Here is a 112879-nt window from a genome sequence, read left to right on the forward strand (position 1 = left end):
GCCTTGCGCAGTCAGACGTGCGATCGCCTCGACCTGCTGGCAGCCGCTCAAGCACAGGCCGGCCGGCGCGGCGTCGTGACCGTCCGAGAGCTCATACCGCTGGCCCGGCCTGAAGCCGAGTCACCGATGGAAAGCGAGGCCCGTCTCGTCATGATCGATGGCGGGTTACCACATCCGGCCCTGCAGCACGAGATCGTCGACCGAGACGGTCGATTGTGGCGGGTCGACTTCGCCTGGCCGGATCGCAAGGTTGCCGTCGAGTTCGACGGATTCGACTACCACAGTTCGCGAGAATCGCTACGCAAGGACCGCCAAAAGCGGGCTGCCCTCGAGGAGATCGACTGGGGGGTGATGTCGATCGTCAGCGACGATGTGCGGAGGCAGCCCGATGTGATGGTCCGCCGCATTCGTGTCCAGCTCACGCGAACGATGGCCGCATGAGCGCTCAACCAAGTACGGTTTCGGCGCGAAAATCCGTACCAGGGTGAGCGCTCGCCGTGGGCCACCCACACTAGGCTGAGCCGAGTGGCGATCTCCAAAGTCGAGCGGCTGATGAACCTCGTGATCGCGCTGCTGTCGACGCGGAACTTCATCACCGCCGAGCGCATCCGCGAAACGGTCTCCGGCTACTCCGACAGCCCCAGCGACGAGGCCTTCTCGCGCATGTTCGAGCGGGACAAGAACGAGTTGCGCGACCTCGGCATCCCGCTGGAAACCGGCCGCGTTTCGCAGTTCGATCCCACCGAGGGCTACCGGATCAACCGCGACGCCTACGCGCTGCCCGCGGTCGAATTGACGCCCGACGAGGCGGCAGCCGTCGCCGTCGCCACCCAGCTGTGGGAGTCGCCCGAACTGATCACCGCCACCCAGGGCGCGCTGCTGAAACTGCGCGCGGCCGGCATCGACATCGACGCCGTCGACGCCGCGCCCGCGATCACGTCGACCGCGACGCTGCCGGGATTGCGCGGCTCGGAGGAGGTACTGGGAATCCTGTTGTCGGCCATCGATTCCGGACAAGCAGTGCAGTTCTCGCACCGACCCTCGCGAAGCGAGCCCTACACCACCCGCACGGTGGAGCCCTGGGGCGTCGTCACCGACAAGGGCCGCTGGTATCTGGTCGGACACGACCGCGACCGCGACGCCACCCGGACGTTTCGGCTCTCCCGGATCGGCGAGGTGGCGGCCATCGGGCCGCCCGGCGCGGTACGGCGCCCGCCCGACGTCGATCTGCGCGAGATCGTCGGGCGCGCGGTCGGCGACTGGCCGTCGGGCGGGCAGGCCCGGGTCTGGATCGCCGAGGGCAGGGGCACTGCGCTGCGGCGACGGGCCGTCTCGGTCGCTCCGCACACGCACAACGGACGGGCCGGCGAGGTCATCACCATCGACATCGGCATGTTCGACCGGTTGGCTCGCGAGGTCGCCAGCTACGGGCCCGACGCGGTGGCGCTCGAGCCCGAGCCGCTACGCGAGGACGTGCTGGCCAGGTTGCGAGCCCAGGCGGATAGCGCATGACAACCGTGTCGACACGGCTGGTGCGGCTGCTCAACATGGTGCCGTACTTCCAGGCCAACCCCAGGATCACCTACGCCGAGGCTGCATCGGACCTCGGCGTCACCGTCAAGCAGTTGCGCGACGATCTCAACCAGCTGTGGATGTGCGGCCTGCCGGGCTACGGACCCGGCGACCTGATCGACTTCGAATTCTCCGGCGACACAATCGAAGTGACGTTCACCGCGGGTATCGACCACCCGCTGCGGCTGACTTCGCCGGAGGCGACCGGCGTGTTGGTCGCCTTGCGGGCGTTGGCCGACATACCGGGCATGGTCGACCCGGAGGCCGCGCGCAGCGCGATCGCGAAGATCGAGTCGGCCGCCGGGACCGTGGGCCACGGCGGCGCGGCGGTCGACGAGCCGGCGCCCGTGGAGAGCGAGGCCGCCGCGGCGGTGCGGCAGGCGGTGCGCGACGGACGTGCGCTGTCGATCGAGTATTACTCGGCGTCGCACGACATGCTGACCAGCCGGGCCGTCGACCCGATCCGCGTCGTGCTGGTCGGCGACCACAGCTACCTGGAGGCCTGGTGCCGGTCGGCGGAGGGAGTGCGGCTGTTCCGATTCGACCGCATCGTCGACGCGCACGTCCTCGACGAGCCGTCGGCGCCGCCGCCTCCGGCCGTGCAGGCGGAACCGGACACCTCGCTGTTCGACGCCGACCCCTCGCTGCCGTCGGCGACGTTGCTGATCGACCGCTCGGCGGCCTGGATGTTCGACTACTACCCGTTGCGGGTCCTCCGGGAACTGCCCGACGGCGCCTGCGAGGCCGCGATGACGTATGCCTCCGACGACTGGATGGCCCGGTTCGTGCTCGGCTTCGGCTCGGCCGTGCGCGTGCTCGAGCCCGCCGGGCTGGCTGCCCGGGTGCGCGACTCGGCCGCCGCGGCGCTGAGCGAGTATGGGGTGAACGAGTAGACTGGCCGCGACGTCTGGAGGTGACCAAATTGGGTGGTCTACAACCCTGGCACTGGGTGATCGTTATCGCTGTGTTCGTGCTGCTCTTCGGTGCCAAGAAGCTCCCGGACGCGGCGCGCTCGCTCGGTAAGTCGATGCGGATCTTCAAATCGGAGATCAAGGAGATGCAGGCCGATTCGAAATCGGACACGCGTGAGTCCGATGCCGCCGGCCGAACGGCTCCGCCGACGCCGATCGCCTCGGAGCGGGTCGAGACGGCGCCGGAGACCGAGCAGCCGTCGGACAAACGTCCGGCCTGATCGTCACCGATCACCTAGCCGCGGCCGCGCTGCCGCGTCAGTAGGCATGCCGTGCAGACTCCAGGACTCCTCAAGAAACTCGATCCTCGCCGGCGGCGCTCCCGCGTCAACCCCGACGGCACGATGTCGCTGGTCGAACACCTGCACGAGCTGCGCACCCGGCTGCTGATCTCGGCGGCCGCGATCGTGGTCACCACGATCCTGGGCTTCCTCTGGTACACCCACGGCGTCTTGGGGCTGCCCAGCCTCGGCGACTGGCTGCGCGGTCCGTACTGCGAGTTGCCCGCCTCGGCCCGCGCGGACATCACCGCCGACGGGGCGTGCCGGTTGTTGGCAACCTCGCCGTTCGATCAGTTCCTTCTGCGCCTGAAGGTCGGTCTCACCGCCGGCATCGTGCTGGCCTGCCCGGTGTGGCTCTACCAGTTGTGGGCGTTCATCACCCCCGGCCTGTACAAGAAGGAGCGCCGGTTCGCGGTCGCGTTCGTCACCGTCGGCGCCGCGCTGTTCATCGCCGGCGCGGTGCTCGCCTACATCGTGCTGTCCACGGCACTGGGCTTCCTGCTGACCGTCGGCAGCGACGTGCAGGTCACCGCGCTGTCCGGCGACCAGTACTTCGGCTTCCTGATCAACCTGCTGCTGGTGTTCGGCTTCAGCTTCGAGTTCCCGCTGCTGATCGTGATGCTCAACGCGGTCGGCGTGTTGACCTACGAGCGGCTCAAGGCGTGGCGGCGCGGGCTCATCTTCGCGATGTTCGTGTTCGCCGCGCTCTTCACCCCCGGGTCGGATCCGTTCTCGATGCTGGCGCTGGCGTTCGCATTGACGGTGCTGCTCGAGTTCGCGATCCAGATCGCGCGGCTTCACGACCGGCGCAAGGCCCGCCGCGCCGCGCTCGAGGATGTGCCCGACGACGTCGCGGCGCCGATCGGACCCGCCGAGCCCGTCGAGGCGCCCAGCACCGTGCCGACGTCGGCGCGGCACGTGGTCGATGACGATGCCACCTAGTGAATTGGGCTGCGAGCTAGCCCGTTTCACCGAGCAGCTGACGTTCGCGCTCGATGACTTCCAACGCCGCTCGTGTGAGGCGCTGGAGAACGGGCACGGCGTGCTGGTGTGCGCACCGACAGGCGCGGGCAAGACCGTGGTGGGCGAGTTCGCGGTGCACCTCGCGCTGGCCGCGGGCGGCAAGTGCTTCTACACCACACCGATCAAGGCGCTGAGCAACCAGAAGCACAACGACCTGGTGACCCGCTACGGGCCGGACAAGATCGGGTTGCTCACCGGCGACCAGTCGATCAACGGCGACGCCGACGTGGTGGTCATGACCACCGAGGTGCTCCGCAACATGCTCTACGCCAATTCCTCAACGCTGCACGGGCTTTCGTACGTCGTCATGGACGAGGTGCACTTTCTGGCCGACCGGATGCGCGGTGCGGTGTGGGAGGAGGTCATCCTGCATCTGCCCGACGAGGTGCGGCTGGTGAGCTTGTCGGCGACGGTCAGCAACGCCGAGGAGTTCGGTGGCTGGATCCAGACGGTGCGCGGCGACACCACGGTGGTCGTCGACGAGCACCGGCCCGTCCCGCTGTGGCAGCACGTGTTGGTTGGCAGGCGCCTGTTCGACCTGTTCGACTACCGCGCCACGCGAGCATCCCGCGCATCGAGAGCAGAGGGCCGGGAGTTGCTCGTCGACCCGGAGTTGTTGCGACACATCGCACATCGGCGCGAAGCCGACCGCCTGGTCGACTGGCAGCCACGCGGCCGCGGCCGCTACCGGGATCGGCCGAGCATGTACCGCCCGCCGTCGCGCCCCGATGTGATCGGCACGCTGGACCGCGAAGGGCTGTTGCCGGCGATCACGTTCATCTTCTCGCGCGCCGGGTGCGACTCCGCGGTCAAGCAATGCCTGCGGTCCTCGCTTCGGCTGACCACCGACGAGGAACGGGTTCGCATCGCCGAGGTGGTCGACCGGCGCTGTGGTGACCTGCCCGAAGCCGACCTGATCATTCTCGACTACCACGAGTGGCGCGAGGGTCTGCTGCGCGGATTGGCGGCCCACCACGCCGGGATGCTGCCGGTGTTCCGCCACACCGTCGAAGAGCTGTTCTCCGCGGGACTGGTGAAGGCGGTATTCGCCACGGAGACACTGGCTTTGGGTATCAACATGCCCGCGCGCACGGTGGTGCTGGAGCGGCTGGTCAAGTTCAACGGCGAGCAGCATGTGCCGTTGACGCCGGGGGAGTACACCCAGTTGACCGGGCGCGCGGGCCGCCGCGGCATCGACGTCGAGGGCCACGCGGTGGTGCTGTGGACGCCGGACGTCGAACCGGCCGAGGTGGCCGGGTTGGCGTCGACGCGGACATTCCCGCTGCGCAGTTCGTTCGCGCCGTCGTACAACATGACCATCAACCTCGTGCAGCAGATGGGGCCGGCGCAGGCGCACAAACTGTTGGAGAGCTCGTTCGCGCAGTACCAGGCCGACCGGTCGGTGGTCGGGCTACGGCGAGGCGTCGAGCGCGGTGAGCGGATGCTCGACGAGATCGCCGCCGAACTGGCCGGCGGCCAGGAAGCCGATGTTCTCGGCTACGTCCGGCTGCGGCTGCAGATCTCCGAACGGGAACGCGCCCAGTCACGGGCGTCGCGGCTGCAGCGGCGCCGGGCGGCCAACGAAGCGCTGGCGGCGCTGCGCCGCGGCGACATCATCACGATCACCCACGGTCGGCGCGGTGGACTGGCCGTCGTGCTCGAACCGGCCCGCGACGAGGACGATCCGCGGCCGCTGGTGTTGACCGAACATCGGTGGGCCGGGCGGATTTCGTCGGCCGACTACTCGGGAACCTCGGCGCCACTGGGTTCGATGCCCCTGCCCAAGCGCGTCGAGCACCGAAACCCGCGCGCGCGCCGCGACCTTGCGTCGGCGCTGAACTCGGCCGCGGCCCGCCTCGATCTCCCGGCGCGCAAACCCAAGCGCAGCGGCAATGCCGGCCAGGAGCGCGACATCGACCCCGAATTGGCCGCGCTGCGAGAGCAATTGCGCTCCCACCCCGCTCACCAGTTGCCCGAGCGGGAGGAGAAAGCGCGGCTGGCCGAGCGGTACCTGCGCATCGAGCGCGACAACGAACAGATCCGGCAGAAGGTCGCGGCGGCGACGAACTCGTTGGCGCGCACGTTCGACCGGATCGTGGTGCTACTGACCGAACGCGGTTTCATCACCGGCCCTGCAGAGGACCCGAAAGTGACCGACGACGGTCGCCTGCTGGTCCGGATCTACAGCGAGAGCGACCTGTTGGTGGCGGAGGCGTTGCGCACCGGCATCTGGGAGGGCCTGGACGCGGCAGAACTGGCGGCTGTGCTCTCGGCGGTGCTCTACGAATCCCGCGGCGACACGCCGGGAGGACGCGACGGGGCCGACATCCCGACCGGCAAGCTGCGCCGGGCGGTGAACCAGACCCGGCGGCTGTGGGCGGAACTGCGTGCCGACGAGCAACGTCACCGCATCAACCAGAGTCGCGAGCCCGACGACGGCTTCGTCGCGGCGGTCTTCCGGTGGGCCACCACCGGCGACCTGACCAGCGCACTGGCCGCCTCTGACGCGGCGGGCAGCGGATCGCCGTTGTCGGCGGGCGATTTCGTCCGGTGGTGCCGTCAAGTGCTCGACCTGCTCGACCAGGTACGCAACGCCGCACCGACCCCGGCACTGCGGGCCACGGCGAAACGCGCGATCAACGACGTTCGACGAGGCGTCGTCGCTGTTGACACCGGCTAGATCAGCCGGGGCACGAAGAAGTCTGCGGTACGGAATGCGAGAGCCAGCGGTCGGGCCAGGACTGCCACCAGCGTCCCCCGTGCGCGGCCGCGACGCCTGGCGGTGACCCGCGGCGGAAGTGTCGCGAACAGTGTCGCCACTGCCGGCAGCGGACGGGCGAAAACCGTGAACTCCGCGATCAGCCCGTCTTCGTTCACCCGAACGACGTTCATGGCCTCGAGTTTCTGTCCGCGCACGCGCCCGGTGAAGGGAAACGATCCCGTATCGCCGAGGGTCAGTGCTTCGCCTGTGCCGAGATCATCGAGCACGGCGAAGATATCGCGGTGCAGCGCCACTACTTCGTCCTTGCCCTCGAAGCGGATGCGCGAGGTGAGCGGGGAGTGGAAGACGACGTCGGGCGCCAGAAGATCGGCCACCGCTTCGGGGTCGCCGTTTTCCGCGGCCGCGCGCAGGGCGGTGATCGCTGTGCACAGCGGCGCGTTGGGTCCGGTGGCAGCCATTGAAACTCCTTGTCGGCAGAGAGCATTCGGGGAACGGGATCCGTCAGCCAGACTGCTTGATATAATCAAGCGAGCTTTAATAAGTCAAGCATAGGTGGTGGGATGAGTCGAAACTACGGCCAGTACTGCGGGCTCGCGCGGGCGCTCGATGTCGTCGGCGATCGGTGGAGTCTCCTCATCGTTCGCCAACTCCTCGTCGCACCGGCTCGTTACCGCGAGTTGCTCGACGGGCTGCCGGGCGTGGCCACCAATCTGCTCGCCGGTCGGCTCCGCGATCTGGAGGCGGCCGGAGTGGTCGAACGGCGGCTCGCTGACGACGGTGGCGCCGTTACCTATGCCCTCACCTCATGGGGCGCGCAGCTGCGGGAGCCGATCGAGGGCCTCATTCGCTGGTCGAGTCCGCTGATGGTGCACGGACCCGGCGACGACGTCTTCCGCACCGACTGGCTCGTCGTGGCGCTACCCGCCCTGCTCGGTGGCACGGCGGCTGGACGCCGGGCCTTGACGGTCGGGATCGCGGTCGACGGCCGGATGGTGCAGCTCCGGGCGACGCGCACGGGCATCACGGTCGGCCCGCACGACGGTCGCGAACTCGACGCCGTCGTGCAGGCCGACGCCGCAATCGTCTTGGGCCTGGCAGCGGGAATGCTCGCGCTCGACGATGTACTCCCGCTCGTCGACATAGACGGCGATGAGGCCGCTGTGCGAGCCGTCTTCGGCGCCGATGGCAGGGCCAAGGCAAGCGGCAAGGGCACCGTCGCGCAATGACGCGCGGCTGCGCCCGCCTGAATATGTCATCGCAAGTGCATGCAACGGTAGGGTGTTGAAGCACGACACCGGATGTACTCGCGGCTCGGCCGCGGTCGATCAAGGAGTGAGATGAGCGGACCGCAGGGATCTGATCCGACGCAGTCATGGCCCGGCCAGCAGCCGGAACAGCCGACGGACCAGCCGTCCAGCGAGTCGTCGGCCAACCAGCCGTGGCAGCAGCAGCCGCAGAGCAGCGAACCGACGCAGGCCGCGCCGCAGTGGCAGCCACCCGCCTACGACCCGTCACAGGCGCAGCAGTACCCGGGATACCAGCAGCCCGCGTACCAGCCGCCGCAGCAGTATCCGGCGACGGAGCCGCAGTACGGTCAGCAGCCCGGCGAGTACAACCCGCAGGCCTACCAGCAGCCCGGTCAGTACGGGCAGCCGCAGTACGGCCAATACGGGCAGCCGCCCGGCCAGCCGCAGTACGGCCAGCCGCCCACCGGGCAGTTCGGGCAGCCGGGCCAGTTCGGCCAGTACCCGCAGTACCAGCAGCCGGGCGCCGAGGAGGGCTCGAAGCGCTCGCTGGCGGTGATCGGCGGCGTGATCGGCCTGCTGGCCGCGGTGATCGTCGTGGTGGTGCTGGTGCTGGGCTTCTGGAAGCCCGGCTTCTTCGTCACAACCAAACTCGACATCGACGCCGCGCAGTCCGGGGTGCAGCAGATCCTCACCGATGAGGCGAACGGTTACGGCGCCAAGAACGTCAAGGACGTCAAGTGCAATGACGGCCAGAACCCGACCGTCGAGAAGGGCGCGACGTTCGACTGCGAGGTCAGCATCGACGGCACCAAGCGTCAGGTGACCGTCACGTTCCAGGACGACGACGGCACCTACGAGGTGGGCAGGCCCAAGTAGCGGGCCGGTGGCGGCTCAGCCGCCGGGCAGCCCGTCGAGGGCCTTCTGCAGCCGGCCTATCGACGACGTGACGCCGTAGGTCTCGGCGAGCTTGACGACCTTGCGCGGGTGCTCGGCGGCCAGCGGCAGTGCATCCGACGGTGTGGACCAGTTCAGATCGGCGTCGGTGGCGACTTTGACCACCGGGTCGGCGGCCTCGATGTAATCGGCGGCGTTGCGCAGCTTCGTCCGATACGCCTTGCTCATCTTCGACTTCGGGTCGTTGGCCGCGGCCAGGATGTTCTCCAGTGAGCCATGCTGCGCCAGCAGCGTCGCGGCCGTCTTCTCACCGATACCGGGCACGCCGGGCAGGCCGTCGCTGGGGTCGCCTCGCAGCAGGGCCAGTTCGGCGTACGCGGGCCCGGCACGATCGACCGGCACGCCGTACTTCTCGGCGACCTCCGTCGGACCCCACTTGGTGGCCTTGGCCAACCCGCTGCCGAGGTAGAGCACCCGAACCGGTACCGGCTCGTCGCGCACCAACTGCAGCAGATCCCGGTCACCGCTGACCACCACCACTGGGTCACGTTCTTCGCGGGTGACAAGGGTGCCGAGCACGTCGTCGGCCTCGCACTCGGGCGCGCCGGCGGTGGCGATGCCGAACGCGTCGAGAATCTCGAAGATCATGTCGACCTGCGGCGTGAGGTCGTCGGGCACCACCTCGACGTCGGGTTCGCCGTCCGGGTGCTCCTCGAGTACCCGGTGCGACTTGTAGGACGGGATGAGGTCGACGCGCCACTGCGGTCGCCAGTCGTCGTCGCGGCACACCACCAACCGCGACGGACGCTCGCGGGTGATCACGGTCGCCACGGCGTCGAGGAAGCCGCGCAGCGCGTTGACCGGGCGGCCGTCGGGCGCCTTGATCTTGTCGGGGACTCCGAAATACGAGCGGAACCACATGCTGGCACCGTCGAGCAGCACGAGGGATGACATGCGAGCCATCCTGCCAGTGCGCCGCGGATTAGCCTCGTGGCATGACCGCCAGTCGATTCAGCTCCGATGTCTACGCGCACCGACTCGCCGCGGCGGCGTCCGCGGCGGCCGACGCCGGCCTCGCGGGCCTGGTCATCACGCCGGGCTATGACCTGCGCTATCTGGTCGGCTCGCGGGCGCAGACGTTCGAGCGGCTCACCGCGCTGGTGCTGCCCGCCGACGGTGACCCGACGATCGTGGTGCCGCGCCTGGAGTTGGCGGCGCTCAAGGAATCCGCGGTGCCCGAGCTCGGCCTGGCGGTACAGGACTGGGTCGACGGCGACGACCCGTACGCGCTGGTCGCCCAGGCGCTCGGCGGTGGTATGTGCAAGACCGGGCCGTCTGGGCGGCTCGCCGTCGCGGTGACCGACTCGATGCCCGCGTTGCATCTGCTGCCGCTCGCCGACGTGCTGGGTGCGGTGCCGGTGCTGGCCACCGACGTGCTGCGGCGCCTGCGGATGATCAAGGACGCCGCCGAGATCGACGCGTTGCGCAAGGCCGGCGCGGCCATCGACCGCGTACACGCGCGGGTGCCGGAATTCCTGGCGCCGGGCCGCACCGAAGCCGACATCGCGGCTGACATCGCCGAAGCCATTGTCGCCGAAGGTCATTCGGAGGTGGCGTTCATCATCGTCGGGTCCGGGCCGCATGGCGCCGACCCGCATCACGAGTGTTCGGACCGGGAGCTGCGGGCCGGCGACATCGTCGTCGTGGACATCGGCGGACCCTACGAGCCCGGCTACAACTCCGACTCCACCCGCACGTACAGCATCGGCGAGCCGGACCCCGACGTGGCGCGGCGCTACGCGGTGCTGCAGCGCGCCCAGCGGGCCGCGGTCGCGGCGGTCCGGCCCGGCGTCACCGCCGAGCAGGTGGACGCCGCGGCGCGCGACGTGCTGGCCGCCGAGGGCCTGGCCGACGCGTTCGTGCACCGCACCGGCCACGGCATCGGGCTGTCGGTGCACGAGGAGCCCTACATCGTGGCGGGCAACACGCTCCCCCTCGAAGAGGGCATGGCTTTCTCCGTCGAGCCCGGTATCTATTTCCCCGGCGAGTGGGGCGCGCGCATCGAGGACATCGTGGTCGTCACCGCCGACGGCGCCATGGCGGTCAACAACCGGCCACACGAGCTGGTGGTGGTCCCCACCGGCGCGAGTTAGACCTCGACCCGGTCCAGCAGGTCCGACGACCCGAGCACCCGCTCGACCCGGACCTCGATGACGACGCGCTTCGGATTGACCCGGGGGGTGCGGTAGCGCTGCGCGTACCGCAGCTCGGCGTCACGGACGGCGTCGGGATCCGCGTTGACCTTGGCCTTGCCCTCCAGCGACAACCAGCGGGCGCCGTCGACCTGGCTCAGCACCGCGACACCCTGCCGGTCGGCGTTCACCGCCTTCTGCGACCCGCCGCTGGTGATGACGCGGGCGATGTGGGTCTTCGGGTCGAACGTGAAGCCGACGGCGACGACGTGGGGTGAATTGTCCGATCGCAGCGTCGTCAGCATGGCCAGATGACGTTCGGACAGAAATGCCAGCGCGTCGTCTGTCAGCCGGGTGGTTGCCTTGCGGCTTGACTGGGCCATCGGGCTTCACGGTAGCGCAGGAGATAATCGCTGCCATGACAGACACGGCTGACACCGGTCCGGCATTGGTCGTGGTTTTCGGCGGTCGCAGCGAGATCGGCGTCGAGGTGGCCACCCGGCTGGCGCCCGGATCGACGGTGGTGCTGGCGGCCCGGCGCGCTCATGACCTCGAGGCGCAGGCGGCGGCCGTTCGCGCCGCGGGGGCGGCGGCCGTGCACGTGCGTGAGTTCGACGCCGACGACCTTCCGTCGCACGGTCCGGTGGTCGACGCGATCGTCGCCGAGCACGGGCCGATCGACACCGCGGTGCTCGCGTTCGGAATCCTCGGCGACCAGGCGCTCGCGGAGAAGGACGCCGCGCACGCCGCGGCGATTCTGCACACCGACTTCGTCGCCCAGGCCAGCCTGCTGACGGTGCTCGCCGCGACGATGCGCGGCGCAGGGTCCGGGTCGATCGTGACGTTCTCGTCGATCGCGGGCGTCCGCGTGCGCCGCGCCAACTACGTGTACGGATCCGCGAAGGCCGGGCTGGACGGCTTCTGCCGCGGACTGGCCGACGCCCTGCACGGTTCGGGGGTGCACCTGCTGTTGGTGCGGCCCGGGTTTGTGATCGGACGCATGACGGCAGGGATGTCGCCCGCGCCCCTGTCGAGCACGCCGGCGCAGGTCGCCGACGCGACCGTGCGCGCACTCCGTCGAAGGCGAGGCGCGGTCTGGGTGCCCGCACCACTCGCGCTGCTGGCATTCGCGTTCCGTGTCACGCCCCGGTTCGTGTGGCGAAGGATGCCGCGATGATCGTCGTCGTCGGCATCGGAGCTGACGGGATGGCCGGGCTGCCGTCCGGCTCGCGGGCTGAATTATGCAGGGCAACAGTGGTTTACGGTTCGAAGCGCCAACTCGCGCTGCTGGACGACACCGTCACCGCGGCGCGGCGAGAGTGGCCGTCGCCGATGCTGCCCGCACTGCACACTCTGCTGGAGGACGTCGACGGTGACGTGCATGTGGTGGCCAGCGGCGACCCGCTGCTGCACGGTGTGGGTAGCTCGCTGATCCGGCTCTACGGCGCCGAGCGGGTGACCGTCCTGCCGCACGTGTCGTCGGTGACGCTGGCTTGCTCGCGGCTGGGTTGGGCAGTGCAGGACACCGAGGTCATCAGCCTGGTGCGGAGTGATCCACACACCGCGGTACGCCGCGGCGGACACGCCGTCGTGATGTCCCGCGACGGCACAACCCCTGCGGCGCTGACGCGACTGCTCACCCACACCGGTCGCGGCGACTCCGAGATCACCGTGTTAGAACAACTCGGCGGGCCCACAGAGCGCCGCCGGGCCGCCACCGCCCGCGAATGGGCGCAGCGACCCCCGGACGACGTCGACGACCTCAACGTGGTCGCGGTTCGCTACCTGCCCGACGAGCGGCAATTCGGGGTGCTGCCCGACGAGATGTTCGCCAACGACGGCCAACTCACCAAGCAACCGGTGCGGGCGGTGACATTGGCGGCGCTGGCCCCGCGGCCCGGACAACTGCTGTGGGACGTCGGTGCCGGATCGGGCAGCGTCGCGATCGAATGGTGCCGCAGCGGTACCGGTTGTCGTGCAATCGCCTTCGAGCGCGATGAACAACGCCGCAACCGCATCACCGACAACGTGGTGGCGTTCGGCGCGCGCGTGCAGGTGCAGCGCGAGGCGCCCGAGTCGTTCGAGTCCGTACCCGCGCCGGACGCGGTCTTCGTGGGCGGCGGCCTGACCCAGCCGGGACTCCTGGAGGCCTGCTTCGACCGGCTGCCGGTTGGTGGCCGGCTCGTCGCCAACACCGTCACTGTGGAGACTGAAGCGCTTGTCGCCCAGTGGTATTCGCGACACGGCGGTACGCTCAGGCGCTTCGAGCATCACCGCGGCGAGCCGCTCGGCGGGTTCACCGGCTGGCGTCCGGCGATGCCGATCACGCAGTGGGCGGTGACCAAACGATGACCGTCTACTTCATCGGCGCCGGGCCCGGCGCCGCCGACCTGATCACTGTGCGCGGACACCGACTTCTGAGCAGCTGCCCGGTCTGCCTCTACGCGGGTTCGATCATGCCCGAGGACTTGCTGGCGCTGTGCCCGCCGGGCGCCCGCGTCGTCGACACCGGCCCGTTGACTCTCGAACAGATCGTCACCGAACTCGCCGATGCCCACGCCGCCGGCCTCGACGTGGCGCGGTTGCATTCCGGCGACCCGTCGATCTACAGCGCGCTCGCCGAGCAGTGCCGCCGTCTCGACGATCTCGGTGTCGACTACGAAATCGTGCCCGGGGTCCCGGCTTTCGCGGCGGCCGCTGCAGTGCTGGGCCGCGAGCTCACCGTTCCGGGTGTCGCGCAGACGGTCACCCTGACCCGGGTGGCGACGCTGTCGACCGCGATGCCGCCGGGTGAGGATCTGCGGACGTTGTCCAAGCCGGGTGCGACGCTGGTGCTGCACCTCGCGGCCGCGCAGATCGACGCGATCGTCCCGCAGCTGCTGGCCGGCGGGTACCGACCCGAAACGCCCTGTGCCGTGGTGGCGTTCGCGAGCTGGCCGCAGCAGCAGGTGGTGCGCTGCGCGCTCGCGGAGTTGGCGGGGCAGACGAAAGCCGCGGGCATCACCCGCACCGCGGTGATCGTCGTGGGCGACGTGCTGGCGGCCGAGGGGTTCGCCGACAGCTACCTGTACTCGTCGAGCCGGGTGCGGCGGGGACGACATTGATGCGAATACTACTGCTGGGCGGTACTTCTGAGGCTCGCGCGCTGGCTGCCCGTCTGCATCCGGACGTCGAGGTGATCAGTTCGCTCGCGGGCCGGGTGCCCGATCCCGCGCTGCCGGTGGGCGAGGTACGCATCGGCGGCTTCGGCGGCGTCAAGGGGCTGCGGCGCTGGCTGTCCGACAACCGGGTCGACGCGGTGGTCGACGCCACACACCCGTACGCCGCGACGATGACCGCGCACGCGGCGGCTGTGTGCGCCGAGGTGCGGCTGCCGCACCTGGTGGTGGCCCGACCCGCTTGGCCGACCGGCGATGCGATCGTCGTGAGCTCTGATATCGAGGCCGCGAAAACCGTTGCTGCCGAGCGGTTCACCCGCGTATTCCTGACCACCGGGCGCTCTGGCGCCGCAGCGTTCAAGGACGTCGATGCATGGTTTCTGATTCGTGCTGTCACGCCGCCCGACGTGTCGGATCTGCCGCGTCGTCACCAGGTGGTGCTGTCGCGCGGGCCGTACCGCTACGACGACGAACTGACCCTGCTGCGCGAGCACCGCATCGACGCGTTGGTCACCAAGAACAGTGGAGGACAGATGACCCGGCCGAAACTGCATGCGGCTGCGGCCCTTGGTGTTGCGGTGGTGATGGTGGACCGGCCGCCGCTGCCGTCGGGGGTGGCGACGGTCGCCACCGTCGACGACGCGGTCGACTGGGTCAGGCTGATGAATACGACTCGATGAGCTCGAGCGTGCCGAGTTCCCGAATGGCTCGACAGCCGCGGCTCAACATCGCGAGCATCATCTCGTCGCCCCGTTCGGTCGACGTCGCGAACGCGGTGCCCAACGCGACGAGCAACGGTGCCTGCACCACCCCGAGGCGGTAGTCGGTCCAGCAGGTGTCCAGGTCGTAATCCCGCACACCGTATCCGAGCAACGCACGGTGATAGTGCTCGACGAGATCTCGCTCGATCTCCGCCCGGACTGTGGGTTCGAGGCTGGTCGCGGTGAAGTACGCAAGGTCGCGGGCCGGCAACCCGACGCCGACGGTCTGCCAATCAACCACAGTGATCCGCGTGCGGCCGGGATCGAACAGCATGTTGTCGAGCCGATAGTCGCCGTGCATCAGCGCATAGCGGCCGGGCTCGGCCATCAGCCACGGCGTCACCGAAGCCATTGCCGCGGTGAGCGTTTCCTGGTCCTCGGCGCTGATCGACGAGCCGAGGCGGTCGATGACAATGTCGGCAGCCATTCGCGAGACATCGCCGAGTCCCTTGGCCGCGTCGGCGTCACCGGGTTTGGGCATCACGACCGCGGACAGCTCCATCCATTCGGGCGCACACCAACTCGGGCCGTGCAGCCCGGCGAGCGCCTCGACCGCGAGCCGCGCCTCGACCGCGTTGCACCCGGTGATCTGGTCGCCCTGGACCGCGGGTGCCATATCGGCCAGCAGTAGCACCACGTCGGCGCCATCCTCGGAGATGTCCTGATGGAAGCTGCGCGGAACGGGGATGCGCATCCGGTTGGCGACCAGCGAGTAGAACTCCACCTCCGAGCGGTAACCCAGCGCGACGCGCTCGCGCACCGTGTCGTCCTGCGCCGAGAGCTTTATCGCGAACGAGGCGGGCAGGTCGGTTTCCCCGCCGTAGGTCGCCGACACCCGGTAGGTGGCGCCCGTCTGACCGGTTCCGATGGGTGTCACGGCGACCGCCTCGACATCGGTTCCCAGCACTGACCCGAGCCACGCCGGCGTTACATCTTCGGGCCCGCGTGGAATGTTGAGGACGGAGGTCACGCGCCGGAGATTAACACTGCCGGCCGTCGCGAGCGCTCACCCTGGTACGAAAATAAGGCCCAAAACCGTACCGGGATGAGCGCTCGCGGCTGGTGAGGTCGCGGGTAGCGCTACGTGGGGTAGCGGCGCGGTGTGAAGACCCGATCGCCGTCCCCGGAATACCACTGCGTCTGCGAGGAGCCGACGATCAGCAGGCAGCGCATGTCGACGTCGGCGGGATCCAGGTCGGCCAGGCGCACCACCGTGACCTGCTCGCGGGGCCCGGACACGTCGCGACCGATCACCACCGGAGTGCCGGGATCGCGGTGTTCGAGCAGAAGATCCCGCATCGCCCCCACCTGCCAGGTCCGGGTCTTCGAGGCCGGGTTGTAGATCGCCAGCACCAGGTCGGCCGTCGCGGCCGCGGTCAACCGCGCGGCGATCACGTCCCACGGCTTGAGCCGGTCCGACAGCGAGATCACCGCGTAGTCATGCCCGAGCGGGGCGCCGACCCGGCTCGCGACGGCCTGCGCGGCGGTCATCGCCGGGATCACCCGCACCGAAACCCCGGGCCACTGCTTGGCCTCTTCCAGCACCGCGGTCGCCATCGCGAAGACCCCCGGGTCGCCGGAGGACACCACCGCCACCGCGCGGCCCTGTTCGGCCAGCGTGCAGGCCAACCGGGCGCGCGCCGGTTCGTCGGTGTTGTCGCTCGGATGTCTGCGCTGATCGTCGCGGGCGGCAACGCGGTCGAGGTAGGGGCCGTAGCCGATGAGGTCGCTGGCCGCGGCCAGTTCGCGCCGCGACTGCGGGGTCATCCAGTTCGGGTCGCCGGGACCCAGTCCCACGACGGCGACGCTGCCGGTGGTCGTCACGTCCTGGCGGCGGCGCCCCGGCAACATCGCCAGCGAGAAATACGGGACCGTTTCGTCGTCGACGTCGCCCGCGTCCAGGACCCGCTGCCGCGGAGTGCTCGCACGCTCGACGTAGAACGCGTCGTCCAACCGACCGGATGCCGAAAGCGCCTGGCGTACAGCGGGGTACGAGCGACCCAACTTCAGCATCACCGCTGCGTCGGTGTCGGCGAGCCTGCGCTCGAGCTCGTCGGGGGGCAGCGTTCCCGGCAGGATCGTCAACACCTCGTCGCCCTGGACGAGGGGAGTGGCGACCGCCGCCGAAGCCGCGCTCACCGACGTCACGCCCGGCACGATGACCGCGTCGAACCGCTCGGTCAACCGGGTGTGCATGTGCATGTAGGAGCTGTAGAACAGCGGGTCGCCCTCGGCGAGCAAGGCCACATTGCGGCCGGCCTCCAGGTGGGCGGCGATGCGGTCGGCGGACTCGCGGTAGAAGTCCTCCATCGCTCCGGCGTAGCCGCCGGGGTGATCGGTGGTTTCGGTGGTGACCGGGTAGACCAGGTGCTCCTCGATCTGGCCCGGCCGCAGATATGGCTCGGCGATGCCGCGCGCGATGCTGTTGCCGTGCCGCGCGCTGTGGTACGCCACGACGTCGGCCTCGCCGATCACCCGTGCCGCCTTGACGGTGACGAGTTCAGGGTCGCCGGGCCCCAGCCCCACCCCCCACAACACTCCGCGGTCGCTCATTCGCGTTCGGTCGCAATCGCATTCACGGCCGCGGCGGCCATCGCACTCCCGCCGCGACGGCCCGTCACCACGAGATACGACATTCCGCGCGGCCGGTCGGTGAGTTCCTGCTTGGACTGCGCCGAACCGACGAAACCGACCGGTCCGCCCAGTACCGCAGCGGGCGTCGGGGCGCCGTCGTCGAGCAGTTCGAGCAGCCGGAACAGCGCGGTCGGCGCATTGCCGATCGCCAGCACGGCACCGCCGAGCCGGTCGGCCCACAGGTCCACGGCCGCCGCCGACCGGGTGGTGCCGAGCCGGGCGGCCAGGTCGGCGGCTCGCTGGTCGGCCACCAGGGACACCACCTCGTTGGCGGCGGGCAGGCGCGACCGGGTGATGCCCGCGGCGACCATCGAGGAATCACACAGCACCGGCGCGCCCGCGGCCAGTGCGGCGTGGGTCCTGGCGACCACGTCTGCGCTGAACGCCACGTGATCGGTGACGTCGATCTGTCCGCAGGTGTGGATCAGCCGGACGACCACGCGGGCCACGTCGTCGGGAAACCGAGCCAGGTCCGCCTCGTCGCGAATCGTCGCGAACGATTGCCGGTAGATCTCCCCGGCGTCGCGGATGTAGTCGAGCACGCGATCACCCTACGGGTGCGTGTCGCGCGCCCGGTATCCGTCTCCGGTCGCCACCAGCACCTCACCGGTGGGCGGGCTGCCGCAGGCCCTGTCGCAGCCGACGAAATGGCGGTGGCCTGGGATTGGGTTGCCCGTCGCGTGCGCTGAAGCCGGTTCGACGACCGCAGCGGCGGCGTCTGCCCGGACATCGGCCATCGAGTGCTCGCAGCCGGGGCTTCCCGTGCACGCGCTGACCGAGAGCCAGGGGGAGTTCTCGTCGAACACCAGTCCGAGGGGGGCGAGTACACGAAGGGCGACGTCGGCGACTCCCTCGTCGAGGTCGAAAACGAGGATCGAGCGCCACGGCGTGATCGCCATCGGCGCCCCGATCGCGGCGAGGTACTCGGCGGTCCGGGCGGGCAGCACGCCGAGCGGGGCCGCGGCGCCCAGCGTGACGCGGCCGTCGTGCTGGTCGAGCCAGCCGACGGGCGGGCGGGTGACCGCGGGCCACGTCGCTCCCGGCGCTTCCGGCCGGGGCAGCTCGCCGAGCAGAATGTCGGGGTCGACGAGTTCCTTGACGCGCCAGGCGGTCCCGCGACTGGCAGCGAATCGCTGCGCCAGCTCGACCATCGCCGGCACCGCGGCGTTCAGCGCCAGTCGGACACCGGTGTCGCGACCGGCCAACAGCAGCGCGGCGGTGTCGCCGGCCGCATCGCTCTGGAAGTGGATGCCGACGTCCGCGCCGAGGCCCGAGATGTCGGCGCGGCCGTCGTCGATGCCGAACAGGAACCGGCCCGGCAGCGCGGCCAGTGCCGGGTCGGCGCAAATCGCCTCGTCGAGCTCGGTGATCAGCGCACGGATGTCGGTGGTCGCGCCGACCCGCCCGGACAGCGGCGAGGCGACGATGTTGCGCACGCGTTCGTGGGTCGGCGACGGCAGCAGGCCGGCGGACGCCGCGGCGTCGGCGACCGCGGCCGCGTCGGTGACGCCACGAATCTGAAGGTTGCCCCGCGAGGTCAGCTCGAGCGTGCCCGCGGCCCAGTCGATGGCCGCCCGCGCGAGGGTCTCCAACTGCGCGGCGGTGATGACGCCGCCCGGTAACCGTATCCGCGCCAACGCACCGTCCGCGGCGCGATGCACCTGCAACGCACCGGGGCAGGCGTCCTGCTCGCGGGTTCTGGCCACCGGTTCACGGTACGCCCGCAGCGCTACGGACCGAAGTCGTCGTCAGCTGGCCAGCGCGACAGGGCTGACGACTTCGGAGTACGTCGAGGCGTCGCCCACGACGGAACGGCTGCGCCGGCCGTGGACGTCGACCGGGACGTCGCCGGCCAAAGTGATGCGGTTGAGCCGTCGATACTGGTCGTCGTAGTCAGCGACGGCGTAGTGCTGCGTCGCGCGGTTGTCCCAGAGCGCGATGTCACCGGGCCGCCAGTTCCAGCGAATGGTGTGCTCGAGCTTGGTGATTCGCTTCTGCAGCAGATCGAACAACGCCGCCGACTCCGTCGAGCCGAGCCCCACGAACTTCTCGACGAAGTGGCCGAGCAGCAGCACTCGCTTGCCGGTTTCGGGGTGCACGCGGACCACGGGATGCTCGGTTTCGTAGCGGTCTGAGACGAATTCCTCACGGTAGGAACGCTGTTCGGCGGTAGTCGCCGAGTCCGGCTCGTCGTGCAGTGACGCGTAATCGTATCGATTGGTGTGCACCGCCCAGAGGCTTTCGGCCAACGCGCGCAACGATGCCGGAAGGCGGTCGTACGCGGCCTCGGTGGACGCCCACGTCGTCGTGCCGCCGTATTGCGGCAGGGTGACGGCCCGCAAGACCGATGCTTTCGGTATCCGATCGACGAACGTGACGTCGGTGTGCCAGCTGTTCGCCTTGTCGTAGCGGGAATCGATGGGCAGCAACCGGTCCCCGCGCGAAGTCACCGTCGGGTGGGCGGTCGTGGGGGTGCCCAGCGCCCGCGCGAAGGCGAGCTGCGCGTCGTCGTCGACGTTGTACTGATTACGGAAGAAGACCACTTTGTGTTCGAGCATCGCGGTATTGATCGCGTTCGCGGTCTCCGGATCGATCCCCTTACCGAGATCGACACCGTCGATGTGGGCGCCGATGTGGGCGCCGAGCTTTATCACCCGCAGAGATGACGGCACGTGGGTAACCTCCAGACGATGCGCGAATCAATTCGCTACGTTCGCCGTCCGAACGTGCGAGGACAACCTTTCGACTCAGCGCGAATCGAACCGGGCGCGGTTTCGGTCCCATCAAGATCGGGTAGGGCAGCCCCGTGAGGGCACTGTGGGACTACGTCACCGCCCATTACGCGCAGTTGATGTTCGACTCGTACCAACACCTCAGCGCGGTCGTCCAGAGCGTTCTCATCGCGACGGTCCTCGGGGTGGCGGTCGGGGTGCTGACCTACCGCAACCCGCTGGCAGCCAACCTCGCGACCGCGACGTCCAGCGTGATTCTGACCGTGCCGGCATTCGCGCTGCTCGGCCTGCTGATCCCGCTGTTCGGGCTCGGGGTGGTGCCCAGCATCGCCGCCCTCGTGCTGTACTCACTGCTGCCGATCGTGCGCAACACGATCGTCGGACTCAACGCGGTCGATCCCGCGCTCACCGACGCGGCGCGGGGGATCGGGATGAGCCGGCTCGACACCCTGGCCCGGGTGGAACTGCGGCTGGTGTGGCCGTCGATCCTGTCCGCGATGCGGATCAGCACGCAGATGTCGATGGGCGTGCTGGCCATCGCCGCCTACGTCAAGGGGCCCGGCCTGGGCAACCTGATCTTCACGGGCTTGGCCCGCGTCGGAAGCCCGACCGCGGTCTCGATGGCGTTGACCGGGACGCTGCTCATCGTCGTCCTAGCACTGGCGCTGGACGCGATTCTCGTGCTCGTCGGGCGTCTCACCACCTCGAAAGGCATTCGATGACAACGCAATCCGCCCCCGAGAACACCGAATCGCACGGTAGCACCGGTGTGCGCATCGTGCTCGACCACGTGTCCAAGGTCTATCCCGGTGCAGACCGCCCCGCGGTGGACGACGTGTCGCTCGACATCCCCGCCGGCGAGATCGTGGTTTTCGTCGGTCCGTCGGGCTGTGGCAAGACCACGATGATGCGGATGATCAATCGGCTGTCCGAACCGACATCGGGCAAGATCATGATCGGCGAAAACGATGCGTTGTCGATCCGGCCGACGGACCTTCGCCGCTCGATCGGCTACTCCATCCAGCAGGCGGGCCTGTTCCCGCACATGACGATCCGACAGAACGTGGGACTGGTGCCCGGACTTCTGCGCTGGGACCGCAAGCGCATCGCGGACCGTGTCGACGAACTGCTCGACATGGTCGGTCTGGAACCTGCGCAGTACGCCGGTAGATATCCGCGTCAACTGTCCGGCGGGCAGCAGCAGCGCGTGGGTGTCGCGCGTGCGCTGGCCGCCGATCCTCCGGTTCTGCTGATGGACGAACCGTTCGGCGCGGTCGACCCGATCACGCGCAGCACGTTGCAGGACGAACTTCTGCGGCTGCAAGGCGAACTGCGCAAGACAATCGTCTTCGTCACCCACGACTTCGGCGAGGCGGTCAAGCTCGGTGACCGGATCACTGTGCTGGGCAATCAATCCAAGGTGCTGCAGTACGATACGCCGCAGAACATCCTCGCAAGTCCGGCGGACGACACGGTCGCCGGATTCGTCGGTTCTGGCGCATCGCTGCGCCAACTCGGCCTGATGCGGATCAAGGACGTCGAGTTGCGACCGCATCCTTCGGTGCGCCAGTCGGATTCGATCGACGAGGTGCGAAACAGTCTGGCCGACAGTGAGTTCGACTGGGTCGTGGTGCTCGACGAGCGGGACCGCCCGGTCAGCTGGGTACGGGAGAGCAGCCTCGCCCACGCCACCTCGCTGGCCGATGCCGCCGAATCGCTCGACGTCGTGAGCACACAGTCGACGTTGGAGGACGCGCTGGAGGCGATCCTGGCCGAACAGCACGCCTCGGCCGTGGTGACTGGCGCGGGCAGCCGGTACGAGGGTGTGGTCACGCTCGACACGCTGATCGACACGATCACCTGGCTGCGGGCCTCGGCGGAGGCGAGCATGGACGGGCAGCCGTGACCGCCGTCGCGGACACTGCGCAGTCGGCCCGCGCCGACCCGGGCGAGCGCAGAAGGCTGCTCATCCAACCGGTTTTGGTGCTCATTGTCGCTGCGGCCGTGGTGTTCTGGGCGTTCAACCGCGACCTGACCGCCACGCAGCAGGAGAACATCAACCCCGGCAACATCGCGACGCTGATCTGGCAGCACCTCCTGATCACGGTTGCGGTCACCGCGATCGTGCTCGTCGTCGGTGTCCCGCTCGGTGTGCTCGTCACCCGTCCGGGAGCCAGGCTGTTGCGGCCGGTGTTCATGGGCGTGGCCAATGTCGGGCAGGCCGCGCCGGCGATCGGTCTGCTGGTGTTGCTGTTCCTGTGGACCGGTAGAACCGGATTTTGGATCGGGGTGCTGCCGATCGCCCTGTACTCGCTGCTGCCGGTGCTGGCAAGCACCATCCTCGGCATCAGCCAGGTGGACCGATCGCTGGTCGACGCCGGACTGGGACAGGGCATGTCCCGCCGCTCGGTGCTGACGCGGGTCGAGATGCCGCTGGCGATTCCCTACATCCTGGCCGGCCTTCGAACCTCGCTGGTACTTGCGGTGGGCACCGCGACGTTGTCGTTCCTCGTCAACGCCGGCGGGCTGGGCATACTCATCGACACGGGATACAAGCTGCAGGACAACGTGACCCTGATCCTGGGCAGTGTGCTGGCGGTGTGCCTGGCCCTGCTGGTCGACTGGTTCGGAGGACTGGCCGAGTTCTACCTCAACCCCAAGGGCCTTCGATGATCCGCCGCAGCATCGGCGCCGCGCTGGCCTGTGCGCTGCTGCTGGCCGGTTGCGGTCTCGGTGCGGGTGGCGCGGTGCCGCTGAAGGTCGGACCTGGTTCGATTCAACCTCACCCTGCGCTGGAAGGCGTGCCAATCACGGTGGGTTCCAAGGAATACACCGAGCAGGTGATCCTCGGGTACATCCTCGAGTACACCTTGGTGGCGGCCGGTGCCGACGTGCGCGACCTGACCGGCATCGTCGGCTCACGCAGCACCCGGGAAGCGCAGTTGTCGGGTCAGGTCGACGTCGCCTACGAATTCACCGGCAACGCGTGGATCAACTATCTCGGCCATGAGAAGCCGATTCCCGACAGCCGCGAGCAGTTCGAAGCGGTCCGCGAGGAGGACCTGGCCCGCAACGACATGGTCTGGTTGAAACCCGGGCCGATGGACGACACATATGCGCTGGCGGCCAGCCGGGCGGTGGTCGAGCGGGCCGGGGTGCGAACGCTGTCGCAGTACGCGGACCTGGTCAGGCGAAACCCGTCCGCGGCCCGCACCTGCGTCGAAACCGAATTCCGCGCCCGCCAGGACGGTTACCCGGGGATGGCGGCGGCTTACGGGTTCGACCCCGCGCGTGCGCAGACGCCGGTGCTGCAGGTCGGCATCATCTATCAGGCCACAGCGGACGCGACGCAGTGCGACTTCGGTGAGGTGTTCACCACCGACGGCCGCATCGCGGCGCTCGATCTCGTCGTGCTGACCGACGACAAGCAGTTCTTCGCCCACTACAACCCCTCGGTGACGATGAAACGTGCCTTCTACGAGGCACATCCACAGATCGCCGAGGTGACGGCGCCAGTCACGGCGGCGTTGACCAACGACGCGATCATCGAGATGAACAAGCAGGTCGACGTCGAGGGTCGCGACCCGAGCGTGGTGGCGCGCGACTGGATGGTGGCGCAGGGCTTCGTGACCGCGCAATAGCGGCGATCGCGTCAATATTGCGCGGTTCGGGCGTACTCTTTTCTCTCGCCGAAGGAGGCCTCATGGCAGAGAAGCGCGCGGTCAAGGTCGCGATCGTCGGTGCCGGCATGTCAGGCATTTGCATGGCGGTCAAATTGCAAGAGGCGGGCATCGACGACTACCTCATCTACGAGGCGGCTGATGACGTCGGCGGAACTTGGCGCGACAACACCTATCCGGGGCTCACGTGCGATGTGCCGTCGCGCTTCTACTCGTATTCCTTCAGGCCCAACCCGAACTGGTCGCATCTGTATTCTCCAGGCGGCGAGATACATTCGTACTTCAGCCAGGTCGCCGTCGAACGGGGCATCCGCCCGCACATCAGATTCGGCACGGCCGTCGAGTCGGCACGCTACGAGCGCGGGCGGTGGGTGGTCAGCACTGCCGACGGCGACGAGGAGTTCGACGTTCTCGTCACCGCGACCGGTGTGCTGCGGGTGCCCAAGACCCCCGACATACCTGGACTCGAGACGTTCGGCGGCGCATGCTTTCACTCTTCGCGGTGGGACCACTCGGTGCGCTTGGAGGACAAGCGAATAGGCCTGATCGGCACCGGCTCGACCGGTGTTCAGATCACCGCCGAACTCGGTGGGAAGGTGCGAGAACTCAGCGTTTTCCAGCGCACGCCGCAGTGGGTGTTCCCCGTGCCCAACCTCCGCTACTCGGAGCTGACCAGGAAGGTACTGCGTCGGTGGCCGAAACTGTGCATGATCGGATACCGGTTCTGGCAGAACGCTTTCGAACGCTTCCCCGCACGCGCGGTCGTCGAACCGGGTTGGCAGAGGCGGGTGATGGTGGCGTTGTGCCGGCTGAATCTGCGCCTTTCCGTGCGGGATCCGGAACTGCGGGCCAGGCTCACTCCGGCGTATCACCCGATGTGTAAGCGTCAGGTGTTCGCGGGCCACTACTACCAGGCGTTGCAGAAGCCCGGCGTCCGGCTCGTCACGGAGGCAATTCAGAGTGTTGAGCCACGAGGCGTGGTCACCGCCGACGGCAAGCTGCATGAGCTCGACGCACTCGTAATGGCGACCGGCTTCGACGCGCGCGCCTATGTCCGGCCGATGACCATCGTCGGGGCTGCGGCGCTCACGCTCGACGAAGCCTGGGCCGACGGCCCGCACGCTTACCGATCGGTGGCCGTCCCCGGATTTCCCAACATGTTCATGCTGATGGGCCCGCATTCGCCGATCGGCAACCAGTCGCTGGTGATCATTGCCGAGCACCAGGCCGACTACGTCGTGCGGTGGATCGACCAGATCCGCGCCGGTGAAGTCTCGGCCGTCGCACCCACCGAGGTGGCCACCAAGGAGTACAACGAGCACATGAAAGCCGCCATGCCACAGACGGTCTGGGTAACCGGATGCAACAGCTGGTATCTCGGCAAGGACGGCCTGCCTGAGCTGTTTCCTTGGCGGCCCGAACGCCACCGCGAGCTGCTTCAGGCGCCCGACGTCGCTGACTTCGAGGTTCGCACCGGCTGAGAAGTGACGGCCGTCACATCGACGGATCGGGTGATCCGTGCCACACACAACGGTCACAAACGCGCGCTGACGTCGTAAGTTCCGAGTTACTGCACGCGTGTGCAGTAACGATGTCTGGAAGGAACGACGATGTTCGAACTCATCGTTTTCGGCGCTCTTCTGGTTGTGCTCGTCGCCGCGCTCGGGCTGCCGTATCCGCAGAGCACCTATGGCCGCTGGAATCGGCGCTGACCCGTCGGTGACGGGCGTGGGGTAGTAATGGTGGGTGGCTCAGCCGTTTCGCAACCCCACCGTTCTCCTCCTGTCCACCTCTGACACCGACCTGATCACCGCGCGTTCCAGCGGTGCGCGGTATCGGTGGGCCAACCCGTCCCGGCTCGTCGACGGCGACCTCGAGGACCTGCTTCGCGACGCCGACGTCGTGGTGGTTCGAATCCTCGGCGGATACCGCGCATGGCAGGACGGCATCGACACGGTGGTGGCCAGCGGGGTGCCGACCGTCGTGGTCAGCGGTGAACAGGCGCCCGACGCCGAACTGATGGGCCACTCGACGACACCCGCGGGCGTTGCGCTGCAGTCGCACGTCTACCTGGCCCAGGGCGGTGTGTCCAACCTGCGAAATCTGCATGCGTTCCTGTGCGACACGCTGCTGATGACCGGTTTCGGCTTCCACCCTCCGGAGGCCACCCCGAACTGGGGCGTGACGCGCCGCGACGGCGGCTCCGACGACGGTCCCACGGTGGCGGTGCTGTACTACCGCGCCCAGCACCTCGCGGGCAACACCGCGTACGTCGATGCGCTGTGCGGGGCGATCGAAGAGGCCGGGGGTCGCGCCCTGCCGGTCTTCTGCGCATCGCTGCGCACCGCCGACGCGGAACTGCTCGAACTGCTGGGCACCGCCGACGCGCTCATCACGACCGTGCTCGCCGCGGGTGGTGCGACCCCGGCATCCGTATCGGCCGGCGGCAGCGACGACAGCTGGGACGTCGCCCATCTGGCGGCCCTCGACGTCCCGATCCTGCAGGGCCTGTGCCTGACGAGCTCGAGGTCGGACTGGGCCATCAATGACGACGGGCTCTCACCGCTGGACGTCGCGTCCCAGGTGGCGGTGCCGGAATTCGACGGCCGAATCATCACCGTGCCGTTCTCGTTCAAGGAGATCGACGACGAGGGCCTGATCTCCTACGCGCCCGATCCAGAGCGCTGCGCCCGCGTCGCCGGGCTCGCCGTGCGGCATGCGCGGCTGCGGGCGATCCCGGCCGCCGACAAGCGGATCGCGGTGGTGTTCTCGGCCTACCCGACCAAGCACGCCCGAATCGGCAACGCCGTCGGCCTCGACACACCGGCCAGCGCGGTGCGCCTGCTGCGCGCGATGCGCGAGCACGGTTACCGCATCGACGACGCCGACGGTGCCGGCGACGTCGGCACGATCATCGCCTCCGGCGATGGTGATGCGCTCATCCACGCACTGATCGAACGTGGCGGCCAGGACCCCGACTGGCTCTCCCAAGGTCAGCTCGAGGGCAACCCGATTCGGGTGTCCGCCAAGGACTATCGCGATTGGTTCGCCACGCTGCCCGCCCAGCTGGCCGACGCGATCGTCGAGCACTGGGGGCCGCCGCCGGGGGAGTTGTTCGTCGACCGCAGCGCCGACCCGGACGGCGAGATCGTGATCGCCGCACTGCGGGCGGGCAACGTAGTGCTGATGGTCCAGCCACCGCGCGGGTTCGGCGAGAACCCGGTCGCCATCTACCACGACCCGGACTTGCCGCCCAGCCACCACTACCTGGCGGCGTACCACTGGATCGACACCACGTTCGGCGCTGATGCGATCGTCCACCTGGGCAAGCACGGCAACCTGGAGTGGTTGCCCGGCAAGACGCTTGGCATGTCGGCGGCGTGCGGTTCCGACGCCGCGCTGGGCAACCTGCCGTTGATCTACCCGTTCCTGGTCAACGATCCGGGGGAGGGTACGCAGGCCAAGCGCCGCGCGCACGCCACCCTCGTCGACCATCTGATCCCGCCGATGGCCCGCGCCGAAACCTACGGCGACATCGCGCGTCTGGAACAACTGCTCGACGAGCATGCCAATGTCTCGGCGCTCGACCCCGGCAAGCTGCCCGCGATCCGCCAGCAGATCTGGACACTGATGCGCGCGGCGAAGATGGACCACGACCTCGGGTTGCAGGAGCGGCCGGAAGAGGACTCGTTCGACGACATGCTGCTGCATGTCGACGGCTGGCTGTGCGAGATCAAGGACGTGCAGATCCGCGACGGGCTGCACATCCTCGGCCAGGCGCCCGGCGGCGAGGACGAACTCGACCTCGTGCTGGCCATCCTGCGGGCCCGGCAGTTGTTCGGTGGCGAACAGACGGTGCCCGGACTGCGACAGGCGCTCGGCCTGGCAGAGGACGGCAACGACGAGCGCACCGCCGTCGACGCCGCAGAGGCCCATGCCCGTGAACTCGTTGCAGCACTGCAGGATTCGGGATGGAATGCCGATGTGGTCGACACGTTGACCGACAACGCCGACGTCGCTGCCGTGCTGCGGTTTGCCGCCACCGAGGTGGTGCCCAGGCTGGCGGGCACGGCCGAGGAGATCGTGCACATCCTGCGGGCGCTCGACGGGCGCTTCATCGCCTCGGGCCCGTCGGGTTCACCGCTGCGCGGTCTGGTCAACGTGCTGCCCACCGGGCGCAACTTCTACTCGGTGGATCCCAAAGCGGTGCCGTCCCGACTGGCGTGGGAAACCGGTGTGGCGATGGCTGATTCGCTGCTGGAGCGCTACCGCAACGACTACGGTGACTGGCCGCGGTCGGTCGGCCTGTCGGTGTGGGGCACGTCCGCGATGCGAACCGCCGGTGACGACATCGCCGAAGTCCTTGCATTGCTGGGTGTACGACCGGTGTGGGACGAGGCCTCGCGGCGGGTGGTCGATCTCGAACCGATTGCGCTCGCCGATCTCGGCAGGCCGCGCATCGACGTCACGGTGCGCATCTCCGGGTTCTTCCGCGACGCGTTCCCGCACGTCGTCACGATGCTCGACGACGCCGTATCGCTCGTCGCGAACCTCGACGAACCCGACGCGGACAACTTCGTCCGCGCCCACGCTCAAGCCGACCTCGCCGAGCACGGCGACCAACGCCGCTCCACCACAAGGATTTTCGGCTCAAAACCGGGCACTTACGGCGCAGGCCTGCTGCAGCTGATCGACAGCCGCAACTGGCGCGACGACGCCGACCTCGCCGAGGTCTACACCGCCTGGGGCGGCTTCGCCTACGGCCGCGGGTTGAACGGAGCCGCCGCCAGTGATGACATGAGCCGGCAGTACCGCCGGATCGCGGTCGCCGCGAAGAACACCGACACCCGAGAGCACGACATCGCCGACTCCGACGACTACTTCCAGTACCACGGCGGCATGGTCGCCACCGTGCGGGCGTTGACCGGGAAATCGCCGGCGGCCTACATCGGCGACAACACTCGTCCCGACGCCGTGCGGACCCGCACCCTTTCGGAGGAAACCACTCGGGTGTTCCGCGCCCGCGTGGTCAACCCGCGCTGGATCAACGCCATGCGAAGGCACGGCTACAAGGGCGCCTTCGAGATGGCCGCCACCGTCGACTACCTGTTCGGCTACGACGCCACCGCCGGCGTGATGGCCGACTGGATGTACGAGCGGCTGTCGGCGGAATACGTACTCGACGACGAAAATCGCAAGTTCATGGCGGAATCCAACCCGTGGGCGCTGCACGGCATGGCCGAACGGTTGTTGGAGGCCGCCGACCGCGGCATGTGGGCAGCTCCGGAGAAGGCCACCCTCGACGGATTGCGCGAGGTGCTACTGGAGGCCGAAGGCGATCTCGAGGGCTGATCCGAGCGGTGACTTCGCGCTCTGTGCGCGGAGCCGGCGGCGGCACAGTATCTTCGGTGGCGTGGCTGCCACCTTTGCTGATGTCTCGAAGTCCGAATACATCCTGCTCACGACGTTCACCAAGGATGGCCGGCCCAAGCCGACGGCGATCTGGGCGGCGTCCGACGGCGACGGGCTGGTGGCCATCACGCAGGAAAAGTCGTGGAAGGTCAAGCGGATTCGCAACACGCCACGGGTGACCATCGCGCCGTGCGACGTGCGCGGCAATCCGACAGGTGAGCCGGTCGAGGCCGTCGCGACGGTGCTGGACAAGTCGGCCAACGGCGCGACCTACGACGCGATCGGCAAGCGCTACGGGCTGCTGGGTAGGACCTTCAACTTTTTCTCGAAGCTGCGCGGGGGAATGAAGAACAACGTGACCATCGAGATCAAGCCCCGGTGACCATGGCCGACACCTTCGATGACATCGCGAACTCGAAGTACATCCTGCTGACGACGTTCACCAAGGACGGCAGGCCCAAGCCGACAGCGATCTGGGGCGCCCCCGAGGGCGACAAGCTGCTGGTCATCACCGACGACGGCTCGTGGAAGACCAAGCGCATCGCCAACACACCCCGGGTGACCATCCAGAAGTCCGGCGTGTTGGGCAAGCCGAAAGGCCAACCTGTCGAGGCCGTCGCCCGGGTACTGCCGAAATCGGAAACCCGCCGGGTGTTCGACCGGGTGACCAAGCGTTACTGGTACCACGCGTGGTGGTGGATCCCGCAGGCGCTGTTTCGCGGCGGCATCGACAAGGTCCACATCGGCATCGAAATCGAGCCGGCCATCACGCCCGCGGGGTAGCCGCCAGGTGCTCGCCGAAGAACGAGAACACGCGATCCCAGGCGTCGTTCGTGGCGGCCTCGTTGTAGCCGAAGCCGGTGATCCGCAGCAGCGGTTGCGCTGGCAGCTTGTTAGCAAAGCTGTGCCCGGCATCCTGATAGACCTTGATGTCAGCGGGGATGCCCTTGTCCTGCACCACTTTTCGGAGCTTGTCTGCGGCCCCGATCCCCGCCGGGTCTCGCCGGCCGAAACTGGCGACGATCGGGCACGCCCCGGTCAGCGTCTCGTCCAACGGGCGGGGCAGCGGTGTGCCGTAGAACGGTGCCGACGCGCCGAACCCCTTCGGTGACATCACCAACGCGAACTGTCCGCCCATGCAGAACCCCGCGATTCCCACGGCACCCGTGCACTGCGGCATCGCGAGCACGTGATCGCGCGCGGCCAGCACGTCGTCGAGCGCGCGTCCGCGTTTGGTGAGCAACTCGCGGAAGACTCGCGTGATGCAGCGCGCCCGACCGCCGCGCGAGTACAGATTCGGGGAGATGGCGAGAAAACCCGCCGCGGCCACCCGCGCCGAGATCGCCTCGTTGTCCGGGCCGTAGCCGATTGCGTCGTGCACCACCACCACGGCAGGCCACGGCCCCGGGCCGTCCGGAACACCGAGCAACGCGTCGATCTGGCCGTCCGGGGTATCGATCTTGATCGTTGTCACGTCGCCAATCTACGGAACCGATCGGGTCGTCCGGACGTTTACCGCGTATGGCAATGCGGCTGTTCCTGATCTATGTGGTCATCGAGATCGCGGTCGTGGCGGCGCTGGTGTCGACGATCGGCGTCGGCTGGACGCTGCTGCTGTTGCTCGCGACGTTCGTGCTCGGCTTCGTCCTGGCCGGATCGCAGGTGAGGCGTCATCTCGGCCGGCTGCGCAGGGGCCTGACACCGTCGAACCTGCACGGAGCCGCCGCCGACAGCGTGCTGGTCGCGCTCGGCACGGTGCTCGTCGTGATCCCGGGCCTGGCCAGCTCGGTGGCCGGGGCGGTGCTGCTGATCCCCGCCACCCGGGCGGCGGCCCGCCCGCTGGTGACCGCGCTCGCCGCGCGCCGGATGCCGCTGATCACCGCGGGTGTCGCGGGCTACGGCACGGCCAGTACGCGGCGGGACTACATCGACGGTGAGGTTGTCGACGTCGTCGACGTCGAACCGCCCGCGGTGGAGCCCGCACCCCGCACCGCCCCGCCCCGCACCGCCGAGGGGCGTGAGAACCTCCCGTAGGTGACAACCCTTCTGCTCAACGGGCGGGTCTACAGCCCCGCCATGCCCGACGCCACGGCACTCGCCGTCCGCGACGGTGTGATCGCCTGGCTGGGCAGTGACGACGTGGGGCGCGGCCAATTCCCCGACGCGCAGGTCGTCGACCTCGGCGGCGCATTCGTCGCGCCCGCTTTCGTCGACAGCCACATCCACCTCACCGCCACCGGGCTTTCGCTGTCCGGGCTCGACCTGCGGCCCGCCACCTCGCTGCGGCACTGCATGCAACTGCTCGGCGACTACGCCCGCACAAATCCCGATGATCCGATCTGGGCGCACGGTTGGGACGAGTCGAACTGGCCCGAACGCATCCCGCCCAGCACCGAAGACGTCGATTCGGTCATCGGTGACCGGCCCGTCTATCTGGCGCGGGTCGACGTCCACTCGGCCGCGGCGTCCACCGCGCTGCGCCGGCTGGTGCCCCACCTGCCCGAGGCGCCCGGCTTCGCCCCGCAAGGCCCCCTGGCCGGGGACGCGCACCATCTGGTCCGCGCCGCCGCTCGGGCACGGCTGACCCCTGAGCAGCGCGCTCGCGCGCGATCGGCGGCGCTGAACGCGGCGGCAGCCTCGGGCATCGTCGCGGTGCACGAATGCGCAGGACCGGACATCGGCGGCCTCGACGACTGGGACGAGATCCGCGCCCTCGAGCACGGCGTCGAGATCGTCGGGTACTGGGGCGAAGCGGTCACCACCGCCGGTCAGGCACGCGAGCTGATCGAGCGCACCGGGGCCCGCGGGCTGGCGGGCGACCTCTTCGTCGACGGGGCGCTCGGGTCGCGCACGGCCTGGCTGCAGCGGCCGTACGCCGACGCGCCCGACTGCTCTCCCGGACTGACTGGCAACACCTACCTGGACCGCGGGGCCATCGCGGCTCACCTGCAGGCCTGTACGGAGGCGGGCATCACGGCCGGTTTCCACGTGATCGGTGACGCGGCCGTCGCCGCGGTGGTCGAGGCGTTCGAGTCCGTCGTCGCGACGCTCGGCGCGCCCGCTGTCGCCCGGTGCGGGCATCGGCTCGAACACCTGGAGATGGTCACCGAAGAGCAGGCGCGCCGGCTCGGCGCATGGGGCGTGCTCGCCAGCGTGCAGCCGAATTTCGATGCGCTCTGGGGCGGTGAAACCGGGATGTACGCCCAGCGGCTCGGCGCCGACCGCGCCAGGTCGTTGAACCCGTTCGCGCTGTTAGCATCCCAAGGCGTGCCACTTGCGTTCGGCTCGGACAGCCCGGTCACCGGCATGGACCCGTGGGCGACGGTGCGCGCAGCGACGCGTCACCGGACACCGGGAAGTGCGTTGTCGCCTCGGGCGGCGTTCGCGGCGCTCACTCGCGGTGCCTGGCGGGCCGCCGGGGTGCGGGACGGGATGACGGGCACCCTCGTTCCCGGCGCACCGGCGTCGTATGCGATCTGGGAAGCCGACGAACTCGAGGTGAGCGCCCCGGCCGACGCGGTGCAGCGCTGGTCGACCGACCAGCGGTCGCGGGTGCCACCGCTGCCCCGGCTCGACGGCCCGTCGCCGCGGTGCCGGCAGACGGTCCATCGGGGTGTCGTCCTCCATGGTTGAAAACGATTCCAGGGCACGGCGGTTCGGTCGTGCTGTGGTGGATCGGCTACCGCAGCTCGGTGTGGCCATTGTCGCGGGGCTGCTGTTGTGCCTGAGCTTCCCGCCGTTCGGCTGGTGGTATCTGGGGTTCGCCGCGTTCGCGCTGCTGGCCTGGGTGCTGTCCCGCGAAACCACAACGGTGCGTGGTGGATTCGGGTACGGCTTCGTGTTCGGTGCGGCGTTCTACCTGCCGCTGCTGCCGTGGGTCGGCGCGTTCGTCGGCCCGGTACCGTGGATCGGATTGTCGCTGGTGCAGGCGCTGTTCCCCGCGCTGTTCGGCGCCGCCGCGGTGGCGGTGCGCAGGCTGGCAGGCTGGCCGCTGTGGTTCGCCGGGCTGTGGGCGGCGCAGGAGTGGCTCAAGTCGACGGTGCCGTTCGGCGGGTTCCCCTGGGGCGTCGTCGCCTACGGCCAGACCGAGGGTCCGCTTCGGTCGATCGCACAACTGGGCGGGGCGCCGCTGCTGTCCTTCGCGGTCGTGCTCGTCGGGTTCGCGTTGGCGGCAATGGTTTTGGAGGTGGTGCAGTGGTGGAGTCGTGATAGCGGACGCAACTCCGCGCCGCCTGCTGTGGTGGCGCCGGGTGTGTGCATCAGCGTGGTGCTGCTCGTCACCGCGTTGACGTGGCCGCACGTTCGCCAGTCCGGTGTCGGCGCCGGCGACGACAGGTCGATCACCGTTGCGGTCGTGCAGGGCAACGTGCCCCGGCTCGGGCTGGACTTCAACGCCCAGCGGCGCGCCGTGCTGGACAACCACGTCCGCGAGACGATGCGACTGGCCGAGGACGTGCGCGCCGGGCGGGCGCCGCAGCCGCGGTTCGTCGTCTGGCCGGAGAACTCCTCGGACATCGACCCGCTGGCCAACCCCGATGCGCGCGAGCTGATCTCCGGCGCCGCGGCGGCCATCAACGCGCCGATTCTGGTCGGTGGAGTGGTCGAGGCTCCCGGCGCCACTCCCGAAAATCCCACCTCGACGAACTCGGTGATCGTGTGGAATCCGGGTACCGGACCCGGCGAGCGTCACGACAAACAGATCGTGCAGCCCTTCGGCGAATATCTGCCGTGGCGCGGCTTCTTCCGCCATTTCTCGAAGCATGCGGATCGCGCCGGGTACTTCATTCCGGGCGACGGCACCGGGGTGGTGCACGCCGCCGGGGTGCCGGTGGGGGTGACCACCTGCTGGGAGGTGATCTTCGACCGGGCACCCCGCGAGGCGGTGCGCAACGGCGCGCAACTGCTCGTGGTGCCCTCGAACAACGCGACCTTCACCGAGTCGATGAGCGAGCAGCAGCTCGCGTTCGCCCGCCTGCGCGCGATCGAACACGACCGCTTCGTCGTGGTGGCGGGGACGACCGGCATCAGCGCGATCATCGCCCCGGACGGGCGGGAGCTGGCCCGTACCGCGTTCTACGAGCCGGCCTACCTCGACGCCGCGGTGCGCCTGAAAACGCAGCTCACGGCGGCAACCCGGTGGGGTCCGCTGGTGGAAGGGCTGCTCATCGCGGTCGGCGTCGGAAGCCTGTTCGCCGCGATGCTGCACAATGGTGGCTTTGTGCGTCGTCGAGTGAGAGGCGACAACAAAGGTAGAGGAGCTACATGACGACGGGCCGGGTCCCGGGGGAAAGCCCAAGCCAGCGCACGCTGGTCATCATCCCCACCTACAACGAGCGGGAGAACCTGCCGTTGATCGTCGGCCGCGTCCAGCAGGCGCGGCCCGAAGTCCACATCCTGATCGTCGACGACGGCAGTCCCGACGGCACCGGCGCGCTGGCCGACGAGCTGGCTCTCGCCGACCCGGACCGCATCCACGTCATGCACCGCACCGCCAAAGGCGGCCTCGGCGCGGCCTATCTGGCCGGGTTCGCGTGGGGGTTGAGCCGCGAGTACGCCGTGCTCGTCGAGATGGACGCGGACGGCAGCCACCCGCCTGAGCAGCTGTACCGGTTGCTCGACGCCGTCGACGCCGGGGCCGACCTCGCGATCGGCTCGCGCTACGTGCCCGGGGGAGAGGTGCGCAACTGGCCGCGCAGGCGCCTGGTGCTGTCGCGGACCGCCAACGGCTACTCCCGCATCCTGCTCGGCGTGGACATCCACGACATCACCGCCGGCTACCGCGCCTACCGGCGCGAGGTGCTGGAGAAAATCGACCTGACCGCGGTCGATTCGAAGGGGTATTGCTTCCAGATCGACCTGACCTGGCGCACGATCAACAACGGGTTCGTCGTGGTCGAGGTGCCGATCACCTTCACCGAGCGCGAATTCGGTCAGTCCAAGATGAGCGGATCCAACATCCGCGAAGCCCTGTTCAAGGTCGCGGACTGGGGCATCCGCGGCCGTTTCAACCGCGCCCGCGGGGTCGGCGTCACGCGCTGAGCGTCGCCGAAGGTCAGCCCCGGCGGCGGGCCTTGATGATGTCGAGCCGCTCCTTGAGAAGCTCCTCGAGCTCCTCGACCGACCGGCGCTCCAGCAGCATGTCCCAGTGCGTCCGCGGCGGCTTGGTCTTCTTCGGCTCCGGGGCGTCACCCTCGATGAGGGTGCCCTCCATGCCGTTGCGGCACAGCCAGGTGTGGGGAATCTCGGCGTCGTCGGCGAACGGGACGTCGAACTCCTCACCGTTGTCGGTGCGGTAGCGCGCGACCTGACGCGGCGCCAAGTCGTGGTTGCGGTCGGTCTCGTAGCTCACGGCTCCGAGGCGACTTCCCCTCAAGACACGATCAGCCATCGTCAAACACTCCTCGATCAGCGCGTAAAGATCCGGACAAACAACGCAGCAACACGCTGTGAAGTTCCCGACTCGACCGTCCATGCTACCGGGAATCGCCGGAGGCCGGGATTACAGTCACGGCCGTGGCACCCGGGATCAAGAAGCGTCTACGCCCCCAATCATGTCGCTGGTGCGGCCGTGTGGTCGATGACGTGGGGTTGGGCAGGCGCCGGCAGTACTGCAGGCAGTCGTGCCGGCAACGCGCATACGAGCAGCGCAGCCTGATCAAGGGCACCTCGCTGGCCCCCGACGCGGTCGTCCTCAGCCCCGAGGAGGCCGCCGAACTCTCCGACCGGGTCTACCAGGTCAGATGCGCCGCCGAAGACGTCGCGATCGCGGTCGAGGAAGGCGCCGACACCGGCGAATTGCGGGAGCTGTGCGACGCGCTGATACAGGCTGCCAAGGCCGCCGACGGTTGGCGATGACCAATCGGCCGCCCTGGTAGTCCACCGCGCCTTCGAACCGCCGGGTGGCTCGATCAGGGCTGGGCGGAAATCCCGAGCAAGTTGTGACCGCAGGGTTTGGGCGGGCAACCCTGACTACTCGGGCACCGACGACGGCGGCGGCAACAAAGCAGTGGCGGAAGAAGGACCCGCTACCAGAGGGGCACGCACCGCCCGCGTAGTTACCGGCGGGGCCGCGTCTTTCCCTCAGCCCGAATGAAAACCTTCAGGCCCGATGCTGCCGCACGTAGCGTCGAGCCACCGTGACCAGTCCAGTAGATCTCGCTGCGCCCAGCGCGCCCGTTGCCCCCGTTCCATCGCCGAATCCCGGCTGGCGGCAACGGAAATGGGATGCGATCAGGCTCGCCTCACCGGTGGTACTGCTGGCGCTGTGGCAATTGGGTAGCGCCGTCGGGTGGATCCCGCAGGACGTGTTGCCGGCGCCGTCGCTCATCCTCGAGGCGGGTGTCGAGTTGCTCCGTAACGGACAACTGGGCGATGCACTGCACGTCTCGGGTATCCGGGTGCTCGAGGGCCTGATACTCGGCGGTGTCGTCGGAGTCGCGCTGGGCACGGCTGTCGGGCTGTCCCGCTGGGTCGAAGCGAGCATCGATCCACCGATGCAGATGATCAGGGCGCTGCCGCATCTCGGTCTGATCCCGCTGTTCATCCTGTGGTTCGGCATCGGCGAACTGCCCAAGGTGCTGCTGGTCGCGCTGGGGGTCAGCTTCCCGCTCTACCTGAACACCTTCTCAGCCATCCGCCAGGTCGACCCGAAACTGTTCGAAACCGCTCAGGTTCTGGGCTTTTCGTTGTGGCAGCGGTTCCGCCGCATCATCGTGCCGAGCGCGGCGCCGCAGGTGCTCGTCGGTTTCCGGCAGTCGCTGGCGATCGCCTGGCTGACGCTGATCGTCGCCGAACAGATCAACGCGGACAGCGGAATCGGGTTCTTGATCAACAACGCTCGCGACTTCCTCCGGATCGACATCATCATCTTCGGCCTGATCGTGTACGCGCTGCTCGGCATCGGCACCGACGGGATCGTCCGCACACTCGAACGACGCGCATTGAGGTACCGCTCATGACATTGACCGCCGCACGAGAACTGGACACCGCGGGCGAACTGCGGCACGTCAACAAGTGGTACGGCGACCATCACGTGCTCGTCGACGTGTCGCTCCGCATCGGCCGCGGCGAGATCGTCGCGCTGATCGGCCGCAGCGGATCCGGTAAGTCGACCGTGCTGCGGGTGCTCGCCGGTCTGTCGACCGGACACACCGGGGAACGAGCCGTGCCGGAGGCACCGGCGTTGGCGTTCCAAGAGCCGCGGCTCCTCCCGTGGCGCAGCGTGCGCACCAACGTGGTCTACGGGCTCACCCGCAGCGGACTGCGCAACGCCGAAGCCCATGCGCGGGCCGAGCGGGCGCTGGCCGACGTGGGCCTCGCCGACCGGGCCGACGCGTGGCCGCTGACACTGTCAGGCGGTCAGGCACAACGGGTTTCACTTGCCCGCGCGTTGGTCGCCGAGCCGGCGCTGTTGCTGCTCGACGAGCCCTTCGGCGCACTGGACGCGTTGACCCGGTTGAGCATGCGGCAGCTGTTGCTCGATCTGTGGCGTGAGCACGGCTTCGGGGTCCTGCTTGTCACTCACGATGTCGACGAAGCCGTCGCGCTCGCCGACCGTGTCCTCGTCCTCGACGAGGGCCGGGTCGTGCACACCCTGCAGATCGCCGACCCGCGCACGTCCATCGGTGCAGACAACCACCGCATCGAACTGCTCGACCAGCTCGGCGTGCAGAGCTGAACCACCTGCAACCGAGAGGAATTGCCATGCCCAGAGTCATCGCTGCACTCGTACTGCTCGGCGTGCTGCTCACCGGGTGCGTGTCGCGGGAGGAAAGCCCGGTGGCCCAGGAGGCGCCGGCCACCGTGCCGCTGTCCGAACTCGCCGGAGTCACACTCAACGTCGGCGACCAGAAGGGCGGCACCGAGGCGCTGCTACGCGCATCCGGAGCGCTCGACGGTCTGCCGTACGAGATCAACTTCTCGACGTTCACGTCCGGGCCACCGCAGATCGAGGCCGCCACCGCGGGCAAGATCGATTTCGCGATCACCGGTAACACTCCGCCGATCTTCGGTGCCGCCTCCAACGCCAAGGTCAAAGTGGTGTCGGCCTACGACGGCGGTGGATACGGCGACCAGATCCTGGTCCACGTCGACGCGCCCATCCAACGCGTAGCAGACCTGCGCGGTAGGAGCATCGCCGTCGCCAAAGGCAGTTCGGCGCACGGACATACGTTGGTTCAGCTCAATCGCGCAGGGCTGAGCGTGTCCGACGTGAAACTGGTGTTCCTACAGCCCGCCGACGCGTTGTCGGCGTTCACCCAGCGCCGCGTCGACGTGTGGGCGGTATGGGATCCCTACACCGCTGCGGCGGAGACCGATCACGCGGTGCGCAGCATCGCCCGTGCCACCGGCATCACCAACGGCGCGGGGTTCGGCGTCGCGTCCGAAGCCGCGTTGGCGGACCCGAAGCGCAACACCGCATTGAGCGATCTGCTGCAGCGGTACGCCAAGGCGGTTCGGTGGGCCAACGATCACCGCGAACAGTGGGCGAAGCGCTACGGCGAGGAGGTCGGTCTCGATCCCGCGGTCGCCGCGCTGGCGCAGGGCCGCAGCCTGCGGTTGCCCACCGATTTGTCAGACGGGTTGATCGCATCGGAGCAGGAGATGGCCGACCTGTTCGCGGAGTCCGAACAGATCGCGGCCGCACCGGACTTCGCGCGGTGGGTCGACCGCCGCTACACCGATGTGCTCAAGCCCCTGTACCTGGATCGCAATTAATCGCAATTAGGAGTGTCGTTGTCAAGCCCCGCCAAGTTCTTCTGGTTCCTGCCCACCAGCGGCGACAGCCGTTCCATCGTCGGCTCGTCGCACGCGTCGTCGCAGCAGACCGTGCCCGCCAACTACCGGCCGCCGACGCGGCGCTACCTGGCCGAGGTGGCCCGCGCCGCCGACCGCCTCGGCTACGAAGGAGTGCTCACGCCAACCGGAACCTGGTGCGAGGACGCCTGGTTGACCGCCTCGGCCCTGCTCGCCGAGACCGAGCGACTGAAGTTTCTGGTCGCATTCCGGCCGGGGCTGACACCGCCCACACTCGCCGCGCAGCAGGCCGCGACGCTGCAGCGGTTCTCAGAGGGTCGTGTGCTGCTCAACATCGTCACCGGCGGCGACAACCTCGAGCAGCGCCGCTTCGGCGACTGGCTCGACCACGACGAGCGCTACGCACGGACGGGGGAGTTCCTCCACATCGTCGACTCCGTCTGGCGTCAACCCTCGGTCGATTTCGAGGGCGAGTACTACACCGTCGCCGACGCACGGGTGTGGGCGCCGCCGGACCCACTGCCGCAGATCTACTTCGGCGGGTCCTCACCCGCCGCGATGCCGATCGCCGCACGGTACGTCGACGTGTACCTGACCTGGGGCGAGCCGCCACAAGCCGCGGCGGCGAAGATCGCCCGCGTCCGCAAGCTGGCCGAGGATCGGGGCCGCACCGTGCGATTCGGAATCCGGTTGCACACCATCAGTCGCGACACGTCGGAGGCTGCGTGGGCGGCCGCCGACGAGCTGCTCGCCGGGCTGAGCCCGGAGCAGATCGCCAAAGCCACTGAATTGCATGCGAAATCGGAGTCCGAGGGGCAGCGACGGATGACCGCCCTGCACGGCGGCCGGATCGACCAGCTGGAGATCTACCCGAACTTGTGGGCCGGCGTCGGGCTGGTCCGCGGCGGTGCCGGCACGGCACTGGTCGGCAGTCATGAGGATGTCGCCAACCTCATCTACGAGTATTACTCGCTTGGCTTTGACGAATTCATTCTGTCGGGCTACCCGCACCTGGAGGAGGCGTACTGGTTCGCCGAAGGTGTGCTGCCGTTGCTGAAGCAGAAGGGCGTGGCCTGATCAGTGCGGCGTGAGGCCCCGCCGGTCAGCAGCTGAACTTCTCGCCGGTCTGCGGGGGCGCGGTGACCGGTTGCAGGCAGCCGAACGGTTCGATGCCGGCGTCGCTGAACTTCACTGCGGACCGGTTCGCGTAATTGACGCAGAACAGCCCGACGGGATCGGCACGGCAGCGGTAGTTGCCGAACGCCAAGGTCTGGCCGTACGGCAGCTCGGGACCCTGACCGGCGGTGAACCGACCCGGATCGCCGTGCACGGATCCGACTGTCAGGCTGCTGCCGTCGTAGTCGACCCAGCCGCCCTTCCACTCACCGTAGGCGTCCGCCGGCCGCGGCGGCGGGTCGAGCAAATCCACCAGGCACGCCAGGGCGCCTTCGCTGTAGTCGGCGTCGGTCATGCAGCTGGTCTTGCCGGACGGCGTCGTGAACGCGACATCGTCGCCGAGCTGTGTGGTCTGGCCGTCGCGGGTGGCCGCATGGTACTGCGCGTCATCGGCAGGTTCGCCGGCCTCGATCCAGGCGATGACGGCCCCGACCGGCGCGCCGGGTGCGGGCGGAGCGACGGGCTTGGTCGTGCTCGGCGTGGTCGTGGTGACCGAGGGTGAACTCGCCGAGGGGTCCGGCGGAATCGGCTCGATTCGTTCGGCCTCCCCGCCGGTCGTCGAGGAACATCCCGCTACGAGCACAGACGCGATCAGCACAGCCATTCGCATACGGCCAGGCTAGCGGTCCGACACGCAATCCATGACCAGGCGCGGCGGAAGAGCATTGCTACCGTCGGGTGATGCACGAACACACTGTCCGCGCAACGATCTCCTCCGGCACGGTCGAGGGTTTCACCCGCGATGGGGTGAACCGGTGGCGAGCCATTCCCTATGCCCGCCCGCCGGTGGGTCCGCTGCGACTGCGCGCCCCCCAGCCCGTGCTGCCGTGGCGCGGCGTGCGGTATTGCCACGGATACGGCAACTGTGCGCCGCAGCAACGCATGTACACGATGCTGGCGCCCGGCAAGTACCAGCCGATGAGCGAGGACTGCCTGACGCTCAACGTGGTGAGCCCGAAGAAGCGGTCGGGGGCGGCCCGAAAGTCGGCACTGCCGGTCATGGTCTTCATTCATGGTGGCGGTTACTTCATGGGCAGTTCGGCCACGCCGATCTACGACGGTGCGGCGTTGGCACGCAACGGTTGTGTCTACATCTCGGTCAACTACCGGTTGGGTGCGCTCGGCTGCCTGGACCTTTCGTCGTTGTCCAACAAGGACGTCACGTTCGACGACAACCTGTACCTGCGCGACCTGGCGATGGCGTTGCGCTGGGTCCGCGACAACATCGCGGTGTTCGGCGGCGACCCCGAGAAGGTGACGATCTTCGGCGAGAGCGCCGGTGCGCACGCCGTGGCCACGTTGCTCGCCGTACCCGCGGCCAAAGGGCTGTTCGCCCATGCGATTTCGGAGAGCCCGGCCGCGGGAATGGTCCGCACCCCGGAGGTGGCGGCCCAATACGCGACGAGGTTCGCGGCGCTACTCGGGGCGGGGGAGCACGACGGCGCCGACGCGGTGATGGCGGCTCGCCCGGCCGACCTGGTGACCGCGTTCGAACGGCTCGTCAGACAGGGGCAGCGCGAGATGCTGGGAGCTTTCGCTGCGGGGCCCACCAGCGGCACCGACTATCTGCCGCTGGACCCGATCGAGGCGATGCGCAGTGGGACGGCGCACCGGGTGCCGCTGATCGTCGGGACGAACGCCGAGGAGGCGCGGCTGTTCGGCCGCTTCCTCAAGCTGCTGCCGATGTCGGAGCCGATGATCGAGCGGCTGCTCGCCGAAACCGAACCCGAAGAGCGCGAACGGATCACAGCGGCGTATCCGGGATATCCGGATCAGAGCGCGTGCATCCAATTCGGCGGCGACTTCGCATTCGGCTCGGCCGCATGGCAGATCGCCGAGGCACACAGCCGCCATGCCCCGACCTACCTGTACCGCTACGACTACGCGCCGCGCCCCCTGCGTTGGTCGGGGCTCGGCGCCACGCACGCCACCGAACTGCTGGCCGTTTTCGACGTGTACCGCACGAAGTTCGGTCGACTGCTCACCGCGGTCGGCGATCGCCGCACCGCGCTGCGCGTCAGCGATGACGTGCAGCACCGTTGGCGCGAGTTCGCCCGCACCGGGATTCCCGGCGCCGACTGGCCTGCCTACACCACCGCCGACCGTGCTGTGCGAGTGTTTGATCAGCGTCCGCGCATCGAGTACGACCCCCATGCCGCCCGCAGGGAAGCGTGGGAAGGCTTCTCGCTGGCCGCGCGATAAGTGGTGGCCCGCCGGGCCCCTGTCACACGGAGGTGACCAGTGCCCACGACAGTCGTCGAGCGTCCCGCAGACCTGACCGCCGAATGGCTGACGTCGTCGCTCGGCGTACCGGTCGCGGACTTCTACTACGAGCGCATTGGCACCGGCCAGATGAGCGAGTGCTACCGCGTCGCACTGACGTATTCGGGCGGCGACGACGGACCGGCGTCGGTGGTGCTCAAGGTCGCCGCCAGTGACCCGGTCAGCAGGCAGACCGGGTTGGCGCTCGGCCTCTACGAACGCGAGGTGCGGTTCTACACCGACATCGCGCCGCGCATCGGCGGACCGGTCGCGCCGTGCTTCTCGTCCGCCTTCAACGCCGACACCGGCGCGTTCCATCTCCTGCTCGGCGACGCGGGGCCTGCGATCGTCGGCGACGAAATCCGCGGCGCTGCAGCCGAACAGGCGATGCTGGCGCTGGCCGAACTCGGCCGCTTGCACGGCCCGCTGCTCGGCGACGCGGCGGCGGCCAGCGCCGACTGGCTCAACCGTGACGCACCGGTCGACCAGGCGCTGATCTCTGGGCTGTACGCCGCGTTCGCGGAGCGCTACGCCGACAAGATCGCGCCCGAGCACCGCCTGGTGTGCGAACGGTTGGTCGGCAGCTTCGACGCGTATCTCGACGCGGAGGCCGCGGCCGACCGGGTCAAAGGACTCGTGCACGGCGACTACCGCCTCGACAACATGCTGTTCGGGCAACCCGGCGCGGACCGTCCGCTCACCGTGGTGGATTGGCAGACCGTCACATGGGGGCCGGCGATGACGGACGTCGCATACTTCCTGGGTTGCGCGCTGCCTGTCGACCTGCGTCGCGAGCACTACGACGCGCTGCTGGTCGCCTACCACCGGGCGCTCGGGCCGGACGCGCCCATCAGTCTCGACGACGTCCGCGACGGCGTGCGCAGGCAGAGTTTCTTCGGAGTGATGATGGCGATCATCTCCTCGATGCTGGTTGAGCGGACCGACCGTGGCGACGAGATGTTCATGACCATGCTGAAGCGCCATTGCGAGCACGTTCTCGACGTCAACGCGCTGAGCGTGTTGCCCGAACCCGTTGCCCCCGAGCCGCTTTGCCCGTCGGTGGAAGACGAAGGCGAACATCCCGCCGGTGACGAGCCGCTGTGGAACGAAAGCTGGTACTTCGACTTCGTCGACCCGCAGCAGGAGATCGGAGGATGGGTGCGGCTCGGGCTGTACCCGAACCTGAAGACGTCCTGGGTCAACAGCTTGGTGTGCGGTCCGGGTATGCCGACCTACGCCCTGCTCGACTTCGAGGACACCGGTGCCATCGAGCTGGTACTCACGGCCACCGAACCGCTGAAGACCTACCGCGTCACCATGCGTGGACGCGGTCACGCGCACGACGATCCGGCGGCACTGCTGCGTGACGAGCCGGGCAGACCGGTCGATGTGTCGATGGAACTGCAGTGGACGACGGCGGGAACGCCGTATCTGTACCGGATGACCCCGCGATACGAGATTCCGTGCACGGTGTCGGGCTCCGTTCGGGTCGACGGCCGCGAGTTCACGTTCACCGACGTGCCGGGGCAGCGCGACCACTCCTGGGGTGTGCGCGACTGGTGGGCGATGGACTGGGTGTGGAGCGCGTTGCACCTCGACGACGGCACCCACCTGCACGGCGTCGACATCCGCATTCCCGGTGCGCCGCCGCTCGGAATCGGTTACGTGCAAGCGCCCGACGAGCCGTTGACCGAGCTGCAGACGGTCGCGGCGCGAGAGACGTTCGCCGACAACGGTTTACCGGTGCAGACAGCGCTCACGCTCACGCCCGGGGACGTCACGGCGACGGTCGAGGTCCGCGGTCACGCGCCCGTTCTGTTGACCTCGCCGGACGGTCGGATCAGCCATTTCCCGCGCGCCTGGGCCACGGTGACGACAGCCGACGGCCGTACGGGCGTCGGCTGGCTGGAGTGGAACCGCAACCAACCGTAGGAGACCTGACCGTTCTGCCGCGAGCATGAGTTACCGCGGCGCGTACATGATCAGGCCCACCCCGACGAGGCAGATCAGGGCGCCGGTAACGTCCCATCGGTCGGGCCGGAACCCGTCGGCGACCATGCCCCAGGCGAGCGAACCGGCGATGAAGACGCCGCCGTAGGCCGCCAACACCCGGCCGAAGTGGGCGTCGGGCTGAAACGCGGCGACGAAACCGTAAGCGCCGAGCGCCATCACGCCCGCGCCGATCCACCACCAGCCGCGGTGCTCGCGCACCCCCTGCCACACCAGCCACGCGCCGCCGATCTCGAGCACCGCGGCGAGGACGAACAGCACCACCGATTTGAGCACCATCACGACACTCAGCGTGCCGTGAACGTGCTCAAAATGCTGGCAGACCGTGGCATGTCGTGCGCAAACACACACGCTCGCGGACAAGAAATCAGCTCAGGTGGGCGCTGTCGTCGTCGAGGTCATCGCGGCTGAGGCCCATCGGCGTCGCGGCCGGGAGGTCGCCGCCGGCGATCACCTTGCGGGTGATCGGAGTCAATGCCCGAAACAGTGTCTCGACCTCGCCATCGTCCAAGGCGTCCAACGCAGGCAGCGCAAGTCTGTCGGTGCTGTCCTCGATCCGCTGCTTGAGGTCGCGGCCTGAATCGGTGAGGCCGCCGTCGTGGAGGAGTCCGCGGCTCGCAAGCCGGCCCTCGTAGAAGCGCCACTGTTCGTCGTCGTAGTCGCGGCTGCGCATGATCATCTCCGTGGGCACCCGGCCTGCCGCGGCGTGCATGACATTGCTTTCGCGACCCGATATTCCATGGGCCACGAGCGCCGCGACGTGGCCGTCGCCGCGCTGTTCCCGCAGCAACGTGGTCGCATGCCAGAGCTTGGCCAACGGCTCGTCCGGCCACGGCAGCGCGGCATTGGCGGCGAACAGGACGCGGCCGTCCAGCGAGGCGTTACGCGCCGCCTTTGTCGCCAGATCCGCCGCAACGGCCACGTCGTCGCCGTCCCCCACGCCGTACCGCTTCAGCGCCGCAACAGCGGAATCCAGTCGAGCGCGCAGCGCGTCGGCCGGCGCAGCGACGTCCCAGACCGCGGGCAAGGCTTTGGCAACGCGGTGGGGGGCGAAGTTGTAGAAAGCCGCCGCCACCACTTCGGCGGGCACCACCCCGAACGGTGCCGACCGGGCCGCGAAGTATCCCATCCAGAACCCCTTGTAGCCCAGCAAGTCGAGCGCGGCGCGAGCCTCAGGAGCGAAATAGGTGACGGCGTGCACGGGTTCGAGTCGCTCGAAGAATCGGCGCGCCAGGGTTGGTTGCCTGTCCACCTCAGAAGTTAACCACGATCCCCGCCGCCGGGCCGCTGAAGACGGCGCCGGCATGCGGCATGCGGTCTAGCTCGGCTCTGAAACCTCTTCGGATACAGCTGAACTCGCCTCGTCGATGATGGCGCGCATCGCCTTCTCGGCGGCTAATTCGTCGCGCATCCTGATCGCTCGTGCGACCTCGTCATGCAGGTCGATGGCGGCCGGGTTCGGTGTCGCGGGCATCATGCCGTGATGCGTCCGCCCGGTGAGTACCTCGGCGACCACGCCGTCCAGCGCACGGAACATCTCGTTCCCGCTGGCCTCCAGCAAGGTCCGGTGAAACAGCTTGTCGGCCTCCAGATAGGCGTCGAGGTCACCGGCCCGCCCGTGCATCACCATGTCGGAAACGGCTGCCGCCATGATGCGGCAGTGATCGGGATCGGCCCGCCGCGCGGCCAACGCCGCCGCGGCAGGTTCGAAGCCGCGGCGCAGCTCGGAGAGCGAAACCAGTTGAGCGGCACGATCGCCGGCATCCAACCGCCAGCGGATCAATCGGGGGTCGAAGACGTTCCACTTCTGGGCGGGCTGAATCGTGATGCCGACCCTGCGCCGCGATTCCACCATGCCCATCGACTCGAGCACGCGGATCGCCTCGCGCGCGACGCTGCGTGACAACCCGTGCCGCGCGCTTACTCCGTCGAGGGTGAGCACCGCCCCGGCTGGATACTCTCCGGAAACGATCGCCGTCCCGAGCGCAGTGAGCAGACCGCCGTGCAACGCGCCGACGATTGGTTCAGACGCCACGCATACATCTTTTCATAGGTTTACCTACCAGGCTAAAGACATATCTTTGTGTAACCCTATTGCAATAGTATGCCTTTTAAGGCATGCTGTGTGACGCCAAACACAAGTTGAGTAGGTGGAGGAATGGCCTCACCAATCGTCGTCATGGGCGTCTCGGGCTCCGGAAAGTCGACTGTGGGCGCCGCGCTGGCGCAGCGCCTGCGGGTTCCGTTCGCCGACGCGGACGACTTCCATCCGCCGGCGAACGTCGCGAAGATGACCGCCGGTGAACCGCTGAACGACGACGACCGCTACCCGTGGCTGGAAGCGATCGGTCAATGGTTGGCCGAGCGGTGCGCCACCGGCGGGGTGATGAGCTGCTCGGCGCTCAAGCGCAAATACCGCGATCAGTTGCGACGGCACTGCCCCGGCATCGAAATGCTGCATCTGACCGGGACACCGGAGGTCATCGCGAGGCGACAGGCCAGCCGGCCCGGTCATTTCATGCCCGCCTCGCTGCTGGCCTCGCAATTCGACACACTCGAACCACTGGAACCCGATGAGCGCGGTGTCGATATCGATGTCGACCAGAGCATCGATGCCATCGTCGAAAAATTCGTGGTCTCAACCGATGTGCGCTCAACCGAGGAGAACTGATGAACGCGACGCTCACCTTGCTGGCGGCCGACACCGAGTTGCCTGAACCCGTCGCGTCGGGTTGGCAGTTGATCGCCGCGGCGCTGGCCGGTATCGCGCTCATCGTCGTGCTCATCACGGTCGCGAAGATCCACCCGTTCCTCGCGTTGATCTTCGGTGCGTTGGCCGTCGGTGTGGTCTCCGGCGTGAACATCGGCGACGTGCTCGACTCGTTCGGCGACGGTTTCGGCACCACCGCGGCCGGCGTCGGCATCCTGATCGCGTTGGGTGCGATGTTCGCCAAGCTGCTCGCCGACTCCGGAGGGGCCGATGAGATCGTGGACACGATCGTGGGACGTGCCTCGCCGAGGGCGCTTCCGTGGGCGATGGCGTTGGTGGGCGCGATCATCGGCCTGCCGATGTTCTTCGAGATCGGCGTGGTCCTACTGATGCCGGTCATCTACCTGGTGGCCAAACGGTCGGGCCTCTCGCTGATAACCATCGGAATACCTGCGCTGGCAGGCCTTTCCGCGATGCACGGGTTGGTGCCCCCACATCCGGGTCCGTTGACCGCAATCGACCTGTTGGACGCTGACCTCGGTGTCACCCTGGCTTTGGGTGTGGCCGTTGCGATTCCGACCGTGATCGTCGCGGGGCCGCTATTCGGCAAGCTCGCGGGCCGCTGGGTCGTCATCGACATCCCCGACCGGTTCGAAGCCGACGACTTCGGCGGCAACGGTGGTGGCGGCGCGCGAACTGCGCAGGCCGAAGGCGGCACCGCGACGCAGACTGCGACCCGTGTCCGGCCGAAGTTCGGTATCACCCTGTTCTCGGTGCTGCTGCCGGTTGGTCTGATGATGGGCAAGGCGCTCGCCGACATCTTCATCGACGACGAAAGCAACGTACTGCGACAGGCTTTCGACATCCTGGGCCGCCCACTGATGGCGTTGCTGATCGCCGTCATCGTCGGGATCTTCACGCTCGGCCGGGGCGCCGCGATGACCCGCGATCAGATCACCAAGTGCATCGAATCGTCGCTGCCCCCGGTCGCGGGCATCATCTTGATCGTCGCGGCCGGTGGCGGATTCAAGCAGGTGTTGGTCGATACCGGTATCGGCACCCAACTGGCCGAGTGGGCCAAGGGAGCCAATGTCTCGGTGATCCTGCTGGCGTGGGTGCTGGCCGTGTTGATCCGACTGGCGACGGGTTCGGCGACGGTTGCCACGATCACCGCGTCCTCGTTGATGCTCGGTCTGGTCGAGGGTATGAGCACCGGCCAGGTGTCGTTGGTGGTGCTGGCGGTGGGCGCGGGTTCGCTGTTCTTCTCACACGTCAACGACGCGGGCTTCTGGCTGATCAAGGAGTTCTTCGGCATGACGGTGGGGCAGACCATCAAGTCGTGGTCGATCATGGAGACCGTGCTGTCGGTGACCGGCCTGGCGCTGGTGCTGCTACTCGGGCTGGTCATCTGACGCCCCGAGTCGTCGTCAGCCCTTGACGACTTGGGTGCCGCCTGCGAGCTCATCGTGCTTGCCCTGCTTGGTCGGGCTTCCGCTGATCGTGACTGCGATGACGATGATCGCGATGACCCCCAGTAGGCCGCCGACGAACGGTATGACCGGAAGCACCGTCCAGGAATTGCGGATGGCCGACTGCGCGGCCGTCGGCTTGGACGCTCCACCGGGCCCGCGGACCCTGAGCCCAAGCACCTTCTTGCCCGGTGTCCAGCCCTGAGTGGTCTCGAATGCGAAGAAGTAGAGGAACATCAAGACCCCGGTGAACAGGCCGGTCACCATGATGTTGGAGGCGCTGTCGGTCGCGAACGCGAGCAGCCAGCTCACGATTCCGACGATGATTCCGTCGATGAGCCGGGCGAGCCAGCGCATGAGCAGGCCACCGGGCTGCCCGCTCGTCGAATAGCCGCCGTACTGGCCGGGGTCGGGTGCGAAGTTTCCGCTAGTCATTCGGGTCAATGTACCGGTGAGCGGCACCGGTCAGGGTCCCTTTGGCGCGCGCCCCGGGAGCCTCAGCGAAGCTTGCGCTGTTGCCGCTTGGCCTCTTTGCGCGCCTGCTCGGCCTGCTTCCGCGCCGTCTTGGCTTGCTTGCGCGCGGTCTCGGCGAGCTCCGCGGCACGACCACGCGCGGTCTCGGCCAGTTCCGGTGCGCGGTCCCGGGCCACATCGGCGAACTCCGAACCCCGCTCGCGCGCGGCGTCGGCGAGCACCGCTCCTCGTTTGCGCGCGACCTCGGCGATCTCCGGTCCACGTTCGCGTGCGACATCGGCCAGTTCGGCACCGCGCTTGCGTGCCAACTCGGCGATCTCCGGGCCGCGCTCGCGCGCAACCTCGGCGAGCTCGGCGCCGCGTTCGCGCGCGACGCCGGCGAGCTCGCGACCTCGTTCCGCGCCGACGTGGAGACCGTGGCCGACCTTGTCCGCGAACGCACTGTCAGAAAGTGCGCCACCTGCGGCTGCGCCGACGGGCAGCGCCGCAGTGACCGCTTCGGACACCTTGTGTGCCGCGCGTCGACCGCGCCAGCCGAGCGAGGGTTTGCCTTCGGTGTCGACTGCGGCGATGATCAGCCCGCCGATCAAGCTCACATCGGTGATGAATGCGCGGCGTTCGTCGGCTTTGCGCTGCGGGTCGGTCTCGCTCCAGAACGTATGCCCGCCAAGGCTGCCAGGCACGACGCTGAGCGCGAGCGCCGCCGAAGCCACCCGTGGCAGTTTGCCGGTGGCCAGGAGCAGTCCGCCGCCGATCTGGACGGCCGCAGTAGCCCGGGCGACCGTCTCGGCGTTGGCGGGCACGTTGGTGCCGACGGGATCGGGCAGCTTGCTCAACCCCTCGAGGGTGGGGCGTGCGGCGTCGGCCGCCGGTTTCGGGCTGCGTAAGGCCTCGACACCTCTGGCGATGAAGGCTGCTGACAGCATCGGGCGCGCGATACGTCGAATCAACATGGCGCAGGAGTTCCCAGGCGGATCGGGGCGCAAACGTCAATATGATGCGGCGTCGGAGCCACGTCGGCGTAGCGGCAGGGCGTACCAGAACAGAGCGAGCGCGACCAGTGAAACCCCACCGGCGATCCAGGCCGGGGTCCGCCCGACGACGGTGTCGAAGATGATCGTCGCCACGCCGGCGAGGGCGATACCCAGCAGGAGCATGCCGATGAGCGCGTAGGTGTGCGCCGAGGACACCAGCACTCTCATGCGGCGACGGCGGAACAGCAGCCGGTGCATGCTGACGGGGGCGATCAGCAGGATCGTCGCCCCGATCGAGCAGCCCACGGTGACCAGATACACCGTCCGCATGACGAGGTCCAGCCCGTAGAAGCGGTCGGTGAACGGCAAGATCAACAGGAAGCCGGTGAGCAGCTGGACTCCGGTCTGCGCGACCCGCAGTTCCTGCAGAAGGCTCAGCCAATTGCGGTCCAACCGTTGAGTTTCCGTCTCGTAGCGGCCGTCGTCCCCGCGCTTGTGCGCTTCGGGGTGCTCGATGTCCACAGCTGATTCTGGCAGCCTGTTCGGCGGCCGGCCCGCTGAATAGCGGTTTTCCGGTTTCGCGGTGAGCTTTGTCTGCTCATCCCACGTCGTCGCGAGCGCCTCTGCCAGGGTGAATGAAGATGCCCTCGGCCTCGACGGTGACGCCCTCGTCGTCGGCGATGTGCCCGACCGCGAAGGTCTTGACACCGTCGACGCGATCGACATGAGCCTCGGCGCGCAGCGGCCGTCCCAGCCGGGTGCCGCGACGATAGCGCAGCGTCAAAGTGCCTGTGACAGCAGGCATTCCGGGTTTATGCGCGGTGGCGCCGAGAACATGGTCGAGCAGCATCGCGCACACCCCGCCGTGTACATGTCCGGCCGGACCCTCGAAAGCCGCGCCGAGCACAAAATCCGCCCATACTGATCCATCGGCCTCATGGTGCACGATCAGCGGGGGAGCGACGGGGTTGCGCACTCCCATCACGACGTTGCCCCAGGCCATAGGCTGTCCGTCGTTGGTTTGCTCGAGGCCGAACGAGCCGGCTCGCAGCGCGGCGCTCTCGAGTTGGTTTGCGGCGCAGTCGATGTTGTCGATCGCGGTCTTGACCGTCGCCTCGTCGGCGTGCGTGCGGATGCTGACGTCGATGAGTCGACGTACCGACTGCGCGAGAGGTTCGTAGACCTCCCGCAGCTGCTCGAGGGGTGAAGTCGTCACCGCCTCAGCGTCGGCGGATCGGCGGTGGGCCGCAACACCATGTCCCGGCCAGTGGTGAGACGACGACCTATCTGACCTGCCATTGTTAGTCTGGACAAATGACCGACGACGCGTCTGGCGCGAAGCCGAACCTGGCGGCGACCAGTTTTGCGCTGCTGGGCATGCTGTCGTACGAGTACGAACTCTCGGGCTACGACATCCGTAAGTGGATCGAATGGAGCATGCGCTTCTACTACGGAAGCCCGGCGTACAGCCAGATCTACACCGAGCTCAAGAAGTTGGAGAAACTCGGCCTGGTGACATCGCGCTCGGACGACACGGGCGCGCGCAATCGCCGGTTGTACAAGATCACCGAGGCGGGCCTCGATGCGGTCACGCGGTGGGCGAACGAAGCCCCGGTCGATCCGCCCAATCTCAAGCATGGGCCGCTGCTGCGGGTGACGTTGGGACATCTGACGACACCCGACCGGCTCAAAGAGGTGCTGCAGGAACACGTGGCGTATGCCGACGAGATGCATCGCAACGCCGCCAAGGACGCTCGGTGGGCGGGCGCGGATCCGGCCTGGGCATACGCCCGCGTGGCGCTGCAGTGGGCCGAGCGGTACTACGCCAACGAGCGCGAGCTGGCGTTGAAGATGATCAAAGAGCTTGATGAGGCTCAGGCTTCGTTCCCCAAAGCGGGGGAGGGCGGCCGTACGAAAGTTCCGTGGCCGGCGCCCGAGTACTGGTACGAGATCGAGAAGAAGGCCGAAGCCGACGACTGACTATCCGCCAGCCGCGTCGTGCGCCGCGATGTAGCCGTACACCATGCCCTGCGCGATCGTCGCGCCGGCACCGGGATAGGTGGCCCCGAATGCGTTGGCGGCGGTGTTACCGATCGCGTACAGGCCGTCGATGGCGGTGCCGTCCTCGCGTAGCACCCGTGCCCGCTCGTCGGCGCGCAGGCCGCCACAGGTGCCCAGGTCGCTGAGCACCATCTTCACCGCGTAGAACGGGCCGCGCTCGAGCGCCCGCAGATTCGGATTCGGCGTGACGGTCAGATCTCCGTAGTAGCGGTCATAGGCGCTGCGGCCGCGTCCGAAGTCCGAATCCTGTCCGGCACGGGCCATCTCGTTGAACCGGTGCATAGTCGCGACGAACGGCGATTCCGGTACGCCGATCTTGCGGCCGAGGTCGGCGAGGTCATGGGCGCGGTGCGCGATGCCGGCGTCGTACCACGCCGCCGGAATGGCCATCCGTGGGTACAGATCGGCGGCGAAGACGTAACTGTTGCGGTACTTCTGGTCGAACACGATCCACATCGATTCGACCGGATTGCCCGCGCGTTCACGTTCCAGCACCTGCTGGCCGAACGACATGTAATCGGTCGCTTCGTTGACGAACCGGTTACCCGTCTGGTCGACGATCAGTGATCCAGGCAGTGAGCGTTCGGCCAGCATCACCTTGGGGGCACCGCCGGGGAGCGCGGCGACGGCCGGGAACCACCACGACTGGTCCATGAGATCGATTGCGGCGCCGACCTCTTGGGCGACGCGGATCGCATCGCCGGTGTTGGTCTCCGCGCCGAGGCTTGCATGTTCGCCGAGCGATTCCGATTGGAACTTCCAGCGCATGTCCATGCTGTGGTCGAAGCCGCCGGCCGCGAGCACGACGCCGCGGCGGGCGACGGCGGTGATCGAGCGGCCTCGATGGTCGAGGACCGCGCCGGTCACGCGGCCGTCGTCATCGGTGGTGAGCCGCTGCAACGACGTCGCGGTCCAAACGGGGATGCCGGCCTTGAGCACACCGGCGAACAGTCCGGCGGCCAGCGCTTGACCACCTGCGGCGTACCGACGGCCCAACAGCAGGCCGCCGACGCCTTGGCCGAGCCGTTTCACCACCAAAGGCAAACCTTTTCGGGGAACCCGCGACATCAGGTTGAGCCAGCGATAGTCGGCGCCCGTCGTCGGCATCGGGATCTTCGCCTCCATGACACCGGGACGCAGTCGCGAGCGGTACGCACCGAGCACGGCGGTGTCCAGCGGGCGGCACTCGCATGTCCGGCCCGCCGCGGAACCGCCGGGCGCCTCCGGGTGATAGTCCGAGTAGTCCCTCGCCCAGAACAGCCTCATCGGCGTGGTCCGCCGCAGTAGCTCGACGGTCGCGTCGACGTGTGCGACAAACGCCGTGGATCGCTGTGCCGCTGCGGTGCCATCGACCACCGCGTCGAGATACGTTTGTGCCCGCTGCGTGGTGTCGCCGCCACCGCTCTCCGCGAGCACCCGGCTGGCGGGGAACCACAGCGCTCCGCCGGAGCGCGCCGTCGAACCGCCGACGTAATCGGATTTCTCGACGATCAAGACGCTCAGGCCCTGCTCGCGGGCCGCCAACGCGGCCGCCATCCCGGTGCCGGATCCCACGACCAGAAGGTCCACGGTGCAGTCCTCGAGGGGCACGCTCGAGGGAATGGCGGGGTGCGGCGCAGTGGTCACGGCCTGACGCTAGGCCGTCTCGGCGTCCGTTGGCACCAGGCGTCCTGATGAGCGGAACGATCGGTGTTGCGCCGTTGCGTGCGGGAGTACAAAGGTCCAATGACGTTAGAGTCCGATGTCGAGGTCCGACAGATCGAAGCTGGGTCGGCGCCGACCCGGTTCGCCCGGGGTTGGCATTGCCTGGGGCTCATCCGTGATTTCGGTGACGGCCAACCGCATTCGGTGAGCGCGTTCGGTCAGAAGTTGGTGGTGTTTCGCAGCGGCGACGGGAAGATCAACGTTCTCGACGCCTACTGCCGGCACATGGGCGGCGACCTCAGCCAGGGCACGGTGAAGGGCGACGAGATCGCGTGTCCCTTCCATGACTGGCGGTGGGGCGGTGACGGCCGGTGCAAGCGGGTTCCCTACAGCAAGCGCACACCGCGCCTGGCGCGCACCGCGACGTGGACCACGCTCGAGCAGGACGGGATGTTGTTCGTGTGGAACGATCCCGAGGGCAATCCGCCGCCCGATGACGTGACCGTTCCGCGGATCGAGGGCGCCACGAGCAATGAGTGGACCGACTGGCACTGGTACACGACCGTGGTCAACACGAACTGTCGCGAGATCATCGACAACGTCGTCGACATGGCCCATTTCTTCTACATCCACGGCTCGATGCCGACACACTTCAAGAACATCTTCGAAGGGCATCTCGCGACGCAGTACATGAACAGCGGTTCCCGTGGGGACATTCCTGATCCAGAGGGTCAGCCGCGACTGCTCGGCACGACCTCGGTGGCGTCCTACTACGGCCCTTCGTTCATGATCGACGACCTGACCTACCATTTCGAGAACGACGATCAGAACACGATTCTGATCAACTGCCATTACCCGATCGACGCCAATTCCTTTGTGCTGCAGTACGGCATCATCGTCAAGAAGTCGGCAAACCTTCCCGAGGAAGCGGCGATGCAGGCTGCGATCGCGCTCGGCGACTGGGTCAAGGTCGGCTTCGAGCAGGACGTGCAGATCTGGAAGAACAAGGCCCGCATCGACAATCCGCTGCTGTGCGAGGAGGACGGGCCGGTGTATCAGCTGCGCCGGTGGTACGAGCAGTTCTACGTGGACGTCGCCGACGTAGCACCGGACATGGTCGACCGCTTCGAATACGAGATCGACGTCACGCGGCCCCGCGAAGCCTGGCAGCAGGAGGTTGAGGCGAACATCGCACAGGCGGCCAGCGGGTAAGGCTCTCATGGCTGTTCGCGTCGACAACCGTCTGCAGGATTCACCGCTGGTTCCTGTCGATTGCGGCACTTGTGGTGCCCGCGTACTGGTTCGCAAGAGCAGCTGGGAGCAGACCAGCATCCAGTGGGACGCGGATGCGATGGCCAGCTGCCAAGAATTGCGCGAGGCCGAGGCGCTCAAGAATCACGGCCGGGGCCTGGTCCTCGTCTGCGCGGCGCTTCGCGAATCGATCGAGGATGCGGCGAGGCGCGGTTCAGTCCCGATCCTCGATGAGGTCGTCGACTAGCCTCCGCCGGCGACGTACTGCGCAACCAGCGGCCGGACGTCCTCTGCGAAGGCAAGGACCTGCGCCCCGATGTCACGAACCGCTTCCGGGCTGAGCCGCCGATACGGCTGAGCCGACACCGACATGACGATCGCGCCGGTCGAGTCGAGGAGGGGAGCCGAGATCGTCGCCAGCGGGCATTCCGCTGCGTCGTCGAGTTCGTCGGGCAGCAAGTACCAGACGATCGTCAGTCACACATTCTCGTTCGAGGACATCGACGCGGCGTTAGAGGCCGCCTCCACCCCCGGGGCGACCGACAAGGTGGTGGTCACGTTCTAGCCCTACGGTGTACGCCGCACCGTAATCTCGTGTGGTGACCGAAAACCTCGACGCGCCGGTCGCCGTCGTGACAGGTGCGAGCCGCGGCGCCGGCCGGGGCATCGCCCGGGCACTGCTGGCGTGCGGCTGGCGGGTGTACGCGACGGGACGGACGGTGACCGATGCCGGCGACGGTGCGATCGCGGTCCGGGTCGACCATCGCGACGATGTCGCTGTTGCCGCGCTGTTCAGCCGGGTAGCCGACGAGTGCGGTGGCCTGGACCTGCTCGTCAACAACGCCGCGGCGGTCCACGACGCGCTTACTGATCCGAAGCCGTTCTGGGAGAAGGAGCTTGAACTCGGCGATATCCTCGACGTCGGATTACGTTCGGCCTACGCCGCGTCGTACTACGCCGCTCCGTTGATGGTGCGCCGGCCGCGCGGGTTGATCGCGTTCACGTCCTCGCCGGGTTCGGTCTGTTACATGCACGGGCCGGCCTATGGTGCGCAGAAGGCCGGCATCGACAAGATGGCCGCTGATATGGCGATCGACTTCCGGGATACGGCGGTGAATACGGTGTCGATCTGGATGGGCATCCTGCTCACCGAGAAGATGCGCGCGGCGTTCGACGGCAAGCCGGAAGCGTTGGCCACCATGGCCGAACACGCGGAAACCCCCGAGTTCACCGGCCGGGTGATCGACGCGCTGTACCGCGACCCGGAACTGGACCAACTGAGCGGCCACACCTTGATCGGTGCCGAACTGGCGCAGCGGTATGGCGTCACGGATGACGGTGGCCGGCAACCGCCATCGCACCGGGCGATGCTGGGCGCGCCGCGCGAGCCGAGCGACGTGGTGGTGCGCTGAGCGCTAGGCGTGCGCGCCGCCGTCGACGCGGATCTCGGTGCCGGTGATGAAGGCGCCGTCGTCGGAGGCGACCATGGCGATGACCGACGCGACCGAACTCGGGTCGCCCAGGACCTCGCTCTCGCGGCCGTGCAACAGCGGCGTCTGCTTCGCCCACAGCGCCAGGTCATAACCTTCAGGCATCTTGTCCAGCGTCGAATTGGCCAGAGCCGTTGCGACTCCACCGGGTTGGATGTTGACCGCGCGTAGACCCTGTTTGGAGTATTCGAGTGCCAGCGAGTGGGTGAACGCGAGGACGCCACCCTTGCTGGCGGCATACGCGGCCATATAGGGATGCGCGAACGAAGCGGCAGTCGAGGTGAAGTTCACCACCACGCCGCGGCCAGAGTCGAGCAACGCAGGCAAGGCGCGCCGCGTCATCAGGAAGGTGCCTGTGAGGTTGATTGCCAGCGTCGTGTTCCAGTCCTCGAGCGTGTGCTCGTGGGTGTGCGCACACCGTTGGATGGCTGCGGCGTTGACCAACACGTCGAGCCCGCCCATCTCGGCGACCGCCGCGTCGACGGCCGCCGCGACCGCAGCTTCGTCCGAGACGTCGAGCACCGTCGTCGTCAACCGCTTGCCCGTGCCCGCGTCGTCGGCCGCGGTGGCGGTCGCCGCCAGGCCGTCCGGTGAGACGTCGCAGGCGACGACCGTTCCGCCCTCGTCGAGCAGTCGGGCGACGGTGGCCGCACCGATGCCGGATCCGGCGCCGGTCACGATGATCCGCCGGTCGTTGAAGCGCTCCACGCTGAAAGCCTTTCTGGGTCAGGCGAGTTGGAACGCGCTGATCGGCGCTTCCTTCGGGTACTCGGCCGGCCCGCCAAGGTCGTAGACCGCATTCAGCGCCCCGATGAACTCCGGGTCGTGCAGCGGCTCGCCGGGCACGTCGAGCTTGATCCCCTTCTTGCCGGCGTCGTCGACGAGCATGTCGATGGCCTTGTCGATCGTCAGGTCGTCGCTGCCGTCCATGTTCTTCTTCAACTCGTCGTAGTCGGCGAACACTTCGGCCGACCAGTGCACCAGGAACCGCAGTTCGTCGGTGTGGTGGCGGGCGATCACGTCGTTGCCGTTCTTCAGCAGCCAGGCATCCTTGTCGGCCGGGTCGCCGGTGAACACCGTGTCGAACGCCAGGCCCGCCGGGGTCTGCTGCTCGAGCGGGCCGTTGGCCTCGCCGCGGTGCACCATCATCTCGTTCTGCACGAGCACACCGCGGTTGTACACCGGCGGCAGGAGACGCCGCGGCGCCTTGAGCGGACCGTCCGGCCAGTAGGTGAAGCCGCTGCTCTCGTCGTGTGAGAACCAGGTGATGACCTGGGCCATCTTGATCAGGTAGTCGCGGAACAGACCGGACTTGCCCATGACGCTGGTGAGCCATGTCGGCGCGTTCTCGTGACGCACACCGCGGAAGCTGGGGGAGTCGAGGTGGCCCGGATCCCGGTTGGCGCACGGCCCATTGATGTTGAACAACATCATCTCCGGCTTGGCGTACTCGGCGTTCCAATAGCTCTTCGCCAACTCCACGAAGCGCTGGTTGTAGAAGCAGTCGTGCAGTTCGGGATACAGCACGGTGCCGTAGTTGGCCAGGTAGCCACGGAATGTCGGCGTCAGGAACAGGTCCAGGGACGGTTCGAAGCCCTCCGGGAACATGCCGCTCATCGTGGCCATCAGCTCTTCCGCAGAGGCGAAGTGCTGGGCGATGATCAGCCGCCACGGCCCCTGCGTGCGAACCACGTCGAGCAGGCGCTCGCGCTGATCGTCGGTGTAGATATCGTCGATCTCACGCGGCGGCGACGCCGGCCGCAGAACGTCGGAAAGCTCCATGCGCTGCTGGTCGGTAAGCATGGCTCGATTGTGGTGCGGCCGCGCACCTTCGAAAGGCCACCTGTCCAGTGATCGGGACACGCTCATTTCTCCCGTCGAGCAGACGCGAATGCCCCCGACACGCCGAGGTCTGAGGGACATTTGCGTCTGCTCGCGCGAAGGCTCGCGCGGACGGAGGCGCGCTCAGAAGGGCAGGGGGTTGGCGAACTTGGCGCTCATCAGCGCGCCGATCTCGGCCACCGCCAACCGACCACGCGCGGTGGCGTCCGACCGCATCAGGAAACCGTGATACGCCCCGGGATAGCGGGTCAGTGTGGTCTGCACGCCGGCGTCCTGCAGTCGTGCGGCGTATCGCTCGCCCCAGTCCCGAATGGGGTCGGCGGCCGCGGTCACGACGATGGCTTGCGGTAGACCGGACAGATCGTCCGCACGGGCGGGCACCGCGTACGGGTGGTCGGGGCCGTCGGCCAACTCATACATGTACTCGATGTCGACGAGGGTGAGCATCGGGGCGTCGGGCATGGCTCTGACCGACGGCACCGTCAGATCCTTGTCGAGTCCCGGGTACATCAGCAGCTGCGCGAACAGGTCTGGGCCGCCGCGGTCTCGGGCGGCCAGGGCGACGGCCGCGGCCAGGGTGCCGCCCGCGCTGTCGCCGGCCACCGCCAATCGGCTTGCGTCGATGCCGAGTTCGTGCGCATTCGCCGCAACCCAGGACGTCGCGGTGTATGCGTCGTCGAACTGGGCCGGGGGCGGCGCTTCCGGCGCCAGGTGGTAGTCGACGGAAACCACGGTGGCGCCGGATTTCTCGGCGAGGGTGCGCGCCAGCGGTTCGAACGAATGATTCGATCCCAACACCATGCCGCCGCCGTGGAAGTAGACCATCGCCGGCGCCGCCGCCTGCACAGTCGGTCGGTAGATCCGCAACGCAATCTGCCCGACCGGTCCGTCGATCACCCGGTCTTCCACCTCGGCCATCTCCGGCATGGGAGGCAGGGGAGCGGACTCCAGGGCCTCGCGGACCGCGGCCAGTCCGCGCTCGCGCATCGGCGGCACAACACCGAACTCCGCGACGCGGGCCGCGGCGTCCGGATCCAACAGCGGTTCAGCGGCTTTGGAGATCGTCATTGCTGTGCTGGATCGAAACGACGCTTGGTGCGCAGCGCCGGCGGGCGGCGGTCCGCCAGGATGTCGGCGCGCTCAGCCATCGCGTTGCCGACATATTCGGGTTGCGTCAGCAGATAGAAATCGCCTGCGGCCGCCTGCTCGAACACCGTCCGCGCCGCCTCGATCGGGTCCATCGCGTCGGCCTTGATGTCGAGCATCGCCGATCGCTGCGACTCGGCCGCCGCGACATCGCCGCCGTCGACACCGCCTGCCGCCTCGAAGATGTTCGACTTCACCGCGCCGGGTAACACCGCCTGCACATGGATCCGGTCGGCGTGGCCGGCCAATTGCACCTCCAGGCGCAAGCATTCGGTGAGGGCGAGCACCGCGTGCTTGCTCATGATGTACGGCGCCTGCAATGGCACCGCCGCGACGCCGCCGATCGACGAGACGTTCCACACCCACGACGGCGTATCGGCGGCGAGCATGTGCGGCAGGAACGCGCGCACGCCGTAGAAGACGCCGCTGACGTTGATCGCCACCAGGCGATCCCAGTTGACCACGGGCGTGTCCCACAGGTAGCCGAACTGTTCCACACCGGCGTTGTTGACCAACAGCCGCACCGGACCGGTCTCGGAGTACACCTGGGCTGCAAGTCTTTCCAGCGCATCCGGATCGCGCACGTCGTACACGGCGTCGATGGAGCTGGGCAGTTCGTCACGCAGTGCGGCGATCGCCTTACCATCGACGTCGACAAGCACCACCGTCATGCCAAGCGCGGCGGCATGGCGGGCCAGACCGGCCCCGATCCCGTTACCGGCGCCGGTGATGACCGCGACGCCGCCGGAGAACGTCTCGCGAGCGGTCACCGAACTAGCTGCCGGATGCTGCGGTTTCGGTGGCGAGCTCGGCCAGTGGCACCGAGTCGGTGGTGTCGAGAACCATCTCCATTTCGGTGAACTCGAGCCCGTCGGCACCGCGGCGCACCGCGACGTTGGCGATACCGCTGGACACCGCGAACGGCACGAAGTTCGCGATCTGGTTGACGAAGATATAAAAACGGACGAGAGCGGCGTCCTCTTTAACGCCGGTGCGGTGCACGTTGGTGGCGTGGTGACGCAGCGGGTACGGGCTCTGCTTGCGGTGGTCGGTGAGCCACTCCATGACGGCGTCGCGGCCGTGCAGCTCCGGCGACATAAGCTCTTCGAAGGGGCTTGCGCCCGAATCGCTGCGGGTTACGAATCGGATGTTCTCGGCTTTCGCCGCCGCCATGTCGTCGTAGTTCGCCTCGTCGTAGGCGTACCAGTAGGCCGCGATGAATTCCTGCAATTCGGACAGCGTGATGTCGTTGCTCACCATTGCAGTCAACCGTCGGAGCCGCCGGTCGACACCGGGAGTGCCCGGTGAGTGGAACGTCGCCAACTCTCATGGAACCTTTCAGAGATACGTCGCGAAGTTCTTAGAATTCGCACATACGTTCGAGTCATGAGTGCGGAAGCGGTGCAGGCCACGGTTGCCTCGCTTCGCGCCGCCTATGACGAGCTGGCCGCGTTGCCCATCGAGGCGCTCACCGAGCACGACCTGATCGGTGCGCTTGACGACCTTGAAGCCCTCGCCTGCCAGCTGCCGACTCAGAGCCATCGCATGTTGGCGCGCTTGCAAGGGGAGACCACCGCCACGGAAATGGGCGCAAAATCCTGGCGCGACGTGCTGGCGATCCGGTGGCGGATCTCGACCAGTGAGGCCGGCCGCCGGCTCGACGAAGCCGCCAAGTTGGGTCCGCGTCGCACACTGACGGGTGAACCGCTCGAGCCCGAGTTACCCTGCACCGCACTGGCCCAAGCTCACGGGTCGATCAATCGCGAGCATGTCAAGGTCGTGCGCGAGGCGATGGAGCGCATCCCGGCCGGCGTCGACGCCGGCACCCGCGCACAGATCGAAGTCGACCTGGTGCGCACCGCGATCGGCGTGGGACCGAAGGAATTGAAAGACAACGCCGAGCGCATCCTGTTCCTGCTCGACCAGGATGGTCCCGAACCCGACGAGCGTGAACGCGCGCGGCGCCGTGGCGTGTGGAAAGGACCCCAGGGGTCAGACAAGATGATCCCGTTCAGAGGCAATCTGACTCCCGAAGCCTGGGCGATATACGAGGCGATCTTCGCGAAGTGGGCGGCGCCGGGCATGTGCAACCCCGACGACGAGCAACCCTGCGTTTCAGGTACGCCATCACAGGCCCAGATCGATAACGACCACCGCAGTCTGGCGCAGCGCCAGCACGACGCGCTGGTCGCGGTCGGGCGCAGCGTGCTGGAAAGCGGTGAATTGGGGCAGCACAACGGGTTACCAGCCTCGATCATCGTCCGCACCACACTGCAGGAGTTGGAGAGCCGGGCAGGGGTCGGCGTCACCGGTGGGGGCACCGTCATCCCCATCGGCGACGTGATTCGGATGGCCGCCCACGCTAACCATTACCTGGCGGTGTTCGACAAGGCGACCGGGTCGGCGCTGGACTTGTTTCGCGCTCGGCGCGTGGCCTCGCCGGCTCAGCGGATTATGCTCATCGCCCGCGACGGCGGCTGCACGAAGCCGGGCTGCACCGTGCCTGCCTACGGTTGCCAAGCCCATCACGCGGCTCGCGACTGGGCCGACGACGGGCAAACAAACGTCGACGAACTCGGTTTGGCGTGTGGGCCCGACAACCGCATGGTCGGGCCAGGCGGCTGGCAGACACGGATCAACGAAGACAACGACGTCGAGTGGATTCCACCCCCACATCTCGACACAGGGCAAGCCCGCGTCAACGAGTACCATCGCCCCGAGCGTCTCCACCGACCGTCCGACGAAACCGACGAAATCGTCGACGGACGAACCCCGAACGACGACAACGAAAGTCGAGCGGGACCAACAACCGACGCCGCGTGACGAACGCGCCTCGCGGCTGACCGTCATTCGCCGTAACCCTAGCCAGTGACCATGCTCCACAGTCCGGCTGCGCCCGCCGCCAGGGCCGCATCGGTCACCCGCTGGTCCCAGTACCGTACTGAGCCGAACTCCGAGCGCCAGGCTAGGGCAGCCCGGGTGAATTCGTGCAGTCGGTGCTCCTGTGTGGTGCCAATGGCGCCGTGGACCTGGTGCGCGTTGCGCACCACGACTTCCGCGGCATGGCCTGCGCAAGAACGGGCCGCCGCCACCCGGAATTCGAGGCTCTCGCCCGACCAGTCGGTGGTCACGGCCGTGGTCAGCGCGGCTTCGGTCGCCGCGCGGGCGAGCGCGGCCTCGGCGGTGAGATCGGCGATCAGATGCTGCACCGCCTGAAAGCGGGCCAACGGGCGACCGAACTGGATGCGCGACGTCGCATGCTCGACGGACATCTGGACGACGCGATCGAGCGCTGCGCACACCTGAATTGAGCGCACTAGTGCAGACTTCAGCCGCAATTGCGTGACTAGTGGTGCGGGAACCGACACGCCGTCGAGGGCCGAGATGTCGGCGGTGACAGTGTCGCGTGGCTCGCCGACCGTATTGAATCCCGATGTGATGCCCAGTCTCTCGATGTCAACGTCGGCGGCACGGTGTTCGCCACCGGCGTTCCACACCACCACGACCCGCTGGGCGCCCGCCGCCCATGGCACACCGCGCGCCGTCCCATACGAGTCCAATAGGCAAACCGTACGCACCGTCCCGGTACTGGGCAGGCCGATCGCATCCAACAGCCAGCACGCCAGCAAGTCGTTTTCGGCCAACGGAACTCGCACGCCGTGACGGGCCGCGGCGCTCAGCAGTTCGGCGGCTTCGTACCATCCGGCACCACTGCCGCCGACATCCTCGGGACCCGTGAGCCGCACCAGTCCGAGTTTGTCGAGTTGTTGCCACAGCGCCGGATCGCCGCGATGTTCCGCGAAGACGGCGTCCATCATCGCGACCAGTGCCGGATCCACGCCGGCCGACGGTGTCTCGGTCATCGAAGGCCCAATCCGCGCGCGATGACACCGCGCAGCACTTCGTTTGTTCCGCCGCGCAGCGTGAAACCCGGACGCTGATCCGCCGCAGCCGAAACGAGTTCGGTAAACGCCGGATCGATATCGCCATCGTCGAACTGGCCGGCGAATTCGGCGATATCGCCCTCGGTGGTGGTGCCGAGGACCTTGACGACGGCCGCGGGCACATCCGCCGGGGCATTTCGCTCCAGCGCACCCGCCACCGCGGTCGACATCTGGTGCAGGCCGGCGATGCGCGCCACCAGCCGCCCGAGGTCGGCGTCGGGCGAGATCCGCTGAGACGCCATGTGTTCGGCGCACGATGCGAGCAGAACGAACGTCGACAAGAACCGCTCAGGTCCGCTGCGCTCGAACGCCAGCTCCGAGGTCACCTGCTGCCAGCCGTCGCCGATCGCACCGAACACCATTGCGTCGGGCACGAACGCCGCATCAAGGACCACCTCGTTGAAGTGGTGTGCGCCGTTCATCGAGACGATCGGCCGGATATCCACACCCGGACCCCGCAGGTCGACGATGAACTGGCTCAGCCCGGCGTGCCGATCGCCCGGATCCACCGGTGCGGTACGCGCCAGCGCGATGAACGCGTGCGCGTGATGGGCCCCCGATGTCCACACCTTGGTGCCGGTTAGCTCCCAACCCCCGTCGACGCGAACCGCTTTCGTCCGCACGCTCGCCAGGTCAGAGCCGGAGTCGGGTTCGCTCATCCCGATGCCGAAGTAGCATTCGCCGCGCACGATCTTCGGCAGGAACTCCGACTTCTGGTGTTCGGTGCCGTACTTCAACAGCGACGGCACGATCTGCCGGTCGGCGATCCAATGCGCGGCCACCGGCGCGCCGGCCGCGAGCAGTTCCTCGGTCACCACGAAGCGTTCGACGAATGAGCGCCCGTGGCCGCCGTATTCGACGGGCACCGTCATGCCCAGCCAGCCCTTAACGGCGAGCGCGGCAGTGAACTTCTCGTCCCAGCCGGTCAACCAGGCATCGACGGCGGGGGTGTACGTGCCCGCGGCGCGCTGCTCGGCCAGAAAGGCGCGAACCTCGGCGCGCAGCGGCTCCGTGGTCGCCGGTTCGACAGTCGCCGGCGGCACCAGCCGCGGAAGTGACACCTGCGACGTCACCATCTCCTCCACTCATATCGGTGGCTGCGCTGCATGGCCGCCGCCATGGACAACGTTGAGTCCAGCGGACCCACCCGTGATTCTTGCAGCAGCCGCTTGGCCATCCGCAACGCGTGCGGGAGGTTGCACTGCCCGTCGATGAACAGCGTTTCACGCGTGTGATGGTGCATGGACTTCCTTGATCAAGGAACGATGCTGGCGCGGACATCGCGCTTGCCGTCGGCGGCGGCAAACGCCTCGTTGATATCGTCAAGCCGATACTGCGCCGCAGCAAGGCGTTTCAGCGGAAGCGAGTCCTGGTGCTGCTCGAGGAAGGTGAGCGCGCGCGACAGCACCGGCGGGTCGTAGAGCGAGACGCCGACCATCGTCTTGTTGGCGAACACGAACCGCGACGGATCGAACTCGAACGTCTTGCCGATGTTGATGTTGCCGATCTCCACGTAGCGGCCGAACTGGCCGAGCATCTTGAGACCCTCGTCGATGGCCGACGGGTGGCCGACCACCTCCACCACCACGTCGGCGCCCTGCCCGTCCGTGAGTTCGCGTACGACCTTCGTCCGGTCCTTCGCGGTGGCCGCCTCGTTGATGTCGATCACCGCATCGGCGCCGAACGCCGTCGCCAACTCCAGACGTTCGGGCACCCCGTCGATCGCGACGACCAGCCCCGCCCCACGTGCCTTCGCCACGGCGACGGCGTACAGGCCGAGAGCGCCGGCGCCCTGCACCACGACGATTTCCCCGAGTTGCTGATCGACGCGCTCCAGGCCGTATATAACCTGGGAGAGAGCGCAATTGGCGCCAGAGGCGATGTCGTCAGACACGGAGCCGGGAACGGCATAGATCACAGCACCGCTGGGCAGCAGGAAGTAGTCGCCATAGCCCCCCACGAAGTACGGAGGTTCGTCGGCGCGGCCCAGCATCGCCATCGTGAGGTTCAGGCATGCATTTCGCCGACCCATCAGGCAGTTGCGACAGCGGTGGCAGCAGAAGAAGTACGGAAATACCACCCGGGTGCCCACCTCCAGCGGCGCGCCGTTGGAGTCGGTGCTGACGCCGTCGCCGAGGGCCTCGACCATGCCCACCATTTCGTGCCCCAGCACGGTGGGCAGCTTGCCACCGAGTCCACCGGTCGCGAATGTTCCGTGCCAGGCGTGCAGATCGGATCCGCAGATGTTGGTGCGAGTGACCCGGATCAGGATCTCACCGGGTTCTGCCCCGGTCAGGCCGACGGTCTCGATCTGGAACGGTTCGCCGGGCCCGTCGAACCGCGCGATGCGTCCTGTGAACACGACGGCGTTATCCCTTCAGTGGGTGAGCGCTTCGGAGCCGAAGCGCTGCCTCAGTTGACGTTTCAACAGCTTGCCGCTCGGGTTCTTGGGCAGTGAGTCGACGAAGAAGACCCGCTTGGGCGTCTTGAAGCCGGCCAGATGCTTGCGGCAGTGCGCGATCACGTCATCCTCGGTCAGCGTGAAACCGTCGCGCGCGACCACCGCGGCCACCACGACCTCGACCCACGTGGGATGCGGCAACCCGAACACCGCGGCTTCCTGTACTCCGCTGTGCCGGTAGAGGATTTCTTCGACTTCGCGGCTGGCGACGTTTTCGCCGCCGGTCTTGATCATGTCCTTCTTGCGGTCCACGACGTGCAGCAGGCCATGCTCGTCGTAATAGCCGAGGTCACCGGAGTGGAACCAGCCGCCACGGAAGGCCTCCGCCGTCTTGGGGGGGTCGTCGAGATAGCCCAACATCAGATGTGGGCTGCGGTGGGCGATTTCACCCACCACGCCCGTCGCGACGGGCTGGTCCTCTTCGTCGAGGATGGTTGTCTCGACGTTGACCACCGGCCGCCCGGCCGCGCCGCCGTGTGCTTCCTGCTCGTCGGGTGCAAGCGCGGACGCCAGCGGCGCCATTTCGGTCTGCCCGTAGAAGTTCCACAGCCGCAAGTTGGGCAGCCGTTCCCGGATCTCGTTGATGATCTCGACCGGCATCGCGGAGGCGCCGTAGTAGCCCTTGCGCAGGCTGGACAGATCCACAGTGTCGAAGACTGGGCTGCGGAGCAGGCTGATCCACACCGTGGGAGGCGCGAAGTAGTTCGTCACTGCGTGGCGGGCGATCGTGCGCAACACCGTGTCGGGGTCGGGTTTGGGAAGGATGATGCTGGTCGCACCGAGGTAGATGTCGGTCGCGAGGAAGTTGTCGAGCTGCGCGCAGTGGTAGAGCGGCAGCGAGTGGATCTCGACGTCGTCGCCCGACATCGAGCCGGCAACGATCGTGCTGATGTACTGCCACATCAGGGTGCGGCTGCTGTGCATGACTCCCTTCGGCCGTGATTCGGTGCCGCTCGTGTACATCAACCGCAGGAGCTGGTCGTCGTCGATGTGCGGGGCCGGGGCCGCGGTGGTGGTGGTCAACCAGTGGGCGAAGTCGCCCCAACCGGGTGGTGCGGGCCGGCCGGCCGGCATCAGCGCAGTCGTGGTGCGCACCGTCCCGCCTTGCCGCATCGCCTGCTCGGCCGTCGGGATCAGGCCGGCCTCGACGATGAATCCGCTGGCCTTGCTGTGGCCCAGGACGTAGGAGATCTCGTCGGCGGTGAGCATGAAGTTGACCGGGACCAACACCACCGCGGCGCGGGCGGTCGCGAAAGCCAACACGGCGTACTGCCAGCAGTTGTGCGCCAAGAGCGCCAGGCGGTCACCGGGTGCAAAGCCGTTGTCCTGCAAAGCCGCCGCTGCTCTATCCACCAGGTTGTCGAACTCGGCGAACGTCAGGACGACGTCGCCATCGATGATCGCCACCTTGTCCGGCTGCTTGCGGGCCGACCGCCGTGGGATGTCGCCGAGCGTATGGCTGCGCGCCTGGGCTACCACGGTGTCCAGTTGCATGGCCGCAGCGTATGGCCTGGCACCGGTGGCTCAGCGGCTGGTGTCCCGCTCAGTAGGCAGGATGGCGCTCGTCGGGCCGTTGCGCTCCGATACTCGGAGCCGTGACTGCTGATGCGCAAACCAGGCCGGAGTCGACGGTTGACCGCGACGAACTGAGGACGCATCTGCGTGAGGCGGACGCTGGTGTGCTGGTCGCGGTGCTCGCCCAATTGACCGGTGATCCGTCTGTCATCGACCGGTACGGCGCCAATATCACCCATGTGCCGGATCCACCGGAGCGCCTGGGCACCACCGATACCGGCACCATGGAGGAGCTCGTCACGGCCGTGATCGAGGCGATCGACGCGCCCCGGCCGGCCGGTGCCGTGGCCCCAGAGGACCCGCAACTGTTCGCCCGATTGCTGCCGGTGGCACTCGGCTCCGACGTGGAGGACGAGTTCATTCCGTTGCTGCTCGAACAGGGCGGCTTCCAACTGTCGCAGCCGACGCTGCCGCGCACGGTGCCGATTCCGGAGACCACGACGGTGGCGATCATCGGCGCCGGAATCGCCGGCATCATCACCGCGCTCGCCGCCGCAGACGCGGGCGTCCGATATCAGATCTTCGACCGCAACGACGAGGTCGGCGGCACCTGGCTGACCACCCGCTATCCGGGGATCGGCGTCGACACGCCGTCGGCGTATTACTCGCTGTCGCGTGAGGTGAATCCGGACTGGACGAGCTACTACCCGCAAGGCGGGGAGTACCAGAACTACCTCGTCGCGCTCGCCGACAAGTACGGCCTTCGCCAGCACACCCGATTCGGCACCGAAGTCGAGGCGTTGTGGTGGGACGAGGACCGTAAGCAATGGCAGATTCACGCGGTCGATCGCGACGGCAACCGCGACGTCAGTTTCGCCACCGTCGTCGTCACCGCCGCCGGCTATCTCAACCGACCGCGGTGGCCGGATCTCGAGGGCCGGGAGTCGTTCGAGGGCATCAGCATTCACTCGGCCATGTGGGACCCGACGCTCGACCTCAGTGGCAAGCGCGTCGCGATCATCGGGGCGGGCTGCACCGCGGTGCAGATCGTCGACGCGTGCATCGACGAGGTCGACCATCTCACGGTTTTCCAGCGACAGCCGCACTGGGTGGCGCCGCGCAAGCGGCCCTCCGACGACGTGCCCGAGTACCGCCGATTCCTGGGCCGTCACGTGCCGTATTACGCGAACTGGCACCGACTGAAGTCGTATTGGGCGACGGCCGACAACAACTATCCCGTCATCCTGCAGGACCCCGAATGGGCCAAGGATCATCTGTCGATCTCGCCGGCCAACGACGTGCTGCTGCAGATGTGCCTGACCTATATCAACGAAACATTCGGCGAGGGAAGCGAACTGGCGAAGAAGGTCACTCCCGACTTCGCGCCGTATGGTAAGCGGATCATCCGCGACCCGGGCGGCTACTACGCGGCGCTGACCCGCGACCACGTCGACATGGAGGCCAGCGAACCGGCCGTGGTCAACGCGCGCGGCATCGTCACCCAGGATGGTCGGCAGATCGACCTCGACGTCATCATCTACGCCACCGGCTACCACCTCGACTTCCTGTCGACCCTCGACATCCGCGGCCGCGACGGCCGGACCCTGCGCGAGGAGTGGGGGGACAGTCCGCGTGCATACCGCGGCGGCACCGTGCCCGGTTTCCCGAACCTGTTCATCAACTCGGCTCCGAACTACAGCCCTGGTCACGGTGCCGGTGCCAACTTCTCGATGGAAGTGATGGCGCATTACATCATCGAGTGCCTGCAACTGATGGCGTTGCGCGACGCGGCGACCATGGAGGTGAAGCGCGACGCCTACGTGAGCTACGTGGCGCAGATCGACGAGGCGATGTCGCGGACGGTGTGGTGTCACACCCCGAATGCGCACACCTACTACCGGTCCGGTTCGGGCCGTGTGGTGGTCGCGACGCCATACCGACTGGTCGATCTGTGGCATCAGCACCGGGCACCCGTCGAAGAACACTTCGAGCTGTCGTGACCGGATTGCTGGAAGGCAGGACGGCGCTCGTCACGGGCAGTAGCCGCGGAATCGGCCGAGCTGTGGCGCAACGGCTTTCGGCCGAAGGCGCCACCGTTGTCGTGACGGCTCGGGCGTTCGAGCCGTCGGCGTCGGTGCGCGCCGGCGCATCCGCCGCGTTGCCCGGCACGATCGGCGAGACCATCGAGCTCATCGAGCGCGGTGGCGGCAAGGCGGTGGGGATCGCCGCCGACTTGGAAAACGCCGAGCAGCGTGAGCGGTTGGTGGCCGAAGTGGTGGAGCGGTTGGGCCGCATCGACATTCTGGTCAACAACGCCGGCTACGCGGACTACTCGGTCGTCGAGCAGATGAGCATGGAAACCTTTGACCGCACCGTCGAGCACTACCTGCGCACGCCGTTCGTGCTCACCAAGGCCGCCGCTCCGCACATGCGGAAGCAGGGTGCGGGCTGGATCGTCAACATCGGTTCGGTGACCGGCGTGGCACCGGTGCGGCCCTACCGCGAATACAACAAGACGTCCGGCGACGTCATCTACGCGTCATGCAAGGCCGCGCTGCACCGCTTCACCCAGGGGGCTGCCGCCGAGCTGGTCGATGCCAACATCGCGGTCAACTGCGTGGGCCCGTCGACCGCTATCCGTACACCCGGTGCGTCGCAACTGATTCCGGACACGTTCCCGACAGAACCGGTCGAGTACCTTGCCGAGACGGTGCTGGCGATGTGTCATCGGCCCGCTGCCGAACGCACCGGGCTCGTCGCGTTCAGCCTGCACTATCCGTGGTCGCAACAGTTGCCGGTGCACAGTCTCGACGGTGCGACGGTACTGCCGCCGCTGGAACCGCCGGCGACGGCCAACCCGAACATCCAGCCCGCCGGCATGTAGCGATTTCGGTGTCAGAACAGTCGCTCACCGACTGTTTCGGCACCGAAATCACTCGGCGAAGACGCGCTCGAGTGAGCCGACGTGTGCGCGGTTGACCTTGATGCGCTCGACAATTCGCCATCGGCCCGCCCGTCGCTCCCAGTGGTCGTGGTAGTCGCCCATCGTGTAGAAGCGCTCCGAACCGTCAGGGGACAGGTGCAGGTCGTGAACGTAGGCCCGCGATACGGCGGTGTCGCCCGCGACGTCGACGATCACGTTGCCCAGCAGATGTTGGGTCGGACCACAGGCGTCGAGATAGCTTCGAATGAGCGCAACGATGGCGGCGCTGCCGACGAGCGGTCCCGTGCCGAGGTCGCCCGTCGCGTCGTGGGCGAACACCTCGCCAACAGCCGTCCAGTCGTGCTCATCCATCGCGCGTGCGGCGGTGTAAAGTGCGCGCTCTATGTCGCGTTCGTCGAGAAGGCGCCGTACCGCGTCAGGATTCATGGCGTCTCCGCTCGACAGAAGCTGTGGCACACGCGGTCGCGCACAATGCACTCGGGGCATTCCGGGTCGAACCAACGATCGACGTAGGCCCAGTGGATCGGATGCATCAGATACGGGCCCATCAACCCCTCGACGTCCCGGAATTCCTGCTCGAACACATGGGTCCACGGCGACGTTCCGACGGCCGAGTCGACGCGGCTGAGCTGCCACGTACAGATCGACGTGACGTAGCGGGGGAGCAGGCGCAGGTCGTCTTCGAACCGTCGGAGGATCGCCTCGTCGCTACCGGGTTGCACCCGCAGCAACAGCGTCCGGTAGATGCTGCCTCGATCCGGCGACGCGGTGACCAGGTTGCCGGTATAGGTGGCGCCGTTGACGTGGTCGACCGCAGGATCGGCGAGGATCGTTTCGAAAGCCCCCGCCGCGGAATTCCATTGAGCCACCCCGTCGAACTGCAGATGCATCAGGATGTCGCCGCCGTTTCGCGTGCCGGGCAGTGTCGGCTGAATCAGCGCCCGCTTCGCACCGCTGGTGCTCGCCGCAGATCGCAGTTCGTAGATCAGACGATCGCAGGCCGCATCGTCGACGGTGTCGATCAGGCGGATCACGTTAAACATGCCCATCAAACGCTGCCCAACCCATCGACATCTTCGGCCGCTGCCGCGACATTGCGGGTCCGCTCAACGATCATCTCGCTGACGTCCTGCCACCACCGCCCGAGCGACGGGTCCGGCCTGCCCTTCCACGTCATCTCCCACCAGGCCCGCGGACACGGCAGCGTCCAGGTCGCCGTGACGACGTTCGACTGGTCGTCGAACCAGATCGGCGGGCTCACCAGGATGTCGCGCAGCGTCATACCGCGTTCCCTTGCCCCTGGCGCGTATTCGGCGAGATACGCGTCGACGAACCGTCTCGCGCAGCCCGGCCGGGTGACCACGCGGTCGACGACGTAGACGGCGCCCATGGGGCGACGATATTGCGGGCGGCGGGTCATGACGGCGTCCGCTCCCATCCATCGGGAAGGGCCCGCTCAGACATCCGATCCCAACGGCATCGTGGCGGCATGGATCCGTTCGCCCCTGCCCGGCTCGGGCCGGTGACTCTACGCAACCGCGTGATCAAAGCGGCGACGTCGGAGGGCCGCTCGCCTGACGGCCTGGTCACCGACGACCTGATCGACTTCCACGTCGCATTCGCCGAGGGTGGCGTCGGCATGACGACGGTCGCGTACTGCTGCGTGTCGAAGGAAGGCGCCAGCGCGCCCGGCCAGATCGTGATGACCGCGACGGCGCTGCCGGGCCTGCGCCGACTGGTCGACGCGGTGCACGGCGCCGGCGCGGCGATCTCTGCGCAACTAGGCCACGCGGGCGTCGTCGCGCAGAAAAGGCTCACCGGGGTCACCGCGGTGGCTCCCAGCCGGTTCGTCAACCCGACCTCGTTAGCGTATTGCCGCCAGATCACCCGCAACGAGATCGCCGCCGTCACGGAACAATTCGCACATGCGACACAGGTGGCGATCGATGCGGGGTTCGACGCCGTCGAACTTCATTTCGGCCATCTCTATCTGCCGAGCTCGTTCTTGAGCCCGTTGATCAACCGCCGTAACGACGGTTACGGCGGATCGATCGACAACCGGTCGCGGTTCGTGCGTGAGATCGCGGCGCGAGTGCGCGAGGTCGTGGGGGACCAGATCGCGGTCACCGCGAAGTTGAACATGGACGACGGCATGGCCGGCGGCATCTGGATCGACGAGGCCTTGCGCACAGTGCAGTTGCTCGACGGTGATGCCACCCTGGACGCCATCGAGCTCACTCAGGGTTCGTCGGTGTTCAAGCCGATGTATCTGTTTCGCGGTGACGTGCCGGTCAAGGAGTTCGCGAAAGTGATGCCGCAGGCACTGCGGCCGGGCGTCCGATTGGCGGGCAAGCGGGTCATGGGCAGCTATCCGTACCGCGATCTCTACATGCTCGAGGCGGCAAGGCAGTTCGTACCATTGGTCCGCCACACGAAACTGATTCTGTTGGGGGGCATCACGAACCGTGATCACGTGCAGACGGGGCTGCGCGAGGGGTTCGATTTTGTGGCCATGGGTCGAGCGCTACTGCGTGAGCCCGACCTCGTCAACACGATGATCGCCGATCCAGGTGCGCGCAGCCGGTGTACGCACAACAACAAGTGCATGGTCACGGTGTTCGGCCGCACCCATTGCGTGCTCGACCCCGAACAGCGTTACGGGGCGACCACCGTGCTGTCAGCTGAGCCGGCGAGCAGCTGAGCCAATTCCCGGCTGGCCCGTCGCCGGGCTTCATGCGCAATGTCCAGCATCGGCATCGTCATGAAGCCGTGGATGCCGCCGTCGAAGTCGCACCGCACCGTGCGAACGCCCGCGGCCCTCAGCGCATCGGCATACGCGACGCCTTCGTCGCGTAGCGGGTCGTGACCGGCGACGACCACCACCGCGGGCGGAAGCCCGGCGAGGTCGGCATGCAGCGGCGAGGCGTAGGGATGGGTACGGTCCGAATGCGACGGGACGTACTGGTCCCAGTACCACTGCAGCGCAGGCCGAGGGTTGTAGAAGCCCTTGCCGTACAAGCGATATGACTCGGTGTCGAAATCGGCGGCGATCACCGGATACAGCAGCAACTGACCCGCCAGCGCCGGCCCGCCGCGGTCACGCGCCATCAGCGCCGTCACGGCCGCCAGGTTGCCGCCCGCGCTGTCACCGCCGACGACGATCCGGCTCGCATCAGCACCGATCTCGGTCGCGTTGTCTGCCACCCATTGCGTCGCCGCGTAGAGATCGTCGGCCGCGGCGGGCCACCTGTGCTCCGGCGCCAACCGGTAGGCGACGGAGACGACCACGGCAGGAACGAGATTCGCGAGGCTTCGGCACAGCCCGTCGTGACTGTCAAGGTCGCAGAACACGAAACCCCCGCCGTGCGCATACACCACGACCGGTAACGGCACACCGGAAGACGGCCGGTAGATCCGCACCGCGATCGGGCCGTCACCGCCGGGGATCTCCAAGTCCTCCACTGCCCCAACCGGTTCAGGCTCAGCCGGCGCTACGAAGCGCGACCGGATTGCGGCACGCGCCTCGACGCCGGTCATCGTGTGAACGGGCGGGAACCCGGAATCCAGCGCCTCGATCAGCGGGGCGATCTGGGGGTCGAGACTCATGCGTACTGCAGCGCCCGTTCCCGGTCGGCCACCGGCCGCAACGCCGGCCCGCCACGGAGCGGCCGCGCCTGCTGAAGCGTCGGCGCCACCCGCTTCGGGCCGTCCTCGACATTGCGCCAGATGCCCATCGCGGTCATCCGCACCGGTGCCACCAGACGCTGGTCGAACGCCATCCTGTTCATCGGTCCGCATACCGACACCGCCGCGACCGCATCGTTCGGTCCTCCGATCGACGCTGCCACACAACCGAATCCGGCCAGCGACTCTTCCCGATCGAACGCGACCCCGTGCGCGCGCACCTTGGCCAGTTCCGTCGACAGTTGGGCCGCAGTGCTGATGGAGTAGCGGGTGCGCCGGTTCGAGAGGTCGACGCCGTCCCAGGCGTCGGAGTTGTAGGCCAGCATCGCCTTGCCGACGGCCGAACAGTGTGCCGGCTGGCGCCCACCCACACGGCTGGGGAGCGCGGCGCTCATCCGGTCGCCGATCTTCTCCAGGTACACGACGTCGGATCCGTCGAGGACCGCCAAGTGGACGACGAGGCCGGTCGCGCGGTGTAGATCGTGCAGCAGTGGGACCGCGGCGCGGTGCATCCGATCCTGGTGCACGGCCAGCGACCCCAGTTCCACCAGACGCATGCCCAGTTCGTAGTCTCGCCCGCTGCGGCGAAGCCAGCGCAGCTGCACCAAGCGCTCGAGCATGCGATGCGCCGAAGAGCGGGGCAGGCCGGTGCGCCGGACGATCTGGGCCAGCGTCAACCGGCCGGGACCGTCGAAAGCGTCGAGGACGAGGGATACGCGGTCGATCACTGCGCTGGGGGTTTCGACAGGCGGTGTCATGAGGCCTCCGGGCTGAGGAACGATAGGCACATTCCTAATAGGAATATGACTATTTGTAGCACAAATGTGCAGCCTGTCACATACCCGGCACAGGCATGTAACCGATCACAGCGCTGAGCTGGGGGTTTGCGAAGGACGTTCTAGGGGGCGCCGGCCGTGCTCGACGGATCGATGAGGATCTTTGCGTGAGCCTCGGCGGTCCCGAGCACCTCGAAGGCCCGAGTCACACCGTTCAGCCCAACGGTGCCGGTGACGAGCGCCGAGGCGTCCAGTTTGCCGTCGGCGAGCATGTGCAGCGTGTCGCGGAACTCCAGCGGCGTGTATCCGAACACGAACCGCATGTCGATCTCCTTACCGATCGCCATGGCGGGCCGAATCGCGTCTGTGCCCATGCACACCCCGACCACGACGACGCGGGTCTGCACGGGTACCGCGCCGACGATGCCGTCGATGATGCCGGGCACGCCGACACATTCGAAGACCACTGGACGCTTCGGGCTCGCAGCGCCGACAGCGTCGGCCATGCGGTAAAGGTGCGACCAACCGGGCAGTCGACGCAACTTTTCCATCGAGCCGACGCCCAGTTCATAAAGTTGTGGAGCCCGGGTGATGGCGCCGGACTGCTCGGTGGCGGCGTAGGGCGATTCGACGGCGGGATCCACCACGACGTGCGCACCGCAGCGTGACGCCATCTCGCGACGGGTGGTGGAGAAGTCGCTGGCGACGATCGTCTGCACGCCGAGCGACTTCAGGTGGCAGATCACCGCGAGTCCGACCGGTCCGCAGCCGATCACGACCGCGGTGTCGCGACGGCGAATGTCGCTGCGGCGCACGGCATGTAGCGCCACTGCCATCGGCTCGGTCAGCGCTGCGGTGTCCGCGTCCAGCCCGTTCGGGACGACGAAGCTCATCGCGGCCTCGGCGAGCACCTGCTCGGCGTAGCCGCCGGGCGCCAGCGGTGACAACCCGGTCAGGTGTACCCCGCCGGCTGCGCGCAACAACGGGAAGGAGACCACCGGCGTGCCGACCTTGAACTCCTTGGCAGCTCCTCGGCCGCGCTCGAGGACTTCGCCGCAGAACTCGTGGCCCAACACGACAGGCGTGTCCCCGCGCATGAAGTCGGGGTAGCCCATTTCGTCCATCACGCCGGTCAGTTCGTCGGCGTGGTCCTTCGCGTGCAGATCGGATCCGCAGATCCCGCATCGCCGCACCTCGAGCAACAGTTGCCCGCGTGCCGGTTGCGGTGTCGGTAGGTCCACGACCGACAGGCTCCCGTGCTCACAGCTGACGGCTCTCATCCCTGCATCCTCTCCCATGCGCCCGGCAGAGGACCCGCGAATCTCAGGCCTTCGCGGCGCTGCGTCCTGCGCGTCGGCCGTAGAAGCTGCCGTCGCCCAGCGAGATACCGCTCGCGTAGCCCCACGCCGCCAGCCCCGCGGAGCACCGTCCCGCGGCGAACAAACCGGCGATGGGTTCGCCGCTGACGTGGAGCACCTCACCGGCCAGTGAGGTCTGCAGCCCGCCGAGCGTGAATCCGCCGGTGCTGTCGCGCAGGTCGATCGCACCGACGGGTGATCCGATCGGACGAAGCCACTGCGCCTTCTTGTGCAGCAGCGGGTCCTCGCCCCGCGATGCGCCCGCGTTGTATGCCGCCACGGTCGCCTGCAACGAACCGGACGCCAGGCCGATCTCGGCTTCGAGGTCGGCGACGGTGTCGCACACCCAGGTGGCGGGACGCAGCATCAGTTGCGGCGACACTGACGCCATCGCTTCCTCCTGGGCATCGCCGTCGATGATCAGGTAAGCGGTGTTGTCCTGGTGGTAGAGCGTGAGTTGGCCGATGCGCCCGGGATATGTGTCCTCGGCGACGTAGCGTTGTCCACGAGCATTCACCAGAATCCCGCGCACCAACTGCTGCGGGTCGATGAAGATCGCGACCTCGGTCGCGTCCATGTGGGCGAGATCGGCGCCCAGCGCCTGCGCCATCCGGATCGCCTGACCGTCGTGCTGCTCGATCGACGCGGCGGGACGTCCGGCGATGCGCGGGGCGTACTGCGCGACCATCGCCTCGTTGTAGGCGAAGCTGCCCATGGCCAGCACCACACCGCGGCGCGCGCGGACCGCCACGTCCTCGCCGTAGCGTCGCGCGAAGACGCCGACCACGCGGCCGTCGGACTCGACGATCAACCGCTGCACCCGCACGTCGTACAGCGCCCGCGCTCCTGCGCCCGTGGCGGTTTCGACGAGTGGTTTCATCAGCATGTATCCGGCGCTGGACTCACCCTGCTTCTTGTTCGACATCTGCGGGACGTGCCCGCGCGGCGCCGGCGCGGCGATGGTGTTGAACGGGTAGGAGTTCTCGCCGCCGCTGAACATCAGACCCTGATCGCCCATCGGTTCCCAGCCGGGCTCGCCGAAGAACTCCGGCTTGAACACCACGCCGTTCTCGACCAGCCAGTCGAAATGGTCGAGACTGCCCTCGCAGTAGTCGGCGATGCGTTTCTCATCGGCACCCGGTCCCATCGCCACGTTGAGGAACGCTTGCATATTCTCGACGGAATCGTCGAAGCCGCATGCCTTTTGGATCGGGGTGCCGCCGCCGAGGTAGATGAAGCCGCCGGCCATCGACGCCGCGCCGCCCCACGACCCGGTTCGTTCGAGGACCAGCACGTCGGCGCCGCGGCGGGTGGCCTCGACCGCCGCGGCCGCTCCGGCGATTCCGAATCCGGCGATGACGACGTCGGCCTCGTCGTCCCAGCAAGCGATCTCCGACGCCGGCAGGGGAGTGACGTCGTTGGTCATGGCCGCATGGCCGCCGGCAGGTCTGACACCCATTCGTGGCCCCAGTAGCTGTCGGCGGTGATTTCCTCAGCGGTGTAGTAGGTTTCGTCGACGCGCATGCCGTCGGTGCCGAACTCGATGTCCCAGTCGCCGGGAGCGCGCACGTAGAACGACACCATCTTGTCGTTGGTGTGCCTGCCCAGCGTCGAGGACAACTGGAAACCGTCCTTGTTCACCCGGTCCAGCGCCTGGCCGACGGCGTCGAGACTGTCGACCTCCACCATGAGATGGATCAGGCCGGGGTCGCGCAGCGTCATCGCCGGGCAGACCGCCAGGCTGTGGTGGCGCTCGTTGATCCCGAGGAACCGCACGCGAATCGGTCCGAACTCCGGCGGCGCCGGAACCCGGAAGGCGCCGCGGGACTTGAAGCCCAGAACCTCCGTATAGAACCGGAATAGCCCCGGCACGTCGAGAGCGGGCAGCACCACGTGGCCGAGGCCCTGGGCGCCTGTGACGAACCGGGCGCCGAAAGGCGTGACGACGGGACTGTGGTCCAGCACGGCTCCGTGAAAGACCTCGGTCGACGTGCCGGCGGGATCGTCGAACGCGATGACCTCCTCGACGCGCCGCGCATCGGCCTCTTCGAGCGACAGTTCCTTGACCGCCACACCCGCGCCGTCGAGGGTGGCCTTGACCCGCGTCAGCGCGGCGTGGTCGCGCACTTCCCAACCGACAGTGACGATCTTGTCGACGTCGCCGGGCACGACGATGATGCGGGCCGCACGCTCGTCCATGCGCAGGTACAACGCGTCGCCCTCAGGGCCGGAACCCTCGGCGAAGCCGAGCACCTTGAACGCGAAATGGCGCCAGCGCTCGATGTCGGTCGCCTGAACCTCCACGTAGCCAAGGCTTTTCAGATCGCTCATCGGCGCGGCCTTTCTAGATCAACGCCCGCAGCGGGCCTTCGGGATCCACGCCCAGCGAACTCAGTGCCGACGCGTGGTAAATAGTGCCTGGTGCGTGGATCGCGTGGGCTTGGCCGACGTGCACGTCGCGCCAATACCGTTGTAGCGGCTTGTCCATGCGCGCGGCGTTACCGCCGGAGCGGGCGAAGATCTCGTCGACCGCCGAGACGGCGCGCCACACCGCCCGTACCTGCGTGCGGCGTCCCGCGGCACGGTCAGCGAAGCTCACTTCCTTGCCCGTGGCGACGATGTCGTAGATGCGATCGACGTTGGCCAACAGCTCCTGACGCGCGGCGTTGATGTCCGCGGCGGCCTCGCCGATCGCGTACATGACGTAGGGATCGTCCTTGATCGCCACCCCGGTGGCGTTGACACGCTCGCGCTGGTAATCCAGGTGCGCGGCCAGGGCGCCCTCGGCGATGCCGATGGTCGCCGAGGAGATACCCAACGGGAACATTGTCGACCACGGCATCAGGTACAACGGTTCGGTCATGCCGGCTTCGCGTTGGGCGGTTCCGTCCATCACCTTCGTGGCGTCCATCGTGCGGTATTCCGGTACGAAGGCGTCGCGCACGATGACGTCCTTGGAACCCGTACCGCGCAGGCCCACCACGTTCCAGGAGTCCTCGACGATCTCGTAGTCCGAGCGCGGCAGGATCATGTGCAGCATCTGCGGCGGCATCAACGGCTTACCGTCGGTGTCACCGAGCATCGCGCCCAGGATGATCCAGTCACACGCGTCGGTGCCGGAACTGAACTGCCATCGGCCGTTGAAGAGATAGCCGCCGTCGACCGGCTTCGCGACGCCCTGTGGGGCATATGGAGATGCCATCCAGGTGTCGATGTCGTCGGCCCAGACTTCCTCGCCCACCCGCGGGTCGGCATAGGCCAGTTGATACGGGTGCACCCCCACCACGCCGTTGACCCAACCCGCCGCGGGGTCCAGCGCCGCGGTGGCCATCACCGTCTCGGCGAACTCGCGCGGGTGGACCTCATAGCCGCCATGCTTCTTCGGCTGCAGCAGCCGGATGGAACCGACGGACTTCATCGACTTGACCGTGGCGTCGGTCAGCCGCCCGATCTTCTCGGCCTCAACGGCCTGCTCCTTGAACTGGTCGGCCAGTTCCATCACCCGGTCGAGTACGCGCTCGGTCATGCTGATGTCCTAACTGTGTGGGCGTGATTCATGGTTACCGCAGACGGCGTCCGTAGGGGGCCGAATCCCGGTCAGCGGACGAGAATCGGCGTCAATACTCGATCTGGACCTCGTCGCTCACCGGGCGGGCCTGGCAGCCCAGGATGAGGCCGTCGGCGAGATCGGCGGGTTCGAGAATGTCGCAGGTCTCCATGTCGACCTTGCCGGACACCACGGTCGCGACGCACGACCCGCAGTGGCCCTCACGACACGAGTGCGGCGCGTCGATGCCCGCATCGAGCAGCACGTCGATGAGCGTCCTGTCGCGCGGCCATCGCAGGTAGTGGCGAGCGCCGTCCAGGTCCACGGCGACGGTCGCATCGACACCGGTATCGACTGGCGTGTCGCATGCTTCGGCTTGTGGCATGAGGCGATCCTGGCCGACCCACCATGCCCAGTCGACCTGCACTTCCATTGGCCGGAACACGGTGATCGCGAACGTCCGGTCAACGGGAAGCCAGCCCGCCAGCGGCGTCACTAGGACCTACCGTGACGGCGTGAGCATCTCGGGTGAACAGACCGTCGTCGACGCGGTCGTGGTCGGTGCGGGGTTCGCGGGGCTGTACGCGTTGCACAGGCTGCGCTCGCAGGGACTGTCGGTGCGGCTCTTCGAAGCGGCTCCGGAGATAGGCGGAACCTGGTACTACAACCGCTACCCGGGCGCGCGGTGCGACGTCGAGAGCGTTGACTACTGCTACTCGTTCGCCACCGAACTCGAGCAGGAGTGGGACTGGTCGGAGAAGTACGCGACCCAGGCCGAGATCCTGCGGTACATGAACTGGGTGGCCGACAGGCTCGGTCTGCGCGACGGCATCACGCTCAACACGAGGGTTGTCTCCGCGGTCCTCGACGAGGACACCTTGCGGTGGACCGTGACGACGGACGGCGGCGAGGCGGTCACCGCCCGGTTCTGCATCATGGCGACCGGCCCGCTGTCGGCCGCGCTGACACCTGATTTTCCCGGCCTTGACGACTTCGCCGGCGAGCTGTCCCACACCGCGCACTGGCCTCACGAGCCCGTCGACTTCACCGGGAAACGGGTCGCCGTGATCGGGACGGGATCCTCTGGCATCCAGTCGATTCCGATCATCGCCGAGCAGGCCGCACAGCTCTACGTGTTCCAGCGCACGCCCAACTACAGTGTGCCGGCGGGAAACAAGCCGCTGACCGACGAGGACCGCGCGCAGATCAAGGCGACCTACGGCGAGCGCCGTCGGCTGTCGTGGCGCAGCGGCGGGGGCTCGCCACACATCGCACACCCGAAGCTGACGATGGAGGCCACGCCCGACGAGCGCAGGGTCGCGTTCGAGAAGCGCTGGGAACTGGGTGGCGTGCTGTTCTCGAAGACCTTCAGCGATCAGATGACCGACATGGCGGCCAACGAGGAGGCCCGCAAGTTCTATGAGGAGAAGGTTCGCGCGGTCATTGCCGATCCCGACGTCGCCGACCTGCTGATCCCCACCGATCACCCGATCGGCACAAAACGAATCTGCACCGACACCAACTATTTTCAAACGTTCAACAAGCCGCACGTGAAGCTGGTCAGCGTCCGCGAGACACCCATCGTGTCGATCGACGCCAGCGGCATCAACACCTCCGACTCCCATTACGACCTGGACGCCATCGTGCTCGCCACGGGTTTCGACGCGATGACCGGCGCTCTGGCCAAGATCGACATCGTCGGGCGCGACGGGAAGACGCTGCGCGACGACTGGGGCGATGGGCCTCGCACCTATCTGGGGCTCTGCGTCGACGGGTTCCCGAACCTCTTCCTGGTGTCGGGACCGGGCGCACCCGCTGTGCTGGCCAACATGGTTCTGCACGCCGAGGCCCACATCAACTGGATCGCCGACGCGATCACCCACCTCGACGAGTACGGATACGCGCGCTCGAGGCGACCCCCGAGGCGGTAGACAACTGGGTGGCGGAACTCAACCGTCGCGCCGAGGCCACGTTGTTCACCAAGGCCAACTCTTGGTACATGGGCGCCAATGTGCCCGGCAAGCCACGGGTTTTCATGCTGTTCCTCGGTGGCTTCGGGGCGTACCTCGATATCTGCAACGAGGTGGCGACCGCCGGCTACAAGGGGTTCAGCCTCCTGGGGGCGCAATAGATGTCGGGTCTTGCCGAGAAGGTCGTCGTCGTCACCGGTGCGGCCAGGGGCACCGGGCGCGTGCACTGTGAACGGTTCGCCGAGGAGGGCGCCGACGTCATCGCCGTCGACACGCAAGCCAACGTCGAGGACCTCGAAACCACCGCAGCAGAAGTGCAGCGGCGCGGACGCCGATGTGCGGTCGCTGTGGCCGACGTCCGCGACCTGGCCGGCCTGGAGTCCGCGGTGCGCGACGGGGTGGCACGCCTGGGCCGCCTGGATGTCGTCATCGCCAACGCCGGCATTCACACCGCCGGAGCGCCGGCGTGGGAGTTGACCGAGGACACCTGGCACCACACGCTCGATGTCAACTTGACCGGGGTGTGGCACACCGTGCGTGCTTGCCTGCCGCACATCGGCGAGACCGGCGGATCGATCGTGATCATCAGCTCCACCAACGGTTTACGTGGTACGGCCAACACCGCTCATTACACGGCGAGCAAGCATGCGATTGTGGGCCTGGCGCGCACGCTCGCCAACGAACTCGGGCCCCGCGGCATCCGGGTGAACACCGTCCATCCGGGCGCGGTCGCCACGCCGATGGTGCTCAACCACGCGACGTTCAAGCGACTGCGGCCCGACCTTGCCGACCCGACCGCCGCCGACGCCGCGGAGGTGCTGGCCGCGCGCAACCTGCTGCCGGTGCCGTGGGTCGAACCTGTCGATGTCGCCAACGCGGTGGTCTTCCTCGCCTCCGACGAGGCGCGCTACATCACCGGCACCCAGATCGTCGTCGACGCCGGGCTGACGCAGAAGACGACGGCATGACAGGACGATTGGCGGACAAGGTCGCGCTGATCACCGGCGCTGCCCGGGGTATCGGCCGGGCCCAGGCGGTGCGGTTCTCGGCCGAGGGCGCCGACGTGATCGCGCTCGACGTCTGCGGTCCCGTCGACACGGTCGTCGTGCCCTCGGCGACTCCGGCCGACCTGGAAGAAACGGCGCGCCTGGTCCGCGCCAACGGTCGCAACATCGTCACCGGCATCGTGGACGTGCGTGACTCCGAGGAATTACAGGAGGCCACCGACCGAGGCGTCGCCGAGCTTGGCGGCCTCGATATCGTCTGCGCGACAGCGGGAATCACGTCGCGCGGGATGGCGGCCGAGCTCACCGAGGCGGCCTGGCAGACGATGCTCGACGTGAACCTGTCCGGTGTGTGGCGGACCTGCAAGGTCGCCGTTCCACACCTCATCCGTAGAGGATCCGGATCGGTCATCTTGGTGAGTTCCATTGCGGGGCTGCGCGGATTGGTCGGTGTCGTTCACTACACCGCGGCCAAGCACGGTGTCGTCGGGTTGATGCGCAGTCTGGCCAACGACCTGGCTCCGTACGGCATCCGAGTCAACTCGGTGCATCCGACCAACGTGGACACACCGATGATCCAGAACGACGCGGTGGCAACTGCATTTCGTCCGGACCTCGACCGGCCGCCCACCCGAGAGGAGTTCGCGCAAGCCGCCCGGACGATGAACATGCTGGACATCCCGTGGGTCGACCCCATCGACGTCGCGAACGCCAGCCTTTTCCTTGCTTCCGATGAGGCCCGCTACGTCACCGCCGCGACCCTGCCGGTGGACGCCGGAGCGACGCAGCGATAGTCACGGACGGGCCAGGAAGCCGAGCACGGTGCTCTCAAACGCCTCCTTGGCCTCGATCATGGCCCAGTGTCCGCAATTCGGGAACACGTGCAGTTCGGCGTTGGGGAGGGTGCGCATCGGGATCAGTGCCATGTCAAGGGGACTGACGCGGTCGTCGCGTCCCCACGTCAGCAGTGTGGGGGCGGCGACTCTGTGCATCTGAGCCCACGGCATCGGGGCGTCGCTGCTGCGCATGAACGCCATCATCTGCGCGAAAGCCGCCTTGCCGTACATGCGCCGGGCGGCCGCTAGCGTCTCCGGGTCGGTCGCGAGTTGCCACCGCTCCTCGATCAGCTGCTCGGTGACCAGCGACTGGTCGTAGACCATGGAGTTGAGCCAGTCGACGAGCCGCTGCCGGGTCGGGTCCTCGGTGAACTCCTGCAGGAGTCGAATGCCTTCGCTGGGGCCGGGACTGAAGATGTTCGTGCCTATACCGCCGATGGTCACCAGCTTGCCGATACGGTCGGGATTGTTGATCGCGAAGTTGATTCCGACGCCGCCGCCCATGGAATTGCCCACGATGTCGACGCGATCGATTCCCATCGCATCGAGGAACGGCACCACGGCACCCTGAGCGGTGACCATCGGATGACCGCCGAAATCGTCGCTGACCCCGAATCCCGGGAACTCGAGGATCAGACACCGGAAGCGCTCGGCGAAGGTGGGGAGCACGGCGCGGAAATTGCGCCAACCGGTGACACCGGGGCCGGAGCCGTGGAGAAACAGCAGAACGGGTCCCTTACCCACGTCGTAGTAGCGAAGCACGCCGGAGGGCGTCGGCACCTCGCGCAGATCGTTTTCGACTCGGGAGGTGAAGGCGGCGGTGTCGGTCACGATGTCAGCCTGCCATGCGCGGCCGCCGGGCCGTCGCGCTGTTCCGCTGATCGGACCTCCCGGTCAGTCCGGCTAGCTCTCGATGCGTCTGCGGCGGTACAGGGTTCCGGCCGCCAGCAGGGCGAGGCTGATCACCAGGATCGCCGTCGCGAGCACATTGATCTGCGGCGGCACCGCGGCCTTGACCGCCGCGTTCACATACAGCGGATAAGTCACCGTCGAACCGCTGACGAAGTAGGTGATGATGAAGTCGTCGAGCGACAACGCGAACGACAGCATGGCCGCCGCGACGACGCCCGGGACGATCAGCGGCAGCGTCACCTTGAAGAAGGTGCGCGCAGGGCCGGCGCCCAAATCCATGGAGGCATCCTCGAGCGTCCAGTCGAAGCCCCGCACCCGGGCGCGCACGGTCATCGCGATGAAGCTGACCTCGAATGCGATATGCGCCAACACGATCGTCAGGTAGCCGGTGGCCCACCCCAGGTCGAGGAACAGCACCAGCAACGCCGCACCCATCACGACTTCGGGGGCGGTCAGCGGGAGCACCAGGAAGGTGTCGACCGCGCGACGTCCCCGCCACCGTTGCCGCACAAGCGCTATCGCCACCAGCGTGCCCAACACCAACGCGACCGCCGTCGAAACCGCTGCCACGTTGATGCTCAGCCGCAGCGCCTCGGTCAGCGCCGGGTACTTGAACGGATCGGCCCAGTTGTCCAGCGTGAAACCCTGCCAGCTGTAGTTGAACTTGCCCTTCGGATCGTTGAACGAGAACAGCACGATCACGAAGATCGGCAGGAACAGATACAGCAGCACCAGGCCCGCGACGATCCGCAGCAGGACGTCGCCCCATCGCGCGGATCCCTTGACCCGCTTGGCCGGTGACGGACTCGTCGCGGCGTTCATCGCCTGCAGCGTCATACGAGTTCCTCCGTGCCCAACGCCCTGGTGTACAGCAGGACCCCCGACAGGATGATGCCCATGAGCACCATGCTCAGCGCCGCCGCGGAGGGATAGTCCTTGACCACCAGGAACTGCTGCTGAATCACGTTGCCGATCATCGTTGTCTGCGTGCTGCCGAGATACTCGGCGTTGATGAAGTCACCCGCAGCCGGGATGAATACCAGCAGGCTGCCGGCCAGCAGGCCCGGCATCGACAGCGGCAGAACGACTTTTGTGAAGCTTCGGGTGTTCGATGAGTACAGATCTTTGGAGGCTTCGATCAACCGTGGGTCGATCTTCTCCAGGCTGACGTACAACGGCAGGATCATGAAGATGATCCAGTTGTAGGTGAGTCCACCGATGACGGCCCAACTGGTCGACAACAGCCGGCCCTCGCCGGGCAGCAACCCGATCGCGTCCAGTGCCCCGACCAACCAACCGTCGTCGGCCAGAATGGTTTTCCATGCGATGGTGCGGATCAGGAACGTCACGAAGAACGGCAGGATCACCAGGCCGAGGAGCAGATTCTTGAACCTGCCGGCCTTGAATGCGATCACGTAGGCAAGCGGGAAAGACAGCAGCGCGCACAGCACCGTCGCCATGACGGCGTAGCCGAATGACCGCAGTATCTGGTCGTGATACTTGTCGAACGCCTCGGTGTAGTTCGCGAAGTCCCACGAAAACGTCAGCGTCGGAAGGAATATCGAACCGCTCGCCGTCGACAGCGATGTCCGGGCCAACGAGACGAACGGCACGACGAAGAACACCGCAAGGTAGACCATCGCGGGCAGGATCATCAGATACGGTGCGATCCTGCTGCGCTGTCGACGGCTGCCGGCGACGCCTGCCATGCTCAACCGCCGGTGACAGCTGCGAACATCGAGGCGTACTGCTGCTTCTGCTCGTCCTCGAGCGGCGCCCAGGCCTTGATGCGGTCGAGCGTGGCTTGCGGCGGGTTGATCAGTTCATTCTTGGCCAGGTTCGGGTTGATCTTGTCGAGCTCGCGGGTCATGTCCGAGAGCACCGGCACGAACTGCGTGAAGGCGATCAGTTTGGCGTAGTTGGCCCGGTCGTAGACGTAGTCGATCCACGCCTCGGCCGCCTTCTGGTTCTGCGTCGTGTACGGGATCACCATCGTGTCGACGAAGTCGGTGCCGCCGGCTTCCGGGACCACGAATTGCAGGTCGGGGTTGTCGGCCTGCAACTGCACGACATCGCCCGAATACGCCTGCGCAAGCACGACATTGCCCGCGGCGAGGTCGTCGGCGTAGTCGTTTCCGGTGAACCTGCGGATTTGCCCCTTGTCGTTCTGCTCGCGGACGAGGTCGACCGCTTTCTGCACCGATTCGGTGTTCGGCGAGGCGGGGTCGCCGCCCTGCGACTGCATGATCATGCCAAGGCCGTCCTGGAAATCCGAGAGCATGCTGACGCGGCCTTTGAACGCCGGATCCCACAGGTCGTCGACCCTGGAGATCTCCCGCCCGGTGGCGGCGCGGTTGTACGCGAGACCGACCATGCCCGTCAGGTACGGCGCGCTGAACTTGCGACCGGGGTCCATCGGCGCGTCGAGCATGTCGCGGCGCAGGTTCTTCTTGTTCGGGATGCCGCCTTCGCTGAAATCGTTGAGCCAGTTCAGCTTGCGGACCTGGGTTGCCATGAACGCCGTCGGCACCACGAGGTCGGCGCCGATGTCCTGCTTGCGTGACAGCGGTTCCTTGACCTTGGCGAACCATTCCTCGTTGTCGTTGAAGTCCTCCTTGTAGTCGACGGTGATGCCCGAGGCTTGCTGGAAGGCCGCGATGAATCCGTCGGCCATGTACAGCGGCCAGTTCGAGATTCGTAATGTGCCGCTCGCCGGTGCGCCGTCTTCGGTGGTGGTGCCCGAAGGGCTGGTGTCGGAACCGCACGCTGCCAGGAAGGACGGGCCGAGGGCGAGTGCGGCCGCCGCCGCGGTGCCCCCGCCGATGAAGCGTCGACGTGACACCCAGCGAGAATCTGCGGGTTCTATGCGTGCGGACATGGCGGCTATGCCTTTCGTCGGAGGGGAGGGGAGGGCGTCGACAACCTTCGACTCAGGAGTCGTCGAGCATCTCCTCGAGGTCCTCGGTGGTGGGGATGTCGGCGGCGGGCAGGACCAGCGACGCCTCGGGCGCCCAGCAGACGTGGACGTCGTCGCCCGGCCGCAGCAGCGGCAGGTTCTGTTCGGGACCGACGTGGGCGACGATCGTCGAATCGTCGGGCGCGGCCAGCGTCAGCCGCACCACGGGCCCCTGGAAGGTGAGGTCGGTGACCGTCGCACGCACTGCTGCGACGTCGCCGGTCGGCGCATCCTGGGAAAGGGGAGCGACATGGACGCGTTCGGGGCGCACCATCAGCGTCGCGTGCCCGCCGGGTTCGATTGCGGTTTCGCCGGCACGGGCCTTCAACCGGGTCCCCAGCGCCTCGATGTCGACGAAATCGCTGTGCACGGCCCCGGTCTGCGTGCCTGCCCACAAATTCGCCTGCCCGATGAAACTCGCGACGAAAACCGTTGCGGGACGGTCATAGATCTCGGTGGGAGTGCCGATCTGGTCGACATTGCCGGCGTTCATGACCGCGATGCGGTCACTCATGGTCAGTGCTTCCTCTTGATCGTGGGTGACGTAGACGAACGTGATGCCGACCTCGCGCTGGATGCGCTTGAGCTCGTCTTGCATGGCGTGGCGGAGTTTGAGGTCCAGCGCGCCGAGTGGCTCGTCGAGCAGCAGCGCGCTCGGGTAGTTCACCAACGCCCGGGCCAGCGCTACGCGCTGCTGTTGGCCGCCGGAGAGCTGGCCGGGTCTGCGGTCGGCGTATTCGGTCAGCCGCACGATCTCCAAGAGGTCGCCGACCCGTTTGCGGACCGTGCCTTTCCCGTGTGCCTTGTCCAGCTTCCTGCTGCGCGGGCCGTAAGCGACGTTGTCCCACACGGACATGTGCGGGAACAGCGCATAGTGCTGAAACACCGTGTTGACATTGCGTTTGTGCGGCGGCACCCCCGACACGTCGGCGCCCTCGAGGCGGATCGCGCCGGCGCTCGGGGTTTCGAACCCGGCGATCATGCGCAGCGTGGTGGTCTTGCCGCAGCCAGACGGCCCGAGTACCGAGAAGAACTCGCCCGATGCGATGGAGAAGTCCGCGTCGGCCACCGCGACATCGCCGCCGAAGTGTTTCGTCACGTGGTCGAGTTCGATGACTGGGGCACCTGTGGGGTGGGTCGCCTCGTCACGTCCCGATGATCGGTCAACCGCGGTGGTGTGTGAGCCGGTCAGTGCGGATCCTCCTCCGGGGCGCCCCAACGGTGTTTCTCGGTCAGTTTCCCAGCCGAAGGCGCTGGTTGGGGGAAATACCGTTTACCCGTCCCGCTTCGCCGGGTACGGCATTGGGCATGGCCGCAGTGGATGTTTCGGTGTCATCGGATCTGGAGCCGCACAAGGCGTGGGCGTTGGCCTCGGATCTGAGCCGGTTCGACGAATGGCTGACGATCTTCGGCGGCTGGCGCAGCGAGGTGCCGTCGGACATCGAGGTCGGGACCTGTGTGTCCTCGTCGATCAAGGTCAAAGGGTTCCGCAACACCATCCACTGGCGCGTCACCCGCTATGACGAGCCGAAGGTCATCGAGATGATCGGCCGCGGCAGGCCGGGCATCCGCATATGCCTGACACTGTGCGTCCGCGACGAGAAACCGGGCTCGACGTTCCAGGTGGTCGCCGATCTGTCCGGCGGCCTGTTGAACACCCGCATCGGCAACCTGGTCGCCAGGGTCATCGAGTCCGACGTGCGCAAGTCGGTCACCAACTTGGCCGCCCTCCGGTGAACCATTGCCGGATCCTCAGCCCCATTCGTGGTTCATGGCGCGGGACTCGTAGCGCGCCTCGACGGAATCGACGGGCCGTGGCGTCGGTCGTGACACCGCGATCAACACCAGAGCCAACATGGCCGTCACCGCGCCTCCGAGGAAGATCGCGAAGAAACTGCTTTCCATCGGTACTCCGGCGCCGGGCGTCGACCGGCTGAGCAGCATGGCCACCAGCGCGGCGGCCATCGAGCTGCCGATCGTGCGCGCGATCGCGTTCATGCTGGTCGCCACACCGGTTTCGCCTGCGCCGACCTCGCTGACGACCAGTGCCGGCAGCGCGCCGTAGCCGAGGCTGATGTAGGCGTTGGCGAGGATGCCCGCGACGATGACCTGCCAGGTGTGCGAGTGCGCGAACGTGATGAACAGGAACCCGGCGATGCCCGCCACTGCCGCCAGCATGAGCACCGGTCGGGCGCCGAAGCGGTCGATGTACCGCCCGCTGACCAACGCGACGAGAAAGCCGGTGAACGCGCCGGGCAACAAATAGACGACGCTGGCTTCCAACACCGACGCGCCGAAGCCGTACCCCGCACCGTCACGGGGTATCTGGACGAACAGGGTCAGCCCGAGGAACGCGAAGTACAGCCCCATACCGACGAAGATCGTGGCGAGGTTGGTCAGCATGATCGGCCGCCGCGTGAGCATCGTCGTCGACACCAGCGGCTGTCTGGCTCGCCGCTCCCAGCACCACCATCCGGTCAGCACAGCCGCACCGCCGAGCGCGCAGCCGAGGGTGGCAGGTGACGTCCACGCCCACGTCTGTCCCTGGGTGATCGCCAGTAGCAGAGCCGACAGGCCCACCGCCAACCCGGTGGCGCCGAGCCAATCGATGGATCCGGCGGCGCTGCGCGGACGCCGCGGCACCACCAGAAGCACGATCGCGATCACCATCACCGTGAACGCCGTCGTCAACCAGAACACCCGGTGGTAGCCGGCGTCACCGCTCATCAGCAACCCGACCACGACGAGGCCCGTTCCGCCGCCGAACCCCAACGTGCCGGACAGCACCGCCATCGCCGACATCAGCCGGTCGGAGGACAGTTCCTCGCGCAGGATGGCGATGCTGATCGGATACAGGGCGTAGGACGCCGCCTGCAGCACCCGGGCGACGATGAGCAGTTCGAGCGACGACGTGGTGGCGGCGAGCAGCGATCCGGCGAGCACGACGACGAGTACGCCGAGCAGCACCCGGTGCTTACTGTGCAGGTCGGCGAGCCGCCCGAGCAGCGGGGACGCGGCGACGGCGGCGAGCAGGTTGGCGGTGACCGCCCAACTCACCCCGACGATGGACGCGTCCAGCTGGTCGGCGATGATGCCGAGCACCGGGACGACGGCGGTCTGCAGGACGGCGACGGTGAGCACGACGATGGACAGCCCGGCGACCAGCAGGCGCGGCGACTGGAGTGGCGGGAGACCGGTCGAGCGTGTCGTGTCGGTGTCGACCACGCCCGCTCCGATCGTTAGCCCATCTTCGGTTCTGTCGATTATGTCCGGTGGTCCGCGGGAGCCGGTGCCGGGTGTGCGCCGTCCCGCGTGGTGGTGATGAAGTCGTCGAGCAGATCCACCACCTCACTCGGGCGTTCCACATGCGGGAAGTGGCCGACGCCTTCGAGCACTTCGAGCCGGCATTCGGGCCGCGCTTCTTGCGCCATGTACGCGTGGTCGACCGGGATGATGCGATCCTGGTCACCCCAGATAGCCATGACGGGCATCTCCGATGCGACGTGCAGCCGGTTCAGCGCGCTGACCGCCTGCCCGCGATAGTCGACTACGGAGCGCAGCGTGCGAAGGAACGCGTGGCGGGTCTGGGCGTCCGCAAGTGAGGAATAGGCGCTCCACATCTCCGCGCCTCGGGGCGATTGGATACCAGCGGTGGAGAACCAGTTGCGCAGCCTGTTGCCCGCGGCCAGGATCGCCCGCGGCGCGATGAGTGGGAGCAGGAACTCCGAACCCGGCGCCGACAGCAACCGCAGCGTCCAGCCCACATCGGGACCCAGACCGCCGCTGCTGATGAGCACCAGCCGTTGACACCGGTCGGGGTGTTGATAGACAAACTGCATGGCCACGCCGCCGCCGAGCGATTGCCCGACCACGGTGGCACGTGAAATTTTCAACTCGTCGAGTAGATCGCGCAGCCACACCGCGAACGCACCCAGGGAGTAGTCGCCGCGCGGCTTGTCGGACTGACCGTGTCCCAGCAGGTCGGGTGCGACCACGCGGTATTTCCGCGACAACTGGGGGATGACGGCCCGCCACGTTTCGGAACTGCCGGCCATTCCGTGGATCAACAGCAATGCCTCTTCGCCGTCACCGATGTCTCGATAGGCCACACGGTCACCGTGCAGCTCGAGAAAGTTGATGTCGCTCATGCGTGACTGGCCCCTTCGCGGTCGTCCACAGTGCCTACCCAGAAACCGCTACGGGTATCGCCCGCGCCGCCGCGCTCGGACGCGAGGTCCTCGACCGACATACCGTCGACCAGGCGGTCCAGTGCGCCGGTCATCGTCGGGCACTCGCGCACGGGGTGATCCGTCGGACAGTGCAGGGCGTGGGTGAGGAAGTCCTGCGCACCGCGGGCTTGGGCGATGACATCGTCGAGGTGAGCGATCTGTTCGCGCACGAGGTCGCGCCATTGCGGGCTGGGCGCGTCGAGAACCGCGGCGGCGGTGTCGAGTGGCAGCCCCAATCGGTGAAAGATCTTGAGGAACGCCAACCTGCGAAGCTCCTCGGGCCCGTACATGCGGGTGCCGGCGCGCCGCGCCTGCGGGCACACCAGGCCGCGCTCGTCGTAGTACCGCAGGGCCGACGACGTCATCTGGAGCCGGGCCGCCGCCTCGCCGATCGGGATCGTTTCCATATCGACATTTGACTTCAAGTCGACTTGAACCGGCAAGCTCGCGATCATGTCATCTTCCGTGGAAATGCCCGCCAACCACCACGCCGACCACCCGGGCTTCTCCGGCCCCATGGGAGCGTTGTGCGGGCTTGCCTTTCTGATCGTGGGCCGCGCGAACGCGCGGCTGGCCGCCGACGCCGCCCCGGTGTTCCGACAGGACAGGGTGGTCGACATCGGTTGCGGTCCCGGCACGGCCGCCCGTGAGGCCGCACGCCGCGGCGCGACGGTGACTGGCGTCGACCCCGCCCCGGTGATGCTTCGGCTCGCCCGACTCTTCACGCGCGACGGGGCTATCGACTGGCGACAGGGCGTCGCCGAGCGGGTGCCGCTGCCGGACGGTTCGGCCACGGTGGTGTGGTCGCTGGCGACGGTGCACCACTGGAAGGACCTGGCCGCCGGGCTGAGCGAGGCGCACCGGTTGTTGGCCCCCGGTGGCCGACTGCTCGCCGTCGAGCGTCATTCGCCGCCGGGAGCGACGGGCATCGCGAGTCACGGATGGACGCGGCAGCAAGTCGATTCCTTTGTGGCGCAGTGCCGCTCCGCGGGCTTCCGCGACGTCGAGGCCGAGGCCCGGAAAGCGGGCCGCCGCGACATGTGGGTGGTGCGCGCCCGCCGACCGTGACCGGCGGACAATGAAACCGTGTCGCGCGCGACGGGATCCGATGCCGTCGTCTTCCTCACCGGAGACGTGATGACGGGTCGCGGCATCGATCAGATCCTGCCGCATCCGGGGGACCCGACGCTGCGCGAATCCGTGGTCTCCGATGCCCGAGCCTATGTGCGCCTCGCCGAGCGCATCAACGGACCCGTTCCCGTGCCGGTCGACGTCAGCTGGCCGTGGGGAGACGCGCTGTCGATCCTCGACGAGATGACTCCCGACGTCCGCGTGCTCAATCTGGAAACCAGTGTCACGACCAGCAGCGAGTTCGCAGCCCGAAAGGCCGTGCACTACCGGATGCATCCGCACAACATCGGTTGCCTCACCGCGGTCAGACCCGACGTCTGCGTGCTGGCGAACAACCACAGTCTCGACTTCGGTCATGTCGGGCTGGCCGAAACATTGCGCGTCGTTGGGCGTGAAACACGTTGCGCCGGAGCTGGTTCAGACATCGCCGAGGCGCAGCGACCGGTGGCGGTGGAGATCACCGGCGGCGCCCGCGCAGTGGTGAGTGCGATCGGTTTCCCCTCGAGCGGCATCCCGTCGGGTTGGGGCGCGACGGACAGCCGGCCCGGCGTAGCGCTTGTTTCCGACATGTCCGACCGCGCCGCAACGGCGGTCGCCGGTCGCACCCTGGCGGAGAAGCGGCCCGGCGACATCACCGTCGTATCGATGCACTGGGGCTCGAATTGGGGCTACGAGGTCGACGAGGCGCAAATCCGCTACGCGCATCGACTCGTCGACGAGGGCATCGATGTCGTACACGGTCATTCGTCCCACCATCCGCGACCGATCGAGGTGTATCGCGGCAAGCTGATCCTGTACGGGTGCGGCGACACGATCGACGACTACGAGGGCATCGCCACATACGAGGCCTTCCGGCACGATCTGCGATTGCTGTACTTCGCGTCGGTCGATCGCCACAGCGGCCGTCTCACCCGGCTGACACTGGTGCCGATGAGGATGCGCCGGATGCGGCTCGAACGCGCCGCGGATCCGGATGTCGAATGGCTGCGCGCATCGGTCGAGCGGATGAGCGCCCGGTTCGCGACCAAGGTGCGCTGGGAGTCGGATGGAGCATTGGCGGTCATCTGGTAGCTTTACGATCGGCTAGTAGAAACTTGACGATCGTAAAGCAGACGGGTTTGGTGATGGCGACCGCCGCGACGGACAGAACCGACGCCACCGACACCCGGCAGCGGCTCATCGACGCGGCGGTCGCGCTGTTCACCCGGCACAGCTTCGCCGGGACGTCACTGCAGATGATCGCCGACGAACTGGGATTCACGAAAGCGGCGATATACCACCATTTTCGGACCCGTGAGGAGCTCCTCGGGGCGGTGCTCGAGCCGATACTGGGGGAGTTGCGCACGGTCGTCGAAGTGGCCGAAGCGCGTCGCACCCCGCACGCCAGGGCGGAATGGATGCTGAGCGGTTACGCGGATGTGGCGGTGCGCAACCGGGGGCTCGTCGCGGTCCTGGCCGCCGACCCCAGCGTCGCCACCGCGCTGCAGCAGCGTCGCGACTGGCGCGATCTGATCACCCGGCAGCTACGCCTGCTCGCCGATGTCGAACCGGGCCCGGCGGGGGAGATCAAGGCGGCGATGGTCTTCGCGGGCCTGGCCGGAGCGGTGGGACCGATGTGGGTGCAGTTCGACGACGCTGCACTGGCCGCACATCTGACGGATGCAGGCAGACGAACGCTGGGTTTACGAACGCCACGGCGCATAACGCATCAACGAAAGGGATGAGCAGATGAAGACAGCGGTGGTCACGGGCGGCGGCTCGGGGATCGGACGCGCGGTCGTGGACAGGCTTCGCGCCGGTGGGTACCACGTCGCCGTTGTCGACCTGACGCCGAACGAGGACGAGTTGGCGTTCACCGCCGATGTGACCGACCGCGCACAGGTCGACGCCGCGCTGTCGGCCGTCCGCGCCCGACTCGGGCCGGTGACGATCCTGGTCAATGCTGCTGGCCTCGACGGCTTCTCGCGGTTCAGCGACATCACGTTCGAGCAATGGCAGCGCGTCATCGACGTCAACCTCAACGGGGTGTTCCATTGCGTGCAGGCGGTGTTGCCCGACATGGTCGAGGCGGGTTGGGGCAGGATCGTCAACATCTCCTCGTCGAGCACCCACTCCGGCGCGCCGTACATGGCGCACTATGTCGCGGCGAAGTCGGCGGTCAACGGCCTGACGAAAACGTTGGCGCTCGAGTACGGCCCGGCCGGCATCACGGTGAACGCCGTGCCGCCCGGCTTCATCGACACCCCGATGCTGCGGGCGGCCGAGGCGCGGGGCAACCTCGGGGATATCCAGGCCACCATCGACGCGACACCCGTGCGCCGCATGGGCAAGCCCGAAGACATCGCGGCGGCATGCGCATTCCTGATCTCCGAAGAGGCCGGCTATATCACCGGGCAGATCCTCGGCGTCAACGGCGGTCGCAACACCTGACCGCCGGCCCGCCGACACCCTGTGCGAAGATCCGCCAATGACCACCGAGCCTGCGTATTTCACCCCGACCACGGACGGAGGATTCATGCCGACCGTGTTCGCCCAAAGCCATTGGGGCGATGACCACCTCAACGGTCCATCCATTGTCGGGTTGGCTGCGCAGGCGCTGGAGAACCACTACGGCTCAGCCGAGTTCATGCCGACACGGCTCACGGTGGACCTGTTTCGGGCCGCGCGAAACGTCCCCACCACCGTCGAGGTACGGCTGATACGGGACGGACGCCGGGTGCGCAACGCGGAATGCGATGTGGTGCAGGACGGCCGCCCGGTCGCACATGCCACCCTCGTGCAGTACCGGCGGTCGTCGCCGCCACCCGGGCAGGAATGGGCCACACCGGATTCTGCTCCCGAGCTTCCTGAGCGAGACGACGCGCTGGCGCCCTACATCGGCAGCGACGACGCCGGATGGACACGTTCACCAGCGGCGCACCAGAACACCTCACGCAAGCGCTTCTACTTTTCGAGCGCGAATATCGTTGCGGACGAGAAGGTTTCGCCGTTTGCTCGAGCCGTCACGGTCGCGGAGTCGACCAGCCTGGTGACCAACCTCGGCAGCGACGGAATCGGCTACATCAACGGGGATCTGACCGTCGCGATGTCGCGTCTGCCGGTCGACGACTGGATCCTCGTGCAGGGCGACTCGCACTGGGCGGCCGACGGCATCGCAGTGGGGACCGCGACGTTGTTCGACCGCCAGGGCGCGTTCGGGTCCGGCATGGTGACGGCGGTGGCGAACCCGGCCGCGCAGATCGACTTCAGGAATCGACCGTTCCCGAGGGGCGAGATCAACTACGAGTGATCACGGCTCCACAAGGCGGTCAGGGCTTCTTCCGCGTGGTCCGGCCGCCCGAGGATTCCTTGCTCGGCGGCTGGCTCGAACCTCGACTCGCGAACCGGCCGACGGTGGAAACGCCTGGGATACGCGACACAGAGTTGTACACCTCGTTGCCGGTCGCCACAAGCGCCTCGAGTTGAGGCAGGATCGAGTCCATGGTCCGGATCATCGGATCAGCCAGTGCGAGATAGCGTTCCGCGCGGTCGATCGCCGCGTTGAGGCGCTCTGTGGCAGTGGCCAGATTCTCGATGAGATCGGGCATTTGACTAGCCAGCTGTATCGATGCCGGCGGAATGCGCATGGCTTCGCTCGCGAGCGACTGTGCGGTATCGGCAGCCGACTGTGCGGCTTCCTTGATCTCCTTGGGAGTCGGAACCTTGGGGCTCATGTGACAACGATGCCGCACTGTGATCGCGTTGTCCGTTGATTGGCACAAGCCGCTTGCACCGGCTGGGCCAAGTTTCGCAACGTGACGCTCACGTTCCCCTGTCGACCAGATCGAACACCATGAAAGCCTCTGAAAAAGGTTCTGGGGTAACGCCCATCGGCCCAAACGGGTGGTCCAGGACAAAGATGAGGTACAGCAGCAGGACAAGCAGCACGGTGACGGCACTGACCAAGACGATGTGAGCACGGCTATCAGCCAGTCGCATGTGGCTGGTGAGCATGATGAGGACAAGTCCGCCGAAGATCAATGCGCACCACAACAGCGTCGGGATGCGCGGTTTGGCGTCCAGGATCCGTGCGCTGCGGACAGACGACATTTCCGTCAATTGGCTGAGGAACTGCTGGTCGACCGGGCTGGCTGCCACACCTGGCTTGTCAGCACCGACGATCCGGTACATTGCCGTGATCGCCGCTCGGCCTTCGTTGCTGATACTTCCGAATTCGTTCTTGCCCCATTCCGGACCATGCATCGCGGCGGCGTACCTGCGGAGTTGCTCACGCACCTGCGATTGTTCGGGCTGCGGCATTGCGACGGTCTGGCGGTACATCGTCTTGAGTAGCGACGCCTCCTTGGCGACATTCGTCTCGGCCGAGAGGTACTGCTGCCACCCGACGACCACGGTGAACCCAAGGAGAGCACCGTAAATCAGGCCGACCACCGTGAGGAACGGCGACAGTATCGAGTTGTGCTCCGGGCGCGAGTTCCGGGCAACGATGCGGCTGGCTAGTAGCACGCTGCCGACCGCTAGCGCCACTCCGCCAACGATTACGGCGCCAAGCAGTAACCAAGCGCCGATCACCCCAAAGTCGCCCATGGTTGACAGGATGCCAGCCAACATTTCGTCGCGGCGCCAGATTCGATCGCTTCGTCTCAAGTTTTGCACTGCGCTGAACGATCGTCGGGCAACAATACCGACGAGTAGGTCGTATCGCTCTTGCGGCACAGCGGTATTCGTCACTGTGACGTATTGGCAGTGGCACGGGAGAGAGGGGACCGGTGGTCGATCACCGACTACAGGGGGCCAGGTCCGACTGGCTGAAACCTGCCTTTACGTCCTATACGCCTAGTAGCTTGCGCGTTATGCCAACGTCGGTGTCAATCAGGGTCGAAGAACCGTCGACGGCGACACCGGAATCGGTGTACGACGTCCTCATGGACCTCGACCGGTGGTCGGACTTCATGCCGGGCGTCTCTGCTGCGTCATGGGAAGTGCAAGGAGCGCCCGACACGGGAGTCGGTGGCATCAGAAGGATGCGCCTCGGATTGGGCGTGACCCGCGACCACATCGTGGGCGGGACGAGACCCCACCATCATGCTTACGTCGCAGCGTTTCCGTGGTACGTGCCGCTGAGGGACTACCGAGGCGATATCCGTATTGAAGACCGACCGACTGGGTCCCTCATCGTGTGGACAGCGTCATGTACGCCTCGAATCCCGGGCCTAAGAAGCCTCCATCAGTCGCTCGAAAGAAGCTATGCGCGGTTGGCGGAAGCCCTGGCACGAGAGGCAGAGCGTAGTATTGACACTTAGCTGGGCATGAAAACCATTGTAACTCAATGCAAGTCACTGCCCTTCAACTGGTAATGGTGCGTGTTCAATGGGTGCGAGTTGCTCGTTGCGGTGCGGTCGGCTCGAGCGGCGCTAGCAAACTATTCAGCTGCGAGATCGGCGCCGGCGCGACGCCGGGCTTACGATGCCGTCCAGCGCGCACGTCACTGGAGGAGCCCACCATGGCTCTGCCTTCTCCGGTCCTGGTGCATAGCGGTTGACTCGCCGTCGATTCGTGGGAGCGTACTGTTCTGGCTGCGGAACGCCATTTCAGCCCATCTGAAAGGTAGCCGCCCTAACATCGCGGCTAGTAGCGGTCTTGCGGGAGGTCTCAAAGGTGGGCGAATCGGCGGAGTCGGTGGTTCGAGGGTTTCTTGCTGCGTGGCCGCGCTGGAGTGTCGACGAGCTAACCGGCTACTTCACCGAAGATGCGGTCTGGACCGACGGTCATAGCGAGCCCTATAGCGGTATCGCTGCCATCGAGACCCAGCTTCAAAAAATCGGGCAGCTGGTTCCTAGCACCACGGTCGAGATTACGAATCTCCTTTCGAGTCGCCGCATCGTCATGGTTGAACGTACGGACATCTTCGATTTCAAGGGCTGTGCCTTCAACGTGGAAGTGACGGGCGTACTTGAGGTCAATGGGGATGGACGGATCACCCGATGGCGTGACTACTACGACTCCCGGTTGCTGGAGAGTCGCGTTACTGAGCTCCTGAGCCAGCCGTAGATCGGCTCAATTCAATCTGCACCTTGCGATTGGTCAGAACGTACGGAATGCATTGTGCACCCGCGTAATTCGCCTGCCCAGCCAGTCAAGGCCATTACGTCACTGTGACGTAATGATGGAGGTTGGGGCCGGACAATGAGGAGGGGTCAGTCGTGTTCGATGCTCCGCCAGGAGTGCCCCCGGGCTAGTGGTGCGCGCTCACAAGGTGCGAGTTGCTTGTGGCCAGCGGGGGGAGTGGTGCTACTTCCCAAAAGAAGGGAGCCGCCGGGAGGTAGGATCGGCGACGCGAACAGGGCTGACTGAAATACGTTAGTTGTGAACGTGATTCGCCAGCAGTCAGTCGGTCCCAATTCGTCACTGTGACGGAATAATGCAGCATAGTGGGGGAAGTGGCGAGGGGGTATCCAGTCGCGGGAGGCGCTGCGCGTGAGGCGTGGCCGGCGCTAGTCGGCGCATCCCATAGCGCGGTCGGACGTGCGGCTCCCCGTTTGTGAAACTCGCGACGCAATTTGCGAGGGAAGCCGTCGACAGATTCACAATCGACGGCGGGGGCGGACCGCATCAATGGCGTTCCGTGTCGGAGACCCCCCGCCCCACCCAAGGTCACCAAAGTACCGATAAGCCACATTATGTCAAGTAGGAAACTGCATATTGCGCTGTCTCCCAACGGTTCTCACCTATCGAGCAAGACCAAGGAATGCCGTCATCGCTCGCTCGACCTCGATGACTTGCTCCGCTGTCAGCCGGCCGACTCGGGTTTGGACGTTCGACCTTTTGACGGTAGTGAGCTTGTCGATCATCACGTCACTATCGTGATCAAGTCCGGATAACCGCCCGTCTCCGCCGGCTATCCGAATGCGCATCAACGGCGCATCTAACAGCGTGCTGGACATGGGAGCAACAGTTACTGAACTCGTGGCGTCGAAGAGATCGTCCTGAACAATCACCGCGGGACGCGGTTTGGTCGCGTAGACGCCTCCTGCTACGGACCAGATCTCCCCTCTGTTCACTCCTCATCCCATGGCGTCGAGATGGCCTCGATGAAGTCCTGGTCGTCGGTGCTTTCGTCCGCTCGCGCGACCAACGAAGCCTGGCGGTGCGCCTCGGCGGCGAAACTCTCAGTGCGCACGTCAGGCACCCAGACCTGCAGCGGTCGCAGGCCCCGCTCCCGCATTCGCCGTCGGTATTCTGCGACCCTTTCCCTCACTGCCATGCCGCCATGTTACATGTAACGAAGAATCTGTGCAGCCGGATAGCAGATCGACCGGGTCAGCAAACAGACATTCCAAAGCCACCTCTCCCCCATGATCCCAAGGCTAAGTCGCCGGCACAGTCTCGCCGTGCACAAATTTATGGGGCGACGGCAACCTACGAAGGACGCCGCCTGTCGCTCGCCCATTTGCCGGATTTGCAAACATCTCGTGTCGCGTCGCGATGAGTCTCGCCCTCCGGTGCAGTCTGATCTGCATGGGCAGACTCATCTATGGCTTCAACGTGTCGGTGGACGGCTACATCGCCGACGCACAAGGCAACATCGACTGGTCTGATCCGAGCGAAGAACTGCACCAGTACTGGAACGACTTCGAGCGCGAGACCTCCCTGTCGTTCTACGGGCGGCGGCTCTACGAACTGATGTCCGCGTACTGGCCGACCGCCGACGAGGCTCCAGACGCCACTCCTCTGATCGTCGACTTCGCCCGCATCTGGCGCGACATGCCGAAGGTCGTGTTCTCGCGCACCCTGGAGTCCGTCGACTGGAACTCCCGCCTGGAACGCGGCGACCCGGTCGCGGTGGTGACGAAGCTGAAAGCCGAAACCGACGGCCAGTTGGAGGTGGCCGGCGCGACGCTGGCCGCACCGATCGTGCAGGCCGGGCTGGTGGACGAATACCGGATCGTGGTTGCGCCGACCGCCGTGGGCGGCGGCATCCCATTCTTCCCGACCCTGCCGTCATGGATCTCGCTGCGACTGTTGGAAAATCGTACCTTCCCGTGTGGCACCGTCCTGCTGCGCTACGAGGCGAAACACGACTAACGAGTCGATCCCCCCGCCTACCTTCGAGCACACCAATCCCCCGACGCTGCATGAAGCGCTCGGAGGCGCCCTGTCGGGACTATCCCGGCGTTACGTCCCGGCCGATCGGGAGCTTTCGCCAGGTCAACGCATACCGGAACATCGGCAGCCGTCGCCATTGCACACCGGGGAGCTCCTCTTCCGCACACTGACGTACTTCCGAATACGAGTGCGCTGGCGGCCATACGGTCGGCGCGGTGTGCTCCCAATGGTTTCGACGCAACGACAGCCACCGGTGCTGGACCACGCCCAGCACGTCGACGGCGAAGTCCCAGGGACGTGTCGACCGCGCGAGGCCGACCACAACCAGAACACCCCCAGGCGAGGTCAGTTCCGCGAAGCGTCGAAGAGCGGACCGGAGATCAGGCAGGTGATGCAACGCAGCGACGGATGCGACCACGTCGAAAGTCCGCTGAAATCGGTGGGCCATCACATCGCCGAGAATCCAGTCGACACCTTCGACTTCCCCGCGCGCGGCTTCCAGCACGTCATCATCCACGTCGATCGCCACCACCTCCGGGACTTTCTGACGTAGATCGGCGGCGAGCAAACCGTTGCCCGTCCCCACGTCGAGCGCGGAGCGAGCCTCAACAGGCACTGCATCGAGTACGAGCTGGTGGTAGTGAATGTTGTGATTCCAGCGCTGGGGCTGCTCTCCTCCCATAAGCGCAACGTTATCAACCGTTCTGCGAGGCAACACTTCTCAGATCGTCTGCATCGCAGCACGCGCCCGGGCCGCGAGCAATTGCGATCATGGAGTGTTCGTCGACTGGACAACGACGGCGTATCGCGTGCCGGCCTGCGGGCGACTTGCCGGCAAGGCGATGATTTTCGTCCTGCGGAGGAGTCTTACTGAGTATGACGATGACAACGAGAGTGCTGAGCGTGTCGGTTCCGGTGGCTGACCAGGACGCAGCGCTGAAGTTCTACACAGAGGTACTCGGGCTCGAACTCCGCACCGACGTGGAAGTCTGGCCGGGTGCGCGACTGATCGAGGTCGCGCCGCCGGGCTCGAGCGTTTCGCTGGTCCTTCTTCCGCCCGACAGCGAGATCCCGGTCGCAATCCGGTTGGGCACCACTGATGCGCAACAAGCCCACGACACGATCCGCAAGTCGGGGGTCACCCTGCACAACGAATCGCTGGTCCTGATGGAGGGAATACCGGCGATGTTCTCCTTCACCGACCCCGATGGCAACGGCTTGGTCTACCTGGAGGACACCGATGGGTTCGACTCGCGCTGACCAACCGGCTCGGCGTATCTGCAAGGAGGACAACGGTCATGGCGGATGCACGACCATTGGACATCACATTCACCGCTCGCCTGGGCAAGGCACGCCCCGGTGATACCTGGACCTGTGTACAGCTTGCCGGCTCGGCGCAGATCTTCGGTACTCGAGGTCTGGTCAAAGTCGCCGGCACCGTCGACGGACAGCCGTTCACCGGAGCGTTCATGGCCCTGGGCGACGGAACCCACAAACTTCCGGTGGCTGCTGCAACCCGCAGGGCAATCCACAAGGGCGACGGTGACGAGGTCGAGGTCCATCTCACCGAGCGGTTGAACTAACCGTTCTCTCATCGCTCGAAGCTCCCAATTCCTTCAGCCGCAGTGCAAGTCGTCGTAGGGTCGGCAGAGGTCCACCTCGCCCGTCACGATCATCTGAGCACCGAGCATGGGAGAACACCACGATGAGCGCACCTGATGATTGGAACACCCAGATAATCAACGAGTTCCGCGCCAACGACGGTCGCGTGGGCGGCAATTTCGAGGGCGCGCCGATGGTGCTCGTCCACCACACCGGCCGCAAAACCGGCAAGCAGAGCGTCACGCCGATGATGTACCTGCCCGACGACGACGACCCTGACACCATCTATGTTTTCGCCTCCAAGGCGGGCGCACCGACGAACCCGGCGTGGTACTACAACCTCACCGCGGCCGGCACCGCACGGATCGAACTGGGTAGCGACACCCATCCCGTCAGCGCCACCGAGGTCCTCGGCGCCGACCGCGATCGCATCTTCGGCGAACAAGCCCGCCGCTACCCCGGTTTCGCCGAGTACGAAACGAAGACCGCCGGTATCCGCACAATCCCGGTACTCGCACTCAAGCGCACCTAGCGGCGCTGCGGTTGCGGCTGTCGGTAGCGTGACGGCCGTGAACCTTTCTCGTATGTCTTCCTCCGTGGCGCTCGCGGCCTGCGCCGCCTCCTTGACCATGACGCTCGCCGGCTGCGGCTCTGACACGGAGGCCTCATCGACAACCACCACTTCATCGACAAGCACCTCCTCCCTGGCCGACGAGTTCATCCCCTCGGTTACCGAAACGGCGGATCCGGCCGCCGCAACGTGCCCGACGGCTGCGCCGCAAGGCGGTGGCACGCCGGAGTGGACGTTCAATGGGGACACCGGCAGCGTCGCCGTCACCGGTTCCACCGCGACGGCGGCACCGCTTATCGAGGTCGAGCCGCCGTTCAGCGTGAGTGAGACCCAGGTGCACACGCTGCAGGCCGGTGACGGACCGGTCGTCGCAGACACGGCCACGGTCTTCGTCTGCTACATGGGCGTCAACGGACGCGACGGGTCCGTGTTCGACAACAGTTACGAACGCGGCATGCCGGTTGACTTCCCGCTCGACGGAGTCGTACCGGGATTTCAGAAGGCCATCGCCGGACAGAAGGTCGGGTCGACGGTCGCCGTCGCGATGACGTCGGCCGACGGCTACCCCGAAGGTCAGCCCACCGCTGGGATCCAGCCCGGCGACTCGCTGATCTTCGCGATCAAGATCCTGGACGCCTCACGCTGATCCGAGACTGTCAGCCGCCACCGGTGACGATGTTCTTCGACAGGTGGATGAAAGCACCGTTCTTCCACACACCCCAACGGCCGCCCCAGCCGGAGAACCACACGACGGGCTCTCCGAGCCAGAACTCGGCAGGCTTCCGCGGCGCGTTGGGTGGCACTGGGTCCCCGAGCATCGGCCTCGGGGCGGGCCCGGGCGACTCCGCCGCCAGCGCCGGTGCCGGAGGTGGTGGTGGCGGCGGCTGCGCGCTTGCCGGAGCACCCAGGCCGACGATGCCTGCGGTCAACCCGCCTGCGACTGCGACGACAGGTATCGCTGTCTTCAACAAGCTCATGAGCACGCCTCCAGCGGTAGACCGAATTCGATACTTAGAACTTATAACCTTCGTGTGCGGCGGCCAAACCGCCGCACACGTGTTTCAAGCTACTACTCCTGGGGGTCCTCGTCGTCGTTGCCGGACGTGTCGCTGCTCTCGGGTTCTTCCGTCCCGTCGTCGGTCGACTCCGGTTCCAACGCGACGCTTCGCATCCGCGGGATGATCTCCGTCGGCTGATCTTCGGCCGGTTGTAGGCGCACGACACGGCCGACGGCCCGGCGCAGCCCAGGCGGTCCTTCCTTCCGGATGAAGTCGCCGATCCGGCCGGCGCGGAAGCGCAGCGGTGAGCCGAGGAACTCGCCCAGTACCACCCCGCTGCCGAGCGCGAGCGCAATCGCGATCGCCGACATCATCTGGCGGATGCCGTTGTCGAAGTTGCCGTCGACGGCGAAGGCGAATACGGCGCGGAAGACAGCCAGACCCGGAAGCATCGGCATGATGCCCGCAGTGGCCGTCACCAAGGCGGGCGCTTGTCGGCGGATCGAGATCAGGGTGGCGACCAGACCGACACCGACCGCGGCGGCTCCGCTCGCGAATATCTGGCCGAAGCCCGCATTGCCGAGAGCGATCAACACCGCCTCGGCGAGTCCCGCCGCGAGTCCGGCGGTGAGGATGGCCCGCAGCGGTGCGTAGCTGGCAACGGTCAGACAGGCACCCGCCAGCGCCGCGCCGAATATTGCGAGAGAGATGGACAACGGTCGGCTCGGCGCGATGAAGGATTCCGTCGCGTCGACGTGCAACGAGATGGAGACGCCAGCGATTTCGGCGATCTGCAAACCCGCGAGGATCCCTACGACGATTCCGGAGGTCATCAGCACCGCTTCCCCGAGCCGGGCGAGCGAGGTGAGCATGTAGCCGGTCACCGCGTCCTGCATCGCGCCCACGAATGTCAGCCCGGACAACAACATGACGATTCCGGTTGCGACCATGACCGTCGGACCCAAGTCGGCGTAGAGGTAAGCCGCCACGGCGACCGAGGTGGCTATCGCTGCTCCGGCCACCTGCTGGAAGAAGAACGGCGTGCCGATGCGGTTCAGCCTGCGGCCCACCTGGTCGATGACAGCCGACGTCACGGCGGCCAGGATGCAGGTCAACCAGCCACCACCGAGCAGCATCGCGATGCCCAGGGCGAAGCCCGCCCATCCCACCGTTGCCAGCCAACGCGGATAAGGATGTGGCCGTTCGGACAGCTCGTCCATCGCCTCATGAGCCTGATCGACCGTCACACCGCCGGAGGTGATCCGCTGGACGAGTTGGTCGAGTTCACCCAGTCGGGTGTAGTCGGTCGAACGAGCGTGCACGCCGCGGACGATGGTGACTGGCGGACTGTCCGCGGTCGGCAACGCCGACACGATGACCGTGGTGACGAAGATGTCGACGACACAGTCGGTCAGGCGGTAGGCCTGCGCCACGTCTTGAGCGGTCGCGACGACGTCGGCGGTACCTGACCCCGAGGAGAGCATCACCTCGGCGAGGCGGATCGTCAGATCGAGGACCTTGCGGGTGTGCAGGTCGCCCATGCCGTCCGAACGGCGCCGCCGCTGCCCGGCGATGGGCGCTGGATCGCGTCGACCGCGCAGTGCACTTCGCAAACCACGACGGACGCGACCATTGCCGGGCGTTCGATCTAGCGCCATTGAGGTGCAGGATACTGACGCCGCGTCGCAGTGCCGCACCCAGCGCTGCCGCTAGTCGCCCGCAACTGTCACCTGCGCCGGCCCTCGGGCGGACACCATGGCCCAGGCGGCCACTCCCCCTGCGGCGGCCGACAGGACATGCCACACGCCGTGGTACTGCCACAGGCTGTCGGGTCGACACAGCGGCGAGCCGGATCGGCCTGCGACATAGGCCGCCACACCGAGCATGAAGACACCTGCCGCTGTGATCCACGCCGACCGCCGCTTCCCGCGAACGCCGCGGGCCAAGCCGACCATGCACAGCGCCCCCGCGGCGACGATAGGCCAGTCGTGGACCAGCCCCGCCCACGACGGCTGAGGGCCGTGGTAGACGACGCTGCCGAAACCCACTGCGACAAGCGCGGCTCCAGCCGCTGGCGCCAGGACTCCCCTACCCCGTAGGGCCCAGCACAGAACGGCCAGCCCGGCGGCCACGTACGCCAGGCTGGTGAGGGCCAGGACAGGTTGTGCCAACACTCCATCCGCGATCCGCTCGCAGTCCGAGTGACCGAACGTCGAGTGCCGCATGTCGATCAACCATACCGGCACCCGGCGTCCGAAAACGTACTGCATTGTCACGCAAAGATATTCGGCTCTCGTCGTCCTCAAGGGCAGGGCCCGGGAAGGAACAGTGACCAGCACCATCCGGGCGGAAGCGGCGGAGTGAGGTTGGGAGGCGGCGGAGGCGGCGGCGGTGGTGCCTCTCCTTCGAAGATGTTCTGAGCGACGTTGCCCTGCCCGTGGTAGACGTACCAGTAAGTGTGACAAACGGTTTCGTCCCATACCACCGGGTTCACCCGCAGATTGCCGGTCTGCACCGGAGGATCCCCCGGACACCAGCGACATGGACCCGCGGGACTTTCATCCGGGCACCCGGGCCAGGCCTGCATCGGGACCGGGCGGCCCGGAAATGCCTGAGCAGTGCCCGCCATTGGTCCGACACCGGCGATCGCGACGCCTACCGACATCAGCACAGCGCCGAGGGTTCGCTTCGGGTTGGAAGTTGCGGTCATGTCTGTCCCTCGTGCTCATCGTCGTCCGCGCAAGGCGCCGTCGGGGCAATTACACGAAGAGTGTTCGGCTACCGATCCCAACTACCGAGCGGTTTCCTCAGCCGGTCACTGGGTATCGCAGTGCAGGAAACCTGATGGACCAGGAGAGAATCGATGAGCTCACCGGAACAGCCCGCGGAGGAAACGCCACAGGGCGACGACGTTGGACAGGCGGTGCCGCCGACCGCTCCGGCATATTCCACGCCTCCGCCGGAAGGCGTGCCCTCGGCTGACGACCAGGACGCTTCCGGCTGAGCGTTCAGCGAAGGTCAAGTTCGGACACCGATCACGGTCCCCGACGCAGATCGGCAAGCGAGTTGCGTAAGCCTCCATCCATGCGGATCTGAATACCGGCGACCGCGATCATCACCGCGGCGGTCACCAGGTGCACGACCGCGTCAGTGATGTTGTTGGGGAACGTGAACACGTAGGCGACCTGGTGCGAGAAGAACGCCCAGATCCCGGGCAGTGCGCCGGCCACCGCCGCGACGAGCAGATACAACACCGACCACGACTTGCGCATCGCGAAAACCAGACCCGGCCCGAACAGCGCCAACCCGGCGACCGCATGCCAGCCGTTGTAGTCCATTCCGAGGATCTGCGCGGTCGGCGCATCCGGGCCGGTCGCAAAGCTCGGTTCGACGATGAAGCCGATCACCGCCTGGATGACGTGGAAGACGGCGATGACCAGTAGACCGACCTGGGCGAAACTCCACTTCACGGTCGCACCTCCCGTTGGTGTCGGCAGCTTCGTCGTGGATACTACGCTACGTAGTAGAGATGGTGAAGTAACTTTCTGCGTTCCGAGTCGCCGCGCCGGCCGCCGTTACCCTGTGCGGGTGACGAAAGTGCTGTCGGTGAATGTCGCTCGAGTACGGGTGAATCCGGACGCGCCGTCGAGATCGACGGGCATCGACAAGGTAGCCGCCGCCCACGAGGTGATGGTGCGCGCGCCGGGCCCGATGAGGGGCGGCTTGGGCAGCGGGCTCGTCGGCGACACCATCGGTAATCCGAAGCTGCACGGCGGAGACGACCAAGCGGTATACGCCTACGCCCGAGAAGACCTCGACGACTGGGAAACCCGGCTGGATCGCCCACTCACCAACGGCATGTTCGGCGAGAACCTCACCACGACAGGGGTCGACGTCACGCAGGCGCGGATCGGCGAACGGTGGCGCGTCGGCACCGATGGGCTGCTGCTCGAAGTGTCCGCGCCGCGCACGCCGTGTCGCACGTTCTCGGCCTTTCTGCAACTGGACCGTTGGATCAAGACCTTCACTGAAGCCGCGAAACCCGGTGCGTATCTTCGGGTTATCTCGCCGGGGACGGTGCGCGCGGGTGACGAGATCGTCGTCGAGGCCCACCCCGAACACGACGTGACCATCGAGATGGCCTTCCGCGCACGGATGTCCGACCCGTCGCTGCTCCCACAGTTGCTCACGGCCGATGCCCTGTCGGCCGAACTCAAGGCATATGTGCGTAGGCGTCACGGCTAGCCGCGGCGTCCGGATTGCCCCATCCCTCCCAGAACAGCAGGTGTGACCGCACACCTGGATGGCTCACCGTGTCAAGGACCTTGATCCCGGCATTCGCGATGGCCGGGACGCCGACCACCCGGTGAAAGAACCGGCCCAGACGGTACTGCCTTCCCCAGTCCGCCTCGACGCGCTGCGCGTAGTTCGTGAAGTCGTCGGGCCCGCCATTAGTCAACGCCGCAATCGCGCACTCCCCTGCGGCCATCCCGGACTGCAGCGCCTTCGAAATGCCCGCTCCCGAAACGGGTCTGGCGGCTCCGAGGGCGTCACCGGCGAACAGCACACCCGGCCGCCATGGCGGCCAGGCGGTGAAACCCATCGGCAGCCGCCACGCCTGAAGCGCCTTGGACTTCTTCAGGTCGTCGATCGGTGGCAGCTTCCAGTCGCGCGGAAGTCCGGCCAAGAACTCGTCGAGGAGGGCCGTGGCGTTGATCCGGTGCCAGTTCTTGTAACTGGTGCAGTAGCCCAGGCCGATGTTGGCTCGCCCGCCGCCCAAAGGGAACAGCCAGCCATAGCCGGGCAGTTGGTCCCCGTCGAAGGTCAGCTTCAAGTAGATGTCGAGCGTATCGGTGTCGGGTCGGTCGACGGGCATCTCGGCGCGAATCGCGATCGCCGAATACCCGTGATACCTCGAGTCGAGGTTCAGCGCACGCTTGACCGGTGAATAGGCACCGTCGGCGGCGATCACCGCGTCCGCCCGCACGTGTTCGCCGCCTCGAAGTGTGACACCGGCGACGCGGCCGGCGCGATCGACGATCGCAGCGACGACCTCCGCGCCCTGCCGCACTTCGGCGCCGGCGGTCTGGGCCCGTTCGAGCAGCAGCGTGTCGAGGTCCGTACGGCGAGCCACGTAGCCGTGGTCGGGCATCCCCGGGCGGCGTGGAAACGCGAGGTTCCATTCGCTCGGGCTGAAGACCTTGGCACCGTTCACACGGTGGAACCGCGCGACTTCTTCGGCCAATCCCATTTTCTGCATGAAGCTCACGGCGCGCGGTGTCAGCCCGTCGCCGCACGGTTTGTCGCGCGGAAACGTGGACTTGTCGAGCACAACGACGCGTGCGCCAGTGCGGACCGCCTGCCAAGCCGCCGCCGCCCCGGCCGGTCCGCCGCCCGCGATCACCAGGTCGTAGCCCCGTCTCATCTCACTCGCCTCGGCATCCTCGTTCTCGGCACCGACGCTATTCGCTGCGTCGGCGCGCCGCAGAAAGTCGGCGATTACCGATTGGTGACGCTCACGGCGCTGCAATCGACGGTTTCGTAACGCGGTGGTGCCCGGTGCCGACAAACAGTCAGCAGCGGTTGCGCGGCGGGTTCTCCCCATATCCGGCAGGTGTGAAGCAGCAGCATCTACTCGGCAGCCGGCCACCGGCGCCGGTCGGCCACATCCGCAACGACCGCTCGGCGGTATCCCTCAACAGGAAAGTCCAGGCGATGACATTGCTACACAGTTGGGTGCGCCGGTTGATGGCCGGCGCCACGGTGGCCCTGATGATTCCGGCCCTGGTCGCGGTGGCGGGCGGATCGTCCACCGCCGCGGCGTACTCGCGACCGGGTCTGCCGGTCGAGACGCTCATGGTCCCGTCGGCCGCGATGGGCCGCGACATTCCGGTCAAATTCCAGGGAGGTGGCACCCATGCGGTGTATCTGCTCGACGGATTGCGCGCCCGTGACGACAACAGCGGCTGGGACATCGAGACGGCGGCGTTCGAGAACTATTTCGAGTCGGGGCTCTCGGTGGTGATGCCGGTCGGCGGCATGTCGAGTTTCTACACCAACTGGCAGAGTCCGGCGGTGGGCAACGGCGGCACCTACACCTATCAGTGGGAGACGTTCCTCACCTCCGAGTTGCCGGCGTATCTGGCCGCCAACAAGGGCATTTCGTCTAGCGGTAACGCCGTCGTGGGTCTGTCGATGTCGGGTAGTGCGGCGCTGATCCTGGCCGCCTACCACCCGGGTCAGTTCCGCTATGCGGCATCGCTGTCGGGCTTTCTGAACCTGTCCGACGGCGTCTGGCCGCTGCTGGTCGGCGTCGCGATGCGCGACGCGGGAGGGTTCAGCGCCACCGCGATGTGGGGCCCGCCCGGCGGACCGGCGTGGCAGCGCAACGACCCGACGGTCAACGTCGGCCGGTTGGTGAGCAACGGCACCCGCATCTGGGTGTACTGCGGCAACGGCGTCCCGTCGGAACTCGGCGGCGGCGGGGACATCGCCGGCCAGTTCCTCGAGACCATCACCCTGGACAGCAACAAGAATTTCCAGCAGGCCTACGAGGCCGCGGGCGGAAGCAACGGCACGTTCAACTTCCCGGCCAACGGCACCCACGGGTGGGGCTACTGGGGTTCGCAGCTGAACGCGATGAAGGGCGACATCCAGGCCACGCTGGGCGCCTGAGGTCCGCAGACGTCGCTGGGCGGCCGCCTCGTGCGGTCGCCCGGTGTCGTCGGAGACAATCGCTGCGTGACACAGCAGCCACGCCCGACCGTTCCCGCGCTCCTCGACCACGCCTGCGACGAGTTCGGCGAGCAGCTCTATCTGATCACCCCGGCGGATCGGCTCACCTACCGCGAGGCGCAGCAGCGCTCGGCGCGGCGTGCGCAATGGCTGCTGCGCGAGGGCGTCGGCAAGGGCACCCGCGTCGGGCTGTTCTTCCCGAACGGGGTCGACTGGGTCATCTGGTGGCTGGCGGTGTCACGTATCGGCGCGCTGGCCGTGCCCCTGAGCACGCTCTACACCCCGGCGGAGATCGCCAAAGTGGCACGGCTGGCCGACATCGCGGTGCTCATCGCTCCCAGCCGGGTACTGACCATCGATGTCGCCGAGCGTTTCGAGGCGGCCTGGCGCGAGTTGGCAGCCCAGCCGGCCGGGCGGCTGGGCCTGGCGGCCGCGCCGTACTTGCGCCGCATCGTGTTCGTCGACGATCCGGTTCCCGACTGGGCCACCCGGTGGGACGACGATGCCGAGGGTGTCACCGCCGAACTGCTGAGCGCCGCCGAGGCCGAGGTCTCCCCCGCCGATCTCGCTGTCGTCATCCACACCTCGGGCTCGACCGCGGACCCGAAAGGCGTCGTGCACACCCACGGCACGCTGGTGCGGCAGACGTCGACGTGGCCGAGCGCGATCCGCGCGGTGGCGAAAAGCGAAGGGCCGACACGGATCCTGTGTGCGATGCCGTTCTTCTGGGTCGGCGGGCTGCTCGCCGCCACCGGGGCGTTGCACGAACCCGTCACCGTGCTCGCGATGCCACGCCTGGACGCCGAGACCGCGCTGGACCTGATCGAACGGGAGCGGGCCGCCGGCGTCGTCGGATGGCCGGCGTTCACCCAGCGGTTGCGTGAGCACCCGAGCTTCGGCGACCGCGATCTGAGCAGTGCGCCGATGCTGCGCGACGGGCCGCTCGACATCGCGATGGTCGATGTGCCCGACGGATTTCCCGTGCACCGCACCATGTCCGAGACGGCGGGCGGCTTCGCGTTCACCGACATGCGTATCGTCGACGAGGACGGCAACGACGTCGCCGACGGGGCGGTCGGCGAACTGCTCGTCCGCGGCATCGGCGTGATGGCGGGCTACAACAAACGGGAGCGGTGGGAGACGTTCGACGCAAACGGTTGGTACCACACCGGTGACCGCGTCTACCGCCGCAACGGGGACCCGCGACTGTTCTACGTGGGACGGACCACCGAGCTGATCAAGGCCGCGGGCGCCAACGTGTCGCCACTCGAGGTCGAGGCCGTCATCGGCGAATTCCCCGACGTCGCGCAGTGTCTCGTGCTCGGCATCGACGATCCCACGCGTGGCGAGGAAGTCTGTGCGGTCGTCGTGCCCGTCGGCGCCGGCATCGATGTCGATTCGCTGGCCGCCTACACCCGCGCGCACCTGTCGGCCTACAAGGTGCCGACCCGCTGGGTTTCGGTGACCAGTGAGCAGGTTCCGACGCTGCCCAGCGGAAAGTTCGACCGAAAGACGCTGCGCGCCATGGTAGTCGACGGTCTCCTCGACTCCACGGTGATCCGATGACCGTGATCAGAACCCCGGACGAGCGCTTCGCGGTGCTGCCCGACTATCCGTTCGAGCCCCGCTACGTCGATGTCGAATCGCGCGGAGTCAGCCCACTGCGAATGCATTACGTCGATGCAGGCCCCGCCGAGGCGCCCGTCGTCGTCCTGCTCCACGGGCAGCCCACCTGGTCGTATCTCTACCGGCACGTCATCGGCGTGCTGCTCGCCGCTGGGCTTCGGGTGATTGCGCCGGACCACATCGGCTACGGCCGGTCCGACAAACTGACCGACCCGACGGACTACACGTTCGACCGGCACATCGACTGGTTGCACAGCGCGATCACCCGACTGGATCTCTCGGATGTCACGTTGGTCGTGCAGGACTGGGGCGGACCCATCGGGCTCAGCGTGCTGGCACGCGACCCCGACCGATTCGCGCGCGTCGTCGCGACGAACACCATCCTGCACACGTGCGAACCCGACCTCGCGGGGAAGCTGGAGTGGCCGCA

General features: G+C 67.2%; 118 protein-coding genes and 4 pseudogenes (2 of these 122 only partly in view). 64 read left to right on the top strand and 58 right to left on the bottom strand.

Annotated features, from left to right (window positions below; genetic code table 11):
- From AU185_RS04070 to AU185_RS04095, 6 genes are all read left to right on the top strand, one after another.
- Positions 1-441, top strand: partial view of a type IV toxin-antitoxin system AbiEi family antitoxin gene (locus AU185_RS04070; RefSeq protein ID WP_059102163.1) — the end only. 447 nt of this gene lie to the left of the window's left edge; 441 of the gene's 888 nt are visible here — the last part of the coding sequence; its start codon lies off the left edge, out of view; its stop codon occupies positions 439-441.
- A gap of 84 nt (positions 442-525) precedes the next feature.
- The gene (locus AU185_RS04075) at positions 526-1512 is read left to right on the top strand and encodes a helix-turn-helix transcriptional regulator (RefSeq protein WP_059102164.1); all 987 of its coding nucleotides are present in this window, start codon (positions 526-528) and stop codon (positions 1510-1512) included.
- Positions 1509-2465: a helix-turn-helix transcriptional regulator gene (locus AU185_RS04080; protein WP_059102165.1), complete on the top strand. Its 957-nt coding sequence runs from the start codon at positions 1509-1511 to the stop codon at positions 2463-2465. The genes AU185_RS04075 and AU185_RS04080 overlap by 4 nt, the downstream gene beginning before the upstream one ends.
- Positions 2466-2494: 29 nt before the next feature.
- A complete protein-coding gene (gene tatA, locus AU185_RS04085; RefSeq protein WP_059102320.1) occupies positions 2495-2764 on the top strand; it encodes a Sec-independent protein translocase subunit TatA in 270 nt (89 codons plus the stop codon).
- A gap of 51 nt (positions 2765-2815) precedes the next feature.
- A complete protein-coding gene (gene tatC, locus AU185_RS04090) occupies positions 2816-3766 on the top strand; it encodes a twin-arginine translocase subunit TatC (protein WP_059102166.1) in 951 nt (316 codons plus the stop codon).
- Complete coding sequence (locus tag AU185_RS04095) at positions 3756-6527, top strand: DEAD/DEAH box helicase (RefSeq protein WP_502687981.1); 2772 nt, start codon at positions 3756-3758, stop codon at positions 6525-6527. The genes tatC and AU185_RS04095 overlap by 11 nt, the downstream gene beginning before the upstream one ends.
- On the opposite strand, the gene AU185_RS04100 is transcribed toward AU185_RS04095, so the two are convergent.
- Positions 6524-7027 carry a nuclear transport factor 2 family protein gene (locus AU185_RS04100; protein WP_059102168.1) on the bottom strand — a complete coding sequence of 168 codons (504 nt, stop codon included), beginning with the start codon at positions 7025-7027 and terminating at the stop codon, positions 6524-6526. The two genes, AU185_RS04095 and AU185_RS04100, sit on opposite strands and share 4 nt — an antisense overlap.
- A gap of 102 nt (positions 7028-7129) precedes the next feature.
- On the opposite strand from AU185_RS04100, the gene AU185_RS04105 reads away from it, so the two are divergent.
- Together AU185_RS04105 and AU185_RS04110 are read left to right on the top strand one after the other, a co-directional pair.
- Positions 7130-7795: a winged helix-turn-helix transcriptional regulator gene (locus AU185_RS04105; protein WP_059102169.1), complete on the top strand. Its 666-nt coding sequence runs from the start codon at positions 7130-7132 to the stop codon at positions 7793-7795.
- Between the two features lie 111 nt (positions 7796-7906).
- The gene (locus tag AU185_RS04110; RefSeq protein WP_059102170.1) at positions 7907-8692 is read left to right on the top strand and encodes a DUF4333 domain-containing protein; all 786 of its coding nucleotides are present in this window, start codon (positions 7907-7909) and stop codon (positions 8690-8692) included.
- A gap of 15 nt (positions 8693-8707) precedes the next feature.
- Here the strand turns inward: AU185_RS04110 and AU185_RS04115 are convergent, their stop codons facing one another.
- Positions 8708-9673 (bottom strand): 5'-3' exonuclease, encoded by a 966-nt coding sequence (locus AU185_RS04115; protein ID WP_082683735.1) that lies wholly within the window; start codon positions 9671-9673, stop codon positions 8708-8710.
- A 32-nt stretch (positions 9674-9705) separates the two neighbouring features.
- On the opposite strand from AU185_RS04115, the gene AU185_RS04120 reads away from it, so the two are divergent.
- Positions 9706-10863 carry a M24 family metallopeptidase gene (locus AU185_RS04120; RefSeq protein ID WP_059102172.1) on the top strand — a complete coding sequence of 386 codons (1158 nt, stop codon included), beginning with the start codon at positions 9706-9708 and terminating at the stop codon, positions 10861-10863.
- Here the strand turns inward: AU185_RS04120 and AU185_RS04125 are convergent.
- Positions 10860-11285: a F420-dependent biliverdin reductase gene (locus AU185_RS04125; protein ID WP_059102173.1), complete on the bottom strand. Its 426-nt coding sequence runs from the start codon at positions 11283-11285 to the stop codon at positions 10860-10862. The two genes, AU185_RS04120 and AU185_RS04125, sit on opposite strands and share 4 nt — an antisense overlap.
- Before the next feature lie 35 nt (positions 11286-11320).
- On the opposite strand from AU185_RS04125, the gene dprE2 reads away from it, so the two are divergent.
- Genes dprE2 through AU185_RS04145 form a run of 4 tightly spaced genes read left to right on the top strand, consistent with a single transcriptional unit; the run spans position 11321 to position 14740 of the window.
- The gene (dprE2, locus tag AU185_RS04130) at positions 11321-12079 is read left to right on the top strand and encodes a decaprenylphospho-beta-D-erythro-pentofuranosid-2-ulose 2-reductase (RefSeq protein WP_059102174.1); all 759 of its coding nucleotides are present in this window, start codon (positions 11321-11323) and stop codon (positions 12077-12079) included.
- Complete coding sequence (locus AU185_RS04135) at positions 12076-13254, top strand: bifunctional cobalt-precorrin-7 (C(5))-methyltransferase/cobalt-precorrin-6B (C(15))-methyltransferase (RefSeq protein ID WP_059102321.1); 1179 nt, start codon at positions 12076-12078, stop codon at positions 13252-13254. Before dprE2 ends, AU185_RS04135 begins: the two co-directional genes overlap by 4 nt.
- Entirely contained in the window at positions 13251-14006 is a 756-nt protein-coding gene (gene cobM / locus AU185_RS04140) for a precorrin-4 C(11)-methyltransferase (protein ID WP_059102175.1), read from the top strand. Before AU185_RS04135 ends, cobM begins: the two co-directional genes overlap by 4 nt.
- Positions 14006-14740, top strand: a complete 735-nt coding sequence (locus tag AU185_RS04145) for a cobalt-precorrin-6A reductase (RefSeq protein WP_059102176.1) — start codon at positions 14006-14008, stop codon at positions 14738-14740. The genes cobM and AU185_RS04145 overlap by 1 nt, the downstream gene beginning before the upstream one ends.
- Here the strand turns inward: AU185_RS04145 and AU185_RS04150 are convergent.
- The 5 genes from AU185_RS04150 to AU185_RS04170 form a co-directional block, all read right to left on the bottom strand.
- The gene (locus AU185_RS04150; RefSeq protein WP_059102177.1) at positions 14715-15791 is read right to left on the bottom strand and encodes a phosphotransferase family protein; all 1077 of its coding nucleotides are present in this window, start codon (positions 15789-15791) and stop codon (positions 14715-14717) included. The genes AU185_RS04145 and AU185_RS04150 overlap by 26 nt on opposite strands.
- 110 nt (positions 15792-15901) lie before the next feature.
- Entirely contained in the window at positions 15902-17374 is a 1473-nt protein-coding gene (locus AU185_RS04155; protein WP_059102178.1) for a precorrin-2 C(20)-methyltransferase, read from the bottom strand.
- On the bottom strand, positions 17371-17997 hold the full coding sequence (locus AU185_RS04160) for a precorrin-8X methylmutase (protein ID WP_059102179.1): 627 nt from the start codon (positions 17995-17997) through the stop codon (positions 17371-17373). The genes AU185_RS04155 and AU185_RS04160 overlap by 4 nt, the downstream gene beginning before the upstream one ends.
- Before the next feature lie 9 nt (positions 17998-18006).
- Complete coding sequence (gene cobG, locus AU185_RS04165; RefSeq protein WP_059102180.1) at positions 18007-19161, bottom strand: precorrin-3B synthase; 1155 nt, start codon at positions 19159-19161, stop codon at positions 18007-18009.
- Positions 19162-19203: 42 nt separating this feature from the next.
- The gene (locus tag AU185_RS04170) at positions 19204-20127 is read right to left on the bottom strand and encodes a TauD/TfdA dioxygenase family protein (RefSeq protein WP_059102181.1); all 924 of its coding nucleotides are present in this window, start codon (positions 20125-20127) and stop codon (positions 19204-19206) included.
- A 134-nt stretch (positions 20128-20261) separates the two neighbouring features.
- Here AU185_RS04170 and AU185_RS04175 point away from each other — a divergent pair, with 134 nt between their 5' ends.
- The 8 genes from AU185_RS04175 (at position 20262) to AU185_RS04210 (ending at position 30062) form a co-directional block, all read left to right on the top strand.
- Positions 20262-20909 (top strand): ABC transporter permease, encoded by a 648-nt coding sequence (locus AU185_RS04175; RefSeq protein ID WP_059102182.1) that lies wholly within the window; start codon positions 20262-20264, stop codon positions 20907-20909.
- Positions 20906-22093: an ABC transporter ATP-binding protein gene (locus tag AU185_RS04180; RefSeq protein ID WP_059102183.1), complete on the top strand. Its 1188-nt coding sequence runs from the start codon at positions 20906-20908 to the stop codon at positions 22091-22093. Before AU185_RS04175 ends, AU185_RS04180 begins: the two co-directional genes overlap by 4 nt.
- Positions 22090-22860 (top strand): ABC transporter permease, encoded by a 771-nt coding sequence (locus tag AU185_RS04185; protein WP_059102184.1) that lies wholly within the window; start codon positions 22090-22092, stop codon positions 22858-22860. The genes AU185_RS04180 and AU185_RS04185 overlap by 4 nt, the downstream gene beginning before the upstream one ends.
- Entirely contained in the window at positions 22857-23828 is a 972-nt protein-coding gene (locus tag AU185_RS04190) for a glycine betaine ABC transporter substrate-binding protein (protein ID WP_059102185.1), read from the top strand. The genes AU185_RS04185 and AU185_RS04190 overlap by 4 nt, the downstream gene beginning before the upstream one ends.
- A gap of 62 nt (positions 23829-23890) precedes the next feature.
- A complete protein-coding gene (locus tag AU185_RS04195; RefSeq protein WP_059102186.1) occupies positions 23891-25348 on the top strand; it encodes a flavin-containing monooxygenase in 1458 nt (485 codons plus the stop codon).
- A 265-nt stretch (positions 25349-25613) separates the two neighbouring features.
- Positions 25614-29219, top strand: coding sequence for a cobaltochelatase subunit CobN (gene cobN, locus AU185_RS04200; RefSeq protein ID WP_059102187.1), 3606 nt, complete (start codon positions 25614-25616; stop codon positions 29217-29219).
- A 61-nt stretch (positions 29220-29280) separates the two neighbouring features.
- A complete protein-coding gene (locus AU185_RS04205; RefSeq protein WP_059102188.1) occupies positions 29281-29661 on the top strand; it encodes a PPOX class F420-dependent oxidoreductase in 381 nt (126 codons plus the stop codon).
- A 2-nt stretch (positions 29662-29663) separates the two neighbouring features.
- Positions 29664-30062: a PPOX class F420-dependent oxidoreductase gene (locus AU185_RS04210; protein ID WP_059102189.1), complete on the top strand. Its 399-nt coding sequence runs from the start codon at positions 29664-29666 to the stop codon at positions 30060-30062.
- Here AU185_RS04210 and AU185_RS04215 read toward each other — a convergent pair.
- A complete protein-coding gene (locus tag AU185_RS04215; RefSeq protein ID WP_059102190.1) occupies positions 30046-30753 on the bottom strand; it encodes a dienelactone hydrolase family protein in 708 nt (235 codons plus the stop codon). The two genes, AU185_RS04210 and AU185_RS04215, sit on opposite strands and share 17 nt — an antisense overlap.
- A 47-nt stretch (positions 30754-30800) precedes the next feature.
- Between AU185_RS04215 and AU185_RS04220 the strand changes: the two genes are divergently transcribed.
- The 4 genes and pseudogenes from AU185_RS04220 to AU185_RS04235 form a co-directional block, all read left to right on the top strand.
- Positions 30801-31313 (top strand): FxsA family protein, encoded by a 513-nt coding sequence (locus AU185_RS04220; RefSeq protein WP_059102191.1) that lies wholly within the window; start codon positions 30801-30803, stop codon positions 31311-31313.
- Positions 31314-32912: an amidohydrolase gene (locus AU185_RS04225; RefSeq protein WP_059102192.1), complete on the top strand. Its 1599-nt coding sequence runs from the start codon at positions 31314-31316 to the stop codon at positions 32910-32912.
- A complete protein-coding gene (gene lnt, locus AU185_RS04230; RefSeq protein ID WP_059102193.1) occupies positions 32905-34545 on the top strand; it encodes an apolipoprotein N-acyltransferase in 1641 nt (546 codons plus the stop codon). Before AU185_RS04225 ends, lnt begins: the two co-directional genes overlap by 8 nt.
- Positions 34533-35294: pseudogene (locus tag AU185_RS04235) on the top strand (polyprenol monophosphomannose synthase); the annotation flags it as partial. The gene lnt and the pseudogene AU185_RS04235, both read left to right, overlap by 13 nt.
- A gap of 37 nt (positions 35295-35331) precedes the next feature.
- Here AU185_RS04235 and rbpA read toward each other — a convergent pair.
- Complete coding sequence (gene rbpA / locus AU185_RS04240) at positions 35332-35667, bottom strand: RNA polymerase-binding protein RbpA (protein ID WP_059102195.1); 336 nt, start codon at positions 35665-35667, stop codon at positions 35332-35334.
- 137 nt (positions 35668-35804) lie between these two features.
- On the opposite strand from rbpA, the gene AU185_RS04245 reads away from it, so the two are divergent.
- The 5 genes from AU185_RS04245 to AU185_RS04265 all read left to right on the top strand — a co-directional run bounded on the left by AU185_RS04245 (position 35805) and on the right by AU185_RS04265 (position 40112).
- Entirely contained in the window at positions 35805-36134 is a 330-nt protein-coding gene (locus tag AU185_RS04245) for a hypothetical protein (protein ID WP_082683739.1), read from the top strand.
- A gap of 281 nt (positions 36135-36415) precedes the next feature.
- Positions 36416-37237: an ABC transporter permease gene (locus AU185_RS04250; protein ID WP_059102197.1), complete on the top strand. Its 822-nt coding sequence runs from the start codon at positions 36416-36418 to the stop codon at positions 37235-37237.
- On the top strand, positions 37234-37956 hold the full coding sequence (locus AU185_RS04255; RefSeq protein ID WP_059102198.1) for an ABC transporter ATP-binding protein: 723 nt from the start codon (positions 37234-37236) through the stop codon (positions 37954-37956). The genes AU185_RS04250 and AU185_RS04255 overlap by 4 nt, the downstream gene beginning before the upstream one ends.
- 26 nt (positions 37957-37982) lie before the next feature.
- Positions 37983-38996, top strand: a complete 1014-nt coding sequence (locus AU185_RS04260; RefSeq protein ID WP_059102199.1) for an ABC transporter substrate-binding protein — start codon at positions 37983-37985, stop codon at positions 38994-38996.
- A gap of 18 nt (positions 38997-39014) precedes the next feature.
- Positions 39015-40112 (top strand): LLM class flavin-dependent oxidoreductase, encoded by a 1098-nt coding sequence (locus tag AU185_RS04265; protein ID WP_059102322.1) that lies wholly within the window; start codon positions 39015-39017, stop codon positions 40110-40112.
- A 25-nt stretch (positions 40113-40137) separates the two neighbouring features.
- On the opposite strand, the gene AU185_RS04270 is transcribed toward AU185_RS04265, so the two are convergent.
- The gene (locus tag AU185_RS04270) at positions 40138-40821 is read right to left on the bottom strand and encodes a hypothetical protein (RefSeq protein ID WP_059102200.1); all 684 of its coding nucleotides are present in this window, start codon (positions 40819-40821) and stop codon (positions 40138-40140) included.
- 71 nt (positions 40822-40892) lie between these two features.
- Between AU185_RS04270 and AU185_RS04275 the strand changes: the two genes are divergently transcribed.
- Complete coding sequence (locus tag AU185_RS04275; RefSeq protein WP_059102323.1) at positions 40893-42413, top strand: carboxylesterase/lipase family protein; 1521 nt, start codon at positions 40893-40895, stop codon at positions 42411-42413.
- 39 nt (positions 42414-42452) lie between these two features.
- Positions 42453-44405 carry a DUF7064 domain-containing protein gene (locus AU185_RS04280; RefSeq protein WP_059102201.1) on the top strand — a complete coding sequence of 651 codons (1953 nt, stop codon included), beginning with the start codon at positions 42453-42455 and terminating at the stop codon, positions 44403-44405.
- A gap of 30 nt (positions 44406-44435) precedes the next feature.
- Here AU185_RS04280 and AU185_RS04285 read toward each other — a convergent pair whose 3' ends face one another.
- From AU185_RS04285 to AU185_RS04295, 3 genes are all read right to left on the bottom strand, one after another.
- Complete coding sequence (locus AU185_RS04285; RefSeq protein WP_059102202.1) at positions 44436-44762, bottom strand: YnfA family protein; 327 nt, start codon at positions 44760-44762, stop codon at positions 44436-44438.
- An 88-nt stretch (positions 44763-44850) separates the two neighbouring features.
- Positions 44851-45735, bottom strand: a complete 885-nt coding sequence (locus AU185_RS04290) for an SCO6745 family protein (RefSeq protein ID WP_059102203.1) — start codon at positions 45733-45735, stop codon at positions 44851-44853.
- Positions 45736-45801: 66 nt separating this feature from the next.
- Entirely contained in the window at positions 45802-46518 is a 717-nt protein-coding gene (locus AU185_RS04295; RefSeq protein WP_059102204.1) for a FadR/GntR family transcriptional regulator, read from the bottom strand.
- 123 nt (positions 46519-46641) lie between these two features.
- Here AU185_RS04295 and AU185_RS04300 point away from each other — a divergent pair, with 123 nt between their 5' ends.
- A complete protein-coding gene (locus AU185_RS04300; protein ID WP_059102205.1) occupies positions 46642-47154 on the top strand; it encodes a gluconokinase in 513 nt (170 codons plus the stop codon).
- Positions 47154-48605 (top strand): GntP family permease, encoded by a 1452-nt coding sequence (locus tag AU185_RS04305; protein ID WP_059102206.1) that lies wholly within the window; start codon positions 47154-47156, stop codon positions 48603-48605. The genes AU185_RS04300 and AU185_RS04305 overlap by 1 nt, the downstream gene beginning before the upstream one ends.
- Positions 48606-48620: 15 nt before the next feature.
- Here AU185_RS04305 and AU185_RS04310 read toward each other — a convergent pair whose 3' ends face one another.
- The 4 genes from AU185_RS04310 to AU185_RS04325 form a co-directional block, all read right to left on the bottom strand.
- Positions 48621-49097, bottom strand: a complete 477-nt coding sequence (locus AU185_RS04310; RefSeq protein ID WP_059102207.1) for an RDD family protein — start codon at positions 49095-49097, stop codon at positions 48621-48623.
- A gap of 62 nt (positions 49098-49159) precedes the next feature.
- Entirely contained in the window at positions 49160-50089 is a 930-nt protein-coding gene (locus tag AU185_RS04315) for a DoxX family protein (protein ID WP_059102208.1), read from the bottom strand.
- Positions 50090-50125: 36 nt separating this feature from the next.
- Positions 50126-50632 carry a DUF6328 family protein gene (locus AU185_RS04320; protein WP_059102209.1) on the bottom strand — a complete coding sequence of 169 codons (507 nt, stop codon included), beginning with the start codon at positions 50630-50632 and terminating at the stop codon, positions 50126-50128.
- A gap of 76 nt (positions 50633-50708) precedes the next feature.
- Complete coding sequence (locus tag AU185_RS04325; protein WP_059102210.1) at positions 50709-51326, bottom strand: PaaI family thioesterase; 618 nt, start codon at positions 51324-51326, stop codon at positions 50709-50711.
- Between the two features lie 98 nt (positions 51327-51424).
- Between AU185_RS04325 and AU185_RS04330 the strand changes: the two genes are divergently transcribed.
- Positions 51425-52090, top strand: a complete 666-nt coding sequence (locus AU185_RS04330) for a PadR family transcriptional regulator (protein ID WP_059102211.1) — start codon at positions 51425-51427, stop codon at positions 52088-52090.
- On the opposite strand, the gene AU185_RS04335 is transcribed toward AU185_RS04330, so the two are convergent.
- Positions 52091-53797: a 3-ketosteroid-delta-1-dehydrogenase gene (locus tag AU185_RS04335; RefSeq protein ID WP_059102212.1), complete on the bottom strand. Its 1707-nt coding sequence runs from the start codon at positions 53795-53797 to the stop codon at positions 52091-52093. It abuts the gene before it with no gap.
- Positions 53798-53896: 99 nt separating this feature from the next.
- Here AU185_RS04335 and AU185_RS04340 point away from each other — a divergent pair, with 99 nt between their 5' ends.
- On the top strand, positions 53897-55027 hold the full coding sequence (locus AU185_RS04340) for a 3-ketosteroid-9-alpha-monooxygenase, oxygenase component (protein WP_059102213.1): 1131 nt from the start codon (positions 53897-53899) through the stop codon (positions 55025-55027).
- Positions 55028-55034: 7 nt separating this feature from the next.
- Positions 55035-55313 carry a hypothetical protein gene (locus AU185_RS04345; RefSeq protein ID WP_059102214.1) on the top strand — a complete coding sequence of 93 codons (279 nt, stop codon included), beginning with the start codon at positions 55035-55037 and terminating at the stop codon, positions 55311-55313.
- Here AU185_RS04345 and AU185_RS25510 read toward each other — a convergent pair.
- Positions 55310-55432: a hypothetical protein gene (locus tag AU185_RS25510; RefSeq protein WP_286132071.1), complete on the bottom strand. Its 123-nt coding sequence runs from the start codon at positions 55430-55432 to the stop codon at positions 55310-55312. The two genes, AU185_RS04345 and AU185_RS25510, sit on opposite strands and share 4 nt — an antisense overlap.
- 91 nt (positions 55433-55523) lie before the next feature.
- Between AU185_RS25510 and AU185_RS25515 the strand changes: the two are divergent.
- Both AU185_RS25515 and AU185_RS04355 read left to right on the top strand, forming a co-directional pair.
- A pseudogene (locus AU185_RS25515) lies at positions 55524-55631 on the top strand (theronine dehydrogenase); the annotation flags it as partial.
- Between the two features lie 34 nt (positions 55632-55665).
- Positions 55666-56478, top strand: a complete 813-nt coding sequence (locus AU185_RS04355; RefSeq protein ID WP_059102324.1) for an SDR family NAD(P)-dependent oxidoreductase — start codon at positions 55666-55668, stop codon at positions 56476-56478.
- Between the two features lie 3 nt (positions 56479-56481).
- Here the strand turns inward: AU185_RS04355 and AU185_RS04360 are convergent, their stop codons facing one another.
- From AU185_RS04360 to AU185_RS04380, 5 genes are all read right to left on the bottom strand, one after another.
- Positions 56482-57264: an SDR family NAD(P)-dependent oxidoreductase gene (locus AU185_RS04360; RefSeq protein ID WP_059102216.1), complete on the bottom strand. Its 783-nt coding sequence runs from the start codon at positions 57262-57264 to the stop codon at positions 56482-56484.
- Positions 57265-57282: 18 nt separating this feature from the next.
- Complete coding sequence (locus tag AU185_RS04365) at positions 57283-58359, bottom strand: hypothetical protein (RefSeq protein WP_059102217.1); 1077 nt, start codon at positions 58357-58359, stop codon at positions 57283-57285.
- 162 nt (positions 58360-58521) lie between these two features.
- Positions 58522-59466, bottom strand: coding sequence for an alpha/beta hydrolase (locus AU185_RS04370; protein WP_059102218.1), 945 nt, complete (start codon positions 59464-59466; stop codon positions 58522-58524).
- A complete protein-coding gene (locus AU185_RS04375) occupies positions 59463-60314 on the bottom strand; it encodes an SDR family oxidoreductase (RefSeq protein ID WP_059102219.1) in 852 nt (283 codons plus the stop codon). Before AU185_RS04375 ends, AU185_RS04370 begins: the two co-directional genes overlap by 4 nt.
- Before the next feature lie 4 nt (positions 60315-60318).
- On the bottom strand, positions 60319-60801 hold the full coding sequence (locus tag AU185_RS04380) for a nuclear transport factor 2 family protein (protein ID WP_059102325.1): 483 nt from the start codon (positions 60799-60801) through the stop codon (positions 60319-60321).
- Positions 60802-60930: 129 nt separating this feature from the next.
- On the opposite strand from AU185_RS04380, the gene AU185_RS04385 reads away from it, so the two are divergent.
- Entirely contained in the window at positions 60931-62367 is a 1437-nt protein-coding gene (locus tag AU185_RS04385; RefSeq protein ID WP_059102220.1) for an HNH endonuclease signature motif containing protein, read from the top strand.
- Positions 62368-62405: 38 nt separating this feature from the next.
- On the opposite strand, the gene AU185_RS04390 is transcribed toward AU185_RS04385, so the two are convergent.
- The 5 genes and pseudogenes from AU185_RS04390 to AU185_RS04405 all read right to left on the bottom strand — a co-directional run bounded on the left by AU185_RS04390 (position 62406) and on the right by AU185_RS04405 (position 67443).
- A complete protein-coding gene (locus AU185_RS04390) occupies positions 62406-63407 on the bottom strand; it encodes an acyl-CoA dehydrogenase family protein (RefSeq protein ID WP_059102221.1) in 1002 nt (333 codons plus the stop codon).
- Positions 63404-64549, bottom strand: a complete 1146-nt coding sequence (locus AU185_RS04395) for an acyl-CoA dehydrogenase family protein (RefSeq protein ID WP_156425402.1) — start codon at positions 64547-64549, stop codon at positions 63404-63406. Before AU185_RS04395 ends, AU185_RS04390 begins: the two co-directional genes overlap by 4 nt.
- 8 nt (positions 64550-64557) lie before the next feature.
- Positions 64558-64686: pseudogene (locus tag AU185_RS25010) on the bottom strand (enoyl-CoA hydratase); the annotation flags it as partial.
- Positions 64687-64743: 57 nt separating this feature from the next.
- On the bottom strand, positions 64744-65850 hold the full coding sequence (locus AU185_RS04400; RefSeq protein ID WP_059102222.1) for a zinc-binding dehydrogenase: 1107 nt from the start codon (positions 65848-65850) through the stop codon (positions 64744-64746).
- A 15-nt stretch (positions 65851-65865) separates the two neighbouring features.
- Complete coding sequence (locus tag AU185_RS04405; RefSeq protein WP_059102223.1) at positions 65866-67443, bottom strand: acyl-CoA synthetase; 1578 nt, start codon at positions 67441-67443, stop codon at positions 65866-65868.
- Between the two features lie 101 nt (positions 67444-67544).
- On the opposite strand from AU185_RS04405, the gene AU185_RS04410 reads away from it, so the two are divergent.
- Together AU185_RS04410 and AU185_RS04415 are read left to right on the top strand one after the other, a co-directional pair.
- On the top strand, positions 67545-69464 hold the full coding sequence (locus AU185_RS04410; protein ID WP_059102224.1) for a flavin-containing monooxygenase: 1920 nt from the start codon (positions 67545-67547) through the stop codon (positions 69462-69464).
- Positions 69461-70348: an SDR family NAD(P)-dependent oxidoreductase gene (locus AU185_RS04415; protein ID WP_059102225.1), complete on the top strand. Its 888-nt coding sequence runs from the start codon at positions 69461-69463 to the stop codon at positions 70346-70348. Before AU185_RS04410 ends, AU185_RS04415 begins: the two co-directional genes overlap by 4 nt.
- A gap of 48 nt (positions 70349-70396) precedes the next feature.
- Here AU185_RS04415 and AU185_RS04420 read toward each other — a convergent pair whose 3' ends face one another.
- Genes AU185_RS04420 through AU185_RS04430 form a run of 3 tightly spaced genes read right to left on the bottom strand, consistent with a single transcriptional unit; the run spans position 70397 to position 71798 of the window.
- The gene (locus tag AU185_RS04420) at positions 70397-70834 is read right to left on the bottom strand and encodes a nuclear transport factor 2 family protein (protein ID WP_059102226.1); all 438 of its coding nucleotides are present in this window, start codon (positions 70832-70834) and stop codon (positions 70397-70399) included.
- Positions 70831-71451: a Dabb family protein gene (locus tag AU185_RS04425; protein WP_059102327.1), complete on the bottom strand. Its 621-nt coding sequence runs from the start codon at positions 71449-71451 to the stop codon at positions 70831-70833. Before AU185_RS04425 ends, AU185_RS04420 begins: the two co-directional genes overlap by 4 nt.
- Before the next feature lie 5 nt (positions 71452-71456).
- Positions 71457-71798, bottom strand: coding sequence for a hypothetical protein (locus tag AU185_RS04430; protein WP_059102227.1), 342 nt, complete (start codon positions 71796-71798; stop codon positions 71457-71459).
- Between the two features lie 99 nt (positions 71799-71897).
- Here AU185_RS04430 and AU185_RS04435 point away from each other — a divergent pair, with 99 nt between their 5' ends.
- A complete protein-coding gene (locus AU185_RS04435; protein ID WP_059102228.1) occupies positions 71898-73109 on the top strand; it encodes an NADH:flavin oxidoreductase in 1212 nt (403 codons plus the stop codon).
- Here the strand turns inward: AU185_RS04435 and lipP1 are convergent.
- The 7 genes from lipP1 to AU185_RS04470 all read right to left on the bottom strand — a co-directional run bounded on the left by lipP1 (position 73064) and on the right by AU185_RS04470 (position 80269).
- Positions 73064-74014 carry a LipP1 family hormone-sensitive lipase gene (gene lipP1 / locus AU185_RS04440; protein ID WP_059102229.1) on the bottom strand — a complete coding sequence of 317 codons (951 nt, stop codon included), beginning with the start codon at positions 74012-74014 and terminating at the stop codon, positions 73064-73066. The two genes, AU185_RS04435 and lipP1, sit on opposite strands and share 46 nt — an antisense overlap.
- Positions 74011-74850, bottom strand: coding sequence for an IclR family transcriptional regulator (locus AU185_RS04445; protein WP_059102230.1), 840 nt, complete (start codon positions 74848-74850; stop codon positions 74011-74013). The genes lipP1 and AU185_RS04445 overlap by 4 nt, the downstream gene beginning before the upstream one ends.
- A gap of 140 nt (positions 74851-74990) precedes the next feature.
- Positions 74991-76148, bottom strand: coding sequence for a zinc-binding dehydrogenase (locus tag AU185_RS04450; protein ID WP_059102231.1), 1158 nt, complete (start codon positions 76146-76148; stop codon positions 74991-74993).
- A gap of 43 nt (positions 76149-76191) precedes the next feature.
- Positions 76192-77652, bottom strand: coding sequence for an FAD-dependent oxidoreductase (locus tag AU185_RS04455; RefSeq protein ID WP_059102328.1), 1461 nt, complete (start codon positions 77650-77652; stop codon positions 76192-76194).
- Positions 77649-78557, bottom strand: a complete 909-nt coding sequence (gene bphC / locus AU185_RS04460) for a biphenyl-2,3-diol 1,2-dioxygenase (protein WP_059102232.1) — start codon at positions 78555-78557, stop codon at positions 77649-77651. The genes AU185_RS04455 and bphC overlap by 4 nt, the downstream gene beginning before the upstream one ends.
- Before the next feature lie 13 nt (positions 78558-78570).
- On the bottom strand, positions 78571-79752 hold the full coding sequence (locus AU185_RS04465) for an acyl-CoA dehydrogenase family protein (RefSeq protein ID WP_059102233.1): 1182 nt from the start codon (positions 79750-79752) through the stop codon (positions 78571-78573).
- A gap of 91 nt (positions 79753-79843) precedes the next feature.
- Positions 79844-80269 (bottom strand): 2Fe-2S iron-sulfur cluster-binding protein, encoded by a 426-nt coding sequence (locus AU185_RS04470; RefSeq protein WP_231740458.1) that lies wholly within the window; start codon positions 80267-80269, stop codon positions 79844-79846.
- Positions 80270-80288: 19 nt separating this feature from the next.
- Between AU185_RS04470 and AU185_RS04475 the strand changes: the two are divergent.
- From AU185_RS04475 to AU185_RS04485, 3 genes and pseudogenes are all read left to right on the top strand, one after another.
- A pseudogene (locus tag AU185_RS04475) lies at positions 80289-81904 on the top strand (flavin-containing monooxygenase).
- Positions 81905-82711, top strand: coding sequence for a mycofactocin-coupled SDR family oxidoreductase (locus AU185_RS04480; protein WP_059102234.1), 807 nt, complete (start codon positions 81905-81907; stop codon positions 82709-82711). It abuts the pseudogene before it with no gap.
- Positions 82708-83541, top strand: a complete 834-nt coding sequence (locus tag AU185_RS04485; protein WP_059102235.1) for a mycofactocin-coupled SDR family oxidoreductase — start codon at positions 82708-82710, stop codon at positions 83539-83541. Before AU185_RS04480 ends, AU185_RS04485 begins: the two co-directional genes overlap by 4 nt.
- On the opposite strand, the gene AU185_RS04490 is transcribed toward AU185_RS04485, so the two are convergent.
- The 5 genes from AU185_RS04490 to AU185_RS04510 form a co-directional block, all read right to left on the bottom strand.
- Positions 83542-84414: an alpha/beta fold hydrolase gene (locus AU185_RS04490; RefSeq protein ID WP_082683736.1), complete on the bottom strand. Its 873-nt coding sequence runs from the start codon at positions 84412-84414 to the stop codon at positions 83542-83544. It abuts the gene before it with no gap.
- A gap of 72 nt (positions 84415-84486) precedes the next feature.
- Entirely contained in the window at positions 84487-85332 is an 846-nt protein-coding gene (locus tag AU185_RS04495; RefSeq protein WP_059102236.1) for an ABC transporter permease, read from the bottom strand.
- Positions 85329-86204 (bottom strand): ABC transporter permease, encoded by an 876-nt coding sequence (locus AU185_RS04500; protein ID WP_059102237.1) that lies wholly within the window; start codon positions 86202-86204, stop codon positions 85329-85331. The genes AU185_RS04495 and AU185_RS04500 overlap by 4 nt, the downstream gene beginning before the upstream one ends.
- Before the next feature lie 2 nt (positions 86205-86206).
- The gene (locus AU185_RS04505) at positions 86207-87373 is read right to left on the bottom strand and encodes a polyamine ABC transporter substrate-binding protein (protein WP_059102238.1); all 1167 of its coding nucleotides are present in this window, start codon (positions 87371-87373) and stop codon (positions 86207-86209) included.
- A 52-nt stretch (positions 87374-87425) separates the two neighbouring features.
- Positions 87426-88550: an ABC transporter ATP-binding protein gene (locus tag AU185_RS04510; RefSeq protein WP_059102239.1), complete on the bottom strand. Its 1125-nt coding sequence runs from the start codon at positions 88548-88550 to the stop codon at positions 87426-87428.
- 209 nt (positions 88551-88759) lie between these two features.
- On the opposite strand from AU185_RS04510, the gene AU185_RS04515 reads away from it, so the two are divergent.
- Positions 88760-89188, top strand: a complete 429-nt coding sequence (locus tag AU185_RS04515; protein ID WP_059102240.1) for a type II toxin-antitoxin system Rv0910 family toxin — start codon at positions 88760-88762, stop codon at positions 89186-89188.
- 15 nt (positions 89189-89203) lie between these two features.
- Here AU185_RS04515 and AU185_RS04520 read toward each other — a convergent pair whose 3' ends face one another.
- From AU185_RS04520 to AU185_RS04530, 3 genes are read right to left on the bottom strand one after another with little or no spacing between them, the layout of a single operon-like run.
- Positions 89204-90676: an MFS transporter gene (locus tag AU185_RS04520; RefSeq protein WP_059102241.1), complete on the bottom strand. Its 1473-nt coding sequence runs from the start codon at positions 90674-90676 to the stop codon at positions 89204-89206.
- Positions 90677-90714: 38 nt separating this feature from the next.
- Positions 90715-91599: an alpha/beta fold hydrolase gene (locus AU185_RS04525; RefSeq protein ID WP_059102242.1), complete on the bottom strand. Its 885-nt coding sequence runs from the start codon at positions 91597-91599 to the stop codon at positions 90715-90717.
- Positions 91596-92087: a MerR family transcriptional regulator gene (locus AU185_RS04530; protein WP_059102331.1), complete on the bottom strand. Its 492-nt coding sequence runs from the start codon at positions 92085-92087 to the stop codon at positions 91596-91598. Before AU185_RS04530 ends, AU185_RS04525 begins: the two co-directional genes overlap by 4 nt.
- Positions 92088-92133: 46 nt before the next feature.
- On the opposite strand from AU185_RS04530, the gene AU185_RS04535 reads away from it, so the two are divergent.
- The 5 genes from AU185_RS04535 to AU185_RS04555 are packed head-to-tail and all read left to right on the top strand — an operon-like array spanning position 92134 to position 96100.
- Entirely contained in the window at positions 92134-92748 is a 615-nt protein-coding gene (locus tag AU185_RS04535; RefSeq protein ID WP_059102243.1) for a class I SAM-dependent methyltransferase, read from the top strand.
- An 18-nt stretch (positions 92749-92766) separates the two neighbouring features.
- Positions 92767-93882, top strand: coding sequence for a CapA family protein (locus AU185_RS04540; RefSeq protein ID WP_082683737.1), 1116 nt, complete (start codon positions 92767-92769; stop codon positions 93880-93882).
- 53 nt (positions 93883-93935) lie between these two features.
- Entirely contained in the window at positions 93936-94535 is a 600-nt protein-coding gene (locus tag AU185_RS04545; protein WP_059102244.1) for a TetR/AcrR family transcriptional regulator, read from the top strand.
- 4 nt (positions 94536-94539) lie between these two features.
- Positions 94540-95241 carry an SDR family NAD(P)-dependent oxidoreductase gene (locus tag AU185_RS04550; RefSeq protein WP_059102245.1) on the top strand — a complete coding sequence of 234 codons (702 nt, stop codon included), beginning with the start codon at positions 94540-94542 and terminating at the stop codon, positions 95239-95241.
- Between the two features lie 37 nt (positions 95242-95278).
- The gene (locus AU185_RS04555) at positions 95279-96100 is read left to right on the top strand and encodes a thioesterase family protein (RefSeq protein WP_059102246.1); all 822 of its coding nucleotides are present in this window, start codon (positions 95279-95281) and stop codon (positions 96098-96100) included.
- 19 nt (positions 96101-96119) lie between these two features.
- On the opposite strand, the gene AU185_RS04560 is transcribed toward AU185_RS04555, so the two are convergent.
- Together AU185_RS04560 and AU185_RS04565 are read right to left on the bottom strand one after the other, a co-directional pair.
- The gene (locus tag AU185_RS04560; protein WP_059102247.1) at positions 96120-96524 is read right to left on the bottom strand and encodes a death domain-containing protein; all 405 of its coding nucleotides are present in this window, start codon (positions 96522-96524) and stop codon (positions 96120-96122) included.
- A gap of 88 nt (positions 96525-96612) precedes the next feature.
- Positions 96613-97398 carry a bestrophin-like domain gene (locus AU185_RS04565; protein ID WP_059102333.1) on the bottom strand — a complete coding sequence of 262 codons (786 nt, stop codon included), beginning with the start codon at positions 97396-97398 and terminating at the stop codon, positions 96613-96615.
- Positions 97399-97664: 266 nt separating this feature from the next.
- On the opposite strand from AU185_RS04565, the gene AU185_RS25765 reads away from it, so the two are divergent.
- Together AU185_RS25765 and AU185_RS04570 are read left to right on the top strand one after the other, a co-directional pair.
- Positions 97665-98114 carry an SRPBCC family protein gene (locus AU185_RS25765; protein ID WP_082683738.1) on the top strand — a complete coding sequence of 150 codons (450 nt, stop codon included), beginning with the start codon at positions 97665-97667 and terminating at the stop codon, positions 98112-98114.
- 355 nt (positions 98115-98469) lie between these two features.
- Positions 98470-98862, top strand: a complete 393-nt coding sequence (locus tag AU185_RS04570; protein ID WP_172800312.1) for a nuclear transport factor 2 family protein — start codon at positions 98470-98472, stop codon at positions 98860-98862.
- Between the two features lie 677 nt (positions 98863-99539).
- On the opposite strand, the gene AU185_RS04575 is transcribed toward AU185_RS04570, so the two are convergent.
- Both AU185_RS04575 and AU185_RS04580 read right to left on the bottom strand, forming a co-directional pair.
- On the bottom strand, positions 99540-99872 hold the full coding sequence (locus AU185_RS04575; protein ID WP_059102249.1) for a type II toxin-antitoxin system PemK/MazF family toxin: 333 nt from the start codon (positions 99870-99872) through the stop codon (positions 99540-99542).
- Complete coding sequence (locus tag AU185_RS04580) at positions 99869-100075, bottom strand: antitoxin MazE family protein (RefSeq protein ID WP_059102250.1); 207 nt, start codon at positions 100073-100075, stop codon at positions 99869-99871. Before AU185_RS04580 ends, AU185_RS04575 begins: the two co-directional genes overlap by 4 nt.
- Positions 100076-100329: 254 nt before the next feature.
- On the opposite strand from AU185_RS04580, the gene AU185_RS04585 reads away from it, so the two are divergent.
- On the top strand, positions 100330-100896 hold the full coding sequence (locus AU185_RS04585; protein ID WP_059102251.1) for a dihydrofolate reductase family protein: 567 nt from the start codon (positions 100330-100332) through the stop codon (positions 100894-100896).
- 79 nt (positions 100897-100975) lie between these two features.
- Here AU185_RS04585 and AU185_RS04590 read toward each other — a convergent pair whose 3' ends face one another.
- Entirely contained in the window at positions 100976-101599 is a 624-nt protein-coding gene (locus AU185_RS04590) for a class I SAM-dependent methyltransferase (RefSeq protein ID WP_059102252.1), read from the bottom strand.
- A gap of 194 nt (positions 101600-101793) precedes the next feature.
- Between AU185_RS04590 and AU185_RS04595 the strand changes: the two genes are divergently transcribed.
- From AU185_RS04595 to AU185_RS04610, 4 genes are all read left to right on the top strand, one after another.
- Positions 101794-102177, top strand: a complete 384-nt coding sequence (locus AU185_RS04595; RefSeq protein WP_059102253.1) for a VOC family protein — start codon at positions 101794-101796, stop codon at positions 102175-102177.
- A 38-nt stretch (positions 102178-102215) separates the two neighbouring features.
- Entirely contained in the window at positions 102216-102500 is a 285-nt protein-coding gene (locus tag AU185_RS04600) for a DUF1905 domain-containing protein (protein WP_059102254.1), read from the top strand.
- Positions 102501-102622: 122 nt separating this feature from the next.
- The gene (locus tag AU185_RS04605; protein WP_059102255.1) at positions 102623-103051 is read left to right on the top strand and encodes a nitroreductase/quinone reductase family protein; all 429 of its coding nucleotides are present in this window, start codon (positions 102623-102625) and stop codon (positions 103049-103051) included.
- Positions 103052-103088: 37 nt separating this feature from the next.
- A complete protein-coding gene (locus AU185_RS04610; RefSeq protein ID WP_172800313.1) occupies positions 103089-103736 on the top strand; it encodes an FKBP-type peptidyl-prolyl cis-trans isomerase in 648 nt (215 codons plus the stop codon).
- Between the two features lie 10 nt (positions 103737-103746).
- Here the strand turns inward: AU185_RS04610 and AU185_RS04615 are convergent, their stop codons facing one another.
- The 3 genes from AU185_RS04615 to AU185_RS04625 all read right to left on the bottom strand — a co-directional run bounded on the left by AU185_RS04615 (position 103747) and on the right by AU185_RS04625 (position 106358).
- A complete protein-coding gene (locus tag AU185_RS04615) occupies positions 103747-104067 on the bottom strand; it encodes a hypothetical protein (RefSeq protein ID WP_172800314.1) in 321 nt (106 codons plus the stop codon).
- Between the two features lie 92 nt (positions 104068-104159).
- Entirely contained in the window at positions 104160-105746 is a 1587-nt protein-coding gene (locus AU185_RS04620) for a threonine/serine exporter family protein (protein ID WP_059102257.1), read from the bottom strand.
- 51 nt (positions 105747-105797) lie between these two features.
- Positions 105798-106358: a hypothetical protein gene (locus tag AU185_RS04625; RefSeq protein WP_231740459.1), complete on the bottom strand. Its 561-nt coding sequence runs from the start codon at positions 106356-106358 to the stop codon at positions 105798-105800.
- A 593-nt stretch (positions 106359-106951) separates the two neighbouring features.
- Here AU185_RS04625 and AU185_RS25435 point away from each other — a divergent pair.
- Positions 106952-107092 (top strand): hypothetical protein, encoded by a 141-nt coding sequence (locus tag AU185_RS25435; RefSeq protein ID WP_156425396.1) that lies wholly within the window; start codon positions 106952-106954, stop codon positions 107090-107092.
- Positions 107093-107123: 31 nt separating this feature from the next.
- Here AU185_RS25435 and AU185_RS04630 read toward each other — a convergent pair whose 3' ends face one another.
- Positions 107124-107558 (bottom strand): DUF4383 domain-containing protein, encoded by a 435-nt coding sequence (locus AU185_RS04630; protein ID WP_059102258.1) that lies wholly within the window; start codon positions 107556-107558, stop codon positions 107124-107126.
- A gap of 127 nt (positions 107559-107685) precedes the next feature.
- Between AU185_RS04630 and AU185_RS04635 the strand changes: the two genes are divergently transcribed.
- Complete coding sequence (locus AU185_RS04635; RefSeq protein WP_197413465.1) at positions 107686-108333, top strand: MOSC domain-containing protein; 648 nt, start codon at positions 107686-107688, stop codon at positions 108331-108333.
- Here the strand turns inward: AU185_RS04635 and AU185_RS04640 are convergent.
- Positions 108302-109513, bottom strand: a complete 1212-nt coding sequence (locus tag AU185_RS04640; RefSeq protein ID WP_059102336.1) for an NAD(P)/FAD-dependent oxidoreductase — start codon at positions 109511-109513, stop codon at positions 108302-108304. The genes AU185_RS04635 and AU185_RS04640 overlap by 32 nt on opposite strands.
- A 290-nt stretch (positions 109514-109803) precedes the next feature.
- Here AU185_RS04640 and AU185_RS04645 point away from each other — a divergent pair, with 290 nt between their 5' ends.
- The 3 genes from AU185_RS04645 to AU185_RS04655 all read left to right on the top strand — a co-directional run.
- Positions 109804-110763, top strand: a complete 960-nt coding sequence (locus AU185_RS04645) for an esterase family protein (protein ID WP_059102337.1) — start codon at positions 109804-109806, stop codon at positions 110761-110763.
- Between the two features lie 66 nt (positions 110764-110829).
- On the top strand, positions 110830-112389 hold the full coding sequence (locus AU185_RS04650; RefSeq protein ID WP_156425397.1) for a class I adenylate-forming enzyme family protein: 1560 nt from the start codon (positions 110830-110832) through the stop codon (positions 112387-112389).
- Positions 112386-112879, top strand: partial view of a haloalkane dehalogenase gene (locus AU185_RS04655; protein ID WP_059102261.1) — the 5' portion only. Its footprint extends 466 nt past the window's final position; the window shows 494 of its 960 coding nt (coding positions 1-494); the start codon lies at positions 112386-112388; the stop codon falls past the right edge of the window. The genes AU185_RS04650 and AU185_RS04655 overlap by 4 nt, the downstream gene beginning before the upstream one ends.

The organism is Mycobacterium sp. GA-0227b (genome assembly GCF_001499855.1).
In the GTDB taxonomy this organism is placed as follows: Bacteria; Actinomycetota; Actinomycetes; order Mycobacteriales; family Mycobacteriaceae; genus Mycobacterium.

Excerpts from the sequence above, each read along its gene's own strand:
- AU185_RS04110 (WP_059102170.1), top strand. The coding sequence starts at position 7,907 with ATGAGCGGACCGCAGGGATCTGATCCGACGCAGTCATGGCCCGGCCAG.
- AU185_RS04530 (WP_059102331.1), bottom strand. The coding sequence starts at position 92,087 with ATGGAAACGATCCCGATCGGCGAGGCGGCGGCCCGGCTCCAGATGACG.
- AU185_RS04305 (WP_059102206.1), top strand. The coding sequence starts at position 47,154 with ATGAACGCGACGCTCACCTTGCTGGCGGCCGACACCGAGTTGCCTGAA.
- AU185_RS04365 (WP_059102217.1), bottom strand. The coding sequence starts at position 58,359 with ATGCTTACCGACCAGCAGCGCATGGAGCTTTCCGACGTTCTGCGGCCG.
- AU185_RS04445 (WP_059102230.1), bottom strand. The coding sequence starts at position 74,850 with ATGACACCGCCTGTCGAAACCCCCAGCGCAGTGATCGACCGCGTATCC.
- AU185_RS04105 (WP_059102169.1), top strand. The coding sequence starts at position 7,130 with ATGAGTCGAAACTACGGCCAGTACTGCGGGCTCGCGCGGGCGCTCGAT.
- AU185_RS04595 (WP_059102253.1), top strand. The coding sequence starts at position 101,794 with ATGACGATGACAACGAGAGTGCTGAGCGTGTCGGTTCCGGTGGCTGAC.
- AU185_RS04485 (WP_059102235.1), top strand. The coding sequence starts at position 82,708 with ATGACAGGACGATTGGCGGACAAGGTCGCGCTGATCACCGGCGCTGCC.
- AU185_RS04255 (WP_059102198.1), top strand. The coding sequence starts at position 37,234 with ATGACATTGACCGCCGCACGAGAACTGGACACCGCGGGCGAACTGCGG.
- AU185_RS04555 (WP_059102246.1), top strand. The coding sequence starts at position 95,279 with ATGACCACCGAGCCTGCGTATTTCACCCCGACCACGGACGGAGGATTC.
- rbpA (WP_059102195.1), bottom strand. The coding sequence starts at position 35,667 with ATGGCTGATCGTGTCTTGAGGGGAAGTCGCCTCGGAGCCGTGAGCTAC.
- AU185_RS04385 (WP_059102220.1), top strand. The coding sequence starts at position 60,931 with ATGAGTGCGGAAGCGGTGCAGGCCACGGTTGCCTCGCTTCGCGCCGCC.
- AU185_RS04580 (WP_059102250.1), bottom strand. The coding sequence starts at position 100,075 with ATGGCAGTGAGGGAAAGGGTCGCAGAATACCGACGGCGAATGCGGGAG.
- cobM (WP_059102175.1), top strand. The coding sequence starts at position 13,251 with ATGACCGTCTACTTCATCGGCGCCGGGCCCGGCGCCGCCGACCTGATC.
- AU185_RS04345 (WP_059102214.1), top strand. The coding sequence starts at position 55,035 with ATGGCTGTTCGCGTCGACAACCGTCTGCAGGATTCACCGCTGGTTCCT.
- AU185_RS04500 (WP_059102237.1), bottom strand. The coding sequence starts at position 86,204 with ATGGCAGGCGTCGCCGGCAGCCGTCGACAGCGCAGCAGGATCGCACCG.
- AU185_RS04565 (WP_059102333.1), bottom strand. The coding sequence starts at position 97,398 with ATGGGCGACTTTGGGGTGATCGGCGCTTGGTTACTGCTTGGCGCCGTA.
- AU185_RS04545 (WP_059102244.1), top strand. The coding sequence starts at position 93,936 with ATGGCGACCGCCGCGACGGACAGAACCGACGCCACCGACACCCGGCAG.
- AU185_RS04450 (WP_059102231.1), bottom strand. The coding sequence starts at position 76,148 with ATGAGAGCCGTCAGCTGTGAGCACGGGAGCCTGTCGGTCGTGGACCTA.
- AU185_RS04195 (WP_059102186.1), top strand. The coding sequence starts at position 23,891 with ATGGCAGAGAAGCGCGCGGTCAAGGTCGCGATCGTCGGTGCCGGCATG.
- AU185_RS04585 (WP_059102251.1), top strand. The coding sequence starts at position 100,330 with ATGGGCAGACTCATCTATGGCTTCAACGTGTCGGTGGACGGCTACATC.
- dprE2 (WP_059102174.1), top strand. The coding sequence starts at position 11,321 with ATGACAGACACGGCTGACACCGGTCCGGCATTGGTCGTGGTTTTCGGC.
- AU185_RS04505 (WP_059102238.1), bottom strand. The coding sequence starts at position 87,373 with ATGTCCGCACGCATAGAACCCGCAGATTCTCGCTGGGTGTCACGTCGA.
- AU185_RS04435 (WP_059102228.1), top strand. The coding sequence starts at position 71,898 with ATGGATCCGTTCGCCCCTGCCCGGCTCGGGCCGGTGACTCTACGCAAC.
- AU185_RS04515 (WP_059102240.1), top strand. The coding sequence starts at position 88,760 with ATGGCCGCAGTGGATGTTTCGGTGTCATCGGATCTGGAGCCGCACAAG.
- AU185_RS04625 (WP_231740459.1), bottom strand. The coding sequence starts at position 106,358 with ATGCAGTACGTTTTCGGACGCCGGGTGCCGGTATGGTTGATCGACATG.
- AU185_RS04525 (WP_059102242.1), bottom strand. The coding sequence starts at position 91,599 with ATGAGCGACATCAACTTTCTCGAGCTGCACGGTGACCGTGTGGCCTAT.
- AU185_RS04430 (WP_059102227.1), bottom strand. The coding sequence starts at position 71,798 with ATGGGCGCCGTCTACGTCGTCGACCGCGTGGTCACCCGGCCGGGCTGC.
- AU185_RS04275 (WP_059102323.1), top strand. The coding sequence starts at position 40,893 with ATGCACGAACACACTGTCCGCGCAACGATCTCCTCCGGCACGGTCGAG.
- AU185_RS04340 (WP_059102213.1), top strand. The coding sequence starts at position 53,897 with ATGACGTTAGAGTCCGATGTCGAGGTCCGACAGATCGAAGCTGGGTCG.
- AU185_RS04550 (WP_059102245.1), top strand. The coding sequence starts at position 94,540 with ATGAAGACAGCGGTGGTCACGGGCGGCGGCTCGGGGATCGGACGCGCG.
- AU185_RS04115 (WP_082683735.1), bottom strand. The coding sequence starts at position 9,673 with ATGGCTCGCATGTCATCCCTCGTGCTGCTCGACGGTGCCAGCATGTGG.
- AU185_RS04080 (WP_059102165.1), top strand. The coding sequence starts at position 1,509 with ATGACAACCGTGTCGACACGGCTGGTGCGGCTGCTCAACATGGTGCCG.
- AU185_RS04620 (WP_059102257.1), bottom strand. The coding sequence starts at position 105,746 with ATGGCGCTAGATCGAACGCCCGGCAATGGTCGCGTCCGTCGTGGTTTG.
- AU185_RS04480 (WP_059102234.1), top strand. The coding sequence starts at position 81,905 with ATGTCGGGTCTTGCCGAGAAGGTCGTCGTCGTCACCGGTGCGGCCAGG.
- AU185_RS04455 (WP_059102328.1), bottom strand. The coding sequence starts at position 77,652 with ATGACCAACGACGTCACTCCCCTGCCGGCGTCGGAGATCGCTTGCTGG.
- AU185_RS04560 (WP_059102247.1), bottom strand. The coding sequence starts at position 96,524 with ATGAGCCCCAAGGTTCCGACTCCCAAGGAGATCAAGGAAGCCGCACAG.
- AU185_RS04420 (WP_059102226.1), bottom strand. The coding sequence starts at position 70,834 with ATGAATCCTGACGCGGTACGGCGCCTTCTCGACGAACGCGACATAGAG.
- AU185_RS04125 (WP_059102173.1), bottom strand. The coding sequence starts at position 11,285 with ATGGCCCAGTCAAGCCGCAAGGCAACCACCCGGCTGACAGACGACGCG.
- AU185_RS04425 (WP_059102327.1), bottom strand. The coding sequence starts at position 71,451 with ATGTTTAACGTGATCCGCCTGATCGACACCGTCGACGATGCGGCCTGC.
- AU185_RS04135 (WP_059102321.1), top strand. The coding sequence starts at position 12,076 with ATGATCGTCGTCGTCGGCATCGGAGCTGACGGGATGGCCGGGCTGCCG.
- AU185_RS04270 (WP_059102200.1), bottom strand. The coding sequence starts at position 40,821 with ATGCGAATGGCTGTGCTGATCGCGTCTGTGCTCGTAGCGGGATGTTCC.
- lnt (WP_059102193.1), top strand. The coding sequence starts at position 32,905 with ATGGTTGAAAACGATTCCAGGGCACGGCGGTTCGGTCGTGCTGTGGTG.
- AU185_RS04100 (WP_059102168.1), bottom strand. The coding sequence starts at position 7,027 with ATGGCTGCCACCGGACCCAACGCGCCGCTGTGCACAGCGATCACCGCC.
- AU185_RS04300 (WP_059102205.1), top strand. The coding sequence starts at position 46,642 with ATGGCCTCACCAATCGTCGTCATGGGCGTCTCGGGCTCCGGAAAGTCG.
- AU185_RS04405 (WP_059102223.1), bottom strand. The coding sequence starts at position 67,443 with ATGCAACTGGACACCGTGGTAGCCCAGGCGCGCAGCCATACGCTCGGC.
- AU185_RS04260 (WP_059102199.1), top strand. The coding sequence starts at position 37,983 with ATGCCCAGAGTCATCGCTGCACTCGTACTGCTCGGCGTGCTGCTCACC.
- AU185_RS04315 (WP_059102208.1), bottom strand. The coding sequence starts at position 50,089 with ATGTTGATTCGACGTATCGCGCGCCCGATGCTGTCAGCAGCCTTCATC.
- AU185_RS04155 (WP_059102178.1), bottom strand. The coding sequence starts at position 17,374 with ATGAGCGACCGCGGAGTGTTGTGGGGGGTGGGGCTGGGGCCCGGCGAC.
- AU185_RS04645 (WP_059102337.1), top strand. The coding sequence starts at position 109,804 with ATGACATTGCTACACAGTTGGGTGCGCCGGTTGATGGCCGGCGCCACG.
- bphC (WP_059102232.1), bottom strand. The coding sequence starts at position 78,557 with ATGAGCGATCTGAAAAGCCTTGGCTACGTGGAGGTTCAGGCGACCGAC.
- AU185_RS04120 (WP_059102172.1), top strand. The coding sequence starts at position 9,706 with ATGACCGCCAGTCGATTCAGCTCCGATGTCTACGCGCACCGACTCGCC.
- AU185_RS25435 (WP_156425396.1), top strand. The coding sequence starts at position 106,952 with ATGAGCTCACCGGAACAGCCCGCGGAGGAAACGCCACAGGGCGACGAC.
- AU185_RS04190 (WP_059102185.1), top strand. The coding sequence starts at position 22,857 with ATGATCCGCCGCAGCATCGGCGCCGCGCTGGCCTGTGCGCTGCTGCTG.
- AU185_RS04605 (WP_059102255.1), top strand. The coding sequence starts at position 102,623 with ATGAGCGCACCTGATGATTGGAACACCCAGATAATCAACGAGTTCCGC.
- AU185_RS04370 (WP_059102218.1), bottom strand. The coding sequence starts at position 59,466 with ATGACGATCTCCAAAGCCGCTGAACCGCTGTTGGATCCGGACGCCGCG.
- AU185_RS04145 (WP_059102176.1), top strand. The coding sequence starts at position 14,006 with ATGCGAATACTACTGCTGGGCGGTACTTCTGAGGCTCGCGCGCTGGCT.
- AU185_RS04180 (WP_059102183.1), top strand. The coding sequence starts at position 20,906 with ATGACAACGCAATCCGCCCCCGAGAACACCGAATCGCACGGTAGCACC.
- AU185_RS04640 (WP_059102336.1), bottom strand. The coding sequence starts at position 109,513 with ATGAGACGGGGCTACGACCTGGTGATCGCGGGCGGCGGACCGGCCGGG.
- AU185_RS04285 (WP_059102202.1), bottom strand. The coding sequence starts at position 44,762 with ATGGTGCTCAAATCGGTGGTGCTGTTCGTCCTCGCCGCGGTGCTCGAG.
- AU185_RS25765 (WP_082683738.1), top strand. The coding sequence starts at position 97,665 with ATGCCAACGTCGGTGTCAATCAGGGTCGAAGAACCGTCGACGGCGACA.
- AU185_RS04310 (WP_059102207.1), bottom strand. The coding sequence starts at position 49,097 with ATGACTAGCGGAAACTTCGCACCCGACCCCGGCCAGTACGGCGGCTAT.
- AU185_RS04600 (WP_059102254.1), top strand. The coding sequence starts at position 102,216 with ATGGCGGATGCACGACCATTGGACATCACATTCACCGCTCGCCTGGGC.
- AU185_RS04535 (WP_059102243.1), top strand. The coding sequence starts at position 92,134 with ATGTCATCTTCCGTGGAAATGCCCGCCAACCACCACGCCGACCACCCG.
- AU185_RS04615 (WP_172800314.1), bottom strand. The coding sequence starts at position 104,067 with ATGAGCTTGTTGAAGACAGCGATACCTGTCGTCGCAGTCGCAGGCGGG.
- AU185_RS04495 (WP_059102236.1), bottom strand. The coding sequence starts at position 85,332 with ATGACGCTGCAGGCGATGAACGCCGCGACGAGTCCGTCACCGGCCAAG.
- AU185_RS04095 (WP_502687981.1), top strand. The coding sequence starts at position 3,756 with ATGCCACCTAGTGAATTGGGCTGCGAGCTAGCCCGTTTCACCGAGCAG.
- AU185_RS04210 (WP_059102189.1), top strand. The coding sequence starts at position 29,664 with ATGGCCGACACCTTCGATGACATCGCGAACTCGAAGTACATCCTGCTG.
- AU185_RS04590 (WP_059102252.1), bottom strand. The coding sequence starts at position 101,599 with ATGGGAGGAGAGCAGCCCCAGCGCTGGAATCACAACATTCACTACCAC.
- AU185_RS04220 (WP_059102191.1), top strand. The coding sequence starts at position 30,801 with ATGGCAATGCGGCTGTTCCTGATCTATGTGGTCATCGAGATCGCGGTC.
- lipP1 (WP_059102229.1), bottom strand. The coding sequence starts at position 74,014 with ATGAGTCTCGACCCCCAGATCGCCCCGCTGATCGAGGCGCTGGATTCC.
- AU185_RS04465 (WP_059102233.1), bottom strand. The coding sequence starts at position 79,752 with ATGACCGAGCGCGTACTCGACCGGGTGATGGAACTGGCCGACCAGTTC.
- AU185_RS04390 (WP_059102221.1), bottom strand. The coding sequence starts at position 63,407 with ATGACCGAGACACCGTCGGCCGGCGTGGATCCGGCACTGGTCGCGATG.
- AU185_RS04330 (WP_059102211.1), top strand. The coding sequence starts at position 51,425 with ATGACCGACGACGCGTCTGGCGCGAAGCCGAACCTGGCGGCGACCAGT.